This window comes from Cytobacillus luteolus (assembly GCF_017873715.1).
Taxonomy (GTDB): Bacteria; Bacillota; Bacilli; order Bacillales; family Bacillaceae_L; genus Bacillus_BV; species Bacillus_BV luteola.
Genome location: NZ_JAGGKM010000002.1, coordinates 346,029 through 461,371, shown reverse-complemented (window position 1 = coordinate 461,371; position 115,343 = coordinate 346,029). Strand labels below are relative to the sequence as shown.

General features: G+C 36.6%; 117 protein-coding genes and 1 other annotated feature (2 of these 118 cut by a window edge). Of the genes, 109 read left to right on the top strand and 8 right to left on the bottom strand.

The features are described 5' to 3' along the window. Positions 1-802 carry the 3' portion of a CAP domain-containing protein gene (locus J2Z26_RS07135; RefSeq protein WP_227413723.1) on the top strand. It extends 62 nt beyond the left edge of the window, so the window shows 802 of its 864 coding nt (coding positions 63-864); its start codon lies off the left edge, out of view; the stop codon is at positions 800-802. Between the two features lie 57 nt (positions 803-859). Here the strand turns inward: J2Z26_RS07135 and J2Z26_RS07130 are convergent, their stop codons facing one another. Together J2Z26_RS07130 and J2Z26_RS07125 are read right to left on the bottom strand one after the other, a co-directional pair. Further along, positions 860-1,216, bottom strand: a complete 357-nt coding sequence (locus J2Z26_RS07130; protein WP_209794318.1) for a hypothetical protein — start codon at positions 1,214-1,216, stop codon at positions 860-862. Between the two features lie 33 nt (positions 1,217-1,249). After that, on the bottom strand, positions 1,250-1,738 hold the full coding sequence (locus J2Z26_RS07125; RefSeq protein ID WP_193536887.1) for a PaaI family thioesterase: 489 nt from the start codon (positions 1,736-1,738) through the stop codon (positions 1,250-1,252). Positions 1,739-1,900: 162 nt separating this feature from the next. Between J2Z26_RS07125 and ylbD the strand changes: the two genes are divergently transcribed. The 5 genes from ylbD to J2Z26_RS07100 all read left to right on the top strand — a co-directional run bounded on the left by ylbD (position 1,901) and on the right by J2Z26_RS07100 (position 4,057). Further along, positions 1,901-2,317: a YlbD family protein gene (gene ylbD / locus J2Z26_RS07120; protein ID WP_193536885.1), complete on the top strand. Its 417-nt coding sequence runs from the start codon at positions 1,901-1,903 to the stop codon at positions 2,315-2,317. 33 nt (positions 2,318-2,350) lie between these two features. After that, on the top strand, positions 2,351-2,590 hold the full coding sequence (locus tag J2Z26_RS07115; RefSeq protein WP_193536883.1) for a YlbE-like family protein: 240 nt from the start codon (positions 2,351-2,353) through the stop codon (positions 2,588-2,590). An 80-nt stretch (positions 2,591-2,670) separates the two neighbouring features. Beyond that, a complete protein-coding gene (locus J2Z26_RS07110) occupies positions 2,671-3,114 on the top strand; it encodes a hypothetical protein (RefSeq protein WP_193536881.1) in 444 nt (147 codons plus the stop codon). A 73-nt stretch (positions 3,115-3,187) separates the two neighbouring features. Continuing rightward, positions 3,188-3,628 (top strand): YlbF/YmcA family competence regulator, encoded by a 441-nt coding sequence (locus J2Z26_RS07105; RefSeq protein WP_193536879.1) that lies wholly within the window; start codon positions 3,188-3,190, stop codon positions 3,626-3,628. 153 nt (positions 3,629-3,781) lie between these two features. Beyond that, on the top strand, positions 3,782-4,057 hold the full coding sequence (locus J2Z26_RS07100) for a YlbG family protein (protein WP_193472658.1): 276 nt from the start codon (positions 3,782-3,784) through the stop codon (positions 4,055-4,057). A gap of 36 nt (positions 4,058-4,093) precedes the next feature. Here J2Z26_RS07100 and J2Z26_RS07095 read toward each other — a convergent pair whose 3' ends face one another. Next, complete coding sequence (locus J2Z26_RS07095) at positions 4,094-4,483, bottom strand: DUF7147 family protein (protein WP_193536877.1); 390 nt, start codon at positions 4,481-4,483, stop codon at positions 4,094-4,096. A gap of 601 nt (positions 4,484-5,084) precedes the next feature. Here J2Z26_RS07095 and rsmD point away from each other — a divergent pair. Both rsmD and coaD read left to right on the top strand, forming a co-directional pair. Beyond that, complete coding sequence (rsmD, locus tag J2Z26_RS07090; RefSeq protein WP_193536874.1) at positions 5,085-5,645, top strand: 16S rRNA (guanine(966)-N(2))-methyltransferase RsmD; 561 nt, start codon at positions 5,085-5,087, stop codon at positions 5,643-5,645. Positions 5,646-5,657: 12 nt separating this feature from the next. Continuing rightward, on the top strand, positions 5,658-6,137 hold the full coding sequence (coaD, locus tag J2Z26_RS07085) for a pantetheine-phosphate adenylyltransferase (protein ID WP_193536872.1): 480 nt from the start codon (positions 5,658-5,660) through the stop codon (positions 6,135-6,137). Positions 6,138-6,174: 37 nt separating this feature from the next. Here the strand turns inward: coaD and ylbJ are convergent, their stop codons facing one another. After that, entirely contained in the window at positions 6,175-7,398 is a 1,224-nt protein-coding gene (gene ylbJ, locus J2Z26_RS07080) for a sporulation integral membrane protein YlbJ (RefSeq protein WP_193536870.1), read from the bottom strand. A gap of 215 nt (positions 7,399-7,613) precedes the next feature. Between ylbJ and J2Z26_RS07075 the strand changes: the two genes are divergently transcribed. Continuing rightward, entirely contained in the window at positions 7,614-8,411 is a 798-nt protein-coding gene (locus J2Z26_RS07075) for a patatin-like phospholipase family protein (RefSeq protein WP_227413722.1), read from the top strand. Next, positions 8,398-9,429: a SepM family pheromone-processing serine protease gene (locus J2Z26_RS07070; RefSeq protein ID WP_193536866.1), complete on the top strand. Its 1,032-nt coding sequence runs from the start codon at positions 8,398-8,400 to the stop codon at positions 9,427-9,429. The genes J2Z26_RS07075 and J2Z26_RS07070 overlap by 14 nt, the downstream gene beginning before the upstream one ends. A gap of 45 nt (positions 9,430-9,474) precedes the next feature. Here the strand turns inward: J2Z26_RS07070 and J2Z26_RS07065 are convergent, their stop codons facing one another. Then, positions 9,475-10,710: a nucleotidyltransferase gene (locus tag J2Z26_RS07065; protein WP_193536864.1), complete on the bottom strand. Its 1,236-nt coding sequence runs from the start codon at positions 10,708-10,710 to the stop codon at positions 9,475-9,477. Positions 10,711-10,882: 172 nt separating this feature from the next. Here J2Z26_RS07065 and J2Z26_RS07060 point away from each other — a divergent pair, with 172 nt between their 5' ends. From J2Z26_RS07060 to J2Z26_RS07045, 4 genes are all read left to right on the top strand, one after another. After that, positions 10,883-11,401: a YceD family protein gene (locus tag J2Z26_RS07060; protein WP_193536862.1), complete on the top strand. Its 519-nt coding sequence runs from the start codon at positions 10,883-10,885 to the stop codon at positions 11,399-11,401. Between the two features lie 68 nt (positions 11,402-11,469). Then, positions 11,470-11,646 carry a 50S ribosomal protein L32 gene (rpmF, locus tag J2Z26_RS07055; protein ID WP_193472666.1) on the top strand — a complete coding sequence of 59 codons (177 nt, stop codon included), beginning with the start codon at positions 11,470-11,472 and terminating at the stop codon, positions 11,644-11,646. 124 nt (positions 11,647-11,770) lie between these two features. Next, positions 11,771-12,532 (top strand): enoyl-CoA hydratase/isomerase family protein, encoded by a 762-nt coding sequence (locus J2Z26_RS07050; protein WP_193536861.1) that lies wholly within the window; start codon positions 11,771-11,773, stop codon positions 12,530-12,532. A 106-nt stretch (positions 12,533-12,638) separates the two neighbouring features. Then, positions 12,639-13,271 carry an RsfA family transcriptional regulator gene (locus tag J2Z26_RS07045; protein WP_193536859.1) on the top strand — a complete coding sequence of 211 codons (633 nt, stop codon included), beginning with the start codon at positions 12,639-12,641 and terminating at the stop codon, positions 13,269-13,271. Positions 13,272-13,338: 67 nt separating this feature from the next. Here the strand turns inward: J2Z26_RS07045 and J2Z26_RS07040 are convergent, their stop codons facing one another. Further along, positions 13,339-13,812, bottom strand: a complete 474-nt coding sequence (locus J2Z26_RS07040) for an N-acetyltransferase (protein ID WP_193536858.1) — start codon at positions 13,810-13,812, stop codon at positions 13,339-13,341. Between the two features lie 175 nt (positions 13,813-13,987). Between J2Z26_RS07040 and J2Z26_RS07035 the strand changes: the two genes are divergently transcribed. The 48 genes from J2Z26_RS07035 to pyrE all read left to right on the top strand — a co-directional run bounded on the left by J2Z26_RS07035 (position 13,988) and on the right by pyrE (position 64,384). Further along, positions 13,988-15,328, top strand: a complete 1,341-nt coding sequence (locus J2Z26_RS07035; protein ID WP_193536856.1) for an acetyl-CoA carboxylase biotin carboxylase subunit — start codon at positions 13,988-13,990, stop codon at positions 15,326-15,328. Positions 15,329-15,356: 28 nt separating this feature from the next. Further along, positions 15,357-15,569, top strand: a complete 213-nt coding sequence (locus J2Z26_RS07030; RefSeq protein WP_193536854.1) for an acetyl-CoA carboxylase biotin carboxyl carrier protein subunit — start codon at positions 15,357-15,359, stop codon at positions 15,567-15,569. Between the two features lie 21 nt (positions 15,570-15,590). Further along, positions 15,591-17,132: an acyl-CoA carboxylase subunit beta gene (locus J2Z26_RS07025; RefSeq protein WP_193536852.1), complete on the top strand. Its 1,542-nt coding sequence runs from the start codon at positions 15,591-15,593 to the stop codon at positions 17,130-17,132. Between the two features lie 125 nt (positions 17,133-17,257). Then, a complete protein-coding gene (locus tag J2Z26_RS07020; protein WP_193536850.1) occupies positions 17,258-18,151 on the top strand; it encodes a 2-dehydropantoate 2-reductase in 894 nt (297 codons plus the stop codon). A 1-nt stretch (position 18,152) separates the two neighbouring features. After that, the gene (locus J2Z26_RS07015) at positions 18,153-18,545 is read left to right on the top strand and encodes a DUF3397 domain-containing protein (protein WP_193536848.1); all 393 of its coding nucleotides are present in this window, start codon (positions 18,153-18,155) and stop codon (positions 18,543-18,545) included. A gap of 85 nt (positions 18,546-18,630) precedes the next feature. Then, positions 18,631-20,262 carry a bacillithiol biosynthesis cysteine-adding enzyme BshC gene (bshC, locus tag J2Z26_RS07010; protein WP_193536846.1) on the top strand — a complete coding sequence of 544 codons (1,632 nt, stop codon included), beginning with the start codon at positions 18,631-18,633 and terminating at the stop codon, positions 20,260-20,262. A gap of 115 nt (positions 20,263-20,377) precedes the next feature. After that, positions 20,378-20,809, top strand: coding sequence for a division/cell wall cluster transcriptional repressor MraZ (gene mraZ / locus J2Z26_RS07005; protein ID WP_193537361.1), 432 nt, complete (start codon positions 20,378-20,380; stop codon positions 20,807-20,809). A gap of 52 nt (positions 20,810-20,861) precedes the next feature. Continuing rightward, positions 20,862-21,794, top strand: coding sequence for a 16S rRNA (cytosine(1402)-N(4))-methyltransferase RsmH (rsmH, locus tag J2Z26_RS07000; RefSeq protein ID WP_193536844.1), 933 nt, complete (start codon positions 20,862-20,864; stop codon positions 21,792-21,794). Positions 21,795-21,835: 41 nt separating this feature from the next. Further along, a complete protein-coding gene (gene ftsL, locus J2Z26_RS06995; RefSeq protein ID WP_193536842.1) occupies positions 21,836-22,201 on the top strand; it encodes a cell division protein FtsL in 366 nt (121 codons plus the stop codon). Between the two features lie 4 nt (positions 22,202-22,205). Beyond that, positions 22,206-24,422: a penicillin-binding protein gene (locus J2Z26_RS06990; RefSeq protein WP_193536840.1), complete on the top strand. Its 2,217-nt coding sequence runs from the start codon at positions 22,206-22,208 to the stop codon at positions 24,420-24,422. 104 nt (positions 24,423-24,526) lie between these two features. Continuing rightward, the gene (locus J2Z26_RS06985; protein ID WP_193536838.1) at positions 24,527-26,452 is read left to right on the top strand and encodes a stage V sporulation protein D; all 1,926 of its coding nucleotides are present in this window, start codon (positions 24,527-24,529) and stop codon (positions 26,450-26,452) included. A gap of 239 nt (positions 26,453-26,691) precedes the next feature. Then, complete coding sequence (locus J2Z26_RS06980) at positions 26,692-28,158, top strand: UDP-N-acetylmuramoyl-L-alanyl-D-glutamate--2,6-diaminopimelate ligase (RefSeq protein ID WP_193536836.1); 1,467 nt, start codon at positions 26,692-26,694, stop codon at positions 28,156-28,158. After that, a complete protein-coding gene (locus J2Z26_RS06975) occupies positions 28,158-28,631 on the top strand; it encodes a hypothetical protein (RefSeq protein WP_193536834.1) in 474 nt (157 codons plus the stop codon). The genes J2Z26_RS06980 and J2Z26_RS06975 overlap by 1 nt, the downstream gene beginning before the upstream one ends. Then, entirely contained in the window at positions 28,624-29,598 is a 975-nt protein-coding gene (gene mraY, locus J2Z26_RS06970; RefSeq protein ID WP_193536832.1) for a phospho-N-acetylmuramoyl-pentapeptide-transferase, read from the top strand. The genes J2Z26_RS06975 and mraY overlap by 8 nt, the downstream gene beginning before the upstream one ends. Next, entirely contained in the window at positions 29,599-30,951 is a 1,353-nt protein-coding gene (gene murD, locus J2Z26_RS06965; protein ID WP_193536830.1) for a UDP-N-acetylmuramoyl-L-alanine--D-glutamate ligase, read from the top strand. Between the two features lie 98 nt (positions 30,952-31,049). Continuing rightward, on the top strand, positions 31,050-32,150 hold the full coding sequence (gene spoVE, locus J2Z26_RS06960) for a stage V sporulation protein E (RefSeq protein ID WP_193536828.1): 1,101 nt from the start codon (positions 31,050-31,052) through the stop codon (positions 32,148-32,150). A gap of 147 nt (positions 32,151-32,297) precedes the next feature. Beyond that, entirely contained in the window at positions 32,298-33,395 is a 1,098-nt protein-coding gene (gene murG, locus J2Z26_RS06955; RefSeq protein ID WP_193536826.1) for an undecaprenyldiphospho-muramoylpentapeptide beta-N-acetylglucosaminyltransferase, read from the top strand. A 121-nt stretch (positions 33,396-33,516) separates the two neighbouring features. Beyond that, positions 33,517-34,425: a UDP-N-acetylmuramate dehydrogenase gene (gene murB, locus J2Z26_RS06950; RefSeq protein ID WP_193536824.1), complete on the top strand. Its 909-nt coding sequence runs from the start codon at positions 33,517-33,519 to the stop codon at positions 34,423-34,425. Between the two features lie 148 nt (positions 34,426-34,573). Next, positions 34,574-35,353 carry a cell division protein FtsQ/DivIB gene (locus J2Z26_RS06945; protein WP_193536822.1) on the top strand — a complete coding sequence of 260 codons (780 nt, stop codon included), beginning with the start codon at positions 34,574-34,576 and terminating at the stop codon, positions 35,351-35,353. Beyond that, positions 35,328-36,050 (top strand): DUF881 domain-containing protein, encoded by a 723-nt coding sequence (locus tag J2Z26_RS06940; RefSeq protein ID WP_227413721.1) that lies wholly within the window; start codon positions 35,328-35,330, stop codon positions 36,048-36,050. The genes J2Z26_RS06945 and J2Z26_RS06940 overlap by 26 nt, the downstream gene beginning before the upstream one ends. 26 nt (positions 36,051-36,076) lie before the next feature. Beyond that, positions 36,077-36,790 carry a DUF881 domain-containing protein gene (locus tag J2Z26_RS06935; protein WP_193536818.1) on the top strand — a complete coding sequence of 238 codons (714 nt, stop codon included), beginning with the start codon at positions 36,077-36,079 and terminating at the stop codon, positions 36,788-36,790. Between the two features lie 2 nt (positions 36,791-36,792). Then, complete coding sequence (locus J2Z26_RS06930) at positions 36,793-37,155, top strand: small basic family protein (protein WP_193536816.1); 363 nt, start codon at positions 36,793-36,795, stop codon at positions 37,153-37,155. A 134-nt stretch (positions 37,156-37,289) separates the two neighbouring features. Beyond that, on the top strand, positions 37,290-38,576 hold the full coding sequence (ftsA, locus tag J2Z26_RS06925; protein ID WP_193536814.1) for a cell division protein FtsA: 1,287 nt from the start codon (positions 37,290-37,292) through the stop codon (positions 38,574-38,576). Positions 38,577-38,617: 41 nt separating this feature from the next. After that, entirely contained in the window at positions 38,618-39,760 is a 1,143-nt protein-coding gene (gene ftsZ / locus J2Z26_RS06920; RefSeq protein WP_193536812.1) for a cell division protein FtsZ, read from the top strand. A gap of 249 nt (positions 39,761-40,009) precedes the next feature. Next, positions 40,010-40,936 (top strand): sigma-E processing peptidase SpoIIGA, encoded by a 927-nt coding sequence (gene spoIIGA, locus J2Z26_RS06915; protein WP_193536810.1) that lies wholly within the window; start codon positions 40,010-40,012, stop codon positions 40,934-40,936. Positions 40,937-40,990: 54 nt separating this feature from the next. Continuing rightward, positions 40,991-41,710, top strand: a complete 720-nt coding sequence (gene sigE / locus J2Z26_RS06910) for an RNA polymerase sporulation sigma factor SigE (protein ID WP_193536808.1) — start codon at positions 40,991-40,993, stop codon at positions 41,708-41,710. A 116-nt stretch (positions 41,711-41,826) separates the two neighbouring features. Continuing rightward, complete coding sequence (gene sigG, locus J2Z26_RS06905) at positions 41,827-42,648, top strand: RNA polymerase sporulation sigma factor SigG (RefSeq protein ID WP_406565559.1); 822 nt, start codon at positions 41,827-41,829, stop codon at positions 42,646-42,648. Between the two features lie 450 nt (positions 42,649-43,098). Further along, entirely contained in the window at positions 43,099-43,344 is a 246-nt protein-coding gene (locus tag J2Z26_RS06900) for a YlmC/YmxH family sporulation protein (RefSeq protein ID WP_193536804.1), read from the top strand. A gap of 106 nt (positions 43,345-43,450) precedes the next feature. Continuing rightward, a complete protein-coding gene (gene pgeF, locus J2Z26_RS06895; RefSeq protein ID WP_193536802.1) occupies positions 43,451-44,287 on the top strand; it encodes a peptidoglycan editing factor PgeF in 837 nt (278 codons plus the stop codon). Next, entirely contained in the window at positions 44,284-44,961 is a 678-nt protein-coding gene (locus J2Z26_RS06890; protein ID WP_193536800.1) for a YggS family pyridoxal phosphate-dependent enzyme, read from the top strand. The genes pgeF and J2Z26_RS06890 overlap by 4 nt, the downstream gene beginning before the upstream one ends. A gap of 13 nt (positions 44,962-44,974) precedes the next feature. Beyond that, on the top strand, positions 44,975-45,412 hold the full coding sequence (locus J2Z26_RS06885; protein WP_193536798.1) for a cell division protein SepF: 438 nt from the start codon (positions 44,975-44,977) through the stop codon (positions 45,410-45,412). A 5-nt stretch (positions 45,413-45,417) separates the two neighbouring features. After that, positions 45,418-45,678, top strand: coding sequence for a YggT family protein (locus tag J2Z26_RS06880; protein ID WP_193536796.1), 261 nt, complete (start codon positions 45,418-45,420; stop codon positions 45,676-45,678). Positions 45,679-45,763: 85 nt separating this feature from the next. Further along, positions 45,764-46,537 (top strand): YlmH family RNA-binding protein, encoded by a 774-nt coding sequence (locus J2Z26_RS06875; protein WP_193536794.1) that lies wholly within the window; start codon positions 45,764-45,766, stop codon positions 46,535-46,537. A gap of 94 nt (positions 46,538-46,631) precedes the next feature. Further along, positions 46,632-47,150, top strand: a complete 519-nt coding sequence (locus J2Z26_RS06870; RefSeq protein ID WP_193537359.1) for a DivIVA domain-containing protein — start codon at positions 46,632-46,634, stop codon at positions 47,148-47,150. Between the two features lie 39 nt (positions 47,151-47,189). Then, positions 47,190-47,411, top strand: a binding site (T-box leader). Positions 47,412-47,530: 119 nt separating this feature from the next. Further along, positions 47,531-50,296, top strand: a complete 2,766-nt coding sequence (gene ileS, locus J2Z26_RS06865; protein ID WP_193536792.1) for an isoleucine--tRNA ligase — start codon at positions 47,531-47,533, stop codon at positions 50,294-50,296. Positions 50,297-50,578: 282 nt separating this feature from the next. After that, positions 50,579-50,941, top strand: a complete 363-nt coding sequence (locus J2Z26_RS06860) for a TraR/DksA family transcriptional regulator (protein WP_193536790.1) — start codon at positions 50,579-50,581, stop codon at positions 50,939-50,941. Positions 50,942-51,067: 126 nt separating this feature from the next. Beyond that, positions 51,068-51,535 carry a signal peptidase II gene (gene lspA, locus J2Z26_RS06855; protein WP_193536788.1) on the top strand — a complete coding sequence of 156 codons (468 nt, stop codon included), beginning with the start codon at positions 51,068-51,070 and terminating at the stop codon, positions 51,533-51,535. Next, entirely contained in the window at positions 51,532-52,446 is a 915-nt protein-coding gene (locus J2Z26_RS06850) for an RluA family pseudouridine synthase (protein ID WP_193536786.1), read from the top strand. The genes lspA and J2Z26_RS06850 overlap by 4 nt, the downstream gene beginning before the upstream one ends. A gap of 200 nt (positions 52,447-52,646) precedes the next feature. Further along, positions 52,647-53,192 carry a bifunctional pyr operon transcriptional regulator/uracil phosphoribosyltransferase PyrR gene (pyrR, locus tag J2Z26_RS06845; protein ID WP_193536784.1) on the top strand — a complete coding sequence of 182 codons (546 nt, stop codon included), beginning with the start codon at positions 52,647-52,649 and terminating at the stop codon, positions 53,190-53,192. A gap of 192 nt (positions 53,193-53,384) precedes the next feature. Then, complete coding sequence (locus J2Z26_RS06840; RefSeq protein ID WP_193536782.1) at positions 53,385-54,710, top strand: solute carrier family 23 protein; 1,326 nt, start codon at positions 53,385-53,387, stop codon at positions 54,708-54,710. 166 nt (positions 54,711-54,876) lie between these two features. Beyond that, positions 54,877-55,785: an aspartate carbamoyltransferase catalytic subunit gene (locus J2Z26_RS06835; protein WP_193536780.1), complete on the top strand. Its 909-nt coding sequence runs from the start codon at positions 54,877-54,879 to the stop codon at positions 55,783-55,785. Beyond that, positions 55,776-57,062 (top strand): dihydroorotase, encoded by a 1,287-nt coding sequence (locus J2Z26_RS06830; protein WP_193536778.1) that lies wholly within the window; start codon positions 55,776-55,778, stop codon positions 57,060-57,062. Before J2Z26_RS06835 ends, J2Z26_RS06830 begins: the two co-directional genes overlap by 10 nt. Continuing rightward, the gene (locus J2Z26_RS06825) at positions 57,059-58,159 is read left to right on the top strand and encodes a carbamoyl phosphate synthase small subunit (RefSeq protein WP_193536776.1); all 1,101 of its coding nucleotides are present in this window, start codon (positions 57,059-57,061) and stop codon (positions 58,157-58,159) included. Before J2Z26_RS06830 ends, J2Z26_RS06825 begins: the two co-directional genes overlap by 4 nt. Then, positions 58,144-61,356, top strand: coding sequence for a carbamoyl-phosphate synthase large subunit (gene carB, locus J2Z26_RS06820; protein ID WP_193536774.1), 3,213 nt, complete (start codon positions 58,144-58,146; stop codon positions 61,354-61,356). The genes J2Z26_RS06825 and carB overlap by 16 nt, the downstream gene beginning before the upstream one ends. Next, positions 61,353-62,132 carry a dihydroorotate dehydrogenase electron transfer subunit gene (locus tag J2Z26_RS06815; protein ID WP_193536772.1) on the top strand — a complete coding sequence of 260 codons (780 nt, stop codon included), beginning with the start codon at positions 61,353-61,355 and terminating at the stop codon, positions 62,130-62,132. The genes carB and J2Z26_RS06815 overlap by 4 nt, the downstream gene beginning before the upstream one ends. Next, positions 62,129-63,070 carry a dihydroorotate dehydrogenase gene (locus tag J2Z26_RS06810; RefSeq protein ID WP_193536770.1) on the top strand — a complete coding sequence of 314 codons (942 nt, stop codon included), beginning with the start codon at positions 62,129-62,131 and terminating at the stop codon, positions 63,068-63,070. The genes J2Z26_RS06815 and J2Z26_RS06810 overlap by 4 nt, the downstream gene beginning before the upstream one ends. After that, positions 63,042-63,758, top strand: a complete 717-nt coding sequence (gene pyrF, locus J2Z26_RS06805; protein WP_193536768.1) for an orotidine-5'-phosphate decarboxylase — start codon at positions 63,042-63,044, stop codon at positions 63,756-63,758. Before J2Z26_RS06810 ends, pyrF begins: the two co-directional genes overlap by 29 nt. After that, positions 63,755-64,384, top strand: coding sequence for an orotate phosphoribosyltransferase (gene pyrE / locus J2Z26_RS06800; RefSeq protein WP_193536766.1), 630 nt, complete (start codon positions 63,755-63,757; stop codon positions 64,382-64,384). The genes pyrF and pyrE overlap by 4 nt, the downstream gene beginning before the upstream one ends. 656 nt (positions 64,385-65,040) lie before the next feature. On the opposite strand, the gene J2Z26_RS06795 is transcribed toward pyrE, so the two are convergent. Then, the gene (locus J2Z26_RS06795; protein ID WP_193536764.1) at positions 65,041-66,750 is read right to left on the bottom strand and encodes an Rqc2 family fibronectin-binding protein; all 1,710 of its coding nucleotides are present in this window, start codon (positions 66,748-66,750) and stop codon (positions 65,041-65,043) included. A gap of 137 nt (positions 66,751-66,887) precedes the next feature. Here J2Z26_RS06795 and J2Z26_RS06790 point away from each other — a divergent pair, with 137 nt between their 5' ends. The 16 genes from J2Z26_RS06790 (at position 66,888) to spoVM (ending at position 84,074) form a co-directional block, all read left to right on the top strand. Continuing rightward, complete coding sequence (locus J2Z26_RS06790; RefSeq protein WP_193536762.1) at positions 66,888-69,566, top strand: calcium-translocating P-type ATPase, SERCA-type; 2,679 nt, start codon at positions 66,888-66,890, stop codon at positions 69,564-69,566. 161 nt (positions 69,567-69,727) lie between these two features. After that, on the top strand, positions 69,728-70,609 hold the full coding sequence (locus J2Z26_RS06785) for a YicC/YloC family endoribonuclease (protein WP_193536760.1): 882 nt from the start codon (positions 69,728-69,730) through the stop codon (positions 70,607-70,609). A 68-nt stretch (positions 70,610-70,677) separates the two neighbouring features. After that, a complete protein-coding gene (gene remA / locus J2Z26_RS06780; protein WP_193472720.1) occupies positions 70,678-70,941 on the top strand; it encodes an extracellular matrix/biofilm regulator RemA in 264 nt (87 codons plus the stop codon). Positions 70,942-70,956: 15 nt separating this feature from the next. Next, positions 70,957-71,571, top strand: coding sequence for a guanylate kinase (gene gmk / locus J2Z26_RS06775; protein ID WP_193536758.1), 615 nt, complete (start codon positions 70,957-70,959; stop codon positions 71,569-71,571). Positions 71,572-71,574: 3 nt separating this feature from the next. Beyond that, positions 71,575-71,808, top strand: a complete 234-nt coding sequence (gene rpoZ, locus J2Z26_RS06770; protein WP_193536756.1) for a DNA-directed RNA polymerase subunit omega — start codon at positions 71,575-71,577, stop codon at positions 71,806-71,808. Between the two features lie 72 nt (positions 71,809-71,880). Continuing rightward, positions 71,881-73,086, top strand: a complete 1,206-nt coding sequence (coaBC, locus tag J2Z26_RS06765; protein ID WP_193536754.1) for a bifunctional phosphopantothenoylcysteine decarboxylase/phosphopantothenate--cysteine ligase CoaBC — start codon at positions 71,881-71,883, stop codon at positions 73,084-73,086. Continuing rightward, positions 73,083-75,497, top strand: a complete 2,415-nt coding sequence (gene priA, locus J2Z26_RS06760) for a primosomal protein N' (RefSeq protein ID WP_193536752.1) — start codon at positions 73,083-73,085, stop codon at positions 75,495-75,497. The genes coaBC and priA overlap by 4 nt, the downstream gene beginning before the upstream one ends. Before the next feature lie 42 nt (positions 75,498-75,539). Beyond that, entirely contained in the window at positions 75,540-76,013 is a 474-nt protein-coding gene (gene def, locus J2Z26_RS06755) for a peptide deformylase (protein ID WP_193536750.1), read from the top strand. Between the two features lie 12 nt (positions 76,014-76,025). Further along, positions 76,026-76,976 (top strand): methionyl-tRNA formyltransferase, encoded by a 951-nt coding sequence (fmt, locus tag J2Z26_RS06750; RefSeq protein WP_193536748.1) that lies wholly within the window; start codon positions 76,026-76,028, stop codon positions 76,974-76,976. Further along, positions 76,969-78,312, top strand: coding sequence for a 16S rRNA (cytosine(967)-C(5))-methyltransferase RsmB (gene rsmB / locus J2Z26_RS06745; RefSeq protein WP_193536747.1), 1,344 nt, complete (start codon positions 76,969-76,971; stop codon positions 78,310-78,312). The genes fmt and rsmB overlap by 8 nt, the downstream gene beginning before the upstream one ends. 5 nt (positions 78,313-78,317) lie before the next feature. After that, positions 78,318-79,412, top strand: coding sequence for a dual-specificity RNA methyltransferase RlmN (gene rlmN, locus J2Z26_RS06740; RefSeq protein ID WP_193536744.1), 1,095 nt, complete (start codon positions 78,318-78,320; stop codon positions 79,410-79,412). A 5-nt stretch (positions 79,413-79,417) separates the two neighbouring features. Next, a complete protein-coding gene (locus J2Z26_RS06735; RefSeq protein ID WP_193536742.1) occupies positions 79,418-80,170 on the top strand; it encodes a Stp1/IreP family PP2C-type Ser/Thr phosphatase in 753 nt (250 codons plus the stop codon). 1 nt (position 80,171) lies between these two features. Next, positions 80,172-82,121 carry a Stk1 family PASTA domain-containing Ser/Thr kinase gene (gene pknB, locus J2Z26_RS06730; protein ID WP_193536740.1) on the top strand — a complete coding sequence of 650 codons (1,950 nt, stop codon included), beginning with the start codon at positions 80,172-80,174 and terminating at the stop codon, positions 82,119-82,121. 21 nt (positions 82,122-82,142) lie between these two features. After that, entirely contained in the window at positions 82,143-83,027 is an 885-nt protein-coding gene (rsgA, locus tag J2Z26_RS06725) for a ribosome small subunit-dependent GTPase A (RefSeq protein WP_193536739.1), read from the top strand. Between the two features lie 4 nt (positions 83,028-83,031). Beyond that, positions 83,032-83,673 (top strand): ribulose-phosphate 3-epimerase, encoded by a 642-nt coding sequence (gene rpe / locus J2Z26_RS06720; protein ID WP_193536737.1) that lies wholly within the window; start codon positions 83,032-83,034, stop codon positions 83,671-83,673. A gap of 320 nt (positions 83,674-83,993) precedes the next feature. Next, entirely contained in the window at positions 83,994-84,074 is an 81-nt protein-coding gene (gene spoVM / locus J2Z26_RS06715; RefSeq protein ID WP_193473289.1) for a stage V sporulation protein SpoVM, read from the top strand. 79 nt (positions 84,075-84,153) lie between these two features. On the opposite strand, the gene rpmB is transcribed toward spoVM, so the two are convergent. Then, complete coding sequence (gene rpmB / locus J2Z26_RS06710; RefSeq protein WP_193472733.1) at positions 84,154-84,342, bottom strand: 50S ribosomal protein L28; 189 nt, start codon at positions 84,340-84,342, stop codon at positions 84,154-84,156. Between the two features lie 256 nt (positions 84,343-84,598). On the opposite strand from rpmB, the gene J2Z26_RS06705 reads away from it, so the two are divergent. From J2Z26_RS06705 to trmFO, 31 genes are all read left to right on the top strand, one after another. Further along, complete coding sequence (locus J2Z26_RS06705; protein ID WP_193472734.1) at positions 84,599-84,961, top strand: Asp23/Gls24 family envelope stress response protein; 363 nt, start codon at positions 84,599-84,601, stop codon at positions 84,959-84,961. Positions 84,962-84,977: 16 nt separating this feature from the next. Then, entirely contained in the window at positions 84,978-86,654 is a 1,677-nt protein-coding gene (locus tag J2Z26_RS06700) for a DAK2 domain-containing protein (protein WP_193536735.1), read from the top strand. Positions 86,655-86,799: 145 nt separating this feature from the next. Beyond that, positions 86,800-87,462 carry an L-serine ammonia-lyase, iron-sulfur-dependent subunit beta gene (gene sdaAB, locus J2Z26_RS06695; protein ID WP_193536733.1) on the top strand — a complete coding sequence of 221 codons (663 nt, stop codon included), beginning with the start codon at positions 86,800-86,802 and terminating at the stop codon, positions 87,460-87,462. 60 nt (positions 87,463-87,522) lie between these two features. After that, positions 87,523-88,410 (top strand): L-serine ammonia-lyase, iron-sulfur-dependent, subunit alpha, encoded by an 888-nt coding sequence (gene sdaAA, locus J2Z26_RS06690; protein WP_193536731.1) that lies wholly within the window; start codon positions 87,523-87,525, stop codon positions 88,408-88,410. Beyond that, positions 88,403-90,451 carry an ATP-dependent DNA helicase RecG gene (gene recG / locus J2Z26_RS06685; protein ID WP_193536728.1) on the top strand — a complete coding sequence of 683 codons (2,049 nt, stop codon included), beginning with the start codon at positions 88,403-88,405 and terminating at the stop codon, positions 90,449-90,451. Before sdaAA ends, recG begins: the two co-directional genes overlap by 8 nt. Before the next feature lie 108 nt (positions 90,452-90,559). Further along, positions 90,560-91,135, top strand: a complete 576-nt coding sequence (gene fapR, locus J2Z26_RS06680; RefSeq protein ID WP_193536726.1) for a transcription factor FapR — start codon at positions 90,560-90,562, stop codon at positions 91,133-91,135. A 6-nt stretch (positions 91,136-91,141) separates the two neighbouring features. After that, entirely contained in the window at positions 91,142-92,137 is a 996-nt protein-coding gene (gene plsX, locus J2Z26_RS06675; RefSeq protein ID WP_193536724.1) for a phosphate acyltransferase PlsX, read from the top strand. A gap of 17 nt (positions 92,138-92,154) precedes the next feature. Then, positions 92,155-93,108 carry an ACP S-malonyltransferase gene (gene fabD, locus J2Z26_RS06670; RefSeq protein ID WP_193536722.1) on the top strand — a complete coding sequence of 318 codons (954 nt, stop codon included), beginning with the start codon at positions 92,155-92,157 and terminating at the stop codon, positions 93,106-93,108. After that, positions 93,101-93,841 (top strand): 3-oxoacyl-[acyl-carrier-protein] reductase, encoded by a 741-nt coding sequence (gene fabG / locus J2Z26_RS06665; protein WP_193536719.1) that lies wholly within the window; start codon positions 93,101-93,103, stop codon positions 93,839-93,841. The genes fabD and fabG overlap by 8 nt, the downstream gene beginning before the upstream one ends. Before the next feature lie 89 nt (positions 93,842-93,930). Then, complete coding sequence (gene acpP, locus J2Z26_RS06660; protein ID WP_193536717.1) at positions 93,931-94,164, top strand: acyl carrier protein; 234 nt, start codon at positions 93,931-93,933, stop codon at positions 94,162-94,164. Between the two features lie 162 nt (positions 94,165-94,326). Continuing rightward, positions 94,327-95,061 (top strand): ribonuclease III, encoded by a 735-nt coding sequence (gene rnc / locus J2Z26_RS06655; RefSeq protein WP_193536714.1) that lies wholly within the window; start codon positions 94,327-94,329, stop codon positions 95,059-95,061. 150 nt (positions 95,062-95,211) lie between these two features. Further along, positions 95,212-98,778, top strand: a complete 3,567-nt coding sequence (smc, locus tag J2Z26_RS06650; RefSeq protein WP_193536711.1) for a chromosome segregation protein SMC — start codon at positions 95,212-95,214, stop codon at positions 98,776-98,778. A gap of 27 nt (positions 98,779-98,805) precedes the next feature. Further along, complete coding sequence (ftsY, locus tag J2Z26_RS06645; protein WP_193536709.1) at positions 98,806-99,801, top strand: signal recognition particle-docking protein FtsY; 996 nt, start codon at positions 98,806-98,808, stop codon at positions 99,799-99,801. Positions 99,802-100,217: 416 nt separating this feature from the next. Further along, entirely contained in the window at positions 100,218-100,550 is a 333-nt protein-coding gene (locus tag J2Z26_RS06640) for a putative DNA-binding protein (RefSeq protein ID WP_193536707.1), read from the top strand. 12 nt (positions 100,551-100,562) lie between these two features. Continuing rightward, positions 100,563-101,903 (top strand): signal recognition particle protein, encoded by a 1,341-nt coding sequence (gene ffh / locus J2Z26_RS06635; protein WP_193536705.1) that lies wholly within the window; start codon positions 100,563-100,565, stop codon positions 101,901-101,903. Between the two features lie 93 nt (positions 101,904-101,996). Beyond that, a complete protein-coding gene (rpsP, locus tag J2Z26_RS06630; protein WP_193536703.1) occupies positions 101,997-102,269 on the top strand; it encodes a 30S ribosomal protein S16 in 273 nt (90 codons plus the stop codon). A gap of 14 nt (positions 102,270-102,283) precedes the next feature. After that, a complete protein-coding gene (locus tag J2Z26_RS06625; RefSeq protein WP_193537358.1) occupies positions 102,284-102,514 on the top strand; it encodes a KH domain-containing protein in 231 nt (76 codons plus the stop codon). Positions 102,515-102,627: 113 nt separating this feature from the next. Next, positions 102,628-103,017 carry a YlqD family protein gene (locus tag J2Z26_RS06620; RefSeq protein WP_193536701.1) on the top strand — a complete coding sequence of 130 codons (390 nt, stop codon included), beginning with the start codon at positions 102,628-102,630 and terminating at the stop codon, positions 103,015-103,017. A gap of 7 nt (positions 103,018-103,024) precedes the next feature. After that, positions 103,025-103,540: a ribosome maturation factor RimM gene (rimM, locus tag J2Z26_RS06615; protein ID WP_193536699.1), complete on the top strand. Its 516-nt coding sequence runs from the start codon at positions 103,025-103,027 to the stop codon at positions 103,538-103,540. 1 nt (position 103,541) lies between these two features. Next, positions 103,542-104,279: a tRNA (guanosine(37)-N1)-methyltransferase TrmD gene (gene trmD / locus J2Z26_RS06610; RefSeq protein WP_193536697.1), complete on the top strand. Its 738-nt coding sequence runs from the start codon at positions 103,542-103,544 to the stop codon at positions 104,277-104,279. Positions 104,280-104,415: 136 nt separating this feature from the next. After that, complete coding sequence (gene rplS, locus J2Z26_RS06605) at positions 104,416-104,760, top strand: 50S ribosomal protein L19 (RefSeq protein ID WP_193472752.1); 345 nt, start codon at positions 104,416-104,418, stop codon at positions 104,758-104,760. A gap of 148 nt (positions 104,761-104,908) precedes the next feature. Beyond that, positions 104,909-105,442 carry a signal peptidase I gene (lepB, locus tag J2Z26_RS06600; RefSeq protein WP_193536695.1) on the top strand — a complete coding sequence of 178 codons (534 nt, stop codon included), beginning with the start codon at positions 104,909-104,911 and terminating at the stop codon, positions 105,440-105,442. A gap of 33 nt (positions 105,443-105,475) precedes the next feature. Further along, positions 105,476-106,348 carry a ribosome biogenesis GTPase YlqF gene (gene ylqF / locus J2Z26_RS06595; RefSeq protein ID WP_193537356.1) on the top strand — a complete coding sequence of 291 codons (873 nt, stop codon included), beginning with the start codon at positions 105,476-105,478 and terminating at the stop codon, positions 106,346-106,348. 108 nt (positions 106,349-106,456) lie between these two features. Further along, positions 106,457-107,233, top strand: coding sequence for a ribonuclease HII (locus J2Z26_RS06590; protein WP_193536693.1), 777 nt, complete (start codon positions 106,457-106,459; stop codon positions 107,231-107,233). Positions 107,234-107,258: 25 nt separating this feature from the next. Next, a complete protein-coding gene (locus tag J2Z26_RS06585; RefSeq protein WP_193536692.1) occupies positions 107,259-108,602 on the top strand; it encodes a hypothetical protein in 1,344 nt (447 codons plus the stop codon). Continuing rightward, positions 108,599-108,877: an EscU/YscU/HrcU family type III secretion system export apparatus switch protein gene (locus J2Z26_RS06580; protein WP_193536690.1), complete on the top strand. Its 279-nt coding sequence runs from the start codon at positions 108,599-108,601 to the stop codon at positions 108,875-108,877. The genes J2Z26_RS06585 and J2Z26_RS06580 overlap by 4 nt, the downstream gene beginning before the upstream one ends. A gap of 266 nt (positions 108,878-109,143) precedes the next feature. Beyond that, the gene (sucC, locus tag J2Z26_RS06575) at positions 109,144-110,304 is read left to right on the top strand and encodes an ADP-forming succinate--CoA ligase subunit beta (RefSeq protein ID WP_193536688.1); all 1,161 of its coding nucleotides are present in this window, start codon (positions 109,144-109,146) and stop codon (positions 110,302-110,304) included. A gap of 18 nt (positions 110,305-110,322) precedes the next feature. Beyond that, positions 110,323-111,225, top strand: a complete 903-nt coding sequence (sucD, locus tag J2Z26_RS06570; protein WP_193536686.1) for a succinate--CoA ligase subunit alpha — start codon at positions 110,323-110,325, stop codon at positions 111,223-111,225. Positions 111,226-111,299: 74 nt separating this feature from the next. Further along, a complete protein-coding gene (dprA, locus tag J2Z26_RS06565) occupies positions 111,300-112,187 on the top strand; it encodes a DNA-processing protein DprA (protein WP_193536684.1) in 888 nt (295 codons plus the stop codon). Positions 112,188-112,329: 142 nt separating this feature from the next. Next, a complete protein-coding gene (topA, locus tag J2Z26_RS06560; RefSeq protein WP_193536682.1) occupies positions 112,330-114,405 on the top strand; it encodes a type I DNA topoisomerase in 2,076 nt (691 codons plus the stop codon). Between the two features lie 108 nt (positions 114,406-114,513). Further along, positions 114,514-115,343, top strand: the 5' portion of a protein-coding gene (gene trmFO / locus J2Z26_RS06555) for an FADH(2)-oxidizing methylenetetrahydrofolate--tRNA-(uracil(54)-C(5))-methyltransferase TrmFO (protein WP_193536680.1). The gene runs 475 nt beyond the window's last position; the window shows 830 of its 1,305 coding nt (coding positions 1-830); it begins with the start codon at positions 114,514-114,516; its stop codon lies off the right edge, out of view.

Genomic DNA, 115,343 nt, shown 5'->3' with positions numbered 1-115,343 from the left:
TGCATACGAATATGATTGGTGGATTTATAATCACTATCCTAATGCCTACATTCAAGTTGGAATTAAAGATAATAAAGTAGTTACTGTATATGGTATAGGTGATGAAATAAATGCTCACCCACTATCAATTAACCAAACAATGGGAGAGATTCAAGAGCAATTTGATTTCGAGAATACCATATCGTTAACCGCAAAAGGAAATTCGTATCGTTTTGAATTAACAGAAGAGGAAAGACAACAGAGACCACTAGTAGTATTTGGGGATATTTTTGTTCAGCTTTACTTTGATAAGATTACAGGTAAGCTTTCAAGTATTCGTTTAATGGATAACGAAGTATTAGTGATGCAAAGGCCTTATGAACTTGTTTATCGGGGAGAACTTTTATCCGCAAAGGATTTATCAGAGGATGAGTGGAAGAGCATTGAAAAAGGAATTGAAACACAAATACTTGATATAACAAATATGATGCGTTTCAGGCATAACCTGGGTCCTGTAAAATGGCATGAGGAAACATCTATTGTTGCTTATAAACATAGTGAGGATATGAGAAATAATGATTTCTTTTCTCATGACTCTCCTACAAACGGAGGCCTAGCAGATCGATTGGCAAAAGGTGAGGTATTGTATCAGTTAGCTGGTGAGAATATTGCAGCAAAGTATGTAGATGGCATTGCTGTTGTAGAAGGTTGGTTAAATAGTGAAGGACACCGTGAAACGTTACTAAACGAAAAGTTTACACACCTGGGTGTAGGAGTCTTTGAAAAATACTACACACAGAATTTTATACAAACGTGGGAATAGCCTAGAAATTAACCTATTGCCCAAAAAACAAGAGAAGGCCCGTTGAGAGCCTTCTCTTTATTCTTGTTCTTTAAACTTTGTAAAACGAAAGATATCATTTTCCCACTTACCAATACACTGTATTTTAGTTCCATATGTAAATGTAGGTGGTGTAAATTCATTAGTTATAGGGACGATATGTCTTGCCTTTGTATATTTATGTTGTTCTTTTATCACAAGGTCCGTTACGAAAATATATCTATTATAATAGTACCTCTGTTTCTCTTTCGTAATATTTGTAATTGTACCACTAAGCATAGCCTCTTCTTCCACATTATTAACAGCAAGCCATTTAGAGGTGAAATCTTTTCTCTCTCTTTTTGTAATAATGAAAAAGCAAAGGAAAAGAATCGGAATCACAACCGCTGCTACCATACCAATTCCCCCGGTTATATTGACCTTAAATAACTATCTTTTTGTAATGACGAAAAAGCTGCCTGTGGCGTGGGCAATTAGTTTGCCATCATCACGAAACACTTTGCCTTCAGTTACTACAATCTTTGACCCTTGATGAATAATATTTGCAATACACCTTAGTTCTAAGCCTTTTCCAGGTGCGACATAGTTTATTTTCATTTCAGACGTTACTGCTGCTTGTCCTTCAGGTAAATGATAGTGAACTAACGAGCCCATTGCTGAATCAAGTAGTGTTGCAGTAATACCTCCGTGGACTATATCAAGAGAATTCTGAATAAGATCTGTATTTGGAATGATCATCTCAAATTGTTTATCCTCTGTAATACGGCTAGTGGAACCAAGAATTCCACCTAGATAAGATCCATTTTGTTTTGTCTGTTTTCTAACTAAACCATCGAGAAATAATTCGAGGACTTTTTGGTCCTTTTCACTTGAGTTTTCTACAATCTGATTAAATTTCTGAGTAAGTTCTGCATTCATTATTTAAAAATCCTTCTTTCATTATTCCTAAGTAATATTGACATTGTAACAACAATTTAAGTCATTTGGCAATTTTTCAATTGTTTAAAATTTGGGCGAACAATAAGGGCATATTCCAGATAGTATGTAGTAGGCAATTGTATTAATAATGAGGTGAGGTATATGAGTAAGCAGCAAGTACATCCATCTATTGTGAAATTTAAGGAGTTTGTAAGAGAGCATCCTCAGTTAATTCAAGAGGTTAGAGTTGGAAAGAAATCTTGGCAAGAGGTATATGAGGATTGGTATCTTCTAGGTGAAAGTGATAAGTCATGGGAAAAATATAAAAGTAACCAATCTGGATCTAACAGTGAATCTAACAGTGAATCTAACAGTGAATCAAAAAAAGACTTTATGTCACAAATCTTTACAATGATAAAAAATGTGGATATGAATCAATTTCAACAACAGATATCAAATGCTGGTAGTGCAATATCTACAATTCAAAGTGTAATAAGTCAATTTCAGGGTGGAAATACGAACAATACTGGACAGCAACCAACAGGAGGGAACCATCCATTTTCTTTTCGTAAGGACTAACAGTTGGTTTTCTAGCAAGGGGATTGTATAACTATGAGAAAAGATGTCGTTCAGCTTATTCAAGAAGATAAAAAGATACTTCAATTTATTAGAGCAAATCCAAGGTGGTATCGAAATCTTACAAGGAATCCCACGGATATTGAATCCTTAAAACTTTCTTCTATGTATTATTATAAGCAAACTATTCCTGATAAGGTCGAAAAGTTTTCAAACACCCTTGGATTAGCATCAATGATGTTGCATATGTATCAATCAATGAAAGAGGGAGACTGAAATGTAAATGCATTGATGTCTCTTTTTTTTGATTATTTTCCTTCTAAGCGTGCAACACTATTCATTAAGAGGTGATAGTTATGAAAAGGTATTTTATTGGACTGTTCATTCTTTCCTTAACTTTAGTTGGAACTGCATGTACAAATGATAAACCTCGTCCTGAAACAAACACTCAGGTAGTACCTATGGAGGTAGAACATTCTAAAGATATTCCATCGATTGAGGTATCGATTGCTCAAACCCAACGGTCAATAGACGTTAAGCACCAAATAAAGGGAAATGATGTTTATGTGGAATGTGTGATAGCAAACTTTACATTTACCAAAGGCAAGGATAAAAATGTTGATGGAGAAGGTCATATTGAATTATACCTCAATGGAGAAAAGATTGATGAAATAGCAACCGCAGCTTTTATTATCAAGGAATTACCTTCAGGAAACCATACTGTCAAGCTTGAATTAGTTCATAATGATTCACTTAAATACAATATTAGTAAAGAGTTCGATGTATCTATAGTAAATTAGTATTATAAAGTAGGACTTACAAAATTAGCAATTCAAGGTTAAACTATGGTATGATGATTCTGGAGGTGTATGCATGCTTGCCACATTAGAAAGAATTGAAATACTGGAAAAAGCAGAAGAATTAGCTAATATGATCCTACATTCAGACATTGCCGATAATTATCGAGAGTGTTTATATACATTAAATACAGACCCTGTTGCTCAAAAAATGATTTCCGAATTTGTAGTATGCAAAGAGCGCTATGAGGAAGTTCAGAGGTTTGGAAAATACCACCCAAACTACAAGGAAATATCAAAAGAGATCAGAGAGCTGAAGAGGGCTGTAGATCTAAATGAAACGATTATTGCATTTAAGAAAGCTGAAAATAATCTTCAAACTGTCCTAGATGAAATAAGTGTCCAATTAGGAACTGCTATATCCGAACATATTAAGGTACCGTCAGGAAATCCTTTTTTTGATTCCATGAGTTGTGGTGGAGGTTGTGGGTCAGGTGGGGGCTGCGGATGTAAATAAGACGGGATATGCTCCCGTTTTATTTTTGTTTTAGGCAAGGGTTTAGAGAGATACTAATTTCAAAATTGTATGAAAAATATTGTAAGATAGCAAAAAGGTGTGCTAGACTAATAATGGACAATGTTAAATGGAACGTTTAGAAGGAGAAAATTTATGTTTGGTAATCGTCAAGGTATAATTGTGTATTTGCATTCGTTAAAGCAAGTAAAAATGCTACGTCGCTTCGGAAACATTCATTATGTATCCAAAAAATTAAAGTATGTAGTTATATATATAAATATGGAAGATCTAGACCATACGATAACTAAGTTAAAGGCATTTTCCTTTGTAAAGAAAGTAGAACCTTCCTATAAACCTTTTTTAAAGATGGAATTTGAAAATGCAAGACCAGATAAGGCTAAAGAATACGACTATAAAGTTGGATTGTAATGAAACCACTTACAGAGGTAAGTGGTTTTTTCTCATTTATTGCATAGGTGGAATATAACGGTTCATTCTAAGGATGCCAATAAGGTGCTGGAAGTATAGTTCTTTTTCTCCAAACATTGAGGAATGTTTAACATCAAAGGAGATGATTTGTTGTTCTACTTCAGTGGCTAATTGGGTAAATAGTTCATATCTTTTATTTGGTGTTACTTCATGATTTGGAATGCCTTCTCTACAAATGTATAGTGCTTGGAATTTTCCTGGATCAGTAGGGTGTAATGCTACGATAAATGAGGATAAATCCCGTCCATTATGCTTTGTATTTAAAACAAACATTTTTGACACTCGATGTTTGTTTGCTCTAGTGAGTTCAATTAGCTCATAAATATCTGAATAGCCTTCGCCAAGTTCAATAAATCGTTGAATCATTTTCATGTCCTCCTCTTTTTTCTCCCACATTACTTTACCACGAGTTGACATCAAAATAAAAGAACAAAAGCGCAAGCGCCTTGATCAGTCCCGACAAGCAAATGTTCTGTGCCATAAAAAGTCTGCACTTCGACTTTTTATGGCACAGGTTATTTGACCTCGAGGGGCTAGGCGCTGGAGCTGGACGTAGTAAAACTTAAGCCCTAGTTATCCACAATGTTAGATTATTAAAATTTCCTAGACCACAAAAAAAAGACCTGCAGAATATCCTGCAGGTTCCTTCCAAAGTTGAAAACAATAATGTCTCAAAGTGGAAGGCAAAGGGAGAGGAGAAACCGGAGGAAGAACTTATGGGGAAACGTAAGTCTTCTCCGCGGTTGGCAACAACATCCTCGAATGATGTTGTCTTTACTAATTATGACCATTCTTGCATTGAGTATACATCCAAACCCTATTTTTTTGGATAAGAGGTTATAACATTGAGTTCTAGCCTCTTGCTAATGTTTATGGTAGGATGTTAAATAATTATAGTTATAAGTAAGCAATGGGATTGTATACAATTTCAAAATAATAATCTTTTTAATAGAGTGTGGTGAAAAAAATGAGAGTAGTTTCTGGAGTGTGTAAGGGTCGACCGTTAAAAGCTGTACCAGGAATGTCCACTAGACCAACTACTGATAAAGTAAAAGAGGCAATCTTTAATATAGTCGGTCCCTATTTTGATGGAGGAGTTGGTCTTGATTTATTTGGTGGTAGTGGAGGCTTAGGTATAGAGGCTCTCAGTCGAGGTCTAGACAAAGTCATTTTCGTTGATAAAGATCAGAAAGCTATACAAACGATTCGATCAAATGTTGAAGCGTGTAAATTCACAGATAATGTAGAGGTTTACCGAAACGATGCTGAACGTGCATTAAAAGCGATTCTAAAACGTAACCTTCGCTTTGATTTAATTTTCCTTGATCCACCTTATAAAAAACAGCAGTTAAACGAGCTTATCTCGAAGATAGAAAATAATCATCTACTAAATGAAGATGGATACATAATTGCAGAGCACAGCGATGAGGTTGATTTACCTAGCAGCATAGGTGCATTAAAAAGAATAAAGTTTGAAAACTATGGAGTTACGTCTGTTTCGGTATTCCAAAGTAGAAATGAGGATTAGGGGGAACCTATGATGGCTAGTGTGGCAGTATGCCCAGGAAGTTTTGATCCAATTACCTATGGACACCTTGATATTATACGTCGAGGTGCAAAGGTTTTTGATACGGTTTATGTTGTAATCCTAAATAATTCTTCAAAGAAGCCACTTTTTTCTTTAGAAGAGAGAATAGCTCTAATACAAGAGGTTACAATGGGGATTGACAATGTAATTGTAGATTCACATCAAGGATTGTTGATTGACTATGCTAAAAATAAAAAAGCCAGTACAATTTTAAGAGGATTGCGTGCGGTCTCAGACTTTGAATATGAGATGCAAATTACTTCGATGAATCGGGTTTTAGATGAAAGCATTGAAACATTTTTTATGATGACCAACAACCAATACTCTTTTTTAAGTTCAAGTATAGTAAAAGAGGTTGCTAAGTATAAAGGTGATATTTCAGAACTTGTTCCAAAAGCTGTGGAAAATGCTTTAATTAAGAAGTTTACATAAAGAGAACTCGCCGAAAATGGCGAGTTCTTTTATTGAATCATCTTTTGTGAGTATTTAAAGAAAATAGTCTGGATGCGTAAACAAAAATGTATAGAGTTAAGGATATCAATGTTATGATTGGCCCGTAGGTAGAGAGAAGCCCCCATAGTGAGTTGGCCCATACACTAGGCTGTTCTATGAGAGAAACGGGAATGACTTCACCATATGCTAAATTGTCAAGGTAGACTGGTTTCCAAAGAACTAATGCCAGGATCGCAGAAATAAATCCCTGTAAGATTCTTGCGAAAAAAAATGGTTTATAACGGATATCTGTGTCAGCGATAATACTCGCAACCTGTGCGTGAATCGAAAAGCCGCTAAAGCCAAGTATAAAACTAGTAATGATTAACTGCTGAAGTAACTCTACGTCCATTAATTCACTTGCTAATTTACTTCCTAATGTAATTTCGAATAACCCTGATATAAGCGGGATGCTAAGGTCTGGTGATAGTTTAAAAAGTTGTAGACTAAAGGAAGTAAAGTAACCAATTAATTCTGTTATATTTACTAGCGACAAAAGTCTGTTAAAGACAGAGAATAATATAATAAATCCACCAATCATTAATAGGGTTTGAATGGATGATATAACAGCATCACCTAATAATTTACCTAGAGGGCGTTTATCATTTAATCGAGTTCGGTGGAGAACCCTTAAAGCTTCCACTAATGATGGTTTCAGTTTTTGCTTTTCCTTACCTTTTTGTTCATTCGGTCCATGGAAGCGCATGACTATTCCAACGATAAAGCTTCCTAGATAGTGGGATAGTGCTAGAATAATCCCTAAATTCGGATTACCAAAAAAACCTACTGCAATTGCACCAAATATAAAGAGAGGATTTGAGGCATTTGTAAATGAAACTAGTCTTTCAGCCTCTATAGCAGTGATTTGTTCTTCTTGTCTAAGTCTTGCTGTAATTTTTGCCCCAGCCGGAAACCCTGATGCCATCCCCATCGCCCAAGCAAACCCTCCAACACCAGGAACTCTAAATAAGGGCCTCATGAGTGGTTCCAATAAGACGCCAATAAATTTGACTACTCCAAACCCAATTAACATCTCTGCGACAATAAAGAAAGGTAGAAGAGAAGGAAAAACAACCTCCCACCACATACTTAATCCAATTTTCGATGCTTCGAGTGATTCTTTTGGGAATGTTACCAAGGCTGACGCCATAATTATAACAAATGATGCTAATACAACTGTTTTCATTCGGGAACGTGTCAAGAGCTGTGCCTCCTAGCATGCCAAATTCTATACAACTTGTCATGATGAATGATAGAATATGAGAACATAGTAGTAATAAATCCTTAAATTAGGACAATCAATTATATTTCAATATACGTGTATAGGTGCTAATTTTAGACCATAAGATTGTACAAGATTTAATTTTTAACCAATATTAACGTAAGGCACGAAAGTATTAGTGTGGGGTGATATGCTTGTCTCAACCGAAGATTGGTCTGGCTTTAGGTTCTGGGGGAGCACGCGGGTTTGCACATTTAGGTGTAATAAAGGTGCTTAAAGAAGAAAATATACCAATTGACATGATTGCAGGTAGTAGTATGGGAGCTTTAGTGGCCTCGTTTTATGGTGCTGGGTTAGATATTGAGCGTTTATATAAATTTGCAGTTGCTTTTAAAAGAAAATATTACTTGGATTTTACAGTTCCTAAAATGGGTTTTATATCAGGGAAGCGTGTGAAAGAACTTATTCGTTTATTTACTCATAATAAAACAATTGAGCAGCTAGACATCCCAATCGGAATTGTTGCGACTGATTTAATCAAGGGAGAGAAGGTCGTCTTTCGAAGTGGTTCAATAGCAGATGCTGTTAGGGCAAGTATTGCAATCCCGGGAATCTTTGTACCAGAAAGGGTAGAAGGTCGTTTACTTGTAGATGGTGGGGTAATAGATCGTGTACCTGTTTCAGTTGTAAGGGAGATGGGAGCAGATATTATTATTGCTGTGGATGTCTCTCATGTAAAGAGGAATGAAGACATAACATCTATTTTTGATGTTATCCTACAAAGTATAGATATTATGCAAGATGAGCTTGTACGGCATAGGGAAATCGGCTCAGATATCATGATCCGACCTAGAGTTGAACAATTTAGTTCAAGGGCTTTCACTAATATTGAAGAAATTATCCGTATTGGAGAAGAAGAAACGAAACAACACATTCCAAAAATAAAACAATTAATTGAGGAGTGGAAGGAGAAACAGAATGAAGCGAAATAGTACATACATAAAAATATTGGTGATTAGCTCTATCATAGCAATCGCTTTAACGTTCGTTCAATTGCCTTATTATGTCACAAAACCGGGGATGGCTACAGAGCTACAACCACTTGTCAACATTGAAGGTGGTTTTGATGAAGAAAAAGGAAGTTTTATGTTAACTACCGTTAGAATGGGAAGAGCGAATGTTTTCACTTACGGTTGGGCCCATGTAAATAAATATCATTTTATCTATCCAATAGAACAAATCCGTTATGAGGGGGAAAGTGACGAAGAGTATTCAAATCGTCAACTTCATCTTATGGAGGGTTCAAAAGAGTCTGCGATTGCCGTTGCCTATCGTCATGCAAATAAGCCTGTTACTTTTGAGTATCATGGAGTATATGTCATGTCCGTGCTTGAAGGAATGCCAGCATATCAAATGTTAAAAGCAGGAGACCGGATTTATCAGGTTGATGGTCAAGCTTTTCAAACGTCAGATGAGTTTATTGAAATTGTTAGTAAGAAGCAAGAAGGTGATCAAGTCGAGTTGGATTATGAAAGAAATGGGCAGCAAGAGACGATTACCATCCCAATAGCAAAATTTCCTGACGATCCAGCAAAATTTGGGATCGGGATATCTTTGGTTACTGACCGTGAAATAAGTGTAGAACCAGATATTACGATTAACTCCGAACAGATTGGTGGACCTTCAGCAGGATTAATGTTTTCCTTAGAAATTTTAAATCAATTAACGGAAGATGATCTAACAAAGGGTTATGAAATAGCGGGTACAGGTACCATTAATGAAAAAGGTGAAGTAGGAAGAATAGGTGGGATTTCACAAAAGATAGTTGCGGCACATAACTCCGGAGTGGAAGTGTTCTTTGCTCCAAACGAGAAAAACTCTCCTAAATCGAACTACAATGAAGCATTAGAGGCAGCCAAGGACATTGAAACGGAAATGAAGATTGTCCCGGTTGATACTTTTCAGGATGCTTTAGACTATTTAAATAGCTTACCAAAAAAGAATGACTAAATAAGTAAAGCTTTCCGGCGTAAAGTTCGGAAAGCTTTTTTATTATTAATTCACGTTTTCTTCATTATATCGAATGGGTGGTGTTGAGTACTCAAGCTTCAAGACTTTTGATCGAATTGGTTCTGGAAAAATCATTGAGTATGTATTTGCAGCTTTTTTATCAAGTTCTAATAATGGATCATTATATGATGATAAATTCGCAACTAAAGGTAGAGAAAGATCTTTTTTTACAGTTTTTAAATACCTTTGTCCTGTTACTGTCATTCCTAGTAGCCGTAAGTAGGTGGCTTTGGGATTATCTTTAACGGTCGACATCTGCTGTTTCGTTGTATGTGTTAGAATGTGACAACACGCCCTTTGAAGTCGGGTCCAAGTATATCGCTTAGTCTTTATTTTTTTCATAAATTCCTCAAAGGTATGTGAGTTTGAAATATGGGAAATAAGTCTATTTTCAAGACCTTCTTCCATTTCATATAAATTTTCAAGGTCTTTAGCGGTTAAAGTCATTAATTTATATTTTAACAATGAAAAATAATCTTCCCAGCTGTGTAATAGCTGAAATTCAGAAAGGTATTTTTTTAATTCATTTGAAGTTGTAACTGGAACAAACTGTTTAATTGTTTCCAGACTAACTTCTTCCTCCAGTAGAGCTTTACGAATGCTTGTGGCACTTGCTATATTCTCGGGTGGGAGCTCGACATCGTGGTAGCCTGCCCCTGTTCGTTGTATTGTAGTAGGTTTCATTGAAGATTGTTGATCCTTAATGGCTTTTACATAATGATAGCCTAAAATATTGTTTGGTCTTGATAAATCTAAGAATGATTCTTGTCCTTCTAGTTCATAATAAGCAAGTGAAGCAGCTTTAGGATAACTATAACCTTGTTTAACAGTATTTTTAATTTTAATATTAAAGGTTTCTTCATTTTCTATCATATATGATACCGTCTTGTTGAAATCTATAATTGTTCCGTGTTCACTCCCGAAGCACATTTCACTACAGCCGATGGCATCTAGAATAGAAATAGAGCCATTCGCAAAAATTTCTGCCTTTTGAGTGGCAAAAGCATAAGGTAATTCAATAACAATATCAGCTCCACCTTGAAGGGCCATTTTTGTTCTGTACCATTTTGAAAGAAGTGCAGGCTCTCCTCTTTGTAAGAAGTTACCGCTCATTACAGCTACAATGCAATCTGCATTTGTGTGTTTTCTAGTTTGTTCAATGTGATATAAATGTCCATTATGGAAGGGATTATACTCGACTACAACACCAACTGACTTCACGATCGTACGCTCCTATAAACATAATTTTAAAAAATTTATTATTTTTTTTGATTTTCGCAACAAACGTGTTAAAGTATAATTAGATTGTCTATATTATAGTGTAAAGAAAAAATATTGACAAATCAAATCTACAAAGCTATAATTACCTTTGTTGCCTTGAGGTGATTTCATTATGAAATGGTCAATTACTCAACTACATCAGTTGAAAAATAAAGGATTATCATTCAATGAATCGGTAGATGCTAGTGAACTTATAGGAGTCAACTCAATAAGAGGTATTGATCCTGTTATTGTTAGTGGAACAGCTGACCTTAGTTCAAAAAAAGTTACCTTTCATCTATCAATTTCAGGTAAAATGATTCTACCTTGTTCTCGAACGTTAGTAGACGTAAACTACCCGTTCGAAGTTAAGTCAACTGAGACATTTTTACTAAGTCAAACATCAGATTTCGAAGCTGATGAAGATGCTCATGTTGTGCATGGAGAAATGATTGACTTATATCCAATTATAAGAGAATTGATTCTTCTTGAAATTCCTTTGCAGGTTTTTAGTGAAGACGAAAACCCTGCTGGTGGCGCACCACAAACAGGTCGCGACTGGGAAGTTATTTCTGAGGAAGACAAGAGCAATCAAATTGATCCACGTTTGGCTGGGTTATCAAAATTTTTTGAAAACGACAAAAAAGACTAAGATTAGAAGAACCGGCATTATCCGGCCTTCATATCCATCTTAATTCTTGTTTTAAGGAGGTGGGAATAATGGCTGTACCTTTTAGACGAACATCTAAAACTGCAAAAAGAAAACGCCGTACACATTTCAAGCTTCAAGTACCAGGTATGGTAGAATGCCCAAACTGTGGTGACATGAAACTAGCTCATCGCGTATGCAAAGCATGCGGAACATACAAAGGAAAAGAAGTAGTAAACAACGGTTAATCTGTTGCTGAAAAAACAAAGTAGTCATCATGACTGCTTTGTTTTTTTATTGTCTAAAATTATCCCATTTATCTACACTTTTAATCTATAATGAATATAAAATTGGTTAGTTGGGAGTGCTTTGATGGAAAAGTATGCTGTTAGAATGGATGCGTCTGGTATTGTCTGGTTTACAATCAATCGTCCAGATAAACGGAATGCAATTGATTATGATGTCATGGATGGACTTGAAAAAACCATCGAGGAAGTTTCTATTAATAACAATGCTAAGGCTCTCGTTATAACTGGAAGTGGCGATCAAGCCTTTTGTGCTGGCGGTGACTTGGGAGTGTTTCATGATTTAAGGTCGAAGTTCCAAGCTTATGATATGCTCTCCAGAATGGGAGCTATTCTGTATTCACTTCTTTGCTTACCCAAGCCAACAATAGCTTTAATAAATGGAACATGTATTGGTGGAGGGGCAGAGTTAGCAACAGCTTGTGATTTTCGAATTTCAAGTTCTACCAGTAAAATAGGATTTGTCCAAGGTAAGTTAGGCATCACTACTGGATGGGGTGGTGCAACCATGCTCCTTGAAAAAATGAAATATGACCATGCTATGGAGATGTTAATGACCGCAACTATTTTGACTCCAGAAAAGGCAAAACAAATAGGGTATGTACATAAAGTAGTTGAACCTGAAAAGTTGTTTGAAGAATGCAATTCTTATTTAGTGCCGTATCTTTCATTAAGTACTCAAGTTCTTTCAGCCTACAAAATGGTTGCCGTAAGAAAATGGGATGTAACATTTAAAGAAAGAATGTTTTCTGAAATTGAGAGATGTTCATATCTTTGGGAATTAGATGAGCATCATCATGCAGTCGATGCATTTTTGCAGGGTAAATAAATAGAACTTTTTTCCTTATATTCTTTTATTGATAGAATTCTCAGTAGTCTATCTTTTCTAGTAGGTGCATATGTATAGAAAAAAGCATTCACTAGGAGGGAGTATTATGACAACAACACGCCAGGATGCCTGGACACAAGATGAAGATCTTTTATTAGCTGAGGTTGTACTTCGTCATATTCGTGATGGCGGAACACAGTTAGCTGCTTTTGAGGAAGTTGGTAAAAAATTATCAAGAACTTCTGCAGCGTGTGGGTTCAGATGGAATTCTTATGTGAGGAAGCAATATAAATCGGGGATCGAGCTCGCAAAAAAGCAAAGGAAAGAGGCTAAAAAAGACTCTACTGTGCTTGAAGCCCCTATAGCTTCTAGGGATAATAGTGACGATCAAGAAGAGGCTAATGTTCAGCTACCGAAAACAATAGAAGTCTCAACTATCCGAAAGATAATTACTCTTCTAGAGGAGTATGAGCAGTCTCAACAAAATCATGAGTTGCTTAAGCAAGAAAACACTGAATTGAGAGAAGTGATTCTTTCTCTTGAAGAAAAAAATCGAAATTTATTAGAGGAAAACGGTACGCTAGCAAACAATTTAGAAGTGATAGAAGAGGATTATAATGCTCTTATAGAAATTATGGAAAGAGCAAGAAAAATGGTTGTCCTGCAAGAGGACGAAAGAAGTCGGAAGGTGAAATTCCAGATGGACCGAAACGGCAATCTTGAAAGAATTGAGAAATGATTATTTGCTAGCTATTAAAATGAAAAACAGCTGAGCCTTGAAAGGTTCAGCTGTTTACTTTTGTACATTATTTCTGTTCTTGAACGCCTTCAGGAAACCAAACGAGTGGATTTTCTCCTAAGTCTCTCTCCATATCATACGTTACTGGTTTAAAGCCCATTTTGTTCCAAAAGTCTTCTGATTTTACTCTTGGATTCGTCTTAATTGGTAAGTTAAAACTTTTAGCGTAATTAACTAACGCTTCTCCAAATCCCTTACGTTGATAATCTGAGAGAACCTCAAGCTTCCAAAGCTCCAAATAATCTTGAGGTGGATCGAAATATTTATCTAACTTTTTGTCAAAGCGATATAAGCTCATTCTGGCAACTAGTTTATCACCATAATAAATTCCGTAAAAGGGTGAATCGCTATCATTTTCAACAATATTCGCTTGAAGATCTTCCAACATAGAAAGTTCCTGTAAACCATATTCTTTAAATTTTTTAAATTCCTCTAACGTTTTATAATTTATTAATAAACGTTCAACCTTCGTAAGTACCAATTTAGTTTTCCTCCTACTCAAAAATTTACTGTGATATACTCATTATATACTAAAGTTACATAAAATTCTGTATTAAATATAGAAAGCGGTTACAGAAAAAGAAGGAATTTTAAAAAATTTGTAGAATAACATTATTAAGGCGTAGCCTGAGTATAAAAAGAAAGGGGTTTATAGTTTGCGAAAAATATTGATAGCAAATCGTGGAGAAATCGCTTCAAGAATAATTAAAACGTGTAACGAACTTGGAATAGAGACAATCGCAATCTATTCAGACGCTGATAAAGATTTACCGTTTGTTAAACAAGCAACAAAAGCGTATAGAATTGGTGAACCACCGGTTGTTAAATCTTATTTACAAATCCAAAAAATTATCGAAATTGCTGAAATGGAGCAGGTCGATGCCATCCATCCTGGTTATGGTTTTTTATCTGAGAATAGTGATTTCGCAAAAACAATAATAGAAAAAGGCATTGTATTTATTGGACCGAGCCCTGACATTATTTCACTGATGGGTGATAAAGTCATAGCTCGTAGAACAATGATTGATGCTGGAGTTCCGGTCGTTCCGGGTAGTGAAACAGGTATTACTTCATTGGAAGAAGCTTGCGAATATGCAAATGAAATAGGCTATCCAGTTATGCTTAAAGCTAGTGGGGGTGGCGGTGGAATTGGTATGATTCGCTGCGATAATGAGGCCGCTTTACAGAAAGCTTTTGATTCTACAAAAGCAAGAGCGAAAGCATATTTTGGAAATGATGAAGTATTTATAGAGAAATTTATCGCTGAAGCAAGGCATATCGAAGTTCAAATATTTGGAGACAATCATGGAAATGTTGTTCATTTATTTGAGCGAGATTGTTCAATCCAAAGAAGGAACCAAAAAGTAATCGAAGAAACCCCATCACCTTTTATAACTGATGATACAAGGGCTAAGATTTATGAAGCAGCAATCATGGCTGCTAAGCATGTTGGTTATGCTAATGCAGGGACCATTGAGTTTATTGTAGATGAAAATGAATCGTTCTATTTCTTAGAAATGAACACTCGACTTCAAGTTGAACACCCAATCACAGAGATGGTTACAAATCTAGACTTAGTAAAATGGCAAATACTTGTTGCTGGAGGAGAACCTTTACCACTAACGCAAGATGAAATTCAGTCAAGAGGACATGCAATCGAATTTAGGTTGTACGCTGAGGATCCGGTAAAGTTTTTACCATCTCCAGGTTTGATTAATCTATTTACATATCCTACCAATTTAAGTGTGCGTGTTGATAGTGGTTATGAATCTAACTCAACTGTAAGTCCTTTTTATGATCCGATGATTGCTAAAATCATTGTAAGTGGTGAAACTCGTAACCATGCGTTGGAACAGGCTTATCAATTTTTATCTGAACTTAGAGTTGAGGGGATCAAGACAAATATTCCTTTGTTTCTAGCGGTTTTAAAAGAGGAATCCTTTAAAGATGGTAACTACACAACAAACTATTTAACTAAAACAGCATTGACTGTTTAAAAACTAATTATCCTAGGAGGAAACAATCATGAAAGAAATTACAGCATCTATGGCAGGAACGGTATTGAATGTATTAGTAAATGTGGGAGACGAGGTTAATTCTGGTCAAGAGGTATTAATGTTAGAGTCAATGAAAATGGAAATTCCAGTAGAGAGCCTAGAGTCTGGAAAAGTTGCTGATGTTAAAGTGGCGATTGGTGATTTTGTAAATGAGGGCGATGTACTGTTAGTTCTTGAATAATATTTTTTTAGGGGGAGCAACATGATTCAAACAAATGATTTAGAGCAAAGACTTAATGAGAAGGTAAAAGAAATAGAAGCGGGTGGTCATGAAAAATACCATCAGAAGCTGAAAGAACAAAATAAATTATTTGTTCGTGACCGCTTACAATTGTTATTTGATAATGGGGAATACACTGAAGATGGTAAATTTGCAAACAATCAGGCAGGAGACTTGCCTGCTGATGGTGTGGTTACTGCCATTGGAAAAGTGAATGGTCAAACAGTTTGTGTGATGGCAAATGATTCAACCATAAAGGCTGGGTCATGGGGTGCCAGAACAGTTGAAAAAATTATTCGTATCCAAGAAACAGCTGAAAAGTTACGTGTACCTCTACTTTATTTAGTAGATTCAGCAGGGGCTAGAATAACCGATCAGCTCGATATGTTCCCAAACCGACGTGGAGCTGGCCGGATTTTTCATAATCAGGTTAAGTTTTCTGGAATGATTCCTCAGGTTTGTATCTTATTTGGACCGTCTGCTGCAGGTGGAGCATACATACCAGCATTTTGTGACATTGTAATCATGGTTGATAAAAATGCTTCAATGTATTTAGGATCTCCTAGAATGGCTGAGAAGGTAATTGGGGAGAAGGTTACGCTTGAAGAAATGGGCGGTGCTAGAATGCACTGTACAGTTAGCGGTTGTGGCGATGTACTAGCGAGTAATGAAGAAGAAGCCATTAACATTGCTAGAGGGTATCTCAGTTACTTCCCTGAAAACTTCGAAAAGCGACCGACAATTACTGAAAGTGTTTCTCCAAAACAAGGTCGTAATCTAGTTGATATTATACCAGAAAACCAGAACGCCCCTTTTGATATGTATGAGTGTATTGATGCTTTAATTGACGAAGGAAGCTTCTTTGAAATTAAGAAACTATTTGCTGCAGAAATTATTACTGGTTTAGCTAGAATAGATGGCCGACCAGTTGGTATTATTGCTAACCAGCCGAAAGTAAAGGGTGGAGTATTGTTTGTGGATTCTGCTGATAAGGCAGCGAAGTTTATCACTTTGTGTGATGCATTTAATATTCCGTTATTATTCTTAGCTGATGTGCCAGGGTTTATGATTGGTACGAAGGTTGAAAGAGCTGGAATTATTCGCCATGGAGCTAAACTAATTGCTGCGATGAGTTCTGCAACAGTTCCAAAAATTTCTGTTGTTGTGCGTAAAGCATATGGAGCAGGTCTTTATGCAATGGCTGGCCCGGCTTTTGAGCCAGATTGCTGTATCGCTTTACCAACAGCACAAATTGCAGTTATGGGACCTGAGGCAGCGGTTAACGCTGTATATTCAAACAAAATCAATGAAATCGAAGATCCTAAGGAAAAGATTGCATTCGTCCAGCAAAAGCACCAGGAATATAAAGAGACAATAGATATATACAAATTAGCTTCAGAGATGATTATCGACGATATCGTTGCTGCTTCTGATTTACGCGACGTACTCTGTGACAGATTTGCCTATTATGACACGAAAGTACTAGCATCTGGTTTTAAAAAGCACCCTGTATATCCAGTTTAATAGAAAAATAGCGAGACTTCTCTCGCTATTTTTTTATGTGCGAAAAACTTATTATTTATTTGTTCTTAACGAACAGATAATCATTTGGTAAAATATGAGTAATCATGTGGTTAGTGGGTGTTGGTATGAAAGTAGGAATTATTGGTGCGGGAGCTATAGGCTTATTGTTTGCCTCTTACATTGCTCCAACAAATAACGTAACCATTTATACAAGGAAATTGGACCAAAGGGAACGGTTAAATAATGAAGGTCTCTTATTAATACGAAATGGACATAAGTTCAACATTAAAGTCAGTGCCGAAATTTTACAAAATCAAAGTATAGAACAATTGGATCTACTAATAATAGCTGTTAAACAATATCATCTACCTGACTTAATCGTTCAATTTCCATCTATTAATCAAGCAAAATCTATATTATTCATACAAAATGGAATGGGTCACATCCATTACCTGGACAAGCTCGATAACGACTCTATTCACGTTGGGGTAGTTGAGCATGGATCAATGCTTTTATCAAGTCATGCTGTTGAACATACAGGAATAGGAAGAACGAAAATAAGCCCTTTTAAAGGTTGCTCATCAATTGTTTCCGATATTATTACAACAGTAGAGTCTGAAAACTTTCCTTTTATTTTTGAAGAAGACTGGTCCCAAATGTTAACAGAAAAGTTGGTTATAAATAGTGTGATAAATCCACTTACCTCTGTTTATAGAGTAACGAATGGAGAACTTCTGAGAAATAATTTTTTCTTTGAGACAATGAAGGTGCTTTTCAATGAAGTAATTTCTGTGCTTCCGTGTAAAAATAGGGAGTTATGGGATCGGGTAGTAGAGGTTTGTGATAAAACCTCAATTAATAGGTCATCGATGCTAAAGGATCTTGAAGAAGGGCGTCTAACAGAAATAGATGCTATTTTAGGTTACGTTCTTGAGATTGGTAAACGGAAAGAGATTGATTTGCCAATAACAAATTTTCTATATCATTCTATAAAAGGATTGGAAAAAAGGAGGGGTTAAATTGGAGGGTTTGGTAAGTGGGATAATAGCTACAATTATAACATTGCCATTTTTAGGTTTATTTCTTATTTTTATAGCGTGTAGAAGCTTTGTATCTAATAAAAGAAAATCTGTGCTCTTAACGATTGATCTCTCGACAATTCTTTTTATTATAGCAGTTCACTTTCTAGTATTAGTAATTGTCGGTAAGTCGTACCTGTGGTTAATCATACTTATCTTGATTTCGATATGTATGATGTTTGTACTAATGCACTGGAAGATGAAACAAGAAATTGATACAGCTAAAGTTTTTAAAGGTTTTTGGCGATTTACTTTCCTCCTATTCACCGTAAGTTATTGTCTTTTAATAGTTGTGGGGTTAATACAGAGTATTTTTCATTCAACGAGTTACTAAGCAAGATTTTTTTCTTTCGAAGTAGAAAGTGCTATAATTTTTGAATAAGTCAACGAATCCTTACTTTAGAAAGGAAGTTCTAATTATGGAGATTCAAAGTGTCTCTAACCCTCCAACTAGTCATTTTGTTAAGAGTTATCTTACAAATAATATAGATATTGATAAATATTTTGACTACAATATTCATGATTCTACCGTTTTTCAAAAACGCCAAGTTGATTTACTTGTCAGGAGTTTTCCAAGAGAAGCTCTTGCAGAACACTTGTTATCATTTAACCAACGTTTTCAATGTCATGAGAACACAATAGAAAATATTAATAGGTTAAAAGACCCAAAGAGTGTTGTTGTTATTGGGGGCCAGCAGGCAGGGATTTTAACAGGACCACTTTATACTATACATAAACTTATTTCGATCATTAAGCTAGCCCAGCAGCAAGAAAAGGTGCTGCAAACTCCTGTTATACCAGTATTCTGGATTGCGGGTGAAGACCATGATTTTGCTGAGATTAATCATTTATTTACTTCTGAAAAGTATCAAATTAAAAAGAAGTCCTTACCACAGAGGGAAGTCTTTAAAAGGTCAGTCTCCGATATAGAAATTGATAAAAAAGTATGCGTTAAATGGATTGAAGATGTGTTTGAAACTTTTAACGAAACAAATTATACGAATGATATCCTTTTAAATTTAAAAAAGAAGATAGATAATCCAGCTATCAATACATATGTAGACTTCTTTGCGGCGATTATTATGGAGCTATTTAAAGAATATGGAATTGTGCTAGTGGACTCTGGGTCCAAAGAGCTTCGAAAAATTGAGTCTGAATATTTATGTAAGCTAGTAAGAGAGAGTAAAAATATCCGAGATGCTCTATTGTTCCAACACCATACTCTTCAAGACGACGGATTTCAGAAAGTAATTGATACAGCTGAGTATTCGGCAAACTTATTTTTCCACTTTGATAATGAAAGAGTCTTATTAGAGTATCATCCTGAAGAAAATAAATTTAAAGGCAAGGGTAATGAATGTGAATTTACAATGGAAGAGTTAACTGAAGTTGCTCTAACTACTCCGGAGAAGTTAAGTAATAATGTAGTAACTCGTCCATTGATGCAAGAATTCTTGTTTCCAACCTTAGCATTCATTTCTGGTCCGGGAGAAATTGCTTATTGGGCTGAACTAAAAAGGGTTTTTGGGCTTTTTGAATTAAAAATGCCACCAGTTGTGCCAAGGTTAAATATAACAGTGTTAGAGCGCGATATTGAAGCTGACATGCGAGAATTAGATGTTTCGTTAATAGAAGCGCTTAAAGGGACAGCTCAATTAAGAGAGAATTGGTTACGTACAAAGACGGAAAATCGGTTTGAAGAAGCTGTGGTAAAAACTCAAAGTGAAGTTGAGGTATTACATAGTCAGTTGAGAATGATGGCTCTAGATGTTGACCATAGTCTAGAACCATTGCTACACAAGAATGCTAAGTTAATTCAATCGCAGTTTGAGTTTTTAAAAGCTACGATAAATAAAAGAGTTGAAACTCAACATCAGACTGAGTTAAATAAGTTTTTAAGGATAGAGCTATCTCTCTATCCGAACAATTCTCCTCAAGAAAGGATCTGGAATCTGTTTTATTATATAAATAAATATGGATTTAGTTTTGTAAATGATCTGATGGAATTGCCTTTTGAGTTTAATCATGATCATAAAATAATTAAAGTCTAACGAAAAACTCTGCTTTTTGCAGGGTTTTTTTTAATTTTCTAGAAATTTACTAAAGTATTGGTGGTGGAAAGTGGGGGAATGTGGTAAAATTGTGTTAGAAAGTGGGGCAGAGAGTATGTTCATGGGAGAATACCATCATAACATTGATAGCAAAGGCCGTATGATTATCCCTGCTAAGTTTAGGGACAACCTTGGTGAAACCTTTGTTTTAACAAGAGGACTTGATCAATGTTTGTTTGGATATCCACTAAGTGAATGGAAACTGCTTGAAGATAAATTAAAAACACTCCCACTTACCAAGAAGGATGCCCGAGCATTTACACGATTTTTCTTTTCTGGGGCGACGGAATGTGAAATTGATAAACAAGGTAGGGTGAATATCGCTACTCCATTGTTGTCATACGCTAAGTTAGAGAAAGAATGTGTTGTTATTGGGGTTTCTAACCGAATAGAAATTTGGGAAAAAAGCAAATGGGAAGAGTATTTTGCGAATTCTGAGGAATCTTTCGCAGAAATTGCGGAAAATATGATTGATTTTGATATATAATTATGACTTGTAGTGAAAACTATTAGAAAACAATTTGTTAGGGTGTGCTATCATGTTTCAACATACAACAGTCCTTCTAAATGAAGCAGTTGATGGTTTAGCTATTAAAAAAGACGGAATTTATGTAGATTGTACACTTGGTGGAGCAGGCCATAGTTCGTATATAGCTTCTCAGCTAACCGGATCAGGTAGATTATATGCCTTTGACCAAGATCAAGTAGCAATTGAGAATGCAAAGGAAAAGCTTGCGGAATATGGAGATAAAGTCGTATTAATAAGAAGTAATTTTTTACATATTGCAGAAGAGCTTGAAAAAAGAGGTATTACAGAAGTAGATGGGATATTGTATGATTTAGGTGTTTCATCCCCACAATTAGACACTCCTGAAAGAGGCTTTAGTTATCATCATGATGCACCACTTGATATGAGAATGGATAGAGATGCTACTCTCTCTGCTTATGATGTGATAAATACTTGGCCATACGAACAACTAGTTAGGATTTTCTTTCAATATGGAGAAGAAAAATTCTCAAAACAGATTGCCAGGAAGATTGAAGCTGCAAGAGAAAAAAAACCAATTAATACAACTGGTGAGCTTGTTGAATTAATTAAAGAAGGAATTCCTGCACCTGCTAGGAGAACCGGTGGTCATCCAGCTAAACGAGTATTTCAGGCTATTCGTATTGCTGTTAATGATGAATTGAAAGTATTTGAGGAAGCTGTAATTGACTCCATTGGCATTCTGAGCAAAGGTGGACGAATTAGCGTTATTACTTTCCACTCCTTGGAAGATAGAATTTGTAAAGTTGCCTTCAAGAAAATGAGTGAAGGTCCACAACTTCCGCCGGGATTGCCAATTATTCCAGATGAATATAAACCAAAACTGAAATTAATTACTAGAAAGCCGATATTACCATCAGAACAAGAACTTGAAGAAAACAAAAGAGCAAGATCTGCTAAGCTAAGAATTGCCGAAAAGTTATAGAAGTTCACAATAGATTACAAAAGGGAGAAGGAGGATTCCAGGTGGGGAATTTAGCTTATAAAATAAATCAAACACATAAATATCAAGAGGAAATCAATCACTCACCAAAGAAAAAGGTAGTTACAACAAGAAAAGCACGTTTTACTCTTGGTGAAAAATGCTTAGGTTTATTATTTGCTGCAGCAGTTATGTTTGGTGCAACGGAAATTATCTCAAACCAAATTGCAATTTATACTACAAATATTGAAATCCAAAAAGTTGAGACAGCTATTGATGGTCAAATAAAGCAAAATAACGATTTATATGTTCAAGTAAAAGAGTTAAGTACATATGAGAGAATTTGGGGGAAAGCTCAGGAACTTGGACTATTCCTAAACGAAGATAACGTTAAGGTTGTAGTGGATTAAGGCTATGAAGTGGCAGAAAAGTAAAAATATAAACAGAGGAGCTGCAATTATTTCAATATTTTTTGCAATGCTCTTTTTTCTGTTAATAGGGAGATTTACTCACATTCAAACTACAGGTGTTGTTGATGGCCAAGTTTTAGCAGCATTAGCAGAGAAAAAATACACAAAACAAAGGACGATTGAAGCTCAACGGGGAACGATTTACGACAGAACTGGACAAGCTATTGCGCAAGATACTCCAGCTTACACTGTAGTTGCTATTCTAGACGAAACTTTACCCTCGCATGTACTTGACCCTTTTGATACCGCTCGAAAACTAGCTCCACTTCTAAATATGAGTGAAGAAGAAGTTATAAAAATCCTTACAAAGGATAAGAAACAAGTAGAGTTTGGGTCAAAAGGTCGTGATATAAGTCATAGCCTAAAGCTTGAAATTGAAGCACTAGAAATACCTGGTATTGCTTTCATTCGAGATTCAAAAAGGTACTATCCGAATGGTACTTTTGCCTCCCATACGATAGGTTATGCTCAAAAGGTTGAAGATGAGGATAAAAGCGAAAGTGTAACAGTTGGTATGTTAGGATTAGAAAAAAGCTTGAATGATTACTTAGTGGAAACCGATGGTTACCTAAAGTTTCAATCAGATAATCGAGGCTTTAGACTTCCTGAGACTGAAGAACAAATTGTTCCACCTCAAAATGGAAATGACATTTATTTAACCATTGATCAAAAAATACAAACTTTCCTAGAGGACTCTATGAATAAGGTGGTTCAGCAGTATGAACCAAAAAAAATCATCGGGATAGTGGCTCATGCAAAGACTGGGGAAATATTAGCAATGAGTACTAGACCGAGTTTTGACCCAAATGTGAGGAATATTAGCAATTATTTAAACGATGCAATTTCTTATCGTTTTGAACCTGGTTCAACTATGAAAATCTTTACGTTAGCAGCAGCTGTTGAAGAGGGTGTATATAATGGTGAAGAAGCATTTCAATCAGGGGAATACCATGTAGGTAGGTTTAGAATTAGAGACCATAATAAACGTGGATGGGGAAAGATTTCTTATGATGAAGGAGTTCAACGCTCATCAAATGTTGCTTTTGCGAAACTAGCTGCTGAAAAACTTGGAACCGACACCTTGTTGCAATACCTAAATCGATTTGGATTTCACCAACCGACAGGAATCAATATTGATGGAGAAGTTAATAGTATTATCAATTTCACATATGAGCTTGAAAAAATAACTACTGCTTTTGGGCAAGGCTCTGCCATAACACCTATTCAGCAAGTTCAGGCGGCGACAGCAATTACGAATAACGGAGTCATGATGAAGCCGTATGTAGTTGATAGAATTGTAGATTCAAGCACGAATAAAGTAATCAATGATTATAAACCGGTTGAGGTTGGTAAACCTATTTCGGAAGGAACATCTAAAAAGGTTCTTGATATCCTTGAGACAGTTGTTACTTCTGAAAATGGAACGGGACAGGTGTATGCAGTTGACGGATATAATGTGGCTGGTAAGACGGGTACGGCCCAAATCCCTAACCCGACAGGAGAAACACCTTATCTATCTGGTCATGGTAATAATATATTCTCCTTTATTGGGATGGCACCAAAAGAGGATCCTAAATTAATCGTTTATATTGCCGTTGAGCAACCCAAATTAAAAGAGTATGAAAAGGGTTCTGAGCCTGTATCAATGATTTTTAACCCAGTTATGAAAAATAGCTTACAGTACTTAAATATTGAGCCTGTAAAAAAGAAAGAATCTCCTGGTCCAACAAGAGGTAAGCTAGGTATTGAAATTGAGTCATACGTGGGGACAGAGGTAGAGCAGGTTATGACAGATTTGACAGCTAAGGGTTTGAACGTTATTAGTTTAGGTTCCGGGAAGGTTGTTAAAGCTCAAATTCCAACAAATGGTGAAAATGTCATTCTGGGAGAACGTGTGGTCTTATTAACTGAAGGAAATGTTGTCATGCCTGATGTAACTGGTTGGTCACTTAGAGATGTAATGAAAGTTGCTAATCTGGTAAAATTAAAGCCGAACGTTGTCGGCAAGGGTTATGTATTTCAGCAAAATCTTGCACCAGGGACAAAATTAAAGGAGGATGACTATCTTATTGTTCATCTTAAACCTCCTTATAGTCCAGAGGAAAGTTCAGAGTTAGAGGATGGGGAAGAGGGACTGGAAGAGTCTCCACCTATCGATTAGAGTAACTAGGGAATGGGTTAATCAACCCATTCCTTTTTTTATGTTCTAGCCTAAAAAGTACAAGCATATATTTGAACGAGCCTAGTTAAAGGAGGTTCTAATCTATGCGGGTCTCAAATGTTACAGTACGTAAAAGATTAGCGGTTGTATTATTAGTTGGATTTCTTATTTTTTTAATTATTGATGTAAGGTTAGGTTATGTTCAGTTTATCTTAGGAAACAAACTAACAGGGCTTGCTGACGATTCTTGGAGTAGGGATATTCCTTTTGAGCCTGAAAGAGGGGAAATACTCGACCGAAATGGAGTACCACTCGCTACAAATATGAGTGCCCCGTCTGTTATGGTCGTGCCTAGGCAGGTTGAAGATCCTGTTGAAACTGCTGAAAAGCTAGCAGCAGCCCTCAATATGTCAAAGGAAAAGGCATATAAGCATGTAACAAAAAATGAAAGAATTGAACGAATTCATCCAGAAGGTAGAAAAATTTCGCATGAGAAAGCTAAAGAAATTAGAGCATTGGGTTTGAAGGGAGTCTATATTGCCGAAGATTCCAAACGTCATTATCCTTTTGGAAGCTATCTGTCCCATGTTTTAGGATTTGCGGGTATTGATAACCAAGGATTAACTGGTTTAGAGTTATATTATGATGAACAATTAAGTGGCACTGCAGGAAGTGTTAAGTATTACTCAGATGCTAAGGGTAAACGTATGCCAGACATTGCAGATGATTATACGGCACCAATTGATGGATTAAATTTAAAATTGACTATTGATTCTCGTGTTCAAACAATTGTTGAAAGAGAATTAGATAATACCGAGGCTACTTATAATCCGGATGGGATTATCGCAATTGCGATGAACCCAAATAATGGTGAAATCCTTGCAATGTCTAGTAGACCAGATTTTGATCCGGCAAATTTCAGGAACGTTCCTTCAGAGATTTTTAATCGGAACTTACCAGTTTGGAGTACGTATGAGCCTGGATCTACGTTTAAAATTATTACACTTGCAGCAGCATTAGAAGAGAAGAAGGTAGACCTAGAAAAGGATAACTTTCACGATCCAGGATTTGTTAAAGTAGCGAATGCGAGATTGCGTTGCTGGAAAAAAGGTGGTCACGGTAGTCAGACGTTTTTGGAGGTTGTGCAAAATTCATGCAACCCTGGGTTTGTTGAATTAGGGGATCGTCTAGGGAAAGAGAAATTGTTTGGATACATTCATGATTTTGGATTTGGGCAAAAAACAGGTATTGATCTTCAAGGTGAAGGTAAAGGGATTTTGTTTAATTTGGACCGTGTAGGCCCAGTAGAACAAGCAACAACTGCCTTTGGTCAAGGTGTTTCCGTTACACCAATCCAACAAGTTGCAGCGGTTGCTGCTGCGGTTAATGGTGGTACACTTTATACGCCTTATATAGCAAAGGAATGGGTTGATCCGATAAGTGGAGATGTTGTAAGTCGAAATACACCGAAAGCAAAAAGAAGAGTTATCTCTGAAGAAACTTCTAAGATAGTCCGACATGCTTTAGAAAGCGTTGTTGCACAGGGAACAGGGAAAGGTGCTTTTGTTGAGGGTTACCGAGTTGGCGGAAAGACTGGTACAGCACAGAAATCGAAGCCGGGTGGGGGTTATCTACAAAATAATCACATCGTTTCATTTATTGGTTTTGCCCCTGCCGATGATCCACAAATCGTAGTCTATTTAGCGGTAGATAATCCAAAAAATACACTTCAATTTGGGGGAGTAGTAGCTGCACCGATTGTTGGGAATATCATGGAAGATAGTCTAAGAGCTTTAAATGTAGAACCTCGTAAAAATCAAATTGAAAAAGAATATACAAATTGGCTTGATCCAAAGCCTGTTGTAGTACCTAATGTGGTTGGGTTAACGAAAAAAGAAATCCAACAGCAATTGTTAAATCTTAAGCTTGATATAAGTGGAGAAGGAGACGTAATTGTTGAACAGGCTCCTGAACCTGGTGTAAAGGTGAAAGAAGGAACTACAATAAGAGTTTATTTAGGGAATAAATGACAAAAATAATAGCCTAGAGGATTCTTCCTTAAGGCTTCTTTTTCTATCACGAAAAAATCATAAAAGTACTGATAAATAGTAAAGTTAATTTACAATGCTAGTGCACATCATTTAAAATAACTAGGGGGTAAGAAACTTAAAGTAGTCATTTTACCCCTAGACAAAGCTTTTATAAATATCGTACTATGAAAACTTAAGTCTGAAGAACTTCGTGATAAAAATGAGAGGAAATGGTTTTAATGGATTTAAATACGTTAATTTCACATTTACATACACATACAATTGATGGGATAAACAATAACCCTTCTATTACCTCAATAGAAATGGATTCCCGCCAAGTTACCACCGGTTCCTTGTTTATATGTATAAAAGGAGATCATTTTGACGGGCATGAATTTGCGGAACAGGCAGTTGAAAAGGGCGCTGTCGCGATCTTATCACAAGTGGAACTTAATATCCCCGTACCAGTAGTTATAGTTAGTGATACGAGAAGAGCTATGGCTATATTAGCTGATGCGTTTTATAATCAACCAACTCAAAAACTTCATTTAATAGGTGTTACTGGAACAAATGGTAAAACGTCAACTACCCATATTATTGAAAAGGTTATGAGAGACCATGGGCTTCGTACAGGCATGATTGGTACGATGTACATGAAAATTGGGGAAAAAGTATATGAGACTAAAAATACAACTCCTGAATCATTAACATTGCAGAAAACGTTCGCAACTATGGTTAGCGAAAAGGTAGATACAGCTGTTATGGAGGTGTCCTCACACGCTCTAGATATTGGACGAGTTCATGGGTGTGAATTTAATATTGCTGTGTTTACAAACTTAACACAGGACCACTTAGATTTTCATAAATCAATGGATGACTATAGAAGAGCAAAGGGTTTATTGTTTTCCGGATTAGGAAATTCGTTTAACCATCGTAAACCCAAGTTTGCTATATTAAATAGTGACGACATATCTTCACGGGAGTACCAAAAAAGCACTGCTGCAACTGTTATTACATATGGCATTGACAACAATAGTGACATTATGGCAAAGGATATTTCAATGACTTCGTCAGGTACTGCCTTTACATTGGTTACACCATTTGGGCTAAAGACAGTGAAAACGAAACTAGTAGGTAAATTTAGTGTTTATAATATTTTAGCTTCGGTTGCGACATGTTTATACTCTGGTGTTCCGTTAGAAACGATTATTAAATCAGTTGAAGATTTAGAGGGAATACCTGGGCGCTTTGAATTGGTCCACGAAGGCCAAGGATATACAGTCATTGTTGACTATGCACATACACCAGATAGCCTTGAAAATGTCCTAACAACTGTAAAACAGTTTGCAAACGGAAAAGTAACAGTAGTGGTAGGTTGTGGAGGAGACCGTGATAAAACAAAACGCCCCTTAATGGCTTCCATTGCCACGAAGTATGCAGATTGTTCTATTTTTACATCAGATAACCCTAGGTCTGAAGATCCACAACAAATCCTGCTTGAAATGGAAGCTGGTGCAGAAGGCAATTTTAAAACGATTGTAGATCGAGAAGAAGCAATCAAATTTGCTGTAAATGATGCTCGGAATGAAGATGTAATTGTAATCGCTGGAAAAGGTCATGAAACCTATCAAATTATTGGAGATAACACACTAGATTTTGATGATCGACTTGTTGCTTCAAAGGCTATAAAGGAGCGTAGAAATTAATGTTACTTTACAAACATGTAAAAGAGTTATTTCCCTCAACCAAGGGAATACAGGAGGATGCGCTTCCCTTTCTTACAGTGTATATAAGTTCTGAAGAGTTTGTTTCAAAAGGGCTTTACTTCCCAATAATTGATTCAACGGACAAAGAATATAGCGATTACTTATTAGAAGCTATAAATGGTGGTGCGATAGCGGCTATCTGGCCAAACGACCAACCAATACCCACGTTTGTACCGAATCATTTTCCAACATTTATGGTAGATGATACATTTGAAGCTCTTGAAAAACTAGTAGATTTTTACGAAGAAAATATACCTACGTTACAAACAGAATTTAGACTATCTAAAACAGATAATCATAATGAAGGAAATTTCACATATGATAGTCCTGTAACACATAGATTGAAAAAATTATCCAATAGAATTGAAAGTTTAAAGTTCAAAACTCAGGAAGGAGGGAGTAATCATGCTTGAACAAGTGATCTTGTTTACAATTATAATGGGGTTTCTAATTTGTGTCCTACTATCCCCTCTCTTTATTCCCTTCTTACGTAGATTAAAATTTGGACAAAGCATAAGAGAGGAAGGGCCTAAGTCACATCAAAAGAAATCAGGGACACCGACAATGGGTGGCATCGTCATATTATTATCCATTGTTGTTACAACACTTGTTATGACAGGTAAATTTTCCGAACCTACAGTAACGACTTTCTTATTGCTATTTGTAACACTTGGCTATGGTCTTCTTGGGTTTCTTGATGATTTTATAAAAGTTGTGATGAAACGAAATTTAGGACTTACTTCAAAACAAAAGCTTGCTGGTCAAATAATCATTGCTATTATTTTTTATTTTATAGCTAATAAGAATGGTTTTTCTACGGTGGTTGAAATACCGGGTTTAAATTTTGGTTTTGACTTAGGCTGGACTTATGTATTTTTTATTATTTTTTGGCTTGTTGGCTTTTCGAATGCAGTTAATTTAACAGATGGCTTGGATGGATTGGTATCAGGTACTGCTGCCATTGCCTTTGGTGCTTTTGCTGTGCTAGCTTGGAATCAATCAGAGTTTGAAATTGCTATATTTTCAGTAGCTATAGTAGGAGCGGTGCTTGGGTTCTTAGTATTTAATGCACACCCCGCAAAGGTATTTATGGGAGATACAGGCTCTCTTGCGTTAGGTGGAGCGATTGCAACAATTGCTATTCTAACTAAATTGGAGATATTATTAATTATTGTAGGTGGAGTATTTGTTTTAGAAACTCTCTCCGTTATCCTTCAGGTTATTTCCTTTAAAACAACAGGAAAGAGAATCTTTAAAATGAGTCCTTTACACCATCATTATGAGCTCGTAGGATGGTCTGAGTGGCGTGTAGTAGTCACGTTTTGGACAGTTGGTTTATTATTTGCAATGCTAGCAATCTATATAGAGGTGTGGATTTAATTGAAAAATACAGAAAAATATCTTCAGAAGAATGTACTAGTTCTTGGGTTGGCTAAAAGTGGTTCCGCAGCTGCAAACTTACTACATGAGTTGGGTGCAAATGTTACAGTTAATGACCAAAAGCCAATCGAAGAGAACGAAGCTGCAAAAGCATTGCAACAAATTGGTATAAAAGTCGTTTGTGGAGGTCATCCAATTGAAATTTTGGATGATCATTTTGACGTTATTGTTAAAAATCCCGGAATTCCCTATACGAACCCACTTTTGGTTAGAGCAATTGAGCGAGATATTCCAATCATTACTGAAATTGAGCTTGCTTTTCAAATCAGTGAGGCAGACTTTATAGGTATAACAGGTTCGAATGGTAAAACGACTACCACAACCCTACTCTATGAATTCTTGGAAAAAGGCAATCGTAACCCTCTTATAGCTGGTAACATAGGAACGGTGGCTTGTGAGGTTGCAAAAGAGGCAACAAAAAATAATATCATTGTTACCGAATTGTCTTCCTTTCAATTAATGGGAATCGAGAAATTCAGACCGAAAATAGGGATTGTGTTAAACATTTTTGATGCTCATCTTGATTATCATGGAACGAAAGAAAATTATGTTAATGCAAAAGGTCAACTACTTGTTAATCAAGAAGAGACTGACTATAGCGTCATTAATGCTGATGATTTAGAAGTGATGAATTTAGGAAATAAAAGTAAGGCTAAAAGGGTTCTGTTTTCAACTAAACGTATTCTTGAAGAAGGAGTGTACGTGAAAGACAACTTTATTTACTACAATCAAGAACCTGTAATTCTGATTGATGATATTGCATTACCTGGAAAGCATAACCTTGAAAATATAATGGCGGCCATATCAGCTGCTAAATTAATCGGAGTATCAAACAATGCCATAAGGCAGGTCTTAACGATTTTCACAGGTGTGAAACACCGCTTACAATTCGTTGATACAATCAATGGCCGCAAATTTTATAATGACTCAAAGGCCACAAATATTTTAGCTACACAAAAAGCAATAACTGCTTTTAATCAATCTATCATTTTATTAGCTGGCGGCCTAGATCGTGGGAATGAATTCGATGATTTAATACCAGAGTTAAAGTCTGTTAAATCATTAATTATTTTTGGTCAAACTGCTCCTAAACTTGAAAGAGCAGGAAGGTTAGCTGGAATAGATTCAATAAAATATGTCGATAATGTGGAACATGCGGTAAAAGTGGCATATGATCATTCAAGCGAAGGAGATGTTATTTTACTATCTCCAGCGTGTGCAAGTTGGGATCAATATAAAACTTTTGAAGAAAGAGGAGACATTTTTATTCATGCCGTGCATAAGCTTAAATGAGGGCTCGTCTAAGAGTAAAAATGCAGTGGTCTAAATAGATATTTTCTATTTTTTCACCGTAATGCAAGCCCTTAATCTAAGATCTTGGGGTGTTTACGTTGTCGACCAAAAAATCCACGCCTGACATAATATTAATAGTTATAACATTATCCCTACTAGCTGTCGGTTTAATCATGGTTTATAGTGCTAGTGCAATTTGGGCGACCTATAAATTTGATGATTCCTTCTTTTTTGCAAAAAGGCAACTGTTGTTTGCTGGTGTTGGTGTTGTAGCGATGTTTTTTATTATGAATATAGATTATTGGACATGGAGAACGTGGGCCAAGGTAATCGTTATTATTTGTTTTGTACTATTAGTAGCTGTATTGATTCCGGGAATTGGAATGGAGAGAAATGGTTCACGGAGTTGGATTGGCGTTGGAGCATTTTCCGTTCAACCATCGGAATTTATGAAGTTAGCTATGATTGCTTTTTTAGCCAAGTACTTATCGGAAAATCAAAAAAAGATTACTTCATTTAAGCAGGGATTAGTTCCGTCACTTTCACTTGTATTTTTAGCATTTGGAATGATTATGCTTCAGCCTGATTTAGGAACAGGAACTGTTATGGTAGGTACCTGTATCGTTATGATTTATGTGGCAGGGGCAAGAATTAGTCATTTTGTAGGCTTAGGCTTACTAGGGGTTGCGGGATTTGTAGCGCTCATCCTTTCTGCTCCATACAGAATTAAACGTATTACATCCTTTTTAAACCCTTGGGAAGATCCTTTAGGAAGTGGCTTTCAAATAATCCAGTCACTTTATGCTATCGGGCCGGGTGGGTTATTTGGATTAGGGCTAGGTCAGAGTAGGCAAAAGTTCTTTTACTTACCTGAACCACAAACGGATTTTATCTTTGCGATTCTTGCAGAGGAACTTGGTTTTATCGGTGGTTCTTTTGTCATCCTGTTATTCAGCCTTCTTTTATGGAGAGGGGTTCGAATCGCATTAGGTGCACCTGACTTATATGGTAGCTTCTTAGGGATTGGAATTATTGGAATGATTGCCATCCAAGTAATCATTAATATCGGAGTAGTCACGGGGTTAATGCCTGTTACTGGTATAACATTACCTTTCTTAAGTTATGGTGGATCGTCTTTAACACTAATGCTTATGGCTGTAGGTGTATTACTTAATATAAGCCGGTACGCAAGGTATTAATTAAAATGCTTTTATAGACAACTTGACCGATGCTATAATAGAAATGCTAGTGTAAACCCTGTTCTTTATAACAGGGTTTATCTATTTTTACAAATGTTATATAGAGCTTAGCGCTTATAAGCTCGATCTAGGAGGTAAATTACATCAATGAGAATAGCAATTAGTGGCGGAGGAACCGGCGGACATATTTATCCGGCAATAGCACTTATCAATGAAATTAAAAATATAGATTCTACAGTAGAATTTTTATATATTGGAACCGAAGTAGGCCTAGAAAATAAGATTGTTAGACGAGAGAATATTCCTTTTAAATCCATTGACATTTCAGGCTTTAAACGTAAACTATCATTAGATAATATTAAAACAATTTTTAGATTTGTTAAGGGTGTAAGAGATAGTAAAAAGTATTTAAAAGAATTTAAACCGGATGTAGTCATAGGAACTGGTGGTTACGTATGTGGACCAGTTGTATATGCAGCTGCAAAATTACATATTCCAACAATTATACATGAACAAAACAGCGTACCTGGCTTAACAAATAAGTTTCTCTCACGCTATGTAGATACGGTAGCCATCTGCTTTGAAGAAGCTAGGAGTTATTTTCATGGCCCGAAGGTTGTTTTGACTGGTAATCCAAGAGCATCTGAGGTTGTTGGAAGAGATGGATTTAAAGGAAGAGAATCTGTTGACTTAAGTCATGATAAACGCTCTGTATTAATTGTAGGTGGTAGCAGAGGTGCAAGGCCGATTAATGACGCGTTTTTAGAGGTGTTGCCGGAGATTGGTAAGAAGGATTATCAAGTTGTATATGTAACTGGTGAAATACACTATGATAAAGTGTTACAGCGTGTAAAGGAAGTTGGAAGCCCTAATAATGTTGTGATTAAACCGTTTATTCATAATATGCCAGAGGTTTTAGCAGGTGTAGATTTAATAGTTGCAAGAGCGGGTGCTACTACGCTGGCTGAAATAACTGCATTAGGTCTACCAAGCATTCTTATTCCTAGCCCATATGTTACCAATAATCATCAAGAAAAGAACGCACGAGCACTAAGTGATAATGGTGCAGCAATCTTAAGGTTAGAGGCAGATATGAGTGGCTCTATACTATTATCTGATATAGATTCTATCCTTTTAGATCATCAATTATTGGAAAGAATGAAGATAGCGTCTAAAGAATTGGGTATTAGAGATGCGGCGCAAAGACTATATGCTGAAACTAAGCATCTTATAAAAAGTAGTTAAGTACCTTTAGGTAAACATCCTGCATAAACTAATAAAAAAGCTTATTACTAATTTCTTTGTTTGCTTTAAATACAAACACAGTATTTAGTACTAAAGTTTTTACTAAAGGGGGAGACCTATCGTGGAAGCGATTGTTCAAGAATTAATAAGTGCAAATGTCGGAAAAGTGTTGATAGATGAACCATTAGCTAATCACACTACAATGAAAATTGGTGGTCCGGCAGATATCTTTATAGAACCACAGGATATACAAGGTATAAAAAACACAATCGAAATTATCAAAAGGCATAAAATAAAATGGATAGCTATAGGGAGAGGGTCAAATTTATTAGTTTCTGACAAAGGAATTGAAGGAGCTGTAATAAAGTTGGGAGATGGACTTGACCATCTTTCTATTGAGGGCGAAACGGTTACTGTTGGTGCTGGTTTTTCAGTTGTTAGATTATCAACTATGATAAGCAAAAAAGGATTATCAGGCTTAGAATTTGCGAGTGGTATCCCTGGTTCTGTTGGAGGAGCGGTCTATATGAATGCTGGGGCACATGGTTCAGATATCTCTAAAATTCTAGTGAAAGCGCATATTTTATTTGCAGATGGTACGATGGAGTGGTTGACAAATGAAGAGCTTACTTTCTCATACCGTACATCTATACTACAGAAGCAACGACCAGGTATTTGTATTGAAGCCGTATTTAGATTAGAAAATGGTGACCGTGAAGCAATTGTTAATCAAATGAAGAAAAATAAGGATTACCGAAAGGAAACGCAACCATGGAATTTCCCGTGTGCAGGTAGTATATTTCGAAATCCATTGCCAAACTACGCAGGAAAATTAATAGAGGATTCAGGCCTAAAAGGGCATAGTATTGGCGGAGCGCAAATTTCGGATATGCATGCAAATTTCATTGTAAATACAGGTAATGCGAAAGCACAAGACGTTTTGGATTTAATACAGCATGTGAAAGAAACCATTAAGGAAAAACATGATGTGAAAATGGAGACAGAGGTTGAAATTATAGGAAGAAAATAAATAATAGGATGTCCTAATTAATTACATTTATGATATACTATTCATTATTGAGCTTTTTTAAGTTAAACGGCATTTTAGGTGCCGTTTGTTTCACTTTTTCCTCGTTTTCTCTATTCGAATATTGTAATTTAGTGTGGGGTGAAGTTAAATGTCCAAAGGGAAAGTTGTAACAATCGAAGACAGGATCCCAAAACTTAAACAGAAGAGAAAACAAAAAGCAAATAAAAGACTAATATGGTACATTTCTATCTTCTTTCTGCTCGTTATGTGTGTCGTTTACATTCAATCTCCGTTAAGCAAAGTGTCCAAAATCTTTATATCTGGATATTATAATGTTTCAGAAACGGAGATTATTAAGTTAAGTGAGCTTTCCAAAGAGACAAGCTTCTTTAGAATTAATATAGAAAATACAAGTAAACAAATTGAAACCCATCCCGAGATTAAATCAGTGAGTGTCGAGAAAAAGCTACCAAATAAAGTCCTTATAAAAGTGAGTGAATATAAAAGGGTTGCCTATATTTCTAATGAGGAGCAATATTATCCTATATTAGAAAATGGACAAGTCCTTCATTCGCTAACCGAAGCAACAATTCCCTCTGATGCACCCATTTTAATTAATTGGTTAAACAATGATGATATTCAGGACATGGCTAAGGAACTAACCAAGCTAAACCCTAGTATTGCAAATTCTATATCTGAAATTCACCATACACCTGAGTCATCTGATCCTTTACATATAACTTTATTCATGAATGATGGGTATGAAGTGAGTGCGACTGTACGAAACTTTGCTGAAAAAATGTCAGCCTATCCGGCGATCATAAGTGAGCTTGACCCTAGTTTAAAAGGGGTTATTCATCTTGAGGTAGTTTCTTATTTTAAAGCTTATGAACGAGAGGAAGATGAAGAGAGTGAAAGTGAGAGGTAAACATGTCATTCTTTCGTTTGTATGTCTAGTATTAGGATTCATGATTTCTTTTTCTTATCAGTTTACTAAGCAAGAGGCTGCAAACGGAAATGGTAAACCAACTGAACGGCAATGGACTAAGGAATATGAATATCGAAATAATTTAATTGAACAAGAGGAAAAAAATCGTGAGCTTCAAAAGGAATTAGTGGAAAAACAAGAGAAAGTCCGTGAAATAGAGGAAGAACTAGCTAAGGGCGAACAAGAGAAAATTTATTTTAATCTTGTTGAAGATGTTGAAAAGCTTCGTATGTATGTTGGAGACGTCAGGGTAAAAGGACAAGGTATACAGGTTACCCTATCAGATTCGTCATATGTACCAACTGGTGAGGATGTAAATAATTATATTGTTCATGAGAGCCATCTATTTAAAGTAATAAATGAATTATATATTTCTGGCGCACAAGCAGTATCTATTAATGGAAAAAGGCTTTCACATGACTCCTATATTTACTGTAATGGACCAGTAGTAACCGTCGATGGTAACCCTTATCCTGCTCCTTTCGTCATTGCTGGGATAGGGAATCCTGATGTTTTAATTCCTGCCTTGAATATTAATGGTGGTGTAATTGATCAATTACTTCAGGATAACATTGTAATTAAAGTAGAAAAAAAGTCAGAGATTGTTATGGAGCCATTATTACAAACAAATGAATAATATGTAAAAAGAAGTTGGTGGGAACGTTGGACAAAAAATCGAGTATTAGTTTTACTATTGTTACAGTCGTAGTCGGTGTCATGTTAGCCGTCCAATTCCAAACCATTAAAGAACCGGTTGTAAGAGATACACGTGATACCTGGGAACTTCGGGAGGATTTAAAAAGGCAACAAGAACTGCATTCGGAGCTCTTATCTGAAATATATAAATATGAAGAGAAAATTGTGAAGTACGAAACAGAAAAGGACGATAGTAAAGAAAACATCCTTAGGGAGACATTAGACGAATTACGGGAAAAAGCGGGACTTACTGAAGTCACTGGACCAGGTATAATATTAACGGTCGAGCCTTCATTTAACACCGTAGGTGAACCTGTGAGTTACGTTTCTCCGGAACTATTAAGAAGATTAATAAACGAATTAAACTCCTATAACGCTGAAGAAATTTCAATAGACGGCCATAGGATTATTAATACAACTGTTATTCGTGAAATACAGCAGTATACTAAAATCGATACGTATCCTATCCGTTCTCTTCCAATAGAAATAAGAGTTATAACCGATGATGCGGAGAAGCTATCAAATCGAATGAAAGTTTCAAACTCGATTCAAGATTTCTTCTCAGATAACCTTATTTTATCAGTCTCAGACGCAATAAGTGAACTGACTATTCCGGCTTATGATGATGTGATTCGTATTAAACATTTAGAACCAGTTACAAGTGGAAAAGGTGGAAGTTAAACATGTGGCTCCCTATTATAGGATTACTAATAGGTATATTACTAGGATTATCATCAGAATTTAAAGTGCCAGATGAATATTCCAACTATTTATCGATTGCTGTTCTTGCTGCACTTGATACTCTCTTTGGAGGAATTCGTGCTCATTTGCAAAATATTTATGACCAAGCTGTTTTTGTTTCTGGTTTTTTCTTTAATATTTTATTAGCTGCAAGTTTAGCTTTTCTAGGTGTTCATCTTGGTGTAGACTTGTATTTAGTAGCGGTTTTTGCATTTGGAGTTAGACTATTTCAAAATATCGCTGTTATTAGAAGGATATTAATTGCTAAGTGGAGTATTTCCAGAGATAAAATTGAAAAAAATTGAATTTTTTAAAAGGGAAAATACTGTATTTGTTGAATATTTGTTTTATGTAACTTATTTTTATAAAAAAAATAGCTGTTATTCTTCAAATACGCTCGAATGAGAGATGCTTTAATTGTAAAAGGAGGTGCCAAAGAATGAACAGCAATGAAATTTACGTAAGTCTTGACATCGGTACATCCAGTGTTAAAGTAATCATTGGTGAAATGAGCCATGATTCCTTAAACATAATTGGTGTAGGAAATGTGAAATCTGAAGGACTTAAAAAAGGTTCAATTGTAGATATAGATGAAACCGTTCATTCAATTAAGAAGGCTGTTGAACAAGCTGAAAGAATGGTTGGTATGCCAATAAAACAAGTTGTTGTTAGTGTGCCCGCAAATAACGTACAATTGAAAGAGTGTCATGGTGTTATAGCCGTTTCAAGTGAAAGTCGCGAAAATCGTGAAATAAGCAATGAGGATGTAATGAGGGTTATTGAGGCAGCTCAATTTGTTTCGATTCCACCAGAACGTGAAATCATTGATGTTATACCAAAACAGTTTATTGTTGACGGATATGATGAAATTAGTGATCCTCGTGGGATGCTTGGTGTACGTCTTGAAATGCAAGGGACGATTATCACCACTTCAAGAACGATATTACATAATTTATTGCGCTGTGTTGAACGAGCAGGACTTACAATTGCAGCCATTTGCCTACAGCCTCTAGCTGCAGGTTCTATTACTCTCTCAGAAGATGAAAAGAATCTAGGAGTGGCATTAATAGATATTGGTGGTGGCTCAACCACAGTTTCTATTTTCAGAGATGGTTTCTTACAATCTTCAAACGTTATTCCTGTTGGCGGAGATCATATCACAAAGGATATCTCAATTGGTTTACGAACATCTACTGAAGATGCTGAAAAAATAAAAATAAAACATGGACATGCCTTCTATGATGACGCATCTGAAGAAGAAGTATTTAGTGTACCGATTATTGGTAGTGATCAGCACCAGCAGTTTAACCAATTAGAAATATCAGATATAATTGAAGCAAGATTAGAAGAAATTCTAGACTTAGTAATTAATGAATTAAGGAAATTAAATGTTAGAGATCTTCCAGGAGGATTTGTTCTAACCGGTGGAGTTGTTAATCAACCTGGGGTTTTAGAACTAGCCCAAGTAGTACTGCAGAGTAATGTTAGAATTGCAAAACCAGATTACATTGGAGTTCGTGAGCCACAATTCTCAACTGGTGTAGGCCTAATTCAGTTTGCATATGAGCACTCAAAAATTCAAGGTAAGCGAATTGGTTCTATGATTTCACAAGAATCAGAAAAGAGAAACACAAAACAACAACCAGTAAAAAACAAGCCAAACACAAACGATGATCAAAATATTGGAAAAAAAGTTAAAAGATTTTTCGGTTACTTCTTTGAGTAGAAGTATCGAAAAGCTCTTTCGATGAATTAGGAGGATCTTAGATGTTGGAGTTAGATACAAATCTTGACCAATTAGCAACGATTAAAGTTATTGGTGTAGGTGGCGGTGGAAATAACGCTGTAAACCGAATGATCGAACATGGTGTACAAGGTGTGGACTTTATTGCTGTTAACACAGATGCGCAAGCATTAAACTTATCAAAAGCTGATATCAAAATGCAAATTGGTGGTAAGCTTACTCGTGGTTTAGGTGCAGGTGCAAATCCTGAAGTTGGTAAGAAGGCAGCAGAAGAAAGCAGAGAACAAATCGAAGAAGTATTAAAAGGTGCAGACATGGTTTTCGTTACGGCAGGTATGGGTGGCGGAACTGGTACTGGTGCAGCTCCGGTTATAGCTTCTATTGCGCGTGACCTTGGTGCCTTAACTGTTGGTGTTGTTACTCGTCCTTTCACTTTTGAAGGTAGAAAAAGAGCAGGGCAAGCTGCAGGTGGGATTGCAGCAATGAAAGAGGGCGTAGATACCTTAATCGTTATTCCAAACGACCGCCTTTTAGAAATCGTTGATAAAAATACTCCGATGCTTGAGGCGTTCAGAGAAGCTGATAATGTACTTCGTCAAGGTGTACAAGGTATATCTGACTTAATCGCTGTACCAGGGTTAATTAATCTAGACTTCGCTGATGTTAAAACTATAATGTCGAACAAAGGTTCAGCATTAATGGGTATTGGAATGTCAACTGGTGAAAATCGTGCAGCTGAAGCAGCTAAACGAGCTATTTCAAGTCCTTTATTAGAAACTTCTATTGATGGTGCACAAGGTGTACTAATGAACATCACTGGTGGTACTAACTTGAGCTTGTATGAGGTTCAAGAGGCTGCAGACATAGTTGCCTCTGCATCAGACGAAGAAGTAAATATGATTTTCGGATCAGTTATCAATGAAAATTTAAAGGATGAAATATTAGTTACAGTCATTGCAACTGGCTTTAATGATATTGATACTACTTCCTCTAAACCTGTAAGACCAGCCATTAACACTACAAAACAAGCTTCAACTACAACGAGAGAAACAAAACGAGATGATTCTTCGAACGAATATCAATCCCGTCCTACTAAAGAAAGCTCTCAGAATGACGAAGCTCTAGATATTCCGGCATTCTTAAGAAATCGTAATCGTCGCAGATAATATTTGAAAGAGTCTTTCCAATTGGGAAGATTCTTTTTCTATTGTGTGAAAGGTTTTTAGAGAATCTATATATGGAAAGCTATTCTAAAAAAACATCTAGAATACATTGTTTTACAATATTCGTAAAAATCTATCAAAATTTCTCCTCTATAATCGTCAGCAAGTGACAGACTTCAATAGAGAATGTACTATATACTATTAATAATAGGTAGTAAATCGAATAAGGGCACTCTTGAAAGGAGAACGGGATTGAACATCTACCTTGATGTTATTTGGTTGCTGAACTTTCTATTTGATGGGTTGTTACTCTTACTGACAGCATTCATTTTAAAGCGAAAAATTTTAATATGGAGAATGGTATTAGGGGCATTTATTGGGTCTTTAATTGTTATTTTAATGGTATCTCCTTTGTCAATGTATGCATCACATCCAATTATAAAACTAATTTTTTCATTTTTAATAATTGGTAGTGCCTTTGGATTTAAACGTTTCCGATATTTTATTCAAAATCTATTAACCTTTTATTTTGCTACCTTTGTAGTTGGTGGTGGAATGATTGGTGTTCATAATTTCTTGGAATATGAAGTAAAGGTATTGGATGGCGTACTAATGACAAATACAACAGGTTTTGGCAATCCTATTAGTTGGGCTTTCGTATTGGTTGGATTTCCTGTGTTATGGTATTTTACCAGAAAACAAATTAGTGATTTTGAAATGAAAAAGATACAATTTGATCAGATTGCTGAAGTGGTCATATCTATAGAGTCTCTTGAACTTCGGGTAAAGGGATTAATAGATAGTGGTAATCAGTTATATGATCCGATAACAAAAAGTCCAGTACTAATTGTTGATACAACTAAAACAGTTCATTTTTTTCCTGAGTCAATTATTCGACAATCAAAAAATATTGAAGCTTTAGGTTCTGATCAAGATCAAGAAGCCCATAAATGGGAAAGCAGAATCCGAATAATACCGTATCGAGGTGTTGGTCAAGACCATCAATTTCTACTCGCTATTAAACCTGATAAGATTACGATTTTCCATAACGGTGAACAAATCTCTGTTACGAAAGGTTTGATTGCACTTAATCATACCCCTCTATCTTCCGATGGAGAGTATGAATGTATTGTTCATCCCAAAATGCTGCTCTCATCAACTGTTCAACCGGCATCTTAGAGTTATCTATACTATCATACTCATCAAACTACAATTTAGAAGGAGGAACTTTACGTGGTCAAACTTAAACTTCGTTTAACCTATTTGTGGTATAAAATATTACTGAAATTTGGTATTAAAACTGATGAAATTTACTACATTGGTGGAAGTGAAGCCCTACCACCACCACTTTCAAAGGACGAAGAAGAGCTTTTATTAAGAAAGCTTCCTACTGGAGATAAAGCTGCAAGATCAATCTTAATAGAAAGAAATTTAAGATTAGTTGTATACATTGCAAGAAAATTTGAAAACACGGGTATTAATATAGAAGATTTGATAAGTATCGGAACTATAGGACTAATTAAAGCGGTAAATACCTTTAACCCTGAAAAGAAAATTAAATTAGCTACATATGCATCAAGATGTATTGAAAACGAGATCCTCATGTACTTACGAAGAAATAATAAAATTCGGTCGGAAGTTTCCTTTGATGAGCCCCTAAATATCGACTGGGATGGTAATGAACTTCTTTTATCAGATGTTCTAGGCACAGAGGAAGATATTATTACTAAGGATCTAGAAGCAAATGTTGATCGCAAGTTACTAGTTAAAGCACTGCATCAATTAAACGAGCGAGAAAAACAAATTATGGAGCTCCGCTTTGGGTTAATTGGTGGAGAAGAGAAAACTCAAAAAGACGTAGCTGATATGCTTGGTATATCACAATCTTATATTTCCAGGCTTGAGAAGAGGATCATTAAAAGACTCCGAAAAGAATTCAATAAAATGGTGTAATAAAAAATTTTTTTTACCCGATTTAGTCGCCGAAATTACGCTACTATTCGGGTTTTTTCTTGCCTTTTCCTGTAAATTCGAGAAATAGCTTGTGCATATTTTTCCCTCCAAAGGAGATACTTAACTTTGTACAGCAACTCCTGTTAGGAGGGAAAGAATTGACTCGAAATAAAGTTGAAATTTGTGGTGTAGATACTTCAAAGCTACCAGTACTTAAGAATGAAGAAATGAGAGAACTTTTTAGACAAATGCAAAGTGGTAATTTGTCTGCACGAGAGAAATTAGTAAATGGAAATCTACGATTGGTTCTCAGTGTTATTCAACGGTTTAATAACAGGGGGGAATTTGTAGATGACCTATTCCAGGTAGGATGCATTGGATTAATGAAGTCTATTGACAACTTTGATCTAGGCCAAAATGTCAAATTCTCTACATATGCTGTGCCTATGATCATTGGTGAAATAAGACGATATCTAAGAGATAATAATCCAATCAGAGTATCAAGATCCCTTAGAGATATTGCTTACAAAGCATTACAAGTGAGGGAGCGTTTAATGAGTGAGACTTCAAGGGAGCCAACGGCAGAAGAGATTTCGAAGGTGCTCGATGTTCCACATGAGGAAATTGTGTTTGCCTTAGATGCTATTCAAGACCCTGTATCATTATTTGAACCGATTTATAATGATGGAGGAGATCCAATTTTTGTGATGGATCAGTTAAGTGATGAACGAAATCGGGATATTAACTGGATTGAAGAAATTGCATTAAAAGAAGGTATGAGACGTCTTAACGAGCGTGAGAAATTAATATTAAGGAAACGTTTTTTCCAAGGAAAGACTCAAATGGAAGTTGCTGAAGAAATTGGGATTTCTCAAGCCCAAGTTTCACGCCTTGAAAAAGCTGCCATTAAACAAATGAATAAGAACATTCAAAACTAATGCATAGGACTGTCCTTAAATGGGGCAGTTCTTTTTAGATACTCTTTATTAGGGCTTTTTCAAGTGCGAATTCCCATCGGGGAGGAAGTCGAGCCTCCTCGACGTTCCGTCTGCGGCGTCTCGACCTTTCCTCTACTTCTGAGCAGGAGTCAAGTGCCTTCCGCTACAATCCACTCAGTGTCTTTCTATTTGATAAGGAACAAACATTTATATAAACCCCTGTTATTGTACTTTGTTCAGAGTATTGTTATTCGCTAGAATACACGGAGACCCCGCAGGTGCAGATCACCTAGGAGGCTCCCGGACTGCCCGCGGAAAGCGAAGAGGATTTTAGCGAATGACTCCCAGTACATTTAGGTTATTTTAGTAGGAGTTTAAATTTTATACAATATTATCAGTTGCAGAATCATATAGTACAGTAAAAGGATTTTTTGAGAGGGCGGGTACGATATGATTCATATATCAGAGTTCCAGATGAAAGAAGTTGTAAATGTTGGGGACGGTAAGCGTTTAGGGAATATAACGGACTTTGACATTAATTTAATGACTGGTAAAATTGAAGCAATCGTTATATCTGGACAAGGAAAAGTGTTGGGGTTCTTTGGAAAAGATGAAGATATTGTCATTCCGTGGAAAAATATAGTCAAAGTTGGAGCAGATGTGATCCTTGTAAGACAAATGAAAAACCTTGAGTAGGCTACATAAGTTTGACATTTTTCTTATGTTTTCGCACTCAATTATGTAAAACTATGATAAAATAAGGAAAAGAAGGTAAAAAATTAACGAAAAAAGGATTTAACTCATGACAAAAAATCTCTTTTCAAGACAAAGTGAAGGAATTTTACAACTGAAGAGTTGGGAAAACATAGACCCATCTATTGTTGCTGGTTTTACGACAAAGATAGGTGGTTTTAGTGATGCCCCTTTTCAGTCCTTTAATATGGGTCTACATGTAGGAGATGATTCTAAACTTGTGGGACAAAACCGTGATAAATTGGCCAATGCAATTGGCTTCCCAACCTCGAACTGGGTTTGCTCAGAACAAGTCCATGATGCTGAAATTATGAAAGTGACGAGGAATCATGCTGGCAAAGGTGTTTATATATACGAACAGGGCATAAAGGGAACGGATGGCCTTTACACAAGGGAAAGAAACCTTCTTCTAACTTTATGTTTTGCTGATTGTGTTCCACTTTATTTTTCTGCACCTAAATATGATTTAATCGGTGCAGCTCATGCGGGGTGGAAAGGAACAGTAAATGATATAGGAGGAAAGATGATTAGAATCTGGGACACTGAAGAAAAAGTATCTCCAGAGGATATTCATGTCGTGATTGGACCTGCTATAGGTTCATGCTGTTATATCGTTGACAACTCTGTTATCGAAAAAGTAAATGAAGTCCTTACCTATGACGAATACATACCTTACAAACTTGTTAGTGAAGGACAATACTCCCTGGATCTAAAAATAGCAAATCAACTTCTTTTGGTTCAATCAGGTGTGCCTAAGGATAATATTCAAGTTTCCTCTTACTGTACGAGTTGTGAAAAAGAACTGTTTTTTTCACACCGACGTGATAAAGGTCAGTCAGGGAGAATGGCAAGCTATATTGGACGTAAGGAGGATATTGGACTATGAATGTGAAGGGAAATCTAATAGAAATAGAAGCTAGTATTGAAGAAGCCTGTAAGCAATTTGGGCGGGATCGTAGCAACGTTCAAATTATCGCGGTAACGAAATATGTTAGTATAGATCGTACTATTGAAGCAGTTGAAGCCGGAATCACGCATCTAGGTGAAAGTAGGGATGATGGCTTATTAAAGAAGTGGGATGAACTAAACCATAAAGTAGCTTGGCACTTTATTGGTTCACTACAAACTAAAAAAGTAAAAAAAATTATTGATAAAGTTGACTATATACACTCACTAGATCGATTGTCATTAGCAGAAGAAATTCATAAGAGATCCTCGAAACAGATAAATTGCTTCGTTCAAGTAAATGTTTCTGGTGAGGAATCAAAGCACGGAATACATTCAAACGAAGTAATTGACTTCATACATAAAATGAAGGATTTTCCAAACATAAGAGTTGTTGGGTTAATGACAATGGCTCCATTCACTGAAGACCAACAGGTTATCAGAGAATGCTTTAGGAACCTTAGACTTCTAAGTCTTGATGTACAAGCCTTAACGCTACCATATGCACCATGTCTTGAACTATCTATGGGTATGTCAAATGATTTTGAAATTGCTGTAGAGGAAGGTGCGACCTTTCTTAGAATAGGGACTTCTTTAGTTGGAAAGGAATTTTGAGGAGGTAGGATAGATGAGTATAAAAAATAAATTCAAAAGCTTTTTTGCATTAGAAGATGAATATGACTACAATGAAGATGAATATTTTGAAGAAGAGGAACTTGAACCTGTAAAGGCTACTAGATCTTCAGCTAAACAAAATGTAGTAAGCTTACAAAGTGTACAAAAATCTTCTAAGGTTGTATTGTTTGAACCTCGAGTTTATGCTGAAGCACAAGAAATTGCTGACCATTTAAAGAACAGACGTGCAGTTGTAGTTAATTTACAACGAATTCAGCACGATCAAGCAAAGCGTATTGTTGATTTCCTAAGTGGTACTGTTTACGCGATAGGTGGGGATATTCAGCGTATTGGGACAAATATCTTCCTATGTACACCTGAAAATGTTGATGTTTCTGGTAATATTTCAGACGTTGTTACAGAGGATGAGTTATCTGAGAAGAGGTGGTAGATTAGATGGATTTACTTCAAGGTATTTTACAAACAGCTATTCAATTTTACTCATATGCATTAATTGCGTACATCTTAATGTCTTGGTTTCCAAATGCGAGAGAGTCTAGGATTGGCCAATTTCTTACAAAAATTTGTGAGCCATACTTAGAACCTTTCAGAAAGATTATTCCACCATTAGGTATGATCGATATTTCGCCAATTGTAGCTATTTTTGTCTTGAATTTTGCTTCAATTGGATTAAATACTTTATTTGGAATGTTTTAGTGTATAGTACAATTCTTGAAGCTCGGCATTAGCCGAGTTTCTTTAAGTAGTTCGACCTAATTTAGTATATGGAGAAATCATTTATATGAATATCTATCAACATTTTCGAAAAGAAGAGCATGCCTTTATTGATCAAGTAATGTCATGGAAGGAAACTGTACTTACACAATACGCTCCTAAAACAACAGACTTTCTAGATCCTAGAGAACAGGATATGATGAAACTTATCATCGGTAATGACTCAGAAGTTCAGGTTAGCTTCTACGGTGGACATGATTCTACCGAAAGAAAAAGGGCACTTCTATACCCTGAATATTATAAACCCGCAGTTGATGATTTTCAGTTATCTGTTTTTCAAATTGTGTATCCTTCTAAATTTGTTACAATTGATCACCGTAAAATATTAGGATCCCTAATGTCTTTAGGTGTAAAGAGGAGTAAGTTTGGGGATATCCTTGTCTCTGGTGACCTCGTTCAGATTATTGTAGCAAAAGAAATAGGAGATTATATTCGGGTGAACCTGGAATCAGTCGGAAAAGCGACAGTTTCTCTTAAAGAAATTTCTTTTGACAATATTGTCTTAACTGAGGAAGCGTGGGATGAACATTCCACAACAGTTTCTTCAATGAGACTTGATGTGGTACTATCTTCCATCTATAACTTGTCTAGGCAAAAGATTCAAGCGTTTATACAATCTGGTTTGGTTAAGGTTAATTGGAAAATTGTAGAACAAACAGCTTTTGAGTGTAAAGAAGGAGATGTACTTTCCCTTCGTGGGTTTGGACGAAGTAAACTTCTTACTATTGAAGGAAAAACAAAAAAGGAAAAATGGCGAATCATTGTAGGGAAACAAAAATAATTCCAGAATCATTGCAGGATTTTGACTTTTAACGTCGAATATGTCGAATAGTGAAATATATGGACTAACACTACTACTTATTGGAGGTGGCAATATGCCTTTAACACCATTAGATATTCATAACAAAGAGTTTAATAAAGGATTTCGTGGATACGATGAAGATGAAGTTAATGAATTTCTTGACCAAGTGATTAAGGACTATGAATTGGTCATTCGTGAAAAAAAGGAACTAGAAGCTAAATTGGCAGAGCAAGGTGAGAAATTAGGTCATTTTACAAATATTGAAGATACTTTGAATAAATCAATTTTAATAGCTCAAGAGACTGCTGAAGACGTAAAAAGAAATGCTCAAAAAGAAGCGAAACTTATTATTAAAGAAGCAGAAAAAAATGCTGATCGTATTATTAATGAATCTCTTGCTAAATCAAGAAAGATTGCTATTGAAATTGAAGAGCTCAAGAAACAGTCTAAAGTTTTTAGAAATCGTTTTAAAATGCTGATTGAAGCACAACTAGATCTAATTCAATCTGATGACTGGGACCACTTAATGAAATACAATGTGGAACCTGTTTTTGATGACTCTGAAGATAACAGAAGCAAACTTGACGTTTAGACAATTTATAGCATATAATTTATAGTAAATTTTATTAAATAGTTAACGATGATGGGGACAGTAGTGTTTTATTTTACTTACAAAGCGAGTCAGGGACGGTGTGAGCCTGACTAAGGATAAAATATGAAGATCACCCTGGAGTTCCTTTCTGAACCTTAAGTAAGTTTAGGCGAATCATTCACGTTAAGAATGTTTGAGTGGGCTAATTGTATTTTTATTAGTCATTTAAGGGTGGTACCGCGAGACCTTCTCGTCCCTTTTGGGATGAGAAGGTCTTTTTGTATTTTTAAAAAATTATGTATATTTCATTAAAGCTGATAGTAAATGATTATTTTTGGCAATGATGAAAGTGAAACCAAAGTTGGAGGAGAAATGTTTTTATGGAGTACAAAGATACGTTATTAATGCCTAAAACCGAATTCCCAATGCGTGGAAATCTACCAAACAGAGAACCACAGTTGCAAACTAAGTGGGAAGAAATGGATATTTATAAAAAGGTACAAGAGCACACGAAAGATCGCCCATTATTTATTTTACATGATGGCCCTCCATATGCTAATGGGGATATCCACATGGGTCATGCTCTTAATAAAATTTTAAAGGACTTTATCGTTCGTTATAAATCCATGAGTGGATTTTGTGCTCCGTATGTTCCAGGATGGGACACTCACGGATTACCAATAGAAACAGCTCTCACGAAAAATAAAAAAGTAAACCGTAAAGAAATGTCGGTTGCTGAATTTAGAAAGCTATGTGAAGAGTATGCTTACGAACAAATTAATAGTCAACGTGAGCAGTTTAAACGTTTGGGTGTTCGAGGAGACTGGGATAATCCATACATCACTTTAAAGCCTGAGTACGAGGCACAACAAATAAAAGTTTTCGGTGACATGGCAAAAAAAGGCTACATTTATAAAGGATTAAAACCTGTCTATTGGTCTCCTTCAAGTGAATCAGCACTAGCTGAAGCAGAAATTGAATATCAAGATAAGCGCTCAGCCTCTATCTATGTTGGCTTTGAGGTGAAAGATGGTAAGGGTGTTCTAGAAGGAAATGAACAGATTGTTATCTGGACAACAACACCTTGGACTATTCCAGCTAACCTTGGCATTTCTGTACATCCAGACCTAGATTATAGTGTTGTTGAAGTTAGTGATAAAAAATATGTTGTAGCTACAGATTTACTTGAAAGTGTAACAAAAGAGTTTGAATGGGAAAATGTCTCAACCGTTAAAAAGGTAAAAGGTAAAGAACTAGAAAACGTAATTGCTAAACACCCAATATATGGTCGTGACTCCCTAGTGATGTGCGGAGAGCATGTTACTACTGAGTCAGGTACTGGTTGTGTTCATACTGCACCGGGCCATGGTGAGGATGACTTTATTGTTGGGCAAAAATATGGATTAGATGTATTATGTCCTGTTGATGAAAAGGGTTATATGACATCTGAGGCTGAAGGGTTTGAGGGCCTATTTTATGATGAGGCGAATAAGCCAATCTCTGAGAAATTGTCAGAAGTAGGTGCACTGTTAAAACTTTCGTTTATCACCCACTCGTACCCACATGACTGGCGTACAAAAAAACCAACCATCTTCCGTGCAACGGCGCAATGGTTTGCATCCATCAAAGATTTCCGTTATGAATTAATGGATGCAGTGAAAGAAACAAAATGGGTACCTGCATGGGGCGAGACTCGTCTATTTAACATGGTACGTGACCGTGGGGACTGGTGTATTTCACGTCAACGTGCATGGGGAGTACCAATCCCAGTGTTTTACGGTGAAAATGGAACTCCTATTATCAATGATGAAACAATCAATCATGTATCAAACTTATTTAGAGAACATGGGTCAAATGTTTGGTTTGAACGTGAAGCAAAGGATTTATTACCTGAAGGATTCACTCACGAGTCAAGTCCAAATGGAACATTTACAAAAGAACAGGATATCATGGATGTATGGTTCGATTCTGGATCTTCACACCAAGCAGTGTTAGTTGAACGTGACGATTTACAGCGCCCTGCGGATTTATATTTAGAAGGTTCTGATCAGTATCGTGGTTGGTTTAACTCTTCTTTATCGACAGCTGTTGCAGTTACAGGTAAAGCACCATACAAAGGTATTCTAAGTCACGGATTTGCTCTAGATGGCGAAGGTCGAAAAATGAGTAAATCAATAGGTAATGTTGTAGTACCATCAAAAGTAATGAATCAACTCGGAGCAGATATTCTTCGTTTATGGGTAGCATCCGTTGATTATCAATCAGACGTAAGGGTTTCTGATAATATTTTAAAGCAAGTAGCTGAAGTTTACCGTAAAATTCGTAACACCTATCGATTCTTACTAGGTAACTTAGCTGATTTTACTCCAGATCATGCACTTGATGTTTCAGAGCTTAGAGAAGTAGATCAATACATGCTAGTTAAATTAAATAAGCTTATTGCTAAGGTTAAGAAATCTTATGACAACTATGAATTTGCTGCTATTTTCCATGCTGTTCATAATTTCTGTACGATTGAATTGAGTTCGTTCTACTTAGATTTTGCCAAGGATGTACTGTATATCGAATCTGCTGACAATAAAGAACGTCGTGCAATTCAAACTGTGTTATATGAAACTTTGCTTGCTTTAACAAAATTGATGGCACCAATTTTACCACACACTGCTGATGAGGTTTGGGAGCAAATCGCTTTTGTAACCGAAGAAAGTGTTCAGTTGGTTGATATGCCTGAAGTGAAAACCATTACTAATCAGGATGAAATTGAAGCAAAATGGGATTCATTTATGACCTTAAGAGACGATGTCTTAAAAGCACTTGAGGTAGCTAGGAACGAAAAAGTTATAGGTAAATCACTTAGTGCTAGTATTGTATTATATCCTAACGATAAAACGAAAGAATTATTGGCATCTGTTGATGAAAACCTTAAACAACTATTCATTGTTTCTGGGTTTGAAATTGGTGGAAGTATCAACGATGCACCTAAGAATGCACAAAATTTTGAAGATGTAAAAATAGTTGTTGGTACTGCTACAGGGGAAACATGTGAGCGCTGTTGGGTTGTAACAACAACAGTAGGTCAAGTCGAAGAACATCCAACACTTTGTACGAGATGTGCAAATGTTGTGAATACTAGTTATCAATCATAGAAATTGCTTTTTCTCATAAAATAATACAAAGGAAACTCGCTAGATGCGGGTTTTCTTTCATTTTTAATTGAAAAAAATCGCTTTGAAATTTTCATTAGTCTTGTCTGCCGACACATAACAAACCATTCTTGCGTATATTTTCATTGAACGACTTATAAGGCTGTTTATTTTATGAAGAGCTTTAAAGGAAAAACTTGTGGGCTTTTAAAGATATTGTTTTCGGTTACACTATCACTACTAACAGATCAGCGTTAATCAAAAGCATTACAAGGAGGCGTTCGAATGAACGGTCAATATGCAGAGATTAAAGCAGAATTACTTATGATGAAAGACGAACTTCAAACAAGACTTTTTTCCCATTCCGCATATTATGAAATGAGTGCTGAATTAGGCTATGAAGGTGATAATAGTGAAAAAGAAAAAATTATCTTGCATCATGTAAAGGAAGATTTACAGGATGTTCAGTTAGCACTTTGGAAAATTGAAAATGGTAAGTATGGTGTCTGTGAGGAAACAGGAGAAGAGATTCCCCTTGAAAAATTAAATGTACTTCCAACTGCAAGAACGATTTACGATTTTGCTTATAGTTATTTTTATCAAAAAACCGCATATCCCCAAACGTATAATCCTCAATTAACACATTAACAGAAGTGAGTTTGTCACTTCTGTTTTTCATTGTACGGCGAAATTAAAAGGAACTTCATTGTATATGTGGACTAACTTATGCTAAAATTCTAAAGGTACATAAAATGTTAAGATGGGGGTTCATTTGTGATTTATTATTTAATCGCATTAGTCATTATTGTCTTTGATCAAATTACAAAATGGGCAATTGTTACATACATGTCACTTGGGGAAAGTATAACTGTAATTGAAAGTTTCCTTTACATTACTTCTCATAGGAATCGAGGGGCAGCCTGGGGTATATTACAAGGTCAAATGTGGTTTTTTTACATTATTACGGTAGTTGTAGTAATTATACTTATAACCTATATTCAAAAGCTTCCTAAAAATCAGCGTATAATGGGTTATGCATTGGGATTAATGCTGGGTGGAGCAATTGGTAATTTTATCGACCGTATTTTCCGAAAAGAAGTTGTAGATTTTATAAATACATACATTTTCACATACGATTTCCCTATTTTCAATATCGCAGACTCAGCATTAGTTGTAGGAGTCGGAATTATTCTAGTACTAACATTGTTTGAAGGGAAATTTAAAGAAGGAGAAAGTAAATGAATCAAATCGAGTTAACTATACAACAAGAACAACAGGGTGACCGCATTGATAAAGCAGTTTCTGCAATCAATAATGAATGGTCAAGAACTCAAGTACAACAATGGATTAAAGAGGGACAAGTTATAGTAAATGGAAAAGAAATAAAGCCTAACTATAAAGTAGCAGATGGGGATCAAATCATTATTACTATCCCAGATCCCGAAGAACTTGATGTTGTAGCAGAAGAAATGAATTTAGAGATTTACTATGAAGACAGTGATGTACTGGTTGTAAATAAACCAAGAGGGATGGTCGTTCATCCAGCACCCGGTCATTTGACAGGTACGTTAGTAAATGGGTTAATGGCACATTGTAAAGATCTTTCGGGTATTAATGGAGTGTTAAGACCAGGCATTGTGCACCGTATTGATAAAGACACGTCAGGTCTGCTTATGGTTGCAAAAAATGACTTGGCACATGAATCATTAGTAAATCAATTGGTCAAAAAAACAGTTACTCGAAAATATAAAGCTATTGTTCATGGTACTATTCCACATGACCATGGTACCATTGATGCGCCTATTGGAAGAGATAAAAGAGACCGCCAAAGTATGACAGTAACAGATGAAAATAGTAAAGAAGCGGTAACGCATTTTAATGTTATAGATCGTTTTAAAGATTTTACATTTGTTGAATGTCAATTAGAAACTGGGAGAACTCATCAAATTCGTGTTCATATGAAATACATTGGGTATCCACTAGCTGGTGACCCTAAATATGGTCCTAAGAAAACCTTGTCGATTGATGGGCAAGCCTTACATGCTGGAGTCTTAGGTTTTACCCATCCGAGGACGAATGAGTATTTGGAATTTGAAGCTCCTTTACCTGAAGAGTTTAAAAGCCTCCTGACTTTATTGAAAAATCGTAGTTGACAAATTTCGATTATTTTATTATGATATCTATAGTTAAATATGTACCTTTAACACAGTCCCGTGAGGCTGAGAAGGAAGCGGAGCAAGATAACAAATAGGATTGCTGTATCTATTTGTGTGCAAATCCAACCCCTCTCACCAATGGTGAGAGGGGTTTTTCCGTTTTCTTATTATACAATAAGAAATGTGAGGTGTAGAAAGTGGTACAGAAGGCTGTTTTGTTAGATGAACAAGCTATAAGAAGAGCACTTACTAGAATTGCTCATGAGATTATTGAACGAAATAAAGGTATTGAAGAATGTGTCCTTATTGGGATTAAAACAAGAGGGATTCATTTGGCCAAAAGATTAGCAGAACGAATTGAACAGATCGAAGGAAAACCAATACCAGTGGGTGATTTAGATATAACGTTATATCGAGATGACTTAACCACAAAGACAGAAAATCAAGAACCACTTGTTAAAGGCTCTGATATACCTGTGGACATTACAAACAAAAAAGTAATCCTTATTGATGATGTTTTATACACTGGAAGAACCGTAAGAGCAGCGCTTGATGCACTGATTGATATTGGCAGACCAGCGCATATTCAATTAGCTGTTTTAGTTGATAGAGGTCATCGTGAATTGCCAATTAGAGCTGATTTTGTAGGTAAGAACATACCAACATCAAATCTTGAAAAAATTATGGTAGAACTAACGGAAATTGATGGAAAAGATTTAGTTACAATACACGATAAAGAATAATTCCTTTTAAGCTAGTCCTGAGAGACTAACAAAGGTGGAGAAGTTAATTCTTGCTGTATAAAGCAGGGTTACATCACCTCTTTGTGTCTTAAAAGCCACGAAGAGGTTTTTTATTACCTCCACATTGAAACTAAACAAGCATGGATTAAATCACAAATAATAGAGACGATATATAATGAGGAGGAATTTAGAATGAGTACAAAAGAAGAAAAAGTACTTTTAGATGTAGAAGATGTTCCATCAATGGGTAAATGGTTACCTTTAAGCTTACAGCACCTTTTCGCGATGTTCGGTGCTACAATCTTGGTGCCGTACTTAGTAGGATTAAGTCCGGCAGTCGCATTAATTTCTAGTGGATTAGGTACAATTGCCTTCTTATTAATTACAAGAGGTCAAGTTCCAGCCTATCTTGGTTCTTCCTTCGCCTTTATTGCACCGATTATTGCAGCACAAACAGTAGATGGTCCGGGTGCAGCAATGGTAGGAAGCTTTCTTGCCGGTTTAGCATATGGTGTAGTTGCATTAATTATTAAAATGGCAGGATATAAATGGGTACTGAGAATTCTCCCTCCAGTAGTTGTTGGACCTGTAATCATAGTTATTGGACTAGGGTTAGCAAGTGTTGCAGTAGGTATGGCAATGTATGAAAATCCAGGTGCGCCAGCTGGAGAGCTAGTCTATAGTTCAAAACATCTTATTGTAGCGTTAGTTACACTCGCAATCACAATTGTAAGTGCGATCTTTTTTAGAGGATTCTTCGGTCTTATCCCTATACTTGTTGGGATTGTAGGTGGATATCTGTTCGCAAGCTTTATGGGTCTTGTAGATTTAACTGGAATTGCACAGGCTCCTTGGATCGCAGCACCAGATTTCTTAATTCCATTTGTAAGTTACACACCTACTATCTCGTGGGAGATCTTCTTACTAATGGTACCAGTTGCAATTGTAACAATCTCTGAACATATCGGGCACCAAATGGTTCTTGGAAATGTAGTAGGGAGAGACTATGTTAAAAAACCTGGTCTACACGTTTCAATTCTAGGAGACGGTGTGGCTACAATGATAGCAGCATTAATTGGTGGACCTCCTAATACAACGTATGGAGAAAACATTGGTGTACTTGCTATCACAAGAGTGTACAGCATCTTTGTAATTGCTGGTGCCGCAGTTATAGCGATATGCTTTGGATTTATTGGAAAAATAACTGCATTAATTAGCTCGGTTCCTACACCGGTAATGGGTGGGGTTTCAATCTTGCTATTCGGAATCATTGCTTCGTCAGGTTTGCGTATGCTAGTTGATGGTAAGATTGACTTTGGTCAAAAGCGTAACTTAATAATCTCTTCTGTTATCCTAGTAATTGGAATCGGTGGAGCATTCATTCATATCGGAGACAAGTTTGAACTACATGGAATGGCATTAGCTGCAATTCTAGGGATTATTCTAAATCTAGTGTTACCAGGAAAAGATCAAAATGGAGAAAATATAGATGAATTAGATAAAGATTCAGCTGCATAATATCACCTTTTAAAAAAGCACAGAGATGCTTCCAAGGGTGTGGTTAGTGGCGTAAGCAGGAAAGAACCAATTTCTGTTGCTTCGTCACGCGAAAAAGCCGCTTTTTACACACCCTGACTTAAAAATAGTCGGGGTGTTTTTTTTATAAAAGAATGGGGGATGGTCCATGAAGCACTTATTAAAAATGAATGAATTAACCATTGAAGAGATTGAACAAATACTAAGCGAGGCAGAACAATTCTCAAAAGGTGTGCAATGGATTTTACCTGAACAAACTTTCGTAGCCAATCTGTTTTTTGAGCCAAGTACACGAACAAAATTTAGCTTTGAAGTTGCTGAAAAAAAGCTTCACCTTGAAGTATTGAACTTTGAAGCAGAAACTTCAAGTGTTCAAAAAGGAGAAAGCTTGTACGATACAATTCGAACGTTAGAGTCCATTGGAACTAAGGCAGTAATTATTAGACATCCTGAAGACAACTATTTCGAGACACTTCGTGAAAAAGTAGGCATTCCTATTTTAAATGCAGGTGACGGGTGTGGTAATCATCCAACACAGTGCTTGTTAGATTTATTAACAATTAAACAAGAGTTTGCAAGGTTTGAAGGTTTGAAAGTAGCTATTATTGGTGATATTCGACATAGTAGGGTCGCTAGGTCAAATGCAGAAGCATTAACTAGGCTTGGAGCAGAAGTTGTTTTTTCTGGGCCGACTGAATGGCATGATCAATCGATTCCTTATGGTACATATGTCCATATTGACGAGGCGATTCAAACAGCTGATGTTGTCATGTTGTTAAGAATCCAGCACGAACGACATGGAGGAGCTACGGGAAAAAATGCTAAAGACTATCATGAACAATTTGGATTAACGGTTGAACGTGAGAAAAGGATGAAATCTAGCAGTATTATCATGCATCCAGCACCTTTTAATAGAGATGTAGAAATCGCAAGTGAATTAGTAGAATGTGAGCGTTCTAGAATCTTTAAGCAAATGGAAAATGGTGTATATATAAGAATGGCTGTTTTAAAAAGAGCATTACAATCTGTTCAAGGAGGGGCATTAGTATGTCAATAATCTTAACAAACGGTAAATGGATGAACACGAATGGTCAATTAGAAGAGGTTGAAATTAAAATGGCTGACGGCCATATCCTAGAGATCGGTACACAGTTAGAGCGGGAAGGCTTTGATGTAATTGATGTGGAAGGAAAGTTGATTGCTCCTGGATTTGTTGATCTACATGTCCACCTAAGAGAGCCAGGTGGAGAGCACAAGGAAACAATCGAAACAGGAACTCTTGCTGCAGCCAAAGGTGGTTTTACTACCATTGCAGCTATGCCAAATACAAGACCGGTTCCCGATACACAAGCACAAATGGAATGGCTCATGAATCGAATTGATGAAACATCTCATGTGAACGTGCTACCTTATGCAGCCATTACAACTAGGCAGCTTGGGGAAGAGATGACAGACATGGTAGCTCTGAAAAGTGCTGGTGCATTTGCCTTCACTGATGATGGTGTGGGTGTACAATCTGCAGCGATGATGCTACAAGCAATGAAAGAGGCCGCAAAAATTGATATGGCGATTGTCGCTCATTGTGAAGAAGATACTTTAATTAATAAAGGAAGCGTGCACGAAGGAGAATTTTCTCAAAAACATGGACTAAATGGCATTCCTTCTGTATGCGAATCAGTACACATTGCACGCGACGTTTTATTAGCAGAAGCAGCAGGTTGTCATTATCATGTATGTCATATCAGTACAAAGGAATCAGTTAGGGTTGTAAGAGATGCAAAAAAAGCTGGTATCCGTGTTACTGCTGAAGTATCACCACATCACTTATTACTATGTGACGAAGATATACCAGGATTAGATACAAACTTTAAAATGAATCCACCATTAAGAGGGAAGGATGATCGATCTGCACTTATTGAGGGATTATTAGATGGAACAATTGATTTTATTGCAACAGATCATGCACCTCATACAGAAGCTGAAAAGGCAGAGGGAATGAAGCTTGCGCCATTTGGAATTGTTGGTCTAGAAACTGCATTCCCGCTACTTTATACACATTTTGTTGAATCTGGAATTATAACTTTAAAACAGTTAATCGACTACTTAACGTCTAAGCCATCAGACACCTTCAAACTTCCATATGGAAAAATAGAGGTTGGAACTAAAGCTGATATAACAATCGTTGATTTACATCAAGAGGAAGAAATTAATCCAAGTACATTCCTATCAAAAGGTAAAAACACACCATTTGCAGGGTGGAAATGCAAGGGATGGCCAGTAATGACATTTGTAAATGGTAAACGAGTTTGGGAGAAGGGGAGTGTTACAGTATGAAGCGTCAATTAATTTTAGAGGATGGGACAATATTTATAGGTACAGGTTTTGGTAGTGAGGTTCAGTCAATCGGTGAGGTTGTATTTAATACAGGTATGACAGGCTACCAAGAGATTCTTTCGGATCCTTCTTACTGTGGGCAAATTGTTACCTTAACTTATCCACTAGTCGGAAATTATGGAATTAATCGTGATGACTTTGAATCGATTACGCCAGCCATTCAAGGTTTTATTGTGAAAGAAGTATGTGACCATCCATCTAACTTTAGAAGCCAATCATCATTAGATGAATTTTTTAAAGCAAAAAATATTCCAGGATTAGCCGGGATAGATACTAGGAAATTAACAAGAATTATTCGTCAACACGGTACGTTAAAAGGTGCTATTTGTGGCATGGATGTTAATGTTGAAGAGGTTGTTGCATCACTTCAAACTGTAAGTTTACCAACCGATCAAGTAAAACAAGTATCAACAAAAAGTGCCTATCCAAGTCCTGGCCGTGGTCATCGTGTAGTCCTAGTAGATTTTGGAATGAAGCATGGTATTTTGCGAGAACTAAACAAACGTAACTGTGATGTAATTGTAGTTCCTTATAATGTGACAGCAGAAGAGGTTCTTCGTTTAAGCCCAGATGGGATTATGCTAAGTAATGGCCCTGGAGACCCGAAGGATGTTCCAGAAGCAATTGAGATGATTAATGGTGTACTTGGTAAGGTTCCTCTGTTTGGAATATGCCTTGGCCATCAATTGTTTGCACTTGCTGGCGGAGCTGATACTGAAAGATTAAAATTTGGGCATCGTGGGTCAAATCACCCTGTTAAAGATTTAGCAACTGGTAAGGTTGCGATCACTTCACAGAACCATGGCTACACTGTAAATGAGGAGTCATTAAACAACACAAGATTAACAGTAACCCACAAAGCATTAAATGATGGAACAATTGAAGGATTAAAGCATTTGGACTACCCAGCATTCACTGTGCAATACCACCCTGAAGCATCACCTGGTCCAGAGGATGCAAACCATTTATTTGATCAATTTATAGACATGATTAAAACATCTAAGAAAGTAGGGGAAGAAGTATGCCAAAACGCGTAGACATTAATAGTATTCTTGTAATAGGTTCAGGACCAATCGTAATCGGTCAAGCGGCAGAGTTTGACTATGCGGGAACACAAGCGTGTGTAGCATTAAAAGAAGAAGGCTATAAAGTCATTTTGGTAAACTCTAACCCGGCAACAATTATGACAGATACAGAAATAGCAGATAAAGTGTATATCGAGCCATTAACGTTAGAATTTGTAAGTCGAATTATTCGTAAAGAACGACCTGATGCACTATTACCAACACTTGGAGGTCAAACTGGTCTTAATATGGCAGTTGAGCTTGCGAAATCAGGTGTGTTAGATGAGTGCGGAGTAGAGATTCTTGGTACTAAGCTTTCATCCATTGAACAAGCAGAGGACAGAGACTTATTTCGTACGTTGATGAACACGTTAAATGAGCCAGTTCCTGAAAGTGAGATTATTCATTCTCTTGATGAAGCATTTGCTTTCGTTGAAAGTGTTGGATATCCCGTAATTGTCCGTCCTGCCTATACATTAGGTGGAACTGGTGGTGGAATCTGTAGTGATGAAGAAGAACTTATTGAGATTGTCACAAGTGGATTAAAAAGTAGTCCAGTAACCCAATGTTTGCTTGAAAAGAGTATTGCTGGTTTTAAAGAGATTGAATATGAGGTTATGAGAGATTCGGCAGATAACGCAATCGTTGTGTGTAATATGGAAAACATTGATCCAGTCGGTGTGCATACCGGTGACTCAATCGTAGTAGCACCTAGCCAAACCATGAGTGATAGAGAGTACCAGATGTTACGTAATACATCACTGAAAATCATAAGAGCATTAGGAATTGAAGGTGGATGTAACGTTCAGCTTGCATTAGATCCGTACAGCTTTAACTATTACATCATAGAGGTTAATCCTCGTGTAAGCCGATCTTCTGCTTTAGCGTCCAAGGCAACAGGCTATCCAATTGCAAAATTAGCTGCAAAAATTGCGGTAGGCCTAACGCTTGACGAGATGATTAACCCAGTAACTGGGAAGACGTATTCATGCTTCGAACCAGCACTTGATTATATCGTTACAAAAATTCCTCGCTGGCCATTTGATAAATTTGAATCTGCTAACCGCAGACTTGGAACACAAATGAAGGCAACTGGAGAGGTAATGGCCATCGGTAGAAACTTTGAAGAATCTATTCTTAAGGCAGTTCGCTCTTTAGAATCAAATATTTATCACCTAGAACTAAAGGATGCTGCTTTAATTGGTGATGAAATTATTGAAAAACGTATTCGTAAAGCCGGAGATGAGCGCTTATTCTATATCGCTGAAGCATTACGACGTGGAATTACAATTGAGACCATTCACGAGTGGAGTGAAATTGATCTATTTTTCTTGCAAAAAATTGATAACATCATTCGTTTTGAATCTACAATCGTAGAGAATATCTTTGATATTGATGTATTATTACAAGCAAAAAGAATGGGCTTTGCAGACATAGCAATCTCTAAGCTCTGGAATTGTGAAGAGCGCGAAGTCTATGAATTCCGTAAACAGGCTGGTCTAATGCCAGTATATAAAATGGTAGATACGTGTGCAGCTGAGTTTGAATCATCTACACCTTATTATTACGGTACGTATGAGGATGAAAATGAATCGATTGTAACAGAGCGTGAAAGTGTTGTTGTACTCGGTTCAGGACCAATCCGTATTGGCCAAGGAATTGAATTTGACTATGCAACGGTTCATTCAGTTTGGGCGATAAAAGAAGCGGGATACGAGGCAATCATCGTTAATAATAATCCTGAAACAGTATCTACAGACTTTTCTATCTCAGATAAGCTATACTTTGAACCTCTAACAATAGAAGATGTAATGCACATCATTGATCTAGAGCAACCAATGGGTGTAGTCGTACAATTCGGTGGTCAAACGGCTATTAATCTAGCAAGTGAGTTATCAGCGAGAGGAGTTAAGATTCTTGGTACGTCTCTAGAAGACATGGACCGTGCAGAGGACCGTGATAAGTTTGAGCAAACACTAACAACTCTAGGTGTTCCTCAGCCAAAAGGAAAGACAGCAACGTCTGTTGAAGAAGCGGTTGTTATTGCAGAGTCAATTGGTTATCCAGTATTAGTTCGTCCATCTTATGTTCTAGGTGGTCGTGCAATGGAGATTGTTTATCAAACTGAGGAACTTTTACATTACATGGAGAATGCTGTAAATATAAATCCTCAGCATCCTGTATTGATTGACCGCTACCTAATTGGAAAAGAAATTGAGGTAGATGCAATTTCTGATGGAGAAACGGTACTAGTTCCAGGAATCATGGAGCATATCGAGCGAGCAGGGGTTCACTCAGGAGATTCAATCGCAGTATACCCTCCACAGAGTCTATCAGACGAGATTAAGAAACAAATTGTAGAATACACAATATCTTTAGCAAAAGGTTTAAAAATAAAAGGGTTACTAAATATTCAGTTTGTTATTTCTAAGGGTGAAGTACTTGTTCTTGAGGTAAATCCAAGATCAAGTAGAACAGTTCCTTTCTTAAGTAAGATAACTGGAGTTCCGATGGCTAATATCGCTACAAAGGTTATTTTAGGAACTAGTTTACTAGATTTAGGGTATACAACAGGACTTTATCCTGAAAGTGAAGGTGTTTATGTAAAAGCTCCAGTATTCTCTTTTGCAAAGCTACGAGGTGTAGACATTACACTTGGGCCTGAGATGAAATCGACAGGAGAGGTAATGGGGAAAGATTCTACTTTAGAAAAAGCCCTTTACAAAGCCCTTGTTGCTTCAGGTTATAAAATTCCGACATATGGTTCAGTATTACTAACTGTTGCAGATAAGGATAAGGAAGAAGCATTAGACATTGCAAAACGTTTCCATACAATAGGCTATCGAATCTTAGCAACAAGTGGGACAGCTAGCTATTTAAGTCAAGCAAACATTCCAGTCCAAATTGTTAACAAGATTGGTGCAGAAAAGCCAAGCTTACTAGATGTAATCCGTAAAGGGGAAGCGCAATTCGTAATCAATACCCTTACCAAAGGAAAGCAACCAGCCCGCGATGGATTTAGAATCCGTCGTGAGTCAGTTGAGAATGGTGTTGCTTGTTTAACTTCACTAGATACAGCGAAAGCAATATTAAGAGTGTTAGAATCTATGACTTTTTCAGCAGAATCAATGGCAACGCATGCTAAAAAACCTGAGGTGATTTACTCATGATTAAAAAAGAGCTAATGAGCGTAGTTAGTCAGAAGCAAATCGCTGAAAACATCTTTGAAATAACACTTGAAGGCTCTCTAGTATCTGAAATGAACGAGCCTGGACAGTTTGTTCATGTTAAGGTAACTGGTGGAACAGAGCCATTACTACGCCGACCAATTAGCATCGCAAATATTGATCAAGCAAAGAACCAATTTACGATGATTTATCGAAAGGAAGGACTCGGAACACGAGTCCTTTCTGAAAAAGTCTCAGGAGAGTTAGTGGATGTATTAGGACCTCTAGGTAATGGATTTCCTGTTGAAGCTACAGCAAAAGGGGAAACCGCCCTTTTAGTAGGTGGTGGAATTGGAGTACCACCTTTATACGAGTTGGCCCAACGTTTAGTTAGTAGAGGCGTAAATGTTGTAAGTGTATTAGGATTTCAAACGAAAAGTGCCGTGTTTTACGAGGAGAAATTCTCATTACTAGGAGAAACATTTATTGCCACTGTTGACGGCTCATATGGTACAAAAGGCTTTGTCACAGATGTAATTGACCAAAACGGTATTCTATTTGATTCTCTCTATTCCTGTGGTCCTACAATGATGTTAAAGGCAATTGAACAAAGATATTCACAAAAAAGAGCATTTATTTCACTTGAGGAGCGAATGGGTTGTGGAGTGGGTGCATGTTTTGCATGCGTTTGTCATCTGCAAAACGACCCAACAGGTTTTACCTATAAAAAGGTATGTAGTGACGGTCCAGTATTCAAGGTAGGAGAGGTGGTACTATGAGCAGATTACAAATCGAACTTCCAGGTCTAACACTAAAGAATCCTATTATGCCTGCATCTGGGTGCTTTGGATTTGGCAAAGAATACGCAAAATTTTACGATTTGAGTCTGTTGGGTGCCATTATGATTAAAGCAACTACACTCGAACCGAGGTTTGGTAATCCAACACCTCGTGTAGCAGAAACAACTTCTGGAATGTTAAATGCAATTGGATTACAAAATCCAGGCTTAGAGAAGGTTATGTCTGAGGAATTACCCTGGTTAGAACAGTATGATGTTCCAATCATTGCAAATGTAGCAGGTTCTCAGGTAGAAGATTATGTGGAGGTTGCAAAGCAAATTTCTAAAGCACCCAACGTAAAAGCACTTGAGTTAAATATCTCTTGCCCTAATGTTAAAACTGGTGGAATTGCGTTTGGAACGATTCCTGAGGTAGCTGCAGAACTGACAAAACAAGTCAAAAACGTCTCTGAGGTTCCAGTTTATGTAAAGCTATCTCCAAATGTATCAAACATTGTATCGATGGCTAAAGCAGTAGAAGAAGCTGGTGCAGATGGTTTAACAATGATTAATACGTTAATCGGGATGAGAATCAATCTTAAAACAGGTGAACCAATTCTTTCAAATAAAACAGGCGGTCTTTCTGGACCAGCCATTAAACCTGTTGCTATTCGCATGATTTATGAAGTAAGCCAGGCAGTATCGATTCCGATAATAGGTATGGGTGGCGTACAGTCAGCTGAAGATGTTATTGAATATTTTTACGCTGGAGCGAGTGCAGTTGCAGTTGGAACAGCCAACTTTGTTGATCCATTTGTTTGTCCTTCAATTATTGACGAACTTCCAAATCTACTAGATGAACTTAAGATTGATCATATTTCTGAGTGTATTGGAAGGAGCTGGGGAAAGCGTGCAAAGACCATTAATTATAGCTCTTGATTTTCCAAGTAGCGTAGAAGTAAATACATTCTTAACTAAGTTTGAAGAAGAAAAGCTTTTTGTCAAAGTTGGCATGGAGCTTTTCTATCAAGAAGGACCTAGCATTATTTATAGCTTAAAAGAGAAAGGTCACTCGGTTTTCCTTGATTTAAAACTACACGATATACCGAATACAGTAGGATCTGCAATGAAGGGGATCGCCCGTTTAGGTGTTGACATTATTAATGTTCATGCTGCTGGTGGAAGTGCAATGATGAACTCTGCAATTGAGGGATTAGAAGCGGGCACACATGCAGGACAAAAAAGACCTATGTGTATCGCTGTTACACAGCTGACCAGTACTACTGAACAAGTGATGAACGATGAAATTTGGATTAGCAAGAGTCTAGATGACACGGTACTACATTATGCTTCAATGGCTAAAAGAAGTGGACTAGATGGAGTGGTGTGTTCTTCTTTAGAAGTGCCTAGGCTAATTGAGAACATTGGTGAAGATTTTGTAACAGTTACACCGGGTATTAGACTTGCAACTGATGAGGTTGGTGATCAAGCAAGGGTAGTAACTCCTGAAAAAGCAAGGCTGCTTGGATCAAGAGCCATCGTTGTAGGAAGAAGCATCACGAAGGCAGAGCAACCATTGGAAGCCTATCATCGCATTAATGCTGATTGGGAAGGGGTAACAGTATGAAAAAACAAATTGCAGCAAATTTATTAGAGGCAGGAGCAGTATTTTTACAACCTAATGATCCATTTACTTGGTCATCAGGAATAAAATCCCCTATCTATTGTGATAACCGCCTCACGCTATCATTTCCTACTGTTCGTAAGGAAATTGCCAAAGGGTTAGCTGGGCTGATAGAAACACATTTTAAAGATGTAGAGGTAATTGCAGGGACCGCAACGGCTGGAATTCCACATGCAGCTTGGGTAAGTGATCTTTTAAATCAACCAATGTGTTATGTTCGCAGTAAACCAAAAGGACACGGTAAAGGAAAACAAATCGAAGGTAAGGCTGAACCTGGCCAAAAAGTAGTAGTTGTAGAGGACTTAATCTCAACAGGTGGCAGTGCGATCACGGCTGTAGAAGCACTAAGAGAAGCTGGTTGTGAAGTACTTGGCGTCGTTGCCATCTTTACATACGGCCTAGAAACAGGACTTACTAGACTTGCAGAAGCAAATATCGAAGCCTATTCTTTAAGTGACTTTACAACATTATCAGAAGTTGCCTTAGAAAAAGGTGTAATATCCAGTGAAGACTTAGCTAGACTAGAAAACTGGAGAAAAGACCCTTCTGATGAAAGCTGGATTAAATAGTAAGTAAAAAGGGTCTGTCATTAAATGGAGTGCAAAATCATAAATAACAGTACAAATAATGTAGGAAAAGCATGGTGATTAGCAATTTAATCATCATGCTTTTTCGCTTCTTAATATTATCTGTCAGGAGACCAGACAAGCACCCGATTTGATAAATAGACGGAAAAATTCCGCTTAAATAGAAAATACCATTGAAAATTGCTTCAATAGACGGAGAGATTCCGCCTATTAACTCAAAAAACATGAAAATAGGGGATTTTGCTTGGCATAACCGGAAAACCTCCCCTTATTTAGCCTCAAAAGAGCTCTATTTTGAATTTAACCGGATAATCTCCTTTTATTTTAACTATCGCTGGTTGCTTAAATAAGGGAAAGTCAGCTAATTGGTAAGGGGTACTATTCAAAAAGTGAAATCAAATTGAACATAGTATTAACAACCTATTAGCATATAAACTAACAGCATGAGAATAATCATTCACACATTGCTATATTGTATGCTAATTACAGTGTTAATTCTCAAGTGAAATTGTCATAAACCTTGTTATACCAATTAAAAATAGCATGCTAAATCATATGTGATTTAACATGCTATGCGAGTTGTTTTTTTGTTATGCACTCCAAAAGAGAACCCATTATATTTAATGACAGACCACTTTTTATTTCTTCATTTTTATCACTAGTTCTTCATCAGGTGAAACATATACAGTTTGCTGATTGTCATAAATCACATAGCCTGGCTTAGCACCACTTGGCTTTTTCACATGGCGAATAAGAGTGAAATCAACAGGTACAGAAGAAGAGTTTTTAGCTTTACTAAAATAAGCAGCTAAATTGGCAGCTTCTAGAATCGTCTGTTCTGACGGAGTTTTACTACGAATAACAACATGCGAGCCTGGAATATCCTTCGTATGTAACCACACATCATCTCTCGCAGCTAAACGATTTGTTAAAAACTCATTCTGTTTATTATTCTTTCCAACTAGGATCTCAGTGCCGTCTGTTGCCATGTATTGTTCAATAACTGGTTTTTGTGGCTTATTTTTCTTCGTTCCTTTTTTTCCTCTTGCTCGTAAATAACCTTCTTCTGTTAATTCCTCTCGTATTTCTTGGAGGTCCCTAGGTGAAGCAGATTCAATTTGTTGAAATAATGTTTCAAAATAGATAACCTCTTCGTATGCTTTTTCAATTTGCTCCTTTACCACAGAGACAGATTTCTTTGCTTTTTGGTATTTAGAAAAAAAGCTTTGCGCATTTTCAGAAGGTGATTTTTGTGGATCTAATTCGATTAACATGGTTTCATTGTTTTCGTTGTAATAGTTTATAACTTCAACTTGTTTTTGTCCCCGACTGATCGCGTAGAGGTTTGCAGTTATTAGTTCTCCACGAATTTGATATTTATCTGCTTTTTCAGCATCAGTTAATGTTGCTTCAAGCTTTTTTATTTTCTTTTTATTTTTATTAAGCTCATTTGTAATAAAACGTTCTAGGTCGTTCCCTTGCTGTTTTACTCGGTCTCTCTCTGCTTTACCATAATAATAGCGATCTAAAAGTTCACTTACTGTTGAGAAATATTGAGACTCTCCTCCCAGATGAGAGAGGGTAAGGATGTAAAACAAATCTTTGGTACCATATTTAGTGATTTGTGGCTGAAATGCGTTGTCCTGTACATCCTTAATTACAGAAAGGAATGAAGCAGGTAGTGTCTTACGATTCGCTAACCCCGCTCGATAGACAATTTCTTTTGCAAGGATTGGTGAAATACCTTCAAATTTGTTTACAATTTGTTCGCTAAGTTTACCTGCATTAAAGTCAATTTTTCTTAAGAAATGGTCCTCATCGACATTGAAGGGGTTCATTTTCTCTTGTGCTGGTGGTGAAACATAGCTATGCCCTGGGAGTATCGTTCGATGTCGATTAACAGCAGGAGAGATATGCTTAATGCTATCCAAAATAACTTGTTTGTCGCGGTCAACCAGGATGATATTACTATGTCTACCCATTATTTCGATGTAAAGTTGCTTGTAAGAGATGTCACCAATTTCGTTTCTACTTTTTAGAGTAAAAACAATGATTCTATCCAATCCCACTTGGGAGATATCCTCAATGATACTTCCTTCTATGTGCTTTCGTAATAGCATGCAAAACATTGGTGGTTCACTTGGATTATCGTAGGTTCCGTCTGTTAAGTGAATTCTAGCATAGCTTGGATGAGCAGATAATAGTAGTTTTTGATTCATACCATTTGCTCTAATTTGGAATATCAGTTCATTTTTATATGGTTGATAAATCTTTGAAATACGACCACTTTCAAGTGTGGTTTTTAGTTCATTTGTTATTGCGTATGTAAATATGCCATCAAAGGACATAGCAAAGCCCCATTTCTACTTTTATCTGTAAAACACTCTATAAAAGTATAGCATTTTTTTGGACGAGGCTGAATAAGCTTTTGATAGAGATTTATTCAACATAGAAAAGTTTTAGTTGAGGGGTGTGTGGTAGCTGAATGAAATGGTATGAAATGCGAAGCGAAGAAGTTGAACAAACAGTTAACACTAATTTTCAGGAAGGCTTATCAGATAAAGAAGTCCAGCAAAGGCAAAAGCAATTAGGCTTTAATGAACTTAAAGAGGCTGATCGACCTTCTGCGTTTCTTGTGTTTTTAGAGCAATTTAAGGATTTTATGGTCATTGTGTTATTAGCCGCAACATTAATTTCGGGGCTTTTAGGTGAATATTTAGACGCGATTGCAATTATGGCTATTGTCCTATTAAATGGAGTACTAGGTTTTATACAAGAACGTAAAGCAGAGAAGTCTCTTCATGCACTTAAAGAATTGTCCGCGCCACAAGTATTTGCCCTAAGAAATAAACAATGGGTAAAAGTTCCTTCAAAGGAAGTAGTTCCAGGCGATATTCTTAAGTTCACAAGTGGCGACCGAATAGGTGCAGATCTTCGGATTATTGAATCTAAGAGCTTAGAAATTGAAGAATCTGCCTTAACTGGTGAATCTGTCCCTGTTGCTAAGTTTGTGCAACCTATATCTGGTGACAATGTTAATATTGGTGACCAAGAAAATATGGCTTTCATGGGAACAATGGTAACGAGAGGAAGCGGTGTAGGTGTCGTTGTAGGTACGGGTATGAACACAGCAATGGGACAAATTGCTGATTTACTTCAATCTGCTGAAACGATGATCACTCCATTACAACGGAAGCTTGAACAATTGGGGAAAATTTTGATAACAGTAGCATTACTGTTAACTGCATTGGTTGTTCTTGTTGGAGTCATTCAAGGACATGATATTTATACAATGTTTCTCGCTGGGGTATCATTAGCGGTTGCTGCAATACCAGAAGGTTTACCTGCAATTGTAACAGTTGCTCTTTCTTTAGGTGTACAACGAATGATAAAGAAAAAATCAATTGTTCGAAAGCTTCCTGCAGTCGAAACACTAGGTTGTGCTTCTGTTATTTGTTCAGATAAGACAGGGACATTAACACAAAATAAAATGACGGTTACTCATCTATGGTCTGGTGGATCTACCTGGCAAGTAAGTGGTACGGGCTATGACCCAAGTGGTCGTTTTCATAAAGGTGACTCCGAAGTCCAGCCAAGGAATGAAAGAGCACTTCATCAAATATTAACATTTGGAGTTCTCTGTAATAATGCCGAATTAAAATTAAAGGATAAAGAATACATTGTGGATGGAGATCCAACTGAGGGTGCTTTAGTCGTAGCGGGACTAAAAGCAGGTTTATCTAGGGAAAGTATTCAAAAAGAATTTACGATTATTCACGAGTTTCCGTTTGATTCCTCAAGAAAAATGATGAGTGTGATTGTAGAGGATAAGAGTGGCAAACAATTTGTAGTTACAAAAGGTGCACCAGATGTATTGTTAAAGGTGAGTGGCTCGATTTTATGGGATAACAAACAGCAATTTTTATCTGATAAATATGAAACAGAAGTTCAACATGCGATTGATCAATTAGCTGGCCAGGCTTTAAGAACCATTGCAATAGGTTTCAAACCAATACAACCTGGTCAAAAAATTATAAATGAATTTGAAGCCGAAAAGGATTTAACTTTTATCGGTCTTCAAGGGATGATTGATCCACCACGCCCTGAAGTAAAGGATGCAGTAAAAGAATGTAAACAAGCTGGAATTAAAACAATCATGATTACAGGTGACCATGTAATAACCGCCAAAGCAATAGCTACACAGCTTGGCATTCTTCCTATGGGAGGAAAAGTTATCGATGGAAATACCCTTTCCATGATGTCAGTAGAAGAGTTAGAAGAGGTTGTAGACGATGTTTATGTGTTCGCAAGAGTCTCACCTGAACATAAGCTTAAAATTGTTAAGGCTCTTCAAAAGAAAGGTCATATTGTTGCAATGACTGGTGACGGCGTGAATGATGCACCTGCTATCAAAGCTTCTGATATCGGTATTGCAATGGGAATTACAGGTACAGATGTAGCAAAAGAAGCATCCTCTCTTGTTCTTCTTGATGATAATTTTGCAACGATAAAGGCTGCTATTAAAGAAGGACGAAATATCTATGAAAATATTAGAAAGTTCATCAGATACCTACTAGCCTCAAATGTTGGAGAAATATTAGTCATGCTTTTTGCAATGCTATTGGCACTTCCATTGCCTTTAGTTCCTATTCAAATCCTATGGGTGAATCTTGTAACTGATGGCCTACCTGCGATGGCTTTGGGACTAGATCAAGCAGAGGATAATGTAATGAGAAGAAAGCCACGTAACCCAAGGGAAGGTGTGTTTGCACGCGGTTTAGGTTGGAAGGTCATTAGTAGGGGTTTTCTAATTGGTATCGTAACTCTCATTGCCTTTATGATTGTGTATGATCGAAATCCAAATAACCTAGGATATGCTCAAACCATTGCATTTGCGACATTAGTATTAGCACAACTTATACATGTGTTTGATTGTCGTAGTGAAAGGTCTGTGTTTGACAGAAATCCGTTTGAAAATAAATATTTAGTTTGGGCAGTCATTTCTTCTATTGTCCTAATGCTAGTTGTTATCTACTATCCACCATTACAACCTATCTTCCACACACAATCTATTATTTTACAAGATTGGTTATTAATTATTGGATTATCGGCAGTTCCAACATTTTTACTAGCAGGTACACTTTTAACAAGAAAAAGAAAATAATATATGTTATAATCCAAAAGGTAGTAGAGATATCCTCTATTACCTTTTTTTAGTGTGTACATATCAATTCCTCTGTAATTAGCTATTTTACCTGAGAAAAAAGATAGTATACTTAAAGGGGATTTCGTTACACGTTTAATGAAAGAAATGGATGTGATGAAATGATTGTAAGTATGACAGGCTTTGGCTATGCACGAAATGAATCTAATCCACTGTCAGTGACAGTTGAAATGAAATCGGTTAACCACCGTTTCTGTGAAATTTCAGTGCGAATGCCTAGACAATTAAGTATAATAGAAGATAAAATAAAAAAAGTTATTGGTCAATATGTTGGACGTGGACGCATTGAAGTTTTCATTACAATAGAAGGCGAAGGCCTAAGCAAAAAATCCTTGATAATTGATTGGTCTTTAGTAGACAGTTATTACGAAAGCTTAAAACACGCCAAGGAAAAATATTCTTTAAACGATGAAATTACCTTAAATCAGTTATTTCGTGTAAATGACATCATTTCCATAGATGAAGAAGAAACTGAAAACGAACAATTGAAGGAAATCGTATTAGAAGTAGTTCAAAATGCAGCGAGAGAACTTAAGCAAATGCGAATAAATGAGGGGGAAAAACTTCTTATTGACATTACCTCTTATCTTAAAGAAATTGAAAAATGTACATACACAATTGCTCAACTAGCTCCTACCGTTGTAGAACAGTTTCGTGAAAAGATAACAAGGCGTGTAAATGAATACATAAATGGTGTTGTTGAAGAAGACAGACTTTTGGCGGAAGTATCGTTATATGCTGAGAAAATTGACATAAGTGAAGAATTAACAAGAATTAAAAGTCATATTCAGCAATTTCTTGATACCCTTCGTAATGTCGAAAACCAAGTGGTTGGTAGAAAGCTTGATTTTCTCGTTCAAGAAATGAATCGCGAAATTAATACAATCGGTGCAAAAGGGAATGATAGTGCCATCGCAAGACAGGTAGTTGAAGTTAAGAGTTTATTAGAAAAAATAAAGGAACAAGTCCAAAATATAGAATAATCTAAAAAGAATGGTTACGAAATGGTGGTCACGGTAAAAATAGAAGTGTGACATTAGGGGGAGCATTCATGAGTATAAAGTTAATAAACATTGGGTTTGGGAATATTGTTTCAGCTAATAGGATTATCTCGATCGTAAGCCCTGAATCTGCTCCAATTAAAAGGATTGTACAGGATGCCAGAGATCGTGGGATGCTGATTGATGCTACATATGGAAGAAGAACACGTGCTGTTATTGTGATGGATAGTGATCATGTTATATTATCCGCTGTCCAACCTGAAACTGTTGCACAAAGACTTTCAAATAAAGATGATTTATCTGATGAAGGGTAGGATTGGTTTACTATTATGAATGAAAGAGGTTTACTTATAGTTCTTTCAGGACCTTCGGGCGTTGGAAAGGGAACAGTAAGAAAAGAGATTTTCGAACAACCGGATACGAAATTTCAGTATTCAATATCAATGACAACGAGAAAGCCACGTGAGGGTGAAGTAGATGGTATTGATTACTTCTTTAAGTCACGTGAAGAATTCGAACGATTAATTGCCGAAGGAAAGCTTTTAGAATGGGCTGAATTCGTTGGTAATTATTACGGAACCCCAATTGAATATGTTGAAAAGACACTTCAAGAAGGAAAAGATGTTTTCTTAGAAATTGAAGTTCAAGGTGCACTTCAGGTTCGTAAAGCGTTCCCAGAAGGATTATTTATTTTTTTAATGCCACCAAGCTTAGGTGAGCTTAAAAATAGAATTGTTACAAGAGGTACCGAATCAGAAGATATTATTAATGATCGAATGAGAGTGGCAAAAGAAGAGATTGAAATGATGGATGCCTACGATTATGTTGTTGAAAATGACAGAATTGAGAATGCCTGTAATCGTATTAAAGCCATTGTTACAGCGGAACATTGCCGTCGAGATCGAGTTGCAATACGATATAAAAAAATGCTGGAGGTAGAATAAACTATGTTATACCCATCGATTGATTCATTAATGACTAAGGTAGATTCAAAATATATTTTAGTAACAGTTGCGTCAAAGAGAGCTCGTAAAATGCAAGAAAATAAGGATCAAAAAATTGAAAAGCCACGCTCACATAAATTTGTAGGAAAAGCATTAGAAGAAATCCATGCTGGTATTTTACATTATTCTACTGAGGCTAAGGTTGAATCAGATACTACGCCTACTACTAATGCATAGAAGATGTTAGAACTTAAATGACAACCTTGATAATAAGAGGTTGTTATTTTTTTAAGTTAGGGGGAATTCTTGGTGATAAAGGGTAAGAAGGTTTTATTATGTGTGAGTGGAGGAATTGCAGTATACAAAGCTGCTGCGTTAACTAGCAAATTAGTTCAAGCAGGAGCTATTGTTAGAGTAATAATGAGTGAATCAGCCACTAAATTTGTAACTCCGCTAACCTTTCAAGCACTATCAAGGAATGATGTTTACTATGATACCTTTGATGAAAAGGATTCATCTGTAATTGCTCATATTGATTTAGCCGATTGGGCGGACTTGGTCATTGTTGCACCAGCTACCGCTAATATCATAGGTAAATTAGCAAATGGGATCGCTGATAATATGATTGCGACCACATTGTTAGCAGCAACTTCACCCGTTTGGATAGCACCAGCTATGAATGTACATATGTATGATCACCTTGCTGTTAAAAAAAATATTGAAACACTATTTGGCTATGGCTATCGTTTTATCGAACCATCTGAAGGGTATTTGGCATGTGGATATGTAGGCAAAGGAAGACTTGAGGAGCCTGAAAATATTGTTGAGCTTGTAAAGGCTCACTTCACAGAAGGAAAGCCATTACAAGGTAAAAAAATGATCGTTACAGCGGGACCAACAAGAGAAAAAATTGACCCGGTTCGGTTTTTTTCAAACAGATCTAGTGGGAAGATGGGATATGCAATCGCAACAGAAGCGGCTCGGTTAGGAGCGGATGTTTTGTTAATATCCGGCCCGACAGTATTACCAGACCCTCCTGGTGTTACAACGATTCGAGTTGAATCTGCTGCAGAAATGTTTCAAGAAGTAATTAATAGATATGATGAAACAAATATAGTTGTGAAAACAGCAGCTGTGGCCGATTATCGGCCTAGTGAATCCTATTCAAAGAAAATGAAAAAACAAGCCGGAAATCTCTCGATCGAGATGGAACGAACAACCGATATATTAAAAACACTTGGCGAGAGGAAAAAGGAACAACTATTAATAGGGTTTGCCGCTGAAACTGAAAATGTAGAAGAATATGCTAGAAAAAAATTATTTAATAAAAATCTAGATATGGTGGTAGCAAATAATGTAAATGAAACAGGTGCAGGATTTGCCGGTGACACCAACATTGTAACAATTTATAAACGTGTTGGAGATACTCTTCAATTACCTCTATTATCCAAAAACGATGTTGCAAAGCGGTTATTAGCTGAAATTATCAAGCTTGATAAAGAGGATACACAATGAGTGTTGCCTCCGTCATAGTAGATGTTCCTGCCAAACAAACGGACCGTGCTTTTGACTATGCAATACCTGAAAAATGGACAACGGTAATCCAACCTGGAATGAGAGTAGTGGTACCTTTTGGGCCACGGAAAGTACAAGGGTTTGTTATTGAAATAAAAACTGAATCAGAATTTTCTAAACTTAAAAAAATCCAATCTATTCTTGATATCTCCCCTGTCCTTAACAAGGAACTATTAGATATAGGATTTTGGCTAACTAAAACGACCCTTTGTTACACAATATCGGCCTTTCAGGCTATGTTACCTGCAGCCTTAAAGGCTAAATATGAAAAAGAAATCATTATTTCTGACCACAACAAACAAAATGAATTAACTAGTCAAATTCAATCCTGGTTTCAAAATCGAAATGTTGTGTTGTGGGAGGAGATTGAAAAATCAGATGATGTACAGCTTTTTCAAAAAGAAATTCAAAGGGGATTGCTAGAAGTTAGCTATAAAGTTAAAGACCGGGCAAATAGGAAGTTGATTCGTCAGGTTGAACCTGCTGTTTCCGAGGACGAAATGAAGATATATGTGGATGGTTTGCCTAAAAATGCAGTCAAGCAAATGGAACTCGTCAACCATTTTATTTCCAATCCAAAACCGATTTCGGCAAAAGAACTTTTACAAATCATTGCTACGACAGACTCTTCCATAAAAGCACTGGTTAGCAAGGGGATATTAAAAGAGACAAAACTAGAGGTTTATCGTGACCCATTTGAGGATAAATACTTTAAGCGGACCTCTCCATTTGAGCTTTCCCAAGAACAAGAGACTGCTATTAAACCAATTTTAGATTGTGTTGAAGCAGAAAAACATGATGTATTTCTTATGTATGGTGTCACCGGAAGTGGGAAGACGGAAGTTTATCTTCAAGCAATTGATGCCGTTCTAAAAAACGGGAAGGAAGCTATTGTTCTAGTACCTGAGATTTCTTTAACACCACAAATGGTCAATCGTTTTAAAGGCAGATTCGGCTCACAAGTCGCAGTATTGCATAGTGGACTTTCTGCCGGAGAAAAATATGATGAATGGCGTAAAATACATAGAAAAGAAGTTAAATTAGTCGTCGGGGCAAGATCGGCTATATTTGCACCATTTGAGAATCTAGGAATTATTATAATCGATGAAGAACATGAGAGTAGCTATAAGCAGGAAGATAATCCACGATATCATGCAAGGGATGTAGCTATATATCGGGGGAAGTATCATAACTGTCCTATTGTACTTGGAAGTGCTACCCCAACTCTTGAATCATTCGCTCGAGCCTCTAAACAGGTATACAAACTTTTAACCTTAAGGAAGAGAATGAATGAGCGTGATTTACCAGCGGTTGAAGTTATTGATATGAGAGAAGAATTAAGGAATGGAAACCGTTCAATGTTTTCAGGTCTCTTATATGAGAAACTCCAAGAGAAGTTAGAGAATGGCGAGCAAATTGTTCTATTTCTCAATAAAAGAGGGTATTCATCCTTTGTAATGTGTAGAGACTGTGGCTATGTGATGAATTGTCCTCACTGTGATATTTCACTAACCTATCATCGTTCGAATCAACGATTGAAGTGTCATTATTGTGGTTTTGAAGAACCATTGCCTAAAGAGTGTCCAGAGTGTAATAGTGAATACATCCGTTTTTTTGGGACGGGTACACAAAAGGTTGAAGAAGAATTATCAAAAATCTTACCTGAAGCAAGGGTAATAAGAATGGATGTTGATACGACAAGTCGAAAAGGCTCGCATGAAAAGCTTCTGACCGAATTTGGAGAGGGCCGTGCGGATATTTTATTAGGAACTCAAATGATAGCAAAGGGTTTAGATTTTCCTAACGTAACGCTTGTTGGGGTATTAACAGCGGATACCATGCTGCATCTTCCAGATTTTCGGGCTGCTGAAAAAACCTTTCAATTATTAACCCAGGTTAGCGGTAGAGCAGGGCGTCATGAACTTCCAGGTGAGGTAATCATTCAAACTTATACACCAGAGCATTATAGTATTACATTAGCCAGTCAGCATGACTTTGACCAATTTTATCTAAATGAGATGATGGTTCGTAAATCGCATGCATATCCGCCGTTTTATTACTTAACACTAGTAACCGTTTCACATCAGGAGTTAACTAAAGTTGTCTCAATCACTGAGAAAATAACATCATTTTTACGCATGCAACTTTCTGAATCAGCCATTATATTAGGGCCGGTAGCATCCCCTATCCCTCGTATCAATGATAGATATCGCTACCAATGCATGATAAAATATAAGCATGAACCAAATCTTACCATTGCATTAAAAACAGTGATCGAAAGATACCAACAGGAAATATCTCAAAATCAATTAACATTATCTATTGATTTAAATCCTTACATGTTAATGTAATCAAACATATCTAATAAAGACATACTTTGTGGAGGAAATAGATTGTCAGTACTGAAACTAGTAGAATATCCAAACGATATTTTAGAAACAAAATGTAAACAGGTTACATCCTTTGATAGTGACCTTATAAAACTTCTAGATTCTATGCATGAAACAATGATTGAGGCTGATGGAGTAGGATTAGCAGCACCTCAAGTTGGCATTGATAAACAAATCGCAATTGTAGAAATTGATGATGAACATGGTCGAATTGACCTAGTTAATCCTGTCATTCTAGAGATGAAGGGAGAACAAATTGGTCCAGAAGGCTGTTTAAGTTTTCCGGGCCTTTTTGGCGAAGTAAAACGTGCTGATTATGTGAAAATAAAAGCACAAGACCACCGTGGACAAACCTTTATTCTTGAAGCAGAAGGTTTTTTATCAAGAGCTATACAGCACGAAATAGATCACTTGAATGGAGTATTATTTACATCAAAGGTCACCCGATACTATGATGAAGGTGAACTTGAAGGGTAGGTTATTGTTAGAATGGAAAAAATTATTTTTATGGGTACACCTGATTTTTCAGTACCAGTCTTACGACAATTAATTGATGACGGTTATGAAGTTGTTGCAGTTGTTACACAACCAGATCGTCCCGTTGGAAGAAAACGTATATTGACTCCACCACCAGTGAAAGTAGAAGCAGAAAAACATGGCATTCCAGTACTACAGCCAAATAAAATCCGTGAAGCGGAAGAGATAAAAAAAGTTTTAGATTATAAGCCGGATTTAATAGTAACTGCAGCATTTGGTCAAATTCTACCTAATGAGATATTAAATACTCCTAAATATGGTTGTATTAATGTACATGCATCATTACTGCCGGAACTTAGAGGCGGTGCACCGATTCATTATTCAATTATCCAAGGTAAAGAAAAGACAGGTATCACGATCATGTACATGGTAGAAAAGTTAGATGCAGGTGATATTTTAACTCAGGTAGAGGTACCGATTGAGGAAAAAGATACTGTAGGGTCTTTACATGATAAGCTTAGTGTGGCAGGATCGAAACTTCTATCAGAAACCATTCCATTGTTGTTAGCTAATAAAATAACACCTATTAAGCAAGATGATGAAAAGGCTACTTTTGCATACAATATCAAACGAGAACAGGAAAAAATTGATTGGAATAAAACAGGAATAGATATTTATAATCACATCCGTGGCTTAAATCCGTGGCCTGTTGCTTATACAACTTTTAGAGGTGATGTTATAAAAGTATGGGCTGGGGAGAAAGTAGAGTATAATAAAGAACAATTTTCACCTGGTTCCATTGTAGGACTCGACGATGATGGTTTTGTTGTGAGTACGGGTAGTGAGATAGGTATTAAAATTACCGAACTTCAACCTGCTGGTAAAAAACGTATGCCAACAAAACAATTTTTACGTGGAAATCAACTTGAAATCGGTGAGAAGTTAGGCGGTCAAGATGAATAAAGGTAATGTACGTGAAGCAGCATTGGAGATTTTACTATCAATCGAGAAAAATCAAGCATATAGTAACCTTCTTTTGAACAAAATGATTGAAAAAAACAGCATAAAAGGAAAAGACATTGGTCTATTAACTGAAATTGTCTATGGCACTATTCAAAGGCGTGATGTTTTAGATTTTTACTTAGCTCCATTTATAAAAAAACAAAAAAAACTGGAATTATGGGTTACTGTCTTATTAAGACTATCAGTATATCAAATGACTTTTTTAGATAGGGTTCCAGACAGGGCAATTTTTTTCGAGGCGGTAGAGATTGCTAAAAGAAGAGGACATAAAGGAATCTCATCAATGGTAAATGGGGTATTACGGACCTTACAACGAGAAGGTGCTCCCTCAATTAAAGAAATTACTGATCCGGTTAAACGTCTTGCTATTGAAACAAGTCATCCAGAGTGGCTTGTCAAAAGATGGGTCGAACAGATGGGGTACGAAGAAGCAAAAAAAATGTGTGAGATAAACCTTATTCCTCCTATTCAAACAGCTCGTGTTAACCTCTCTAGAACAACTATTGAAGAAGTTCTAACTATGTTGCAGGAAGAAGGTTTCGATGTAGAAAGAGGAGACCTATCTGAGGATAGTGTCAAAACAACTGGAGGGAATCTAGTTTCATCTAATGCATTTAAAGAAGGGTATATCACGATACAGGATGAAAGCTCAATGTTAGTAGCACGTGCTTTAGATGTAGAGCAAAATCATCAAGTACTGGACAGCTGTGCGGCACCTGGAGGGAAAACAACACATATTGCTGAATTACTAAAGAATAGTGGCCAAGTTATATCGTTAGATCTTCATGAGCATAAGGTAAAACTGATTAACGAACAGGTTAGTCGTTTACACTTAACAAACGTTAAGACTTTTGCCATGGATAGTAGGAAGGTAGAAGCTCAATTTGAAAGAGAATCTTTTGATCGGATTTTAGTTGATGCACCATGTTCAGGGTTTGGTGTAATTAGAAGAAAGCCTGATATAAAATTTGCTAAAAAGGAAACCGATATTGAAAAACTGGCATCTATTCAGTTATCCATTTTGCAAGCTGTTTCACCCCTTCTAAAGAAAGGTGGTATACTTGTCTATAGTACTTGTACAATTGACAAAGAAGAAAATACAGAGATTATTGATAAGTTTCTTTCTGAAAATCCAGATTTTGAGAAGGATTGTAAATTAAACGATAGACTCCCTACTAGAGTTCACCCATATGTTAAGGATGGTCAATTGCAGATATATCCTCAATATTTTGAAACGGACGGATTCTATATTGCAAGTCTAAGAAAGCAGGTGTAACGTTCATGGAAGACGTTAAGACATCCCAGAAAAACGTAATTGAAAATAATAATACAAAGAAGTCGATATATTCTCTTATGTTAGAGGATATGCAAATATGGTTAGGAGAAATAGGTGAGAAGCCTTTTAGAGCAACTCAAATATTTGAATGGTTGTATTCTAAACGAGTAACATCCTTTGAAGAGATGACAAATCTATCAAAGAATCTTCGTGAAAATTTGGATAAATACTTTACCATAACAACCTTAAAAACAATCATTCAACAAACATCTTCTGATGGAACAATGAAATTTTTATTCGAGCTTCATGATGGCTACTCAATTGAAACAGTATTAATGAGACATCAATATGGGAATTCTGTTTGTGTAACGACTCAGGTAGGTTGTCGCATTGGTTGTACTTTCTGTGCATCAACCCTTGGTGGGTTAAAAAGAAATCTTGAAGCGGGTGAAATTGTAGCTCAGGTCGTTAAGGTTCAACAGGCTATAGATGAACTAGAACAAAGAGTAAGTCATGTTGTTATTATGGGTATTGGCGAACCTTTTGATAATTATGATGAGATGTTATCCTTCTTAAAGATTATCAACCATGATAAGGGCTTAAATATTGGAGCGAGGCATATTACTGTATCAACTAGTGGCATTATCCCGAAAATTTATAAGTTTGCAGATGAAAATCTTCAAATTAATTTCGCCATTTCCTTGCACGCTCCAAATACTGAAATTAGAAGCCGTCTAATGCCTATTAATAAAGCATACAAGTTACCAGACTTAATGGATGCAGTACAATACTACATCGAAAAAACAGGAAGACGAATTAGCTTTGAATATGGCTTATTCGGTGGGGTTAATGATCAAGTTGAACATGCTGAAGAGTTAGCTCAATTACTTAAAGGCGTAAAATGTCATGTCAACTTAATACCTGTAAACTATGTACCAGAACGTGACTACGTACGCACACCCAAAGAACAAATTTTTGCTTTTGAAAAAGTATTAAAGAAACGTGGCATAAACGTTACAATCAGACGTGAACAAGGCCATGACATAGACGCTGCATGTGGGCAGCTGCGCGCAAAGGAGCGTAAAGAGGAGACGAGGTGACTTAAGTGAAATCGTTTTTTTTAACAGATCGGGGAAAAGTCAGACAACATAACGAAGATAGTTGTGGCGTTTTTACAAATAAGGATGGTGATTTACTAGCTATTGTCGCGGATGGCATGGGAGGCCACCGTGCAGGTGATGTAGCTAGTCAAATGACCATCTCAACCCTTAAGGAACTATGGGAGGAATCTAGTACAATTGATTCTCCAGAAATTGCAGAGCAATGGTTACAACAACATATCCTTCATGTTAATACCATCCTCTTTAATCACTCACAAATGAATAGTGAATGCCAAGGGATGGGGACAACCTTTGTAGGAGCAATCTGTACTCCTAAATTTTCAACAATTGGTCATATAGGTGATAGTCGTTGTTATATTTTGAATGAAACTGGTTTTAAGCAAATAACTGATGATCATTCACTAGTGGGTGAGCTAGTAAGATTAGGCCAAATTTCAAAGGAAGATGCTGAGTATCATCCTAGAAAAAATGTAGTTTTACGTGCATTAGGTACTGAAGTAAGTGTTGAGATGGACAAGAAGACGATTATCTTAGAAGATGATGACTATCTATTATTGTGTTCAGATGGACTATCTAATAAAGTACCGGATGAAGTGATGAAAGATATATTACTTCAATCAGAATCCTTAGATAAAAAAGCAGAAACACTTATTTCTTTAGCAAACGAGAACGGTGGGGAAGACAATATTACCTTAGTGATTGTTCAGTACTCGTCTGAAAGTGAAGTAGGTGAATAATATGCTTATCGGTAGACGGTTAAGTGGACGATATAAAATACTTCAGGTTATCGGTGGGGGAGGAATGGCCAACGTCTATCTAGCAAGGGATGTCATCCTTGAGAGGGATGTTGCCATTAAAATTCTACGTTTAGATTTTTCAAATGATGAAGAATTCATTAAAAGATTTAGACGTGAAGCACATGCTGCTACAAGTCTTGCCCATCCTAACATTGTTAGTATATACGATGTAGGAGAAGAGGATGATATTTATTACATCGTAATGGAATATGTGGCCGGTCAAACATTAAAGCAGTACATACAGCAACATGCACCTTTACACCCTAGAGAAGTAATAAATATTATGGAACAGTTGACCTCCGCTATTTCACATGCCCATCACAACAGAATTGTTCATCGAGATATCAAACCACAAAATATCTTAATTGATCATGATGGAACGGTAAAAGTAACAGATTTTGGAATTGCTGTAGCCTTTAGTTCAACAACTATTACTCAAACAAATTCTGTTCTCGGTTCAGTTCATTATTTATCCCCAGAACAGGCAAGAGGTGGAATGGCAACGAGTAAATCCGATTTATATTCTCTAGGTATTGTAATGTTTGAGTTACTTACAGGAAGAGTACCATTTTCAGGTGAATCAGCCGTGTCAATAGCACTTAAACATCTTCAAACTGAAACGCCATCACCAAAAAGGTGGAACCAGGCGATTCCTCAGAGCATTGAAAATATTATCTTGAAGGCAACGGCAAAGGATCCTTTTTACCGTTATACATCTGCAGAGGAAATGGAAGAGGATATACTATCGGCACTTGAGCCTAATAGATTAAATGAGCCTAAATTTATGATTCCTGAAGATGGGGAAGAAATTACTAAGGCTATTCCGATAATAACGGATCAACATTTTTCACACAAAGATGATACGATCGTACGTAAACCAGAAAGTCAAACTCAGGTAATTAAGGATGTCGAGAAACCTAAGAAAAGAAATAAAGTTGCCTTGTTTATTATAACGACTTTCTTAGTTTTAATAGCAGCAGGTGTTGCAGCAATAACCATTATCCCATCGTTAATGTTACCAAAGGACATAGACGTTCCGGACGTAGTGAATCTGCCCTATGATGAGGCAGAGGAAATCCTTAAAGCTGCTGGCTTTAAAATTGGTGAACCGATAAAACAGATTCATGAGGAAATTGAAGAAGGTTTTGTTATCAGGACAAATCCAGGTGCAAATGAGACTGTGAAAGAGGGACAAACTGTTACAATCTATGAAAGTACTGGAAAAGAAAAAGAAGAGTTTGAAGACTACACTGGAAAACTTTTTGAAGATATTTTACTTGTATTAAAGGATTATAAAAGTGTTTCTCCTAATTATATTTACGATGAGAGTGAACCGGGTACCATTTTGGGTCAATCGATTTCAAAAGGTGAACTAGTCATACCAAGTGAAACGGAAGTTGTTTTTGAAGTTAGTCAAGGCCCTCAGCCGATCGTTTTAGAGGATTTAACAGGTTGGAATCAAAAATCAGTTAACTCCTATATTGCTAATAATGAACTTAGAGAAGTTCCTAAACAGGAATACAATGACACAGTTCCTGAAGGAAGTGTAATTTCCCACACACCTCCAGCTGGTTCCAAGCTCAAAAAAGGAGATAAAATTGAAATTATTTATTCTCTTGGAGCGGAAGAAAAATTGCCTAAGACTGTTATTGAAACGATTGAAATTCCATACGAACCAGCAATTGAAGGTGAAGTTTTAAATGTTAAAATTTATGTCGAAGATGCTGAACATTCAATTACAGAGCTTTATTTACCTCCATTTGATATTGTTTCACAGACCAGTAGGGATATTGAATTTGTAATAGCACCAGGTAAAAAGGCTAGATATTTAATTCATATTAACGATAAGTTTTTTGATGGTGGAGAGATTCCTTACCCAGAAGAAGAGTAAGGAATAACAAGGAGTGAAAATATGCCAGAAGGCAAAATCATTAAGGCGCTAAGCGGATTTTATTATGTGCTAGATGAAAATGATCAAATTACACAGTGCCGAGGTAGGGGTGTTTTTAGGAAAAATAAAATAACCCCGCTTGTAGGTGATCATGTAGTATTTCAGGCAGAAAATGAAACAGATGGATATATTTTAGAAGTCCTGGAGCGAAAAAATGAGCTAATTAGACCACCAATAGCAAATGTAGACCAAGCTATTCTCGTTTTTTCTGCAGTTGAACCAGATTTTTCAACCGTGCTTCTCGATCGCTTCTTAGTGTTAATAGAAGCCAATGATATTGAACCTATTATTTGTATTAGTAAGATGGATTTAACGAACCAAAAAGTTAAACAACAAATAGAAAAAAGCGCAAAGGATTATGAAGCAATTGGTTATAAAGTAATTTTAACCTCTACTATAGAAGACCTAGGAGTAGAGGACCTTCTTCCTTTGGTACAAAATCAAATTTCTGTATTTGCAGGGCAATCAGGAGTTGGTAAATCCTCACTGCTTAATGTTTTGCGTCCAGATCTAGAATTAAAAACAGATGATATTTCGGCCCATTTAGGCAGAGGAAAACACACTACAAGACATGTTGAGTTAATAAAAGTTGGTTCTGGACTTGTCGCCGATACCCCAGGTTTTAGTTCCCTTGAGTTCAATGAGATAGAGTCAGATGAGTTGTCTTATTGTTTTCCGGAAATTTATAAAGCGGGTTCAGATTGTAAATTTAGAGGGTGTTCACATACTTCCGAGCCGAAATGCGCAGTAATAGCACTGGTTGAACAAGGCGATATTAAGGATTATCGTTATGAGCATTATATTAGCTTCCTAGAAGAAATAAAAGATAGAAAGCCGAGGTACTAACATTATGGTAAAGATTGCCCCCTCCATTTTGTCAGCAGATTTTGCAAAGTTAGGGCAAGAAATAAAAGATGTTGAGCGTGGAGGTGCAGACTACATTCATATTGACGTAATGGACGGACACTTTGTACCTAACATTACAATCGGTCCCTTAATTGTGAATGCGGTTAGACCTATCACCCAGCTCCCGTTAGATGTTCATCTAATGATTGAAAACCCTGACCAGTACATTGCAGATTTTGCAAAAGCAGGTGCAGACCATATAACAGTTCACGTAGAAGCTTGCAAACATCTTCATCGTACAATTCAACTGATAAAAGACCAAGGTATAAAAGCAGGGGTAGTATTAAATCCAGCAACACCTGTTGACACGATTAAACATGTGCTTCCTGAACTTGATATGGTACTGCTCATGACAGTTAATCCGGGCTTTGGTGGCCAAAAGTTTATTTCATCAGTTTTACCCAAAATAAAAGAGCTTTCAGAAATGATTTCGACCCTTGGACTACCCATTGAAATTGAAGTAGATGGTGGTGTAAACGAAGAAACGGCCAAACTGTGTATCGAAGCTGGAGCAAACGTTCTAGTAGCAGGCTCAGCTGTCTTTAACCAAGAAGATCGAGCAAAAGCAATCTCAAAATTAAGATAAAAATTAGCCTTTCCTATTCCTGATAACAAGGTAGGAAAGGCTTTTCTTTTGAGATTAAATCCTTTTTTATGAAAAAAAGTCATATTATAACGTGTAACAAACTATGTATTAAGTAACGAACTTATTATTTTTATAGGGTACTTATTTATTTTAAAGAGGCATATTATTTTGATAAGACATTTTAAAACGAGATTTTTTATTCAAGCACGAGGTACTCTTTTGAAAGAAATGAATATACTTATAGTGACTCATGTTAATTAAAAATGAATCCAAGAAAAAGAAAAAGAAAAGAACGGGAACTTGTGTTGAGGAGGGAAACTATGAAATTTTATACGATTAAGCTACCAAGGTTTCTAGGGGGCATCGTTCGCGCAATGCTAGGGTCGATAAAAAAAGGATAAATAAAAAAGCACCGGTATAGGTGCTTTCTTCTCGAGGACAGTATTTATTGTCCTCATTTTATTTGCATTTTTTTCTTAATTATACGCGCTCAACTTTACCAGATTTAAGTGCTCTAGCTGAAACGTATACACGTTTAGGTTTGCCATCTACTAAAATACGTACTTTTTGAAGGTTCGCACCCCATGTACGTTTTGAAGCGTTCATCGCATGAGAACGTGCATTACCAGAACGAGTTTTCTTACCCGTAACTACACATTTACGTGCCATATTATTTCCCTCCTTACCACCAAAAAACTAACCGTTTTTATACAACTAGTCATGAAAATACTTTATTAATTTATCATAAGTACAACTATAATGCAATACAAAGGTTTCAAGAAAATAACCTTGACATATAAAATTATGTTTTCTGTATAATAATAAACATAAGGAAACAATAAAATAATACAATTGCTTTCAAAATATGCTTTCTTATAGTAAAATGGCTTTAGCCAAGATGAACAATTCCAAAGGGGGAACTGACATGTCGATCGAATTAAAAACGAAATTCGGACAAATTGATATATCGAACGAAGTGATCGCTACGATTGCTGGTGGAGCTGCTGTTGATTGTTACGGAATCGTTGGTATGGCATCAAAGAATCAAATCCGAGACGGAATTTCAGAAATACTTAGAAAAGAGAATTTCACACGTGGAGTTCTTATTCGTCAAGAAAATGAAGAAGTACATATTGATATGTATATAATCGTAAGCTATGGTACAAAGATTTCTGAAGTGGCTCATAATGTTCAAACAAAGGTTAAGTACACACTTGATCAAACCGTTGGACTTGCTGTAGATTCAGTAAATATTTTCGTACAAGGAGTTCGTGTAACGAACCCGTAAAGAGGAGGAAAAGTTTGTGTCGATTACAAAGTTAGACGGAAAACGTTTTGCAGAAATGATATTGGCTGGTGCTAGTCACTTATCAAATAACGCAAAAATGGTTGATGCCTTAAACGTTTTTCCAGTACCAGATGGTGACACCGGTACTAATATGAATTTGTCTATGACATCTGGTGCAAAAGAAGTGAAAAGCAATGTTTCAGATCATATTGGGAAAGTAGGCGTTGCGCTGTCTAAAGGATTGCTGATGGGTGCAAGAGGAAATTCCGGTGTAATACTTTCTCAAATTTTTAGAGGCTTTTCTAAGTCTATTGAAAAGCTAGATAGCATTAGCTCTGTTGAATTTGCAAATGCAATGGAAGCTGGTGTTGAAACGGCGTACAAAGCAGTTATGAAGCCTGTAGAGGGTACAATCTTAACTGTTGCAAAAGATTCTGCAAAACGTGCTGTAGCGGAATCAAAAAAGCAACCTGATATTACGTTGTTAATGGAAAGTGTGGTTAAAGAGGCAAAAGCTTCTTTAAATCGAACTCCAGATTTGTTACCTGTTCTAAAGGAAGTTGGAGTTGTCGATAGTGGTGGGCAAGGTCTTGTTCTTGTATATGAAGGATTCTTAGCTGTCTTAAAAGGTGAGAAGCTACCAGGAGCTCCTATGGCAATGCCATCATTATCTGAACTAGTAAGCGCGGAACACCATAAAAGTGTTCATAGTCATATTAATACAGAGGACATTGAGTTCGGCTATTGTACTGAATTTATGGTTAAGTTTGAGACAGATAAAAATACGTTTTCCGAAGAAAAATTTAGAAACGATTTAAGTCAGTACGGAGATTCACTACTAGTGATTGCTGATGAAGAAGTTGTTAAAGTACATATACATGCTGAACACCCTGGTGATGTTCTAACTTATGGCCAGAAATACGGTAGTTTGATCAATATGAAAATCGAGAACATGAGAGAGCAACACAGTAATTTATTGTATGAAGAGCAGCAATCTCATGCTACTATGGCACCTATAGCTAAAAAGGAAAAACAACCTTTTGGTATTGTGACTGTAGCAATGGGTTCAGGCATTACAGAATTATTTAAAAGTATTGGTGCTCATGCTGTAATTGAGGGTGGGCAAACGATGAATCCTAGTACGGAAGACATCGTAAAAGCAATTGAAGAAGTTCATGCAGAAAAAATCATTATTTTACCGAATAACAAGAACATCATAATGGCTGCTGAACAGGCAGCGCAGGTTGTAGGAGACAATGTTGTTGTTGTTCCTTCTAAGACCGTTCCACAAGGTATGGCTGCCTTGTTAGCATTTAATCCAGGAATCGAATTATCATTAAACCGTGATGCCATGACTGAAGCGTTAGGAACTGTTAAAACAGGACAACTAACATTTGCTGTTCGCGATACAAACATCGATGGATTAGACATAGCTAAAGATGATTTCATGGGAATTTCTGAAGGCAAAATTGTCACAACGAATAAAGATAAGATCAAAGCAACAACTGACTTGTTAGCAGAGATGGTTTCCGCTGACACTGATGAAATCTTAACATTAATATATGGTGAAGATGCGTCAGAGGAAGATGTAAACACAATTGTTTCTTACATTGAGGAAAATTATGAAGATTTAGAAGTAGAAGTTCACAATGGTAACCAGCCATTGTATACATTTATTATCTCAATAGAGTAAATGAAGAAGAAGGGGATTTCCCTTCTTTTTTTACTGTCTAAATCCATTAGTTTATGATAGTATATATAACAGTTTCGTACATGATTGATGAACATTCGTGTTTGTTTATAAATAGAATAGTACCATAGGGGAGAGGAGCAATAATATGAAGTATAGAAGCGTTTTTGATATTATTGGCCCGGTCATGATTGGACCATCTAGTTCACATACTGCAGGAGCCGCTAGAATTGGCAGAGTAGCAAGAAGTATATTTGGAAGAGAGCCTAAGTGGGCTACCATTTCGTTTTATGGTTCCTTTGCAAGCACGTATAAAGGGCACGCAACAGATGTAGCAATTATTGGTGGATTGCTAGATTTTGATACATTTGATGAGAGAATCAAAACCTCACTTGATATTGCTAATCAGGCTGGAATGAAGATTACATTTATTGAGGAAGATGCAATAACGGATCACCCAAACACCGCAAGGGTATCGATTGGTGATGAAAATGGTGAGCTTGAACTAGTGGGTATTTCCATTGGTGGAGGTAAGATTGAAATTACTGAGCTAAATGGTTTCGAGTTAAAGCTGTCTGGAAATCATCCGGCTATTTTAGTAGTTCATAATGATCGTTATGGTGCAATTGCCGGTGTAGCAAACGTACTTGCAAAATATGCAATAAATATTGGACACATGGAAGTTTCAAGGAAAGAAAAAGGACAGCTGGCTTTAATGACGATTGAAGTTGACCAAAACATTGATCAGCATGTTATCGATGAATTAACGACACTTCCAAACATCCTAAAGGTAACTAAGATTGTTGATTAATACACCTAGGTAGAGCTTGGAACCGTTTCCAAAGTTGCGTGTACAGGGAGGACATACATGATGTTTAGAAATGTAGCTGAATTAATAGAATTAGCAGAAAGTAAAAATATGAAAATATCAGAAATAATGATAAACCAAGAGGTTGAAGTAACAGGTAAGAGCCGTGAAGAGATTATGAAGCAAATGCTATTTAATCTTGAGGTAATGGAGAAAGCTGTTGAAGATGGATTGAAAGGGGTAAAATCTCATTCGGGCTTAACTGGAGGAGACGCTGTTCTTTTACAAAATTACATCGATAAAGGGAATTTCTTAACAGGTAAAACGATTTTAGATGCAGTAAGTAAAGCTGTGGCAACAAATGAAGTAAACGCTGCAATGGGAACGATATGTGCGACTCCAACTGCAGGGTCTGCTGGGGTTGTTCCAGGGACGTTGTTTGCAGTTAGAGACAAATTACATCCTACTAGAGAAGAAATGGTACAATTTCTTTTCACAGCAGGAGCGTTTGGTTTTGTTGTGGCTAACAATGCTTCGATCTCAGGTGCAGCAGGAGGCTGTCAGGCAGAAGTAGGGTCAGCTGCTGGTATGGCAGCAGCAGCAATTGTTGAAATGGCAGGCGGTACACCAAGGCAGTCTGCAGAAGCAATGGCAATCACTTTAAAAAACATGTTAGGTCTTGTCTGTGATCCTGTTGCTGGGCTTGTTGAGGTTCCTTGTGTTAAGCGAAATGCAATGGGTGCTGCAAATGCGATGGTTGCGGCTGACATGGCGTTAGCAGGTATTACTAGTCGTATACCATGTGATGAGGTAATTGATGCAATGTATAAAATCGGACAATCAATGCCTTCAGCTCTTAGAGAAACTGCACAAGGAGGATTAGCGGCAACACCAACAGGGCGTGCGCTTGAAGCGAAAATCTTTGGTATTCCGTTAAATAAAAGTGAATAATCCATTATATGACCCTATTACAAATATTAAGGGAATAGGTGAAGAATCAGCCAATCATCTATTTGAAATGAATATTTATAAGGTTAAAGATTTATTGGAGTATTTTCCATACCGATATGAGGATTACCAACTACGTGATTTAGCGGAAGTTAAACATGATGAGAGAGTAACAGTAGAGGGGAAGGTTCATAGTGAGCCTTCCTTACAGTATTTTGGACGGAAACGTAACCGACTAACCATTCGAGTATTAGTAGGTAGATATTTAATCAAGGCTGTTTGTTTTAATAGACCGTATGTTAAGGAAAAGCTCGAACTAAATCAGACAATAACAATTACTGGAAAATGGGATCAACATCGCCAAACAATTACAGTAAGTGAGATCTCTTTTACACCATACTCAATAGATAAAGAGATTGAACCAGTATACTCTGTAAAAGGGAAAGTTACAGTTAAAGGGATGAGAAGGTTTATCTCTCTTGCGTTTAATCAATATATTGAATTTATTGAAGAGAATATTCCAGACGCTCTACTCAATAAGTATAAGCTTTTACCAAAAGGCATGGCTTTACAAGTTATGCACGCCCCTAAGTGTCATGAGGATTTAAAACAAGCTAGACGCCGTTTTGTCTATGAAGAATTCTTATTGTTTCAGTTGAGAATGCAAGCGTTACGTAAAGTTGAACGTGAGCATTCACAAGGGATACAGCAAGAATTCTCAAGAACTTCGTTAGAATCATTTATTAACACATTACCATTTCCTCTTACAAATGCTCAAGTTAGAGTTGTAGATGAAATAATTGGCGATTTAGAAAAGCCATATCGTATGAATCGCCTATTACAAGGTGACGTAGGTTCAGGTAAAACAGTTGTTTCTGCTATTGCCCTTTATTCAACAATTCTAGCAGGTTATCAAGGTGCGTTAATGGTCCCAACCGAAATTTTAGCTGAGCAACATATGTCCTCTTTACAGGAATTATTTTCTTCTTATGATGTTAAAGTAGAACTCCTGACTAGTTCTGTCAAAGGAAAACGAAGGAGAGAATTACTCGGAAGCTTAGAAGCTGGGGAGATAGATATTCTTGTCGGTACACATGCTTTAATTCAGGACGAAGTTAATTTTAATAGACTGGGTCTTGTGATTACAGACGAGCAGCACCGCTTTGGCGTAGAGCAAAGAAGAGTTCTAAGAGAAAAAGGGGAAAATCCTGATGTCTTATTTATGACTGCAACTCCCATTCCAAGAACGTTAGCAATCACTGTTTTTGGAGAAATGGATGTCTCGGTCATTGATGAAATGCCTGCTGGTCGAAAGGTTATTGAAACATATTGGGCAAAGCACGACATGCTTGAAAGAATATTAGCTTTTATTGAAAAAGAATTAGCAAAAGGAAGACAAGCCTATGTTATTTGCCCCTTGATTGAAGAATCAGATAAATTGGATGTGCAAAACGCTATTGATGTTCATAGCACTCTTACTTATCACTTTCAAGGCCGATTTAAAGTAGGGCTTATGCATGGTCGTTTATCGTCAGATGAAAAGGACTCGGTAATGAAGCAATTTAGTCAAAATGAGGTTCAATTACTTGTCTCAACTACGGTGGTTGAAGTTGGAGTAAACGTTCCTAATGCCACAATTATGGTCATTTATGATGCGGAGCGATTTGGCTTGTCACAGTTACACCAATTAAGAGGTAGGGTTGGTCGTGGGAGTGAGCAATCGTATTGTATCTTACTAGCAGACCCTAAATCTGAAGTTGGTAAGGAAAGAATGAGAATTATGTCAGAAACAAACGATGGCTTTGTCTTATCTGAAAAAGATTTAGAGTTGCGTGGTCCTGGTGATTTCTTTGGGAAAAAGCAAAGTGGAATGCCAGAGTTTAAAGTTGCAGATATGGTTCACGATTATCGTGCACTTGAGGTAGCTAGAGATGATGCGACTAGGTTAATCCAATCTAATGCTTTCTGGAAGGACGAACAGTATAAATTGTTAAGAAAAGACTTAGAACTGTCCGGTGTTTTAGATGGAGATAAACTAGATTAATTCCGACTTAAGTAAACGTAGAACGTAAGGATTTTCTTGCATTCTACGTTTTTTAACTATATACTACTATTAGTACCTAGTCATAATAGTTCGGATGGTGTTTGTTTAATGAGACGAAATAAAAAAGAAAGACAAGAGCTTCTTCTCGATACGATAAACGAGAATCCTTTTATAACAGACGAGGATCTAGCAGATAAATTTTCAGTAAGTGTTCAAACAATACGGTTAGATCGTCTTGAACTATCAATTCCAGAACTTCGGGAGCGTATTAAGCATGTAGCTGAAAAAAATCTTAAAGATGAGGTTCGTTCTCTTCCTATTGATGAAGTAATAGGAGATATTATAGATATAGAATTGGATCATAGCGCAATCTCGATTCTTGAAGTAACCAGTGAGCATGTTTTCAAACGAAATCAGATTGCTCGTGGTCATCATTTATTTGCACAGGCGAATTCATTGGCTGTAGCAGTAATTAACGATGAGCTAGCTTTAACCGCAAAGGCAAACATTCGCTTTACGAGACAAGTTAAGGTAAATGAAAGGGTTGTAGCAAAAGCTAGAGTTCAAAAAGTAGAACAAACAAAAGGTAGAACACTAGTAGAAGTCAGTAGCTATGTTGGTAATGAATTAGTGTTTTCTGGCGAGTTTGAAATGTTCCGTTCAAACAAATTGGATAAAGGATGATCATTTATGAAAATCGTAATAGATGCAATGGGTGGAGACAATGCACCAAAGGAAATTGTAAATGGAGCAGTCAAAGCCATCGAGCATTATAAAGACTTACATATTACTTTAGTTGGGAAAGAACCAGAAATACGCAGGTACTTAACAAAGGATGAACGTATCTCAATTATCCATACAGATGAGGTAATTGAGGCAACAGATGAGCCTGTTCGTGCAGTCAGAAGAAAGAAGACAGCCTCAATGGTACTGATGGCTCAAGAGGTGAAAGAAGGACGAGCTGATGCATGTATTTCAGCCGGAAATACTGGAGCGTTAATGACAGCTGGATTGTTCATTGTTGGAAGAATTGAAGGGATTGACCGACCGGCATTAACACCGACTCTTCCAACAATAGGAGGAGAAGGGTTTTTATTCTTGGATGTAGGAGCAAATGTTGATGCAAAGCCAGAACATCTACTTCAATACGCCATTATGGGCTCAATCTATTCAGAGAAGGTCAGAGGAATTACTAACCCTAGAATTGGTTTGCTAAATGTAGGGACTGAAGAAAAAAAAGGAAATGAATTAACAAAAGCTGCATTTGATCTTTTAAAAGATTCTGGTGTGAATTTTATTGGGAATGTAGAAGCTAGAGATTTGCTAGAGGGAGTTGCTGATGTTGTTGTAACAGATGGATTTACAGGAAATGTTACGTTAAAGACAATCGAAGGTACAGCCCTTTCAATATTTACTATGCTAAAGTCAGCATTAACTAGCAATCTTCAAAGTAAACTTGCGGCGGCTGTGCTTAAACCTCAGTTAAAAGTGATAAAAAATCGAATGGACTACTCTGAATATGGTGGAGCGGGCCTTTTTGGATTGAATGCACCAGTTATCAAGGCACATGGGTCATCTGATGAAAATGCGCTATTCCATGCTGTTCGTCAAGCAAGAGATATGGTGCAAAATGATGTTGCCAATACGATTCGTGAAACATTATCGAATATGCAAAAAGATAAGTAGAAGAAGGGGGTAGAGGTATGGGGAAAATTGCATTTATTTTTCCTGGACAGGGATCTCAAACTGTAGGAATGGGGAAACAACTAGCTGATAATTATCCTAACGTTGCAAGCATTTTTGAGAAAGCAGATTCAAGACTTGAATTTGAACTAACTTCATTAATTTTTGAGGGACCTCAAGAAACGTTAACTTTAACAGCAAACGCTCAGCCTGCATTATTGACAACTAGTATTGCGATTTTAGAAAAATTTAAAGAAGCTAACATCGTTCCAGATTATGTGGCTGGACATAGTCTAGGTGAATATTCGGCACTGGTTACAGCAGGTGCACTCTCTTTTGAAGATGCCGTATATGCTGTTCGTAAACGAGGAGAGCTTATGGAAGAAGCTGTTCCTGCAGGGGTCGGAACAATGGCAGCGATTCTTGGTATGGCAAGTCTTGATTTGAAACAGATAACAGACCAGGTTTCTAGCGAAGGAAATTCTGTTCAATTAGCGAATTTAAATTGCCCAGGCCAAATCGTAATTTCTGGTACTGTTGAAGGGGTTTCACTTGCTTCTCAAATGGCAAAGGAGAAAGGTGCCAAACGAGTGATTCCGCTTGATGTTAGTGGTCCTTTTCATTCTGCATTAATGGAGCCCGCAGCTACAAAGTTTTCAGCTGTTTTAGAAGGTCTAGATATTAATAATGCAAGTATACCTGTAATTTCTAACGTAACGGCTAGACCGATTACAGACGCTGATGAAATAAAAGTCAAGCTTATTGAACAACTCTATTCTCCAGTTTTATGGGAGAACTCTGTTGAAACACTAGTTGAGCTTGGTGTAGATACATTTATTGAAATTGGTCCTGGAAAAGTTCTATCTGGATTAGTTAAAAAAGTAAATCGTAAACTGACTACGTATTCCATAAATGATGAGGAATCATTGGTATCAACGATTGAATCAATTAAGGGGGAAACTCAGAATGCTTAATGGTAAGGTTGCGTTAGTTACTGGAGCCTCTAGAGGAATAGGCCGTGCAATTGCAGTGGAATTAGCAAGACAAGGTGCAAACGTTGCAGTCAATTACTCAGGTAGTGAAGCAAAGGCGAACGAAGTAGTTGATGAGATTAAGGCATTAGGAAGAGAATCGTTTGCAATTCAATCTAACGTAGGAGATAGTGACTCTGTTCAGAATATGGTAAAAGAGGTCATTTCTACCTTTGGTACGATTGATATTTTAGTAAACAATGCTGGAATCACTAGAGATAACTTGCTAATGAGAATGAAAGAGGACGAATGGGATGATGTAATTAACATCAATCTAAAAGGTGTCTTTAACTGTACTAAAGCAGTTACAAGGCAAATGATGAAGCAACGATCAGGAAGAATTATTAACATCGCATCTATTGTCGGTGTGAGTGGTAACCCAGGTCAGGCTAATTATGTTGCAGCAAAAGCTGGTGTGATTGGACTAACAAAAACAGCTGCAAAGGAGCTTGCTTCTAGGAATATTACTGTAAATGCAATTGCTCCTGGATTTATAACTACTGATATGACTGACAAATTACCTGAAGAGGTAAAAGCGGAGATGTTAAGACAAATCCCGTTAGGTAAATTCGGAGAACCAAAAGATATTGCCAATGTTGTTCTATTCCTTGCATCAGAGCAAAGCAATTATATGACTGGACAAACTCTCCATGTTGACGGTGGAATGGTCATGTAATTTTAGTATTTTCTTAAATTACTAATTATTTCTTTAACTGGTTTTTTAAGCTAATATAATCTATAATACTTGAGGGGAGGTGACCGAAGATGGCAGATGTTTTAGAACGTGTAACAAAAATTATCGTAGATCGTTTAGGCGTAGATGAAGCTGAAGTTAAGCTAGAGTCTTCTTTTAAAGATGATCTTGGGGCTGATTCCCTTGATGTAGTTGAACTTGTTATGGAACTTGAAGATGAGTTCGATATGGAAATCTCTGATGATGATGCAGAAAAAATCGCAACTGTTGGCGATGCTGTTAACTACATAAATAGCCAGCTTTAATCTATTACACAAAAAGTCCCGTAAATTATTACGGGGCTTTCCATATTTTTTAAGTGAGCGGTTTTAAGTGAGCGGTAACAGAGTTTTTATAGATTTATGATGTGAGGGAATACTAATTTAAATCACTTTAGATATATTGTGCAGTGTTTTATGGAGGAACCTATGATAAAACGAGTGAATCGCAAAGAGAAGAACAATGTAGGTGCAAAATTCGCAGCCTTTCAAGAGCAAATTGGTATAACATTTACCAATGAAAAACTACTAATACAAGCATTTACTCATTCATCGTATGTGAATGAGCATCGCAAGAAACCGTATGAAGATAATGAACGGTTAGAATTTTTAGGAGATGCAGTACTAGAGCTTACTATTTCTGAATTCCTATATAAAAAATATCCAATAATGAGTGAAGGTGAATTAACAAAGCTCCGTGCTTCGATTGTTTGTGAACCCTCTTTAGTTTCTTTTGCTAACCAGCTTTCATTTGGAGAATTGGTATTACTTGGCAAAGGTGAAGAATTAACTGGTGGGAGAGCACGTCCAGCACTACTTGCCGATGTATTCGAAGCTTTTATTGGTGCATTATATTTGGATCTAGGGATTGGTAAGGTTTGTGAGTTCTTAGAGAAAGTTGTGTTTCCAAGAATTAATGAAGGTGCTTTTTCTCATGTGATGGATTACAAAAGTCAGTTGCAAGAACTAATACAACGAGACGCACGTGGAATGCTTGAGTATAAAGTTTTACAAGAAAAAGGCCCTGCACATAATCGTGAGTTTATGTCTAGAGTTTCCCTTGAAGGTGAAGAGCTTGGCATTGGTATTGGTAAATCAAAAAAAGAGGCAGAACAGAAGGCGGCTCAGGTTGCTTTAAAAGTGTTACTAGAAAAAATGAGTTAAGATATCTTAGTCCCCCTGCCAAAGGGGGATTTGTTATTTCATCAATTTCCAATATCCTCATTAAAAAAACATCTTAATAGCAACCGCATTTATGATAAAATATGTTAGAATTCATAGATTATATATTAATTATGCATAAGGGGGAGACTTATGTTCCTCAAACGTTTAGATATTGTTGGTTTCAAATCATTTGCTGAGAGAATGGCAATTGACTTTGTTCCAGGAGTTACAGCTGTAGTCGGACCAAATGGAAGTGGAAAAAGTAATATAACAGACGCAATGAGATGGGTATTAGGAGAACAATCTGTTAAATCGTTACGTGGTGCAAAAATGGAGGATATTATCTTTGGAGGTAGTGACTCTAGAAAAGCATTAAATATTGCAGAAGTTACTCTAACATTAGATAACGAAGATTATTTTTTACCGATTGATTATCACGAGGTGAGCGTTACTAGAAGAGTCTATCGTTCTGGCGATAGTGAATTTTTTATTAACAAACAGTCATGTCGCCTTAAAGATATTGTAGATCTTTTTATGGATTCCGGCCTTGGAAGAGAAGCATTTTCAATCATTAGTCAGGGGAAAGTTGAAGAAATTCTAAGTAGTAAAGCAGAAGAACGAAGAAGTATTTTCGAAGAGGCTGCTGGTGTTCTGAAATATAAAAATCGCAAGAAAAAGGCAGAATACAAGCTTGCAGAAACTCAGGAAAATGTAAATAGGGTTAACGATATCTTACATGAGCTTGAAGGTCAGGTAGAGCCTTTAAAAATTCAGGCTTCGATAGCAAAAGATTACTTACAGAAGAAAGAGGACCTTGAAAATATTGAAGTAGCCCTAACCGTCTATGAGATTGAGGATTTCCATACAAAATGGGAAGGCTATAATCAACAGATCGAACTTCATAAACGCCAGGAATTAGAGCTTTCAGCTGATTTACAGACGAAGGAAGCAGAAATAGAAAAGGTGCGTAATCATATAGATGCACTTGATGAATCTATAAATGATTTACAGCAGGTACTGTTAAAAGTCAGTGAAGAGCTAGAAAAGCTAGAGGGACGTAAAGAAGTCCTAAAAGAAAGAAAAAAGAATGCTCATCAAAATAAAGAACAATTATACAATCTTGCTTCTGACCTTAAGCAGAAGCAAGAACATTTAACGACTGTACGAGCAACTGAAAATGAGCTTCTACAAAAGTTAGCAGCAGAAGTCAAAAGTATAAAAGGTTCATTGAAAGATAAGCAAGCACTACTTGCAACGCATGATCAGAACATTGAAGAGAAGCTTGAAGACCTTAAGAGCGAATATATTGAGATGCTAAATAAACAGGCAACTTCACGAAATGAATTGAAATACATCAAGGAACAAATGAATCAGCAAGATGATAAAAATAGTAGGCTAGTTGAATCAAATCAGAAATACATTAAAGAACGAGAGTTCATTAGTGGAGAAAAAACAAGATTAAACCATGAGCTTTCTAAAGTAGAAGAACAATTAAGTATACAAATCTCTTCTTTTAGAGAAGAGCAAGCTAAGTTTGAAAACTTAAAGGCGAACTATCAAAAGAAAGAAACAACACTCTATCAAGCATATCAGTTTTTACAACAGACTAAATCTCGTAAGGAAATGCTTGAAGAAATGCAGGATGATTATGCTGGTTTCTTCCAAGGTGTAAAAGAGATATTACATGCGGCTAGAGAAGATAAGCTTCAGGGTATAGAAGGGGCAATCGCTGAGTTAATTAATGTTCCAAAAGATTATGAAACAGCGGTTGAAATTGCATTGGGTGGAGCTACACAGCATATTGTTGTAGACAATGAGCCAAATGGTAGACATGCTATTAATTACTTAAAACAGCATTCATTTGGACGTGCTACATTTTTGCCACTAAATGTTGTTAAAGAACGAACAATTCCATCAACACAACTCCAAACATTAAAGGGGCATTCTGCTTATATAGGTGTTGCTTCCGATTTAATTTCTTTCAATGATAAATACCATTCTGTGATTACAAATCTACTTGGAACGGTCATCGTTACCAAAGATTTAAAAGGAGCAAACGAATTAGCTCGTCTCTGTAACTATCGTTTCCGTCTTGTGACATTGGAGGGGGATGTGGTAAATCCAGGTGGATCTATGACAGGTGGAGCAGTTAAACAAAAATCGAATTCTTTATTAAGCCGTGGTCGTGAATTAGAAGATATCTCGCAAAAGCTTTCAGAGATGGAAGAGAAAACTGCAACGCTAGAGGAGCAAGTTAAACAATTAAAACAGTCAATCTCTACTCAAGAAATGACCGTGGCAGAGTTAAGGGAAGCCGGGGAAGCTCTACGTATTGAGCAGCAAAAAATTAAAGGAGATCTTCGTGAAGTTGAGTTTAAAGAGAAAAATGCGAATGAGCATTTATCCCTTTACGATCAAGAAAGACAGATGTCTGATTATGAAAATAAGAAAATGTCTGATCGAATTGTTGAATTAGAAACAATACTAGTAACAGTTTCTTCTGAAATTGAGCAGCTTGATCAGTCTATTAGTCAACTAAATCTACAAAAAAATAACCAGCGAACATCTAAGGAATCTCTACAGTCAGAAATTACAGACATAAAGGTTTTGCTAGCTGGGAAATTACAGCTAGTAGAAAGTCACCAAGAAAAGCTTCAAAAAATGACTGAGGAACTTGAAGAAACAGTAGCCAAGTATAAGGATACAACTGAAGATTTGAATCTTTTAACAAGTGAAATGACAACAAATAGCTCAGGTGAGGAAGAACTTGAAATTGCTGCAAAACGAAAGTCAAGTGATAAAACAGAGACCATTCAACTTATTGCAAGTAGAAGGGAACAGCGCCTGCAGCTTCAGACAAAACTTGAAGACCTTGAACGAGAGGTAAAAGAAGAGAAGCGAAATTATAAACAATTAGTGGATATCTTAAAAGATGAAGAAGTGAAGATGAATCGATTAGATGTGGAACTAGAAAATCGCTTATCACAGCTTCGTGAAGAGTACTTATTAACCTATGAAGCTGCAAAGGAAAAATATCCTCTTCAAATAGAAGTAGGAGAAGCAAGAAAGAAAGTAAAGCTTATTAAATTAGCAATTGAGGAACTTGGGACAGTTAACTTGGGTGCAATCGATGAATATGATAGAGTTTCAGAACGATATGAATTCTTAATTGAACAAAAGAATGACCTCCAAGAAGCAAAGGATACGCTCTATAAGGTTATTGATGAAATGGATGATGAGATGAAAAAGCGTTTCAATGAAACGTTTACTAGTATCCGTTCACACTTTGAAACAGTTTTTCAGGCGTTATTCGGCGGTGGTAGAGCAGACTTGCGTTTGACGGATCCATCTGATTTACTTAATACGGGTGTAGATATTGTAGCTCAGCCACCTGGAAAAAAACTACAAAATCTTGGTTTACTATCTGGAGGAGAAAGAGCATTAACGGCTATTGCATTATTATTCTCGATCTTAAAGGTAAGGCCAGTTCCATTTTGTGTGCTAGATGAGGTAGAAGCTGCTCTTGACGAAGCAAATGTGTTTCGTTTTGCTCAATACTTAAAGAATTTTAGTAGTGAAACACAATTTATTGTTATCACTCACCGTAAAGGTACAATGGAAGAGGCGGATGTTCTTTATGGAGTAACAATGCAAGAATCTGGCGTTTCCAAATTAGTTTCCGTAAGACTAGAAGAAACGAAGGAATTAGTGAAATAGTTTTTGATGAAAGGAAAGATACCTAAGATGAGCTTTTTTAAGAAACTAAAAGAAAAGATTACTAAGCAAACAGATTCGGTAAGCGAAAAGTTTAAAGATGGCTTATCAAAAACACGAAATTCATTTTCTGAAAAGGTAAATGATCTTGTCGCTAGATACCGAAAAGTAGATGAAGATTTTTTCGAGGAGTTAGAAGAAATATTAATCGCAGCAGATGTTGGCGTATCCACTGTAATGGAGTTAATTGATCAGCTTAAAACAGAAGTGAAAAGGCGTAATATTCAAGATACGAAAGATGTACAAGCTGTTATCTCCGAAAAGCTTGTTGACATCTATCAATGTGGGTCTGAACAGTCATCTGATTTAAATATTCAGTCAGAGGGCTTAACGGTTATTCTGATTGTAGGAGTTAATGGTGCAGGGAAAACAACTACAATTGGAAAACTAGCTAATCGCCTCAAAAATGAAGGGAAAACCGTTCTGCTGGCTGCTGGAGATACATTCAGAGCTGGTGCCATCGATCAACTAGAAGTTTGGGGTGACCGTGTAGGTGTTGATGTGATTAAGCAATCGGAAGGTTCAGATCCTGCGGCTGTTATGTTTGATGCTGTACAGGCTGCTAAATCTCGTAATGTGGATGTGCTCTTATGTGATACGGCTGGACGACTGCAAAATAAGGTTAACCTTATGAAAGAACTAGAAAAGGTAAAGCGTGTTATTGAACGTGAGCTTCCTGGCGCTCCACACGAAGTTCTACTCGTGCTCGATGCTACCACAGGGCAAAATGCAATGACACAAGCTAAAACCTTCTCTGAGGCAACGAATGTATCAGGTATTGTATTAACAAAACTAGACGGTACAGCAAAAGGTGGAATTGTACTAGCCATTCGCAATGAGCTCAAAATTCCAGTAAAATTCGTTGGTCTAGGAGAAAAAGTAGACGATTTACAACAATTCGACCCAGAACAATATGTCTATGGTTTATTTTCTGATTTAATCGAGAAAGAACATGAGTCGGAATAATTAAGTAGAAAAGCTTCTGTAATGTTCAGAAGCTTTTTTATCTTTATTAAATGGCCAAAAGTTTGTTGCTTTAAATGTATATTAAACAAGAGTGAATTGGAGCGGAGGGCACTTGACTCCAGCAGGAAGCAGAGGAAAGGTCGAGACACCACAGGCGCATTCGCCGAGAAGGCTCGACTTCCTCCCCGGAAAAAGCAAGTGCCCGCAGAGCAAAGGAACGGTCATGGTTCAATGTGAATGAAAAAAACAACAACCTTTTAGAAAAGAGCCTATTAATTTGACACTATTTAAAGATAACCATAATTACATTATGTAAACTAAAATCTAATGACAAGAAAAAAACTTGACATTAAAAGCCCAGGCTTGTAAACTATTTACTTGTAAAGGCATTTCACTTAACAAAGGGGGGAGCCACCATGCTTGAAAAAACGACACGAATAAACTACTTATTTGATTTTTATCAGTCGTTATTAACACCCAAGCAACGGAGCTACATGATCTTATATTATTTAGACGACTTTTCCCTAGGTGAAATTGCAGAAGAATATGAAGTTAGTCGTCAAGCAGTATATGATAATATAAGACGTACCGAAGTAATGCTTGAAGAGTATGAAGAAAAGCTGTTACTATTTCAAAAATTTCAAGAGCGTCAACAATTGTTTCAACAGCTTAAAGACCTTTCTAATAAGGAAGGTACTGTAAAGAATGAGCTTTTGAATATAATTGAAAGACTTGAGAAATTAGATTAGGGGGCGGCATATATGGCATTTGAAGGATTAGCCGACCGACTGCAAAACACGATCCAAAAAATTCGTGGCAAAGGTAAAGTTACAGAAGCTGACGTTAAAGAAATGATGCGTGAGGTACGATTAGCACTTTTAGAAGCGGATGTAAACTTTAAAGTAGTAAAAGATTTTGTAAAGAAAGTAAGCGAACGATCTATAGGTCAGGAAGTTATGAAAAGCTTAACTCCAGGACAACAGGTCATAAAAGTAGTTCAAGAAGAGCTTACAGAATTAATGGGTGGCGAGCAAAGCAAAATTGCAGTAGCCAAACGACCTCCTACTGTGATTATGATGGTAGGGTTACAAGGTGCAGGTAAAACAACAACAACTGGTAAGCTTGCGAATTTACTTAGAAAAAAGCATAATCGCAATCCAATGCTCGTTGCGGCCGATATCTACCGTCCAGCTGCTATTAAACAGTTAGAAACACTAGGCAAACAACTAAATATGCCTGTTTTTTCACTAGGGGATAAAATTAGCCCGGTTGAAATAGCAAAACAAGCGATTCAAAAAGCTAAGGATGATCATCACGACTATGTATTAATTGATACAGCAGGAAGACTTCACATTGATGAAGCCCTAATGGATGAATTAAAGCAAGTGAAAGAAATTGCAAATCCAGATGAAATATTCCTGGTGGTAGACGCGATGACTGGACAAGATGCGGTTAATGTTGCAGAAAGTTTTAACGACCTACTGGGTCTAACAGGAGTTGTCCTAACAAAACTTGATGGTGATACTCGTGGTGGAGCAGCCTTATCAGTTAAGGCAGTTACAAACACGCCGATTAAGTTCGTCGGTCTAGGGGAAAAAATGGACGCAATTGAGCCATTTCATCCGGAACGTATGGCCTCAAGAATTCTTGGAATGGGTGATGTGTTAACACTCATTGAGAAAGCACAAGCTTCTGTTGATGAAGATAAAGCAAAAGAACTTGAACAAAAAATGCGTTCCATGTCCTTTACATTTGAGGACTTTCTAGAACAGCTTACTCAGGTTCGAAATATGGGGCCACTTGATGAAATCTTGAATATGCTTCCAGGAGCAAACAAGATGAAAGGGCTCAAAAATGTACAAGTAGATGAAAAACAAATCAGTCATGTCGAAGCGATTATCCAATCAATGACTAAACAGGAGAAAATTAACCCTGATATCATTAATGCTAGTAGGAAAAAGCGAATTGCAAAAGGAAGTGGAAGATCCGTTCAGGAAGTAAACCGACTTCTTAAGCAATTTGAAGACATGAAAAAAATGATGAAACAGATGACAAGTATGTCAAAAGGTAAGAAAAAAGGGTTTAAATTCCCATTTATGTAATGTTAAATGCTGTTAAGAAAAAACACTTTACAAACATAAAAGGAATTGCTAATATTATATCTTGTTGAAATATTTTCGGAGGTGCTATATAAAATGGCAGTAAAAATTCGTTTAAAACGCATGGGAGCTAATAAATCTCCTTTCTATCGTATCGTAGTTGCAGATTCTCGTTCACCACGTGATGGACGTTTCATTGAAACAGTTGGAACTTACAATCCTGTAAACCAACCAGCTGAAGTTAATATCAATGAAGAGCTAGCTTTAAAATGGTTACAAAATGGTGCAAAGCCATCTGATACAGTTCGTAACTTGTTCTCAAAACAAGGCATTATGGAAAAATTCCACAACGCTAAGCAAAGCAAGTAATGAATATGGTCAAGATGAAAGAGTTAATTGAAACAGTTGTAAAAGCCCTTGTAGATCATCCAGAAGAGGTGTCAGTCACTGAAACTTCTGATGAACGTACGATGACGTATGTATTGTCTGTTCATAAGGAAGATATGGGAAAGGTCATAGGTAAGCAGGGTCGAGTAATTAAATCAATTCGTACCGTTGTTTACGCAGCAGGCACTGGACTTGATAAACGAATTCATCTAGAAATTAACGAATAAATTAAAGTGATGAAGAAGGGAGAGGGAAACCTCCCCTTTTTTATGTATTTAAAAATAATCTTATGATCGTGTCTAAGCTATTCTAGCTGAAGAACGATAATGGAGGTTGTATAATGCAATTATTGCAAACGGTAGTGGTTAAACAAATTTTAACTGAACATAGTAAAACCGAGCTTATGCAAAACTACGAATCCAGAAAAGATAATTTACTGAAAGAATGTGACCAATTACGGTTTGAAGGCAGAAAATTGGCTAAGAATAAAAAATACAACCCTACTAAAGTTCAGTCTCATTATGAAAAAGAAATAGTAAAGAGAGAAGAGAAGATTAAAATACTCGAATTTCAACTGGAGCAGCTACATATTTTACCCATTGGCAGCGAATTAAAAGAAAGAGAAGTACAGGCGATTGTTGATATAAAAATCGGTGACAAATGGGAAGATTTAAATTCAAATACGATTATCATCAAGGATGGTATCGTAGACGAAATACGTCAGGGGTGAATAACAAATGGCAGAATGGTTTAACGTAGGTAAAATTGTAAATACACAAGGTATTAAAGGTGAGGTTAGGGTGATTTCTAGAACTGACTTTACGGAATCGAGATATAAGGTTGGTAATACACTCTATCTTTTTAAAACCGAAGGCACTGAGCCTATTGAGGTTACTGTAAAAAGTCATCGTGTACATAAAACGTTTGATTTATTGACATTTGAAGGCTATAACAATTTAGATGAAGTAGAAAAGTTAAGAGATTATATTATTAGAGTTCCTAAAGACCAATTAGGAGAATTAAAAGAGAATGAATATTATTTCCATGAAATCATTGGTTGCACCGTCTTTACCGAAGAGGGAGAAGAGTTAGGGAAAATCAGTGAGATACTCACTCCTGGGGCCAATGATGTATGGGTTGTGAAACGTAAAGGTGGAAAGGATGTCCTTATTCCATATATTGAGGAGATTGTAAAAGACATAAATATCTCTGATAAGGTAATTAAAATTCACCTAATGGAAGGGCTATTATAGGATGAAAATCGACATTTTAACACTCTTTCCAGAGATGTTTACTGGAGTTTTCGGTGAATCGATTTTAAAAAAGGCCCAAGAGAAAAACGCGGTCTCCCTAAATGTTGTAAACTTTAGAAATTACTCAACAAACAAGCATCAAAATGTTGATGACTACCCTTACGGCGGCGGAGCCGGAATGGTATTAACTCCACAGCCTATTTTTGATGCAGTCGATGAGTTGGTGAAGGATCATACTAGAAAACCTAGAGTGATTCTTATGTGCCCCCAAGGCGAAAAGTATACTCAGCAAAAGGCTGAGGAGCTTGCAAAAGAGGATCACCTCATTTTCGTTTGTGGTCACTATGAAGGGTATGATGAGCGAATAAGAGAATTTGTTGTTACAGATGAAATTTCTATAGGTGATTTCGTATTAACTGGGGGAGAACTAGCTTCAATGGTGATTGTCGATAGCGTTGTTCGATTATTACCAAATGTACTAGGTAACGAAGATTCTCCGATAAAGGACTCTCATAGTAGCGGACGGCTAGAACATCCTCATTATACCCGTCCTGCGAATTTTCGTGGGATGGAAGTGCCAGCAGTTTTACTATCTGGAAATCATCAAAAAATTGAAAATTGGCGTGAAAGAGAATCCTTTCGGAGAACATTCTTACGAAGACCTGATTTACTAGATTTGAATAACCTATCAGATAGAGAGAAAGTATGGATTGAAGAAATTAAGAAAGAACTAGAGTAACTATTGCAGGGATTATCATATTATGGTATGATAATCCTTGTGACTTGGGCTGTAAAGCTTTTAGTCTTTATAACGATGTTCCGCTGCAATGATAAAAAAGCATTGTTATGAGCGTCTGTGAGAAGGAGAGAAAACGATGCAAAAATTAATCGAAGAAATCACTAAAGAACAATTAAGAACAGACCTTCCTGCGTTCCGTCCTGGAGATACTGTACGTGTACACGTAAAAGTTATCGAGGGAACTCGTGAGCGTGTTCAGGTTTATGAAGGTGTTGTAATTAAGCGTCGTGGTGGTGGAATTAGCGAAACATTTACAGTACGTAAGATTTCTTACGGAGTAGGTGTAGAACGTGCTTTCCCAGTACACACACCGAAAATTGCTAAGCTAGAAGTTCTTCGTCGTGGTAAAGTTCGCCGTGCGAAACTATACTACTTACGTGAATTACGTGGTAAAAAAGCACGTATTAAAGAAATTCGATAATTTCAGTAGAAAGGAGCTTGTGGATCAAGCTCCTTTTATTTTCATCAAAAAGAACCTATAATAAAAGCGATAGAGTGAAATTATTTGTTTTTAAGGGCATATTGTATTTATAGTAAGTACATAGACTTTTTAGGTGGAGGAAACGGAGATGACTCGAAAAAAGAATGAGCTTTGGGAGTGGGTTAAAGCCTTAGCAATAGCTGTTATTTTAGCAGCGACCATACGGTACTTTTTATTTGCTCCGATTGTTGTTGATGGCTTATCAATGATGCCGACATTACATAATGAAGACCGTATGATTGTAAATAAAATCGGATATAAAATAGGAGATCCAAAAAGGTTTGATATTGTTGTATTTCATGCTACCGAAGAAAAGGACTATATTAAACGTGTTATTGGGCTTCCAGGTGACCATATTGAATACAAAGAAGATACTTTATACATAAATGGACAGGCGTATGAAGAGCCATATTTAGAGCAATATAAAAGCGAAGTAGTTGATGGTCCATTAACAGATCCGTTTGTGCTTGAGGAAGTGCCGGAAGGGCATATATTTGTCATGGGAGACAATCGACGACAGAGTAAAGATAGTCGTCATATCGGTCCTGTTCCATTAGAAGAAGTGTTAGGAAAAACCAATATGATCTATTGGCCACTTTCCGATATTGGAATTATAAAATAAGTAAAAAGTACGAAAGAGTTAGTTGGTGAAATGATGACAATACAATGGTTTCCTGGCCATATGGCCAAAGCTAGAAGACAAGTTACAGAGAAACTTAAGTTTATCGACATCGTATATGAACTCGTAGATGCTAGAATCCCGTTAGCATCTAGAAATCCAATGATTGATGAGATCATTACAAATAAACCGAGGTTAGTTTTATTAAACAAAGCAGATATGGCAGATCCAAAGATTACGAAAGAATGGATTAACTTTTATAAAAGCAATGGAATACAAGCACTTGCGATAGATTCCCAAACAGGTACTGGATTAAAGCAGATTATTACTTCTTCGAGAGACATTTTAAAAGAAAAGTTTGATAAGATGGCTGCAAAAGGGATTAAACCTAGAGCCATACGTGCTCTAATTGTTGGTATACCGAATGTAGGGAAATCTACGCTTATTAATCGACTAGCAAAGAAAAACATTGCTCAAACAGGAGATAGACCAGGTGTCACGAAGGCTCAACAATGGATTAAGGTTGGAAAGGATCTTGAACTGTTAGATACTCCGGGTATATTATGGCCCAAGTTTGAAGACCAGCTAGTTGGTCAAAAACTAGCTGCAACCGGAGCAATCAAAGATACAATATTAAACCTTCAAGATATTGCCGTTTATGTATTAAACTTCTTAAAGGAAGAATATCCGGAACGTCTAAAAGATCGATATAATATTGAAGAACTACCTGAAGAGATTGTACCATTGTTCGATGAAATAGGGAAAAGAAGAGGCTGTATGGTTGCAGGTGGATATATTGACTATGATAAAACATCTGAGCTCATTCTACGAGAACTACGATCCCAAAAACTTGGTCCTATTTCTTTTGAAGAACCAAAGCAGTTTGAAGAAAATGAATCTAATGAATAACCATTTAGACTTGCTATAAATAGCGAGTCTTATTTCTTTTCAATTACTAATTAATGTTAATCATTATCCGATATACATAGTAGGACATCATTGAAAGAGAGAAATGTTATGAAAAATAAAACGATTAAAGATATTGAACAAATGCTTGAAGGGATTATAGATTCAAATCATCCGTTAATTGCTGAATATAAAAAGGATGATAGGGTTGGTGTCCAAAAGGCACTCACCAGATGGGAAAAGACTAAAAGAGAAACAGAAAGTCTTGAATTATTGTTTAAAGAAATGTCTGAGTATGAAAATAATCTGTATCATCAAGGAATTAATACAATTGCAGGGGTTGATGAGGTTGGTCGCGGCCCACTAGCTGGTCCTGTAGTTGCTGCAGCGGTAATTCTGCCTAAAGGCTTCAAACTTTTGGGTTTGAATGATTCTAAAAAGTTAACTGATAACATGAAAAATGACCTTTTTGAGGCTATTAATAAGGAAGCGTTAGCTATTGGTATAGGAATTATCTCAGCTGAAAAAATAGACGAAGTAAATATATATGAAGCTACAAAACTTGCAATGGTCAAAGCAATAAATCAACTATCTATAAAACCAGAACATTTACTAATAGATGCAATGAAACTCCCTATCAATATTCCCCAAACTTCCATAATCAAAGGAGATTCAGCAAGTATCTCCATCGCTGCAAGCTCAATTGTAGCAAAGGTTACTAGAGACAGACTTATGAAAAGGTTGGGAGATATTTACCCTGAATATGGCTTTGAGAATCATATGGGCTATGGAACGAAAGAGCATATTAATGCGTTACAAGAGTTTGGTTCTACAATAGAACATCGCCAATCCTTCGCGCCAGTTGCCTCAGTAAAGAAGATGTTTTAATAACACTAAATTTGGAGGAGTATTTGTGAACTTAGGTGTGATTCAGACATTACTAAAAGCCCGACAACTCAATCCTACAAATGCTCTCTCTTTAAAAGTTGGGCAAATTTTTCAAGGGAAGGCTGTTAAATTATTTAGAGAAGATGTTGCCCAAATTCAGGTAGGCTCAACTCAATTTGTGGCAAAACTTCATGCGCCGTTAATCCTGCACCAAAACTATTGGTTTCAGGTTCAACCTAATGATGAACAAACAGAGTTAAAGGTCTTTTATAATAAAGATATAGGGGTTATAAAGGATCCTATTAGAAGTGAACTTATCGGATCACAACAACTATTAAATAAACTTGGAGTAAAGGCAACGAATGCTTCTCTTCCGCTTATTAAGTTTCTTCATGATGAAAATATCCCGTTTACAACGGAGCAATTTCAACAAGCTGTAAATCAACTTTTAAATCAGAAAGAAATTAGCAAAGGATTGAGTATAGTAAAGTATCTACTTTTGAATCAGCTCCCTATCACTTCAAAAACATTTCATTCATTGATAGCAGTACAGGATGATAGCCCAATGGTTAGTTATATTTCAAAGCTACTAATTGATCTGGAAAAGATTCAAGATAAGACGCCAAATACAAATAGGTTAATAACCATGTTGCAAAATATACTCGGTGAAGAAATGAATAAAGTTATTGATTCTTCCGGCAGTAAAGTGGTGTTACCAAATGATCAAACAATGCAGAAGGTTTTCAAACAAATGATCACTTCTTTTGGTCTACAGTATGAGAATGATTTAGTCAAATCTATGGATAGTGGCAATAGGCAAAGCCTATCTATTCAATACGAAACACTAAAGCCTCTTCTCATGACGGCATTATCAGAACTAAACTATCTACCGGGTAAAGAAACATTAGAGCATTTAATAAATCGGATTACCGGTCAACAACTTCTTTCACGTGGTGATAGTGATTTTGGCCATCTGATTTTCCAAATACCCTTTCAGCTTGGGGGGAAGTTATCAGATTTAACAATACAATTTTCTGGGAAAAAGAATAAAGACAAAGAGATAGATCCTAATTATTGTCAGCTTTTCTTTCAGTTAGAGCTAGGAACTCTTCGTGAAACGATGATTGATGTTAAAATACAAAACCGTATTTTGAGCATCACGATATATAATAACCACAGACTATTAGATAAGTTAGTACAGGGAATGAAGTTTTCATTAGCTGAAGGACTTGAAAAAGTAGGTTATAAACTTTCATCTATAAAAGTAAGTGAAATAAGTGAAAAATTAACAGGAACTGAGGGAATATCACCTACCTCAAAAATACTGAGAAGAAATGATGGATATACAGGGGTTGATATTAAAATATGAATGTTGAAAAAAAGCAACACCCTAAGGCTATTGCTCTTTCTTATGACTCTTCAATACATTCTGCACCAAGATTAACTGCTAAAGGAAAAGGGAAGGTTGCCGAGAACATCATAAAGATTGCAAAAGAACAAAAAATACCGATTCAGGATGATCCAACCCTTGTAGAATTATTGAGTCAATTAAAAATAAATGAAACCATCCCAGACGAGCTATACCAAGTTGTAGCAGAAATATTTGCTTTTATTTATAAAGTAGACAAAAAACTAGATGCGTAATTGCTATTTTTAAATAATTTACAAGTGAAAAAAGGTAAATACTTGGTAATATATATTGTTCATAAGAAAAAGTTAATCATTTAGACACTATTTTAGTTTGAATAGTAGACAAGGTAGATATCATTTTATACAATGTAAACGCAGTCTATTTTATTTTGATTAGAAATTATTGTTTTCTTGATTTCTAATTTTGAAAATAGAGCAATTCTAACATTGCTTCAATTTTCTTTATAAAAATTGGCTTACATACGATAGGAGGATGGGAAATGAATATCCATGAGTATCAAGGGAAAGAAATCCTCAGAAAATACGGGGTTGCTGTTCCAAATGGTAAAGTAGCATTTACGGTTGAAGAAGCTGTTGACGCTGCAAAAGAACTTGGCACTGCAGTTTGTGTAGTAAAGGCTCAAATCCATGCAGGTGGACGTGGAAAAGCCGGTGGAGTTAAGGTAGCAAAGAATCTTGATGAGGTTCGTACATATGCTAGTGAAATTCTTGGTAAAACATTAATCACACATCAAACAGGTCCAGAAGGTAAAGAGGTTAAGCGCTTACTGATTGAAGAAGGCTGCGATATTAAAAAAGAATATTATATTGGTCTAGTTTTAGATCGTGCAACTTCACGTGTTGTGTTAATGGCATCAGAAGAGGGCGGAACTGAAATCGAAGAGGTTGCAGAAGCAACACCTGAAAAAATCTTCAAGGAAGTTATTGATCCTGTATTAGGATTAACAGGTTTCCAAGCTCGTAGAATTGCTTTCAACATTAACATTCCAAAAGAATTAGTTGGTCAAGCAGTTAAATTCATGATGAGCTTATATACTGCATTTGTTGAAAAAGATTGCTCTATCGCTGAAATTAACCCATTAGTTGTAACTGGTGATGGAAAAGTAATGGCATTAGACGCAAAATTAAATTTCGATGCTAATGCTCTATACCGCCAAAAAGATATTGTTGAATATCGTGATTTAGATGAAGAAGATGCAAAAGAGATTGAAGCATCTAAATATGACCTAAGCTATATTTCACTTGATGGAAATATTGGTTGTATGGTTAATGGTGCTGGTCTTGCTATGTCTACAATGGATATTATTAAACATTACGGTGGAGACCCCGCTAACTTCCTTGATGTTGGGGGCGGTGCAACAGCAGAGAAGGTTACAGAAGCATTCAAAATTATTCTATCTGACAAAGCAGTTAAAGGTATTTTTGTAAATATCTTTGGTGGAATTATGAAATGTGACGTAATTGCAGAAGGTGTTGTAGCAGCGACAAAACAAGTTGGTTTAGAAATTCCACTTGTAGTTCGTTTAGAAGGTACAAATGTTGACTTAGGTAAGAAGATTTTACAAGAGTCAGGTCTTAATATTACTGCTGCTGAATCTATGGCAGATGGCGCACAAAAAATCGTATCACTTGTAGGATAGAAAGGCAGGGGACAATTCATGAGCGTATTTATTAATAAAAATACAAAAGTACTAGTACAAGGTATTACTGGTTCTACAGCTTTATTCCATACGAAGCAAATGCTTGAATACGGTACAAATATCGTAGGTGGAGTAACACCTGGTAAAGGTGGTACAGAAGTAGAAGGAGTTCCTGTATTCAATACAGTGACTGACGCTGTAAATGCTACAGGAGCAAATGCATCTGTTATTTATGTTCCAGCACCATTTGCTGCTGATGCAATTATGGAAGCTGTTGATGCGGAATTAGACCTAGTTATATGTATAACTGAACATATTCCAGTATTAGATATGGTTAAAGTTAAGCGTTATATGGAAGGGAAAAAGACTCGCTTAGTGGGTCCTAACTGTCCTGGAGTTATCACTCCAGATGAGTGTAAAATTGGGATTATGCCAGGTTACATTCATACAAAAGGACATGTAGGTGTTGTTTCTCGTTCTGGAACGTTAACTTATGAGGCTGTACACCAATTAACTCAAGAAGGTATTGGGCAATCAACTGCAGTTGGTATTGGTGGAGATCCAGTTAATGGTACAGATTTCATCGATGTGCTTAAAGCATTTAACGAAGATGAAGATACGTATGCAGTTATTATGATTGGTGAAATCGGTGGTACTGCTGAAGAAGAGGCAGCTGAGTGGGTTAAAGCAAACATGACTAAACCTGTTGTTGGCTTTATCGGTGGTCAAACTGCACCTCCAGGAAAGCGTATGGGCCATGCTGGAGCAATCATCTCAGGTGGTAAAGGTACTGCAGAAGAAAAAATTAAAACAATGAATGAGTGTGGCATTAAAGTTGCTGAAACTCCATCAGTAATGGGAGAAACATTAATCTCTGTTCTTAAAGAACAAGGACTATATGAAAAATGTAAAACTCATTAATGCTTTATAAGCAAATAGCTCCCTTAAAGGGGGGCTATTTGTATTTAACTTTTTAAAAATTAGGAGGTATGTGAATGAAAAACGTTAGGGATCGATTAATCCATTTACACCATTGTAGAGGTGTTAGTTGGAAAGGAATTGTAGCTCTTCTAAAATATGACCCGTCATTAGACTCTATCTATTCGTTTTCCCACAAAACTGTAGAATCTCTTCTTACTCTCTCCAAATCCACTGCACAAATTTTCCTAAAAGATTTGCATTCTATTGAAATCCAAAGTATGCTAAAACAATATAATGAACAAAATATTCATTTAATTACCATTTTTGATCAAGATTATCCAGACCAACTTAAGCAAATCTTTGATCCGCCTTGGGTGTTGTATGCGAAAGGTGATCTAGCTCTTCTTCATGAGAAAAAGCAACTAAGTGTGGTCGGAACTAGATTACCTACAGCCTACGGATATTACTGTATGGAAAAGTTGATCATCCCATTGATTGAAAAACAATGGTGTATTATAAGTGGTATGGCAGAAGGTATTGATACGAAGGCACATCAACTTGCTATTAATAACGGGGGAAGAACAATTGCTATTATAGGAAGTGGCTTTAATTATATCTATCCAAAAAGCAACTTGAAACTGGTAGATATGATTATACAAGAACATCTTATACTGTCAGAATATCCACCAAATACAAAACCCCAGCGTTGGCATTTTCCAATGCGAAACCGTATTATAAGTGGTATGTCAAAAGGGACAATTGTTGTAGAAGCCAAAGACAGGAGTGGTTCATTAATTACTGCAGACCAAGCCCTACAACAAGGTAGAGAAGTTTTTGCCGTTCCAGGTTCCATTCTCAGTAATAAAAGTACAGGCACGAATAAACTAATCCAACAAGGTGCCAAGTTAGTACTATCACATATAGACATCCTTGAAGAATTAGAAGAAGAGTATTATGTTTAAACAAATTCCTAAATAGCTAAAATGAAAAATAGGGTTTATAAAATTTAAATATTCATTTTTATGTATAACTGTTTGACAAACTATCAATAAATATTCAATAATAATGAAGATTTCTATTACCCTCTTAAGGAGGAAATGTTTTATGTCTGACTACTTAGTCATAGTTGAATCACCAGCAAAAGCAAAAACAATTGAACGATATCTAGGTAAAAAATATAAAGTGAAAGCTTCCATGGGACATGTTCGTGATTTACCTAAAAGTCAAATGGGAGTTGATACGACAAATAATTATGAACCTAAATATATAACAATTCGTGGTAAAGGACCTGTTTTGAAAGAGCTAAAGACAGCTGCAAAGAAAGCAAAAAAAATCTTCCTCGCAGCCGACCCCGATAGAGAAGGTGAGGCAATTGCATGGCATTTAGCTCATACGCTTAATATAGATATTTCTTCTGATTGTCGAGTAGTTTTTAATGAAATTACGAAAGACGCAATTAAAGAATCCTTTAAACATCCTCGAGCAATAAATATGGATCTAGTAGATGCTCAACAAGCTCGTAGGATTCTTGACCGTCTCGTTGGCTACAATATTAGCCCGTTGCTATGGAAAAAGGTTAAAAAGGGCCTGAGTGCAGGAAGAGTTCAATCTGTTGCAGTAAGGTTAATCATTGAGCGTGAAAAAGAGATTAAAGACTTCATACCGGAAGAATATTGGACAATTAGGGCTGACTTTGTTAAAGGTAAGGAAAGTTTTGATGGTCAGTTTTACGGTATGGATGGTTCGAAACTAGAGTTAACAAATGAAGATGACGTGAATAAAGTGTTAAACAGGTTAAGTGGTAATGGATTCACTGTTCAAACGGTCACGAAAAAAGAGCGTAAAAGGAACCCAGCACCACCATTTATTACTTCATCCTTACAGCAAGAGGCTGCCCGAAAGCTAAATTTCAGGGCTAAAAAGACCATGATGCTTGCCCAGCAATTATACGAAGGTATTGACTTGGGTAAAGAAGGAACTGTTGGTTTAATTACATATATGAGAACAGATTCAACACGTATTTCTGAAACTGCTCAAAACGAAGCGGCAGACTATATTACAAGTAGCTTTGGCTCAGATTTTCTCTCTGATAATAAAAAGAAAGAAAATAAAGGTGCGAATACTCAGGACGCGCATGAAGCAATTCGTCCAACTTCTACTCTAAGAGAACCAAATAGTATGAAGGAGTATCTAAGTAGAGACCAACTAAGACTTTATAAATTAATATGGGAACGTTTTGTAGCTAGCCAAATGGCACCTGCTGTAATGGATACAATGAGTGTAGATCTTGTGAACCAAGATATCATTTTTAGGGCGACTGGATCTAAAGTTAAATTCCCTGGCTTTATGAAGGTATATGTTGAAGGAACCGATGACAGTGTAGAGGAAAAAGATAAAATGCTTCCTGATTTAAAGGAAGGGGACAAAGTTATCTCCAAAGATATTGATCCGAAACAACATTTCACTCAACCACCTCCTAGATACACTGAGGCTCGATTGGTTAGAACGCTTGAAGAATTGGGTATTGGTCGCCCTTCTACTTATGCACCAACACTTGATACCATTCAAAAACGAGGATATGTATCTCTGGATAATAAACGATTCATTCCTACAGAACTAGGTGAAATCGTTTTAGAGCTAATACTAGAATTCTTCCCGGAGATACTAGATGTTGAATTTACAGCGAAGATGGAGAATGGTTTAGATGAGGTAGAGGAAGGCAAGGTTGAATGGGTAAATGTAATCGACTCCTTCTATAACGGGTTTGAGAAGCGCCTTGAAAAGGCTGAGAATGAAATGCAAGAAGTAGAGATTAAAGATGAGCCAGCAGGTGTTGATTGCGAAGAATGTAATCACCCGATGGTCTTTAAAATGGGACGTTACGGTAAGTTTATGGCATGTTCGAATTTTCCAGACTGCCGTAATACGAAGGCCATTGTAAAAGAAATAGGTGTAACATGTCCAAGTTGTCATGAAGGAAGTATTATTGAGCGTAAAAGTAAAAAACGTAGAATCTTCTATGGCTGCGACACGTATCCAAAGTGTGAGTTTCTTTCTTGGGATAAACCGCTTGCTCGAAAGTGTCCTAAGTGTGAAAGCATGCTTGTAGAGAAAAAGCTCAAAAAAGGACAACAGGTTCAATGTGTAGAGTGTGATTACAAAGAAGAGACGCAAAAATAGTTAATTCTGTGGTGGGCTCGAATTGTGCTCACCACTTTTATGTTGTATAACTGTTTTCGCGATTACCATAATAGAAGTAAAGGCATTAGAGATGGAGGCAATTAAAAGATGAATGATGTTTTTGTAAATGTAATAGGAGCAGGATTGGCTGGTAGCGAAGCAGCCTGGCAAGTAGCGAAAAGAGGAGTAAAAGTTCATTTATATGAAATGAGACCTGTAAAGCAAACGCCAGCTCACCATACAGATAAATTTGCAGAATTAGTTTGTAGTAATTCTTTACGAGGAAATTCATTAACAAATGCAGTTGGCGTTTTGAAAGAAGAAATGCGTTACCTAGACTCTGTAATAATAAGCTCTGCAGATGCTTGTGCAGTTCCAGCTGGAGGAGCATTGGCTGTAGATCGTCATGAATTTGCAGGAAATGTAACAGAAAGAGTTAAAAACCATCCAAATGTTACAGTATTTAATGAAGAAATTACTGAGATACCTAAAGGAACTACAATCATTGCAACAGGGCCTTTGACTTCCCAGGCGTTATCAAATCAATTAAGAGAGCTAACAGGGGAAGATTATCTATATTTCTACGATGCAGCTGCACCCATTCTTGAAAAAGATAGTATTGATATGGATAAGGTTTACCTTAAGTCTAGGTATGATAAGGGAGAAGCCGCATATCTTAATTGTCCAATGACGGAAGAGGAATTTGATCGATTTTATGAAGCATTAACAACTGCTGAGACAGTCCCTTTAAAGGAATTTGAGAAGGAAATCTTTTTTGAAGGTTGTATGCCAGTCGAAGTAATGGCAAATCGAGGGAAGAAAACATTACTTTTTGGCCCGATGAAGCCCGTTGGTTTAGAGGACCCTAAAACAGGGAAGAGACCATATGCAGTTGTTCAACTTAGACAGGACGATGCTGCTGGTACATTATATAATAT

Coding starts and splice junctions, on each gene's coding strand:
- J2Z26_RS07130 (WP_209794318.1), bottom strand. CDS start 1,216: ATGGTAGCAGCGGTTGTGATTCCGATTCTTTTCCTTTGCTTTTTCATT.
- J2Z26_RS07125 (WP_193536887.1), bottom strand. CDS start 1,738: ATGAATGCAGAACTTACTCAGAAATTTAATCAGATTGTAGAAAACTCA.
- ylbD (WP_193536885.1), top strand. CDS start 1,901: ATGAGTAAGCAGCAAGTACATCCATCTATTGTGAAATTTAAGGAGTTT.
- J2Z26_RS07115 (WP_193536883.1), top strand. CDS start 2,351: ATGAGAAAAGATGTCGTTCAGCTTATTCAAGAAGATAAAAAGATACTT.
- J2Z26_RS07110 (WP_193536881.1), top strand. CDS start 2,671: ATGAAAAGGTATTTTATTGGACTGTTCATTCTTTCCTTAACTTTAGTT.
- J2Z26_RS07105 (WP_193536879.1), top strand. CDS start 3,188: ATGCTTGCCACATTAGAAAGAATTGAAATACTGGAAAAAGCAGAAGAA.
- J2Z26_RS07100 (WP_193472658.1), top strand. CDS start 3,782: ATGTTTGGTAATCGTCAAGGTATAATTGTGTATTTGCATTCGTTAAAG.
- J2Z26_RS07095 (WP_193536877.1), bottom strand. CDS start 4,483: ATGATTCAACGATTTATTGAACTTGGCGAAGGCTATTCAGATATTTAT.
- rsmD (WP_193536874.1), top strand. CDS start 5,085: ATGAGAGTAGTTTCTGGAGTGTGTAAGGGTCGACCGTTAAAAGCTGTA.
- coaD (WP_193536872.1), top strand. CDS start 5,658: ATGGCTAGTGTGGCAGTATGCCCAGGAAGTTTTGATCCAATTACCTAT.
- J2Z26_RS07070 (WP_193536866.1), top strand. CDS start 8,398: ATGAAGCGAAATAGTACATACATAAAAATATTGGTGATTAGCTCTATC.
- J2Z26_RS07060 (WP_193536862.1), top strand. CDS start 10,883: ATGAAATGGTCAATTACTCAACTACATCAGTTGAAAAATAAAGGATTA.
- rpmF (WP_193472666.1), top strand. CDS start 11,470: ATGGCTGTACCTTTTAGACGAACATCTAAAACTGCAAAAAGAAAACGC.
- J2Z26_RS07050 (WP_193536861.1), top strand. CDS start 11,771: ATGGAAAAGTATGCTGTTAGAATGGATGCGTCTGGTATTGTCTGGTTT.
- J2Z26_RS07045 (WP_193536859.1), top strand. CDS start 12,639: ATGACAACAACACGCCAGGATGCCTGGACACAAGATGAAGATCTTTTA.
- J2Z26_RS07030 (WP_193536854.1), top strand. CDS start 15,357: ATGAAAGAAATTACAGCATCTATGGCAGGAACGGTATTGAATGTATTA.
- J2Z26_RS07025 (WP_193536852.1), top strand. CDS start 15,591: ATGATTCAAACAAATGATTTAGAGCAAAGACTTAATGAGAAGGTAAAA.
- J2Z26_RS07020 (WP_193536850.1), top strand. CDS start 17,258: ATGAAAGTAGGAATTATTGGTGCGGGAGCTATAGGCTTATTGTTTGCC.
- bshC (WP_193536846.1), top strand. CDS start 18,631: ATGGAGATTCAAAGTGTCTCTAACCCTCCAACTAGTCATTTTGTTAAG.
- mraZ (WP_193537361.1), top strand. CDS start 20,378: ATGTTCATGGGAGAATACCATCATAACATTGATAGCAAAGGCCGTATG.
- rsmH (WP_193536844.1), top strand. CDS start 20,862: ATGTTTCAACATACAACAGTCCTTCTAAATGAAGCAGTTGATGGTTTA.
- J2Z26_RS06990 (WP_193536840.1), top strand. CDS start 22,206: ATGAAGTGGCAGAAAAGTAAAAATATAAACAGAGGAGCTGCAATTATT.
- J2Z26_RS06985 (WP_193536838.1), top strand. CDS start 24,527: ATGCGGGTCTCAAATGTTACAGTACGTAAAAGATTAGCGGTTGTATTA.
- J2Z26_RS06980 (WP_193536836.1), top strand. CDS start 26,692: ATGGATTTAAATACGTTAATTTCACATTTACATACACATACAATTGAT.
- J2Z26_RS06975 (WP_193536834.1), top strand. CDS start 28,158: ATGTTACTTTACAAACATGTAAAAGAGTTATTTCCCTCAACCAAGGGA.
- mraY (WP_193536832.1), top strand. CDS start 28,624: ATGCTTGAACAAGTGATCTTGTTTACAATTATAATGGGGTTTCTAATT.
- murG (WP_193536826.1), top strand. CDS start 32,298: ATGAGAATAGCAATTAGTGGCGGAGGAACCGGCGGACATATTTATCCG.
- J2Z26_RS06945 (WP_193536822.1), top strand. CDS start 34,574: ATGTCCAAAGGGAAAGTTGTAACAATCGAAGACAGGATCCCAAAACTT.
- J2Z26_RS06940 (WP_227413721.1), top strand. CDS start 35,328: ATGAAGAGAGTGAAAGTGAGAGGTAAACATGTCATTCTTTCGTTTGTA.
- J2Z26_RS06930 (WP_193536816.1), top strand. CDS start 36,793: ATGTGGCTCCCTATTATAGGATTACTAATAGGTATATTACTAGGATTA.
- ftsA (WP_193536814.1), top strand. CDS start 37,290: ATGAACAGCAATGAAATTTACGTAAGTCTTGACATCGGTACATCCAGT.
- ftsZ (WP_193536812.1), top strand. CDS start 38,618: ATGTTGGAGTTAGATACAAATCTTGACCAATTAGCAACGATTAAAGTT.
- J2Z26_RS06900 (WP_193536804.1), top strand. CDS start 43,099: ATGATTCATATATCAGAGTTCCAGATGAAAGAAGTTGTAAATGTTGGG.
- pgeF (WP_193536802.1), top strand. CDS start 43,451: ATGACAAAAAATCTCTTTTCAAGACAAAGTGAAGGAATTTTACAACTG.
- J2Z26_RS06890 (WP_193536800.1), top strand. CDS start 44,284: ATGAATGTGAAGGGAAATCTAATAGAAATAGAAGCTAGTATTGAAGAA.
- J2Z26_RS06885 (WP_193536798.1), top strand. CDS start 44,975: ATGAGTATAAAAAATAAATTCAAAAGCTTTTTTGCATTAGAAGATGAA.
- J2Z26_RS06880 (WP_193536796.1), top strand. CDS start 45,418: ATGGATTTACTTCAAGGTATTTTACAAACAGCTATTCAATTTTACTCA.
- J2Z26_RS06875 (WP_193536794.1), top strand. CDS start 45,764: ATGAATATCTATCAACATTTTCGAAAAGAAGAGCATGCCTTTATTGAT.
- J2Z26_RS06870 (WP_193537359.1), top strand. CDS start 46,632: ATGCCTTTAACACCATTAGATATTCATAACAAAGAGTTTAATAAAGGA.
- ileS (WP_193536792.1), top strand. CDS start 47,531: ATGGAGTACAAAGATACGTTATTAATGCCTAAAACCGAATTCCCAATG.
- J2Z26_RS06860 (WP_193536790.1), top strand. CDS start 50,579: ATGAACGGTCAATATGCAGAGATTAAAGCAGAATTACTTATGATGAAA.
- J2Z26_RS06850 (WP_193536786.1), top strand. CDS start 51,532: ATGAATCAAATCGAGTTAACTATACAACAAGAACAACAGGGTGACCGC.
- J2Z26_RS06840 (WP_193536782.1), top strand. CDS start 53,385: ATGAGTACAAAAGAAGAAAAAGTACTTTTAGATGTAGAAGATGTTCCA.
- J2Z26_RS06835 (WP_193536780.1), top strand. CDS start 54,877: ATGAAGCACTTATTAAAAATGAATGAATTAACCATTGAAGAGATTGAA.
- J2Z26_RS06830 (WP_193536778.1), top strand. CDS start 55,776: ATGTCAATAATCTTAACAAACGGTAAATGGATGAACACGAATGGTCAA.
- J2Z26_RS06825 (WP_193536776.1), top strand. CDS start 57,059: ATGAAGCGTCAATTAATTTTAGAGGATGGGACAATATTTATAGGTACA.
- carB (WP_193536774.1), top strand. CDS start 58,144: ATGCCAAAACGCGTAGACATTAATAGTATTCTTGTAATAGGTTCAGGA.
- J2Z26_RS06815 (WP_193536772.1), top strand. CDS start 61,353: ATGATTAAAAAAGAGCTAATGAGCGTAGTTAGTCAGAAGCAAATCGCT.
- J2Z26_RS06810 (WP_193536770.1), top strand. CDS start 62,129: ATGAGCAGATTACAAATCGAACTTCCAGGTCTAACACTAAAGAATCCT.
- pyrE (WP_193536766.1), top strand. CDS start 63,755: ATGAAAAAACAAATTGCAGCAAATTTATTAGAGGCAGGAGCAGTATTT.
- J2Z26_RS06795 (WP_193536764.1), bottom strand. CDS start 66,750: ATGTCCTTTGATGGCATATTTACATACGCAATAACAAATGAACTAAAA.
- J2Z26_RS06790 (WP_193536762.1), top strand. CDS start 66,888: ATGAAATGGTATGAAATGCGAAGCGAAGAAGTTGAACAAACAGTTAAC.
- J2Z26_RS06785 (WP_193536760.1), top strand. CDS start 69,728: ATGATTGTAAGTATGACAGGCTTTGGCTATGCACGAAATGAATCTAAT.
- remA (WP_193472720.1), top strand. CDS start 70,678: ATGAGTATAAAGTTAATAAACATTGGGTTTGGGAATATTGTTTCAGCT.
- gmk (WP_193536758.1), top strand. CDS start 70,957: ATGAATGAAAGAGGTTTACTTATAGTTCTTTCAGGACCTTCGGGCGTT.
- rpoZ (WP_193536756.1), top strand. CDS start 71,575: ATGTTATACCCATCGATTGATTCATTAATGACTAAGGTAGATTCAAAA.
- priA (WP_193536752.1), top strand. CDS start 73,083: ATGAGTGTTGCCTCCGTCATAGTAGATGTTCCTGCCAAACAAACGGAC.
- fmt (WP_193536748.1), top strand. CDS start 76,026: ATGGAAAAAATTATTTTTATGGGTACACCTGATTTTTCAGTACCAGTC.
- rsmB (WP_193536747.1), top strand. CDS start 76,969: ATGAATAAAGGTAATGTACGTGAAGCAGCATTGGAGATTTTACTATCA.
- rlmN (WP_193536744.1), top strand. CDS start 78,318: ATGGAAGACGTTAAGACATCCCAGAAAAACGTAATTGAAAATAATAAT.
- pknB (WP_193536740.1), top strand. CDS start 80,172: ATGCTTATCGGTAGACGGTTAAGTGGACGATATAAAATACTTCAGGTT.
- rsgA (WP_193536739.1), top strand. CDS start 82,143: ATGCCAGAAGGCAAAATCATTAAGGCGCTAAGCGGATTTTATTATGTG.
- rpe (WP_193536737.1), top strand. CDS start 83,032: ATGGTAAAGATTGCCCCCTCCATTTTGTCAGCAGATTTTGCAAAGTTA.
- spoVM (WP_193473289.1), top strand. CDS start 83,994: ATGAAATTTTATACGATTAAGCTACCAAGGTTTCTAGGGGGCATCGTT.
- rpmB (WP_193472733.1), bottom strand. CDS start 84,342: ATGGCACGTAAATGTGTAGTTACGGGTAAGAAAACTCGTTCTGGTAAT.
- J2Z26_RS06705 (WP_193472734.1), top strand. CDS start 84,599: ATGTCGATCGAATTAAAAACGAAATTCGGACAAATTGATATATCGAAC.
- sdaAB (WP_193536733.1), top strand. CDS start 86,800: ATGAAGTATAGAAGCGTTTTTGATATTATTGGCCCGGTCATGATTGGA.
- sdaAA (WP_193536731.1), top strand. CDS start 87,523: ATGTTTAGAAATGTAGCTGAATTAATAGAATTAGCAGAAAGTAAAAAT.
- fapR (WP_193536726.1), top strand. CDS start 90,560: ATGAGACGAAATAAAAAAGAAAGACAAGAGCTTCTTCTCGATACGATA.
- plsX (WP_193536724.1), top strand. CDS start 91,142: ATGAAAATCGTAATAGATGCAATGGGTGGAGACAATGCACCAAAGGAA.
- fabD (WP_193536722.1), top strand. CDS start 92,155: ATGGGGAAAATTGCATTTATTTTTCCTGGACAGGGATCTCAAACTGTA.
- fabG (WP_193536719.1), top strand. CDS start 93,101: ATGCTTAATGGTAAGGTTGCGTTAGTTACTGGAGCCTCTAGAGGAATA.
- acpP (WP_193536717.1), top strand. CDS start 93,931: ATGGCAGATGTTTTAGAACGTGTAACAAAAATTATCGTAGATCGTTTA.
- rnc (WP_193536714.1), top strand. CDS start 94,327: ATGATAAAACGAGTGAATCGCAAAGAGAAGAACAATGTAGGTGCAAAA.
- smc (WP_193536711.1), top strand. CDS start 95,212: ATGTTCCTCAAACGTTTAGATATTGTTGGTTTCAAATCATTTGCTGAG.
- ftsY (WP_193536709.1), top strand. CDS start 98,806: ATGAGCTTTTTTAAGAAACTAAAAGAAAAGATTACTAAGCAAACAGAT.
- J2Z26_RS06640 (WP_193536707.1), top strand. CDS start 100,218: ATGCTTGAAAAAACGACACGAATAAACTACTTATTTGATTTTTATCAG.
- ffh (WP_193536705.1), top strand. CDS start 100,563: ATGGCATTTGAAGGATTAGCCGACCGACTGCAAAACACGATCCAAAAA.
- rpsP (WP_193536703.1), top strand. CDS start 101,997: ATGGCAGTAAAAATTCGTTTAAAACGCATGGGAGCTAATAAATCTCCT.
- J2Z26_RS06625 (WP_193537358.1), top strand. CDS start 102,284: ATGAAAGAGTTAATTGAAACAGTTGTAAAAGCCCTTGTAGATCATCCA.
- J2Z26_RS06620 (WP_193536701.1), top strand. CDS start 102,628: ATGCAATTATTGCAAACGGTAGTGGTTAAACAAATTTTAACTGAACAT.
- rimM (WP_193536699.1), top strand. CDS start 103,025: ATGGCAGAATGGTTTAACGTAGGTAAAATTGTAAATACACAAGGTATT.
- trmD (WP_193536697.1), top strand. CDS start 103,542: ATGAAAATCGACATTTTAACACTCTTTCCAGAGATGTTTACTGGAGTT.
- rplS (WP_193472752.1), top strand. CDS start 104,416: ATGCAAAAATTAATCGAAGAAATCACTAAAGAACAATTAAGAACAGAC.
- lepB (WP_193536695.1), top strand. CDS start 104,909: ATGACTCGAAAAAAGAATGAGCTTTGGGAGTGGGTTAAAGCCTTAGCA.
- ylqF (WP_193537356.1), top strand. CDS start 105,476: ATGACAATACAATGGTTTCCTGGCCATATGGCCAAAGCTAGAAGACAA.
- J2Z26_RS06590 (WP_193536693.1), top strand. CDS start 106,457: ATGAAAAATAAAACGATTAAAGATATTGAACAAATGCTTGAAGGGATT.
- J2Z26_RS06580 (WP_193536690.1), top strand. CDS start 108,599: ATGAATGTTGAAAAAAAGCAACACCCTAAGGCTATTGCTCTTTCTTAT.
- sucC (WP_193536688.1), top strand. CDS start 109,144: ATGAATATCCATGAGTATCAAGGGAAAGAAATCCTCAGAAAATACGGG.
- sucD (WP_193536686.1), top strand. CDS start 110,323: ATGAGCGTATTTATTAATAAAAATACAAAAGTACTAGTACAAGGTATT.
- dprA (WP_193536684.1), top strand. CDS start 111,300: ATGAAAAACGTTAGGGATCGATTAATCCATTTACACCATTGTAGAGGT.
- topA (WP_193536682.1), top strand. CDS start 112,330: ATGTCTGACTACTTAGTCATAGTTGAATCACCAGCAAAAGCAAAAACA.